At 43.1% G+C, this 115,343-nt stretch carries 109 protein-coding genes and 2 riboswitches (1 of these 111 running past the window's edge); of the genes, 81 read left to right on the plus strand and 28 right to left on the minus strand.

Annotated features, from left to right (window positions below):
- Nucleotides 1-103 precede the first annotated feature (103 nt).
- The 3 genes from QPK24_RS02420 to QPK24_RS02430 form a co-directional block, all read right to left on the minus strand.
- A complete protein-coding gene (locus QPK24_RS02420; RefSeq protein WP_285745851.1) occupies nt 104-2,446 on the minus strand; it encodes an Ig-like domain-containing protein in 2,343 nt (780 codons plus the stop codon).
- Between the two features lie 240 nt (nt 2,447-2,686).
- Complete coding sequence (locus tag QPK24_RS02425) at nt 2,687-3,043, minus strand: hypothetical protein (RefSeq protein WP_285745853.1); 357 nt, start codon at nt 3,041-3,043, stop codon at nt 2,687-2,689.
- Between the two features lie 98 nt (nt 3,044-3,141).
- Entirely contained in the window at nt 3,142-5,496 is a 2,355-nt protein-coding gene (locus QPK24_RS02430) for a UvrD-helicase domain-containing protein (RefSeq protein ID WP_285745855.1), read from the minus strand.
- 318 nt (nt 5,497-5,814) lie between these two features.
- On the opposite strand from QPK24_RS02430, the gene QPK24_RS02435 reads away from it, so the two are divergent.
- The gene (locus QPK24_RS02435; RefSeq protein ID WP_285745857.1) at nt 5,815-6,561 is read left to right on the plus strand and encodes a zinc ribbon domain-containing protein; all 747 of its coding nucleotides are present in this window, start codon (nt 5,815-5,817) and stop codon (nt 6,559-6,561) included.
- A gap of 100 nt (nt 6,562-6,661) precedes the next feature.
- Here QPK24_RS02435 and QPK24_RS02440 read toward each other — a convergent pair whose 3' ends face one another.
- Nucleotides 6,662-7,303 (minus strand): NUDIX hydrolase, encoded by a 642-nt coding sequence (locus QPK24_RS02440; RefSeq protein WP_285745859.1) that lies wholly within the window; start codon nt 7,301-7,303, stop codon nt 6,662-6,664.
- A gap of 131 nt (nt 7,304-7,434) precedes the next feature.
- On the opposite strand from QPK24_RS02440, the gene QPK24_RS02445 reads away from it, so the two are divergent.
- Nucleotides 7,435-7,740 (plus strand): hypothetical protein, encoded by a 306-nt coding sequence (locus QPK24_RS02445; protein ID WP_285745861.1) that lies wholly within the window; start codon nt 7,435-7,437, stop codon nt 7,738-7,740.
- On the opposite strand, the gene mscL is transcribed toward QPK24_RS02445, so the two are convergent.
- Nucleotides 7,737-8,240 (minus strand): large-conductance mechanosensitive channel protein MscL, encoded by a 504-nt coding sequence (gene mscL, locus QPK24_RS02450; protein WP_285749039.1) that lies wholly within the window; start codon nt 8,238-8,240, stop codon nt 7,737-7,739. The two genes, QPK24_RS02445 and mscL, sit on opposite strands and share 4 nt — an antisense overlap.
- Nucleotides 8,241-8,437: 197 nt before the next feature.
- Nucleotides 8,438-8,538, plus strand: a riboswitch (purine riboswitch).
- Between the two features lie 189 nt (nt 8,539-8,727).
- Between mscL and QPK24_RS02455 the strand changes: the two genes are divergently transcribed.
- Together QPK24_RS02455 and QPK24_RS02460 are read left to right on the plus strand one after the other, a co-directional pair.
- Nucleotides 8,728-9,315 carry a xanthine phosphoribosyltransferase gene (locus QPK24_RS02455; protein WP_285749041.1) on the plus strand — a complete coding sequence of 196 codons (588 nt, stop codon included), beginning with the start codon at nt 8,728-8,730 and terminating at the stop codon, nt 9,313-9,315.
- The gene (locus QPK24_RS02460) at nt 9,315-10,655 is read left to right on the plus strand and encodes a nucleobase:cation symporter-2 family protein (RefSeq protein WP_285745863.1); all 1,341 of its coding nucleotides are present in this window, start codon (nt 9,315-9,317) and stop codon (nt 10,653-10,655) included. Before QPK24_RS02455 ends, QPK24_RS02460 begins: the two co-directional genes overlap by 1 nt.
- Nucleotides 10,656-10,858: 203 nt before the next feature.
- Here QPK24_RS02460 and QPK24_RS02465 read toward each other — a convergent pair whose 3' ends face one another.
- Together QPK24_RS02465 and QPK24_RS02470 are read right to left on the minus strand one after the other, a co-directional pair.
- Nucleotides 10,859-11,197, minus strand: coding sequence for a DUF4870 domain-containing protein (locus QPK24_RS02465; protein ID WP_285745865.1), 339 nt, complete (start codon nt 11,195-11,197; stop codon nt 10,859-10,861).
- Between the two features lie 208 nt (nt 11,198-11,405).
- A complete protein-coding gene (locus QPK24_RS02470) occupies nt 11,406-11,690 on the minus strand; it encodes a transposase (protein WP_285745867.1) in 285 nt (94 codons plus the stop codon).
- A gap of 415 nt (nt 11,691-12,105) precedes the next feature.
- Between QPK24_RS02470 and QPK24_RS02475 the strand changes: the two genes are divergently transcribed.
- The 14 genes from QPK24_RS02475 to QPK24_RS02540 all read left to right on the plus strand — a co-directional run bounded on the left by QPK24_RS02475 (nt 12,106) and on the right by QPK24_RS02540 (nt 25,131).
- Entirely contained in the window at nt 12,106-12,294 is a 189-nt protein-coding gene (locus QPK24_RS02475) for a hypothetical protein (protein WP_047911489.1), read from the plus strand.
- 163 nt (nt 12,295-12,457) lie between these two features.
- Nucleotides 12,458-13,207, plus strand: coding sequence for a type I methionyl aminopeptidase (gene map / locus QPK24_RS02480; protein ID WP_285745873.1), 750 nt, complete (start codon nt 12,458-12,460; stop codon nt 13,205-13,207).
- 498 nt (nt 13,208-13,705) lie between these two features.
- Entirely contained in the window at nt 13,706-14,791 is a 1,086-nt protein-coding gene (coxB, locus tag QPK24_RS02485; protein WP_285745874.1) for a cytochrome c oxidase subunit II, read from the plus strand.
- A gap of 56 nt (nt 14,792-14,847) precedes the next feature.
- Nucleotides 14,848-16,698: a cytochrome c oxidase subunit I gene (gene ctaD, locus QPK24_RS02490; RefSeq protein WP_285749043.1), complete on the plus strand. Its 1,851-nt coding sequence runs from the start codon at nt 14,848-14,850 to the stop codon at nt 16,696-16,698.
- A complete protein-coding gene (locus tag QPK24_RS02495) occupies nt 16,695-17,321 on the plus strand; it encodes a cytochrome (ubi)quinol oxidase subunit III (protein ID WP_285745876.1) in 627 nt (208 codons plus the stop codon). The genes ctaD and QPK24_RS02495 overlap by 4 nt, the downstream gene beginning before the upstream one ends.
- A 3-nt stretch (nt 17,322-17,324) precedes the next feature.
- Nucleotides 17,325-17,645, plus strand: a complete 321-nt coding sequence (locus tag QPK24_RS02500) for a cytochrome C oxidase subunit IV family protein (RefSeq protein ID WP_160035144.1) — start codon at nt 17,325-17,327, stop codon at nt 17,643-17,645.
- A 93-nt stretch (nt 17,646-17,738) separates the two neighbouring features.
- Complete coding sequence (gene ctaG / locus QPK24_RS02505) at nt 17,739-18,629, plus strand: cytochrome c oxidase assembly factor CtaG (RefSeq protein WP_285745879.1); 891 nt, start codon at nt 17,739-17,741, stop codon at nt 18,627-18,629.
- Nucleotides 18,630-18,695: 66 nt separating this feature from the next.
- A complete protein-coding gene (locus QPK24_RS02510; RefSeq protein ID WP_160035148.1) occupies nt 18,696-19,160 on the plus strand; it encodes a DUF420 domain-containing protein in 465 nt (154 codons plus the stop codon).
- A gap of 337 nt (nt 19,161-19,497) precedes the next feature.
- Nucleotides 19,498-20,229, plus strand: a complete 732-nt coding sequence (locus QPK24_RS02515; protein WP_285745881.1) for an ABC-2 transporter permease — start codon at nt 19,498-19,500, stop codon at nt 20,227-20,229.
- 87 nt (nt 20,230-20,316) lie between these two features.
- On the plus strand, nt 20,317-20,724 hold the full coding sequence (locus QPK24_RS02520; RefSeq protein WP_285745883.1) for a GntR family transcriptional regulator: 408 nt from the start codon (nt 20,317-20,319) through the stop codon (nt 20,722-20,724).
- The gene (locus QPK24_RS02525; RefSeq protein WP_285745886.1) at nt 20,721-21,647 is read left to right on the plus strand and encodes an ATP-binding cassette domain-containing protein; all 927 of its coding nucleotides are present in this window, start codon (nt 20,721-20,723) and stop codon (nt 21,645-21,647) included. Before QPK24_RS02520 ends, QPK24_RS02525 begins: the two co-directional genes overlap by 4 nt.
- Nucleotides 21,644-22,546 (plus strand): ABC transporter ATP-binding protein, encoded by a 903-nt coding sequence (locus tag QPK24_RS02530; protein ID WP_285745888.1) that lies wholly within the window; start codon nt 21,644-21,646, stop codon nt 22,544-22,546. Before QPK24_RS02525 ends, QPK24_RS02530 begins: the two co-directional genes overlap by 4 nt.
- Nucleotides 22,539-23,852, plus strand: coding sequence for an ABC transporter permease (locus QPK24_RS02535; RefSeq protein ID WP_285745889.1), 1,314 nt, complete (start codon nt 22,539-22,541; stop codon nt 23,850-23,852). The genes QPK24_RS02530 and QPK24_RS02535 overlap by 8 nt, the downstream gene beginning before the upstream one ends.
- 73 nt (nt 23,853-23,925) lie before the next feature.
- Nucleotides 23,926-25,131: a TraB/GumN family protein gene (locus QPK24_RS02540; protein WP_285745891.1), complete on the plus strand. Its 1,206-nt coding sequence runs from the start codon at nt 23,926-23,928 to the stop codon at nt 25,129-25,131.
- A 136-nt stretch (nt 25,132-25,267) separates the two neighbouring features.
- Here the strand turns inward: QPK24_RS02540 and QPK24_RS02545 are convergent, their stop codons facing one another.
- Nucleotides 25,268-25,717, minus strand: a complete 450-nt coding sequence (locus tag QPK24_RS02545) for a hypothetical protein (protein WP_285745893.1) — start codon at nt 25,715-25,717, stop codon at nt 25,268-25,270.
- 292 nt (nt 25,718-26,009) lie between these two features.
- Between QPK24_RS02545 and QPK24_RS02550 the strand changes: the two genes are divergently transcribed.
- Entirely contained in the window at nt 26,010-26,534 is a 525-nt protein-coding gene (locus tag QPK24_RS02550; protein ID WP_285745895.1) for an HPP family protein, read from the plus strand.
- Here the strand turns inward: QPK24_RS02550 and QPK24_RS02555 are convergent.
- Nucleotides 26,531-27,439, minus strand: a complete 909-nt coding sequence (locus tag QPK24_RS02555; protein ID WP_285745896.1) for a LysR family transcriptional regulator — start codon at nt 27,437-27,439, stop codon at nt 26,531-26,533. The genes QPK24_RS02550 and QPK24_RS02555 overlap by 4 nt on opposite strands.
- A 235-nt stretch (nt 27,440-27,674) precedes the next feature.
- On the opposite strand from QPK24_RS02555, the gene QPK24_RS02560 reads away from it, so the two are divergent.
- From QPK24_RS02560 to QPK24_RS02575, 4 genes are all read left to right on the plus strand, one after another.
- Entirely contained in the window at nt 27,675-28,268 is a 594-nt protein-coding gene (locus tag QPK24_RS02560) for an ankyrin repeat domain-containing protein (RefSeq protein WP_285749045.1), read from the plus strand.
- Between the two features lie 59 nt (nt 28,269-28,327).
- Nucleotides 28,328-29,713 (plus strand): uracil/xanthine transporter, encoded by a 1,386-nt coding sequence (locus QPK24_RS02565; protein ID WP_285745899.1) that lies wholly within the window; start codon nt 28,328-28,330, stop codon nt 29,711-29,713.
- Nucleotides 29,714-30,056: 343 nt separating this feature from the next.
- Nucleotides 30,057-30,386 carry a four-helix bundle copper-binding protein gene (locus QPK24_RS02570; protein ID WP_213534932.1) on the plus strand — a complete coding sequence of 110 codons (330 nt, stop codon included), beginning with the start codon at nt 30,057-30,059 and terminating at the stop codon, nt 30,384-30,386.
- Between the two features lie 181 nt (nt 30,387-30,567).
- Complete coding sequence (locus tag QPK24_RS02575) at nt 30,568-30,780, plus strand: TM2 domain-containing protein (protein WP_213534925.1); 213 nt, start codon at nt 30,568-30,570, stop codon at nt 30,778-30,780.
- Nucleotides 30,781-30,832: 52 nt separating this feature from the next.
- Here QPK24_RS02575 and QPK24_RS02580 read toward each other — a convergent pair whose 3' ends face one another.
- A complete protein-coding gene (locus tag QPK24_RS02580; protein WP_285745903.1) occupies nt 30,833-31,858 on the minus strand; it encodes an LCP family protein in 1,026 nt (341 codons plus the stop codon).
- 446 nt (nt 31,859-32,304) lie between these two features.
- Here QPK24_RS02580 and QPK24_RS02585 point away from each other — a divergent pair, with 446 nt between their 5' ends.
- The 4 genes from QPK24_RS02585 to QPK24_RS02600 all read left to right on the plus strand — a co-directional run bounded on the left by QPK24_RS02585 (nt 32,305) and on the right by QPK24_RS02600 (nt 36,890).
- A complete protein-coding gene (locus tag QPK24_RS02585; protein ID WP_285745905.1) occupies nt 32,305-33,612 on the plus strand; it encodes a hemolysin family protein in 1,308 nt (435 codons plus the stop codon).
- 72 nt (nt 33,613-33,684) lie between these two features.
- Nucleotides 33,685-34,731 (plus strand): hemolysin family protein, encoded by a 1,047-nt coding sequence (locus QPK24_RS02590; protein ID WP_285745907.1) that lies wholly within the window; start codon nt 33,685-33,687, stop codon nt 34,729-34,731.
- 140 nt (nt 34,732-34,871) lie between these two features.
- Nucleotides 34,872-35,813: a ring-cleaving dioxygenase gene (locus QPK24_RS02595; RefSeq protein ID WP_285745909.1), complete on the plus strand. Its 942-nt coding sequence runs from the start codon at nt 34,872-34,874 to the stop codon at nt 35,811-35,813.
- Nucleotides 35,814-35,834: 21 nt separating this feature from the next.
- Nucleotides 35,835-36,890: an LLM class flavin-dependent oxidoreductase gene (locus QPK24_RS02600; protein ID WP_285745912.1), complete on the plus strand. Its 1,056-nt coding sequence runs from the start codon at nt 35,835-35,837 to the stop codon at nt 36,888-36,890.
- Between the two features lie 118 nt (nt 36,891-37,008).
- On the opposite strand, the gene QPK24_RS02605 is transcribed toward QPK24_RS02600, so the two are convergent.
- Nucleotides 37,009-38,982, minus strand: coding sequence for a glycoside hydrolase family 127 protein (locus tag QPK24_RS02605; protein ID WP_285749047.1), 1,974 nt, complete (start codon nt 38,980-38,982; stop codon nt 37,009-37,011).
- Between the two features lie 122 nt (nt 38,983-39,104).
- On the opposite strand from QPK24_RS02605, the gene QPK24_RS02610 reads away from it, so the two are divergent.
- The 9 genes from QPK24_RS02610 to QPK24_RS02650 all read left to right on the plus strand — a co-directional run bounded on the left by QPK24_RS02610 (nt 39,105) and on the right by QPK24_RS02650 (nt 48,762).
- Nucleotides 39,105-39,932: a helix-turn-helix domain-containing protein gene (locus QPK24_RS02610; RefSeq protein WP_213534913.1), complete on the plus strand. Its 828-nt coding sequence runs from the start codon at nt 39,105-39,107 to the stop codon at nt 39,930-39,932.
- 102 nt (nt 39,933-40,034) lie between these two features.
- Nucleotides 40,035-40,271 carry a DUF6953 family protein gene (locus QPK24_RS02615; protein WP_160035186.1) on the plus strand — a complete coding sequence of 79 codons (237 nt, stop codon included), beginning with the start codon at nt 40,035-40,037 and terminating at the stop codon, nt 40,269-40,271.
- 191 nt (nt 40,272-40,462) lie between these two features.
- Nucleotides 40,463-42,124 (plus strand): hybrid sensor histidine kinase/response regulator, encoded by a 1,662-nt coding sequence (locus QPK24_RS02620; protein WP_285745915.1) that lies wholly within the window; start codon nt 40,463-40,465, stop codon nt 42,122-42,124.
- Nucleotides 42,125-42,291: 167 nt separating this feature from the next.
- Nucleotides 42,292-42,861, plus strand: a complete 570-nt coding sequence (locus QPK24_RS02625) for a TetR/AcrR family transcriptional regulator (RefSeq protein ID WP_285745917.1) — start codon at nt 42,292-42,294, stop codon at nt 42,859-42,861.
- Nucleotides 42,862-42,957: 96 nt separating this feature from the next.
- Nucleotides 42,958-44,382, plus strand: a complete 1,425-nt coding sequence (locus QPK24_RS02630; protein ID WP_285749049.1) for a DHA2 family efflux MFS transporter permease subunit — start codon at nt 42,958-42,960, stop codon at nt 44,380-44,382.
- Nucleotides 44,383-44,548: 166 nt separating this feature from the next.
- On the plus strand, nt 44,549-44,929 hold the full coding sequence (locus QPK24_RS02635) for a BlaI/MecI/CopY family transcriptional regulator (protein ID WP_285745919.1): 381 nt from the start codon (nt 44,549-44,551) through the stop codon (nt 44,927-44,929).
- The gene (locus QPK24_RS02640) at nt 44,926-47,043 is read left to right on the plus strand and encodes a M56 family metallopeptidase (protein WP_285745921.1); all 2,118 of its coding nucleotides are present in this window, start codon (nt 44,926-44,928) and stop codon (nt 47,041-47,043) included. Before QPK24_RS02635 ends, QPK24_RS02640 begins: the two co-directional genes overlap by 4 nt.
- A gap of 145 nt (nt 47,044-47,188) precedes the next feature.
- A complete protein-coding gene (locus tag QPK24_RS02645; RefSeq protein ID WP_285745923.1) occupies nt 47,189-47,824 on the plus strand; it encodes a cupin domain-containing protein in 636 nt (211 codons plus the stop codon).
- A gap of 371 nt (nt 47,825-48,195) precedes the next feature.
- The gene (locus QPK24_RS02650; protein ID WP_285745925.1) at nt 48,196-48,762 is read left to right on the plus strand and encodes a GNAT family N-acetyltransferase; all 567 of its coding nucleotides are present in this window, start codon (nt 48,196-48,198) and stop codon (nt 48,760-48,762) included.
- Between the two features lie 66 nt (nt 48,763-48,828).
- On the opposite strand, the gene QPK24_RS02655 is transcribed toward QPK24_RS02650, so the two are convergent.
- Both QPK24_RS02655 and QPK24_RS02660 read right to left on the minus strand, forming a co-directional pair.
- The gene (locus tag QPK24_RS02655) at nt 48,829-50,088 is read right to left on the minus strand and encodes an ABC transporter permease (protein WP_285745928.1); all 1,260 of its coding nucleotides are present in this window, start codon (nt 50,086-50,088) and stop codon (nt 48,829-48,831) included.
- Between the two features lie 20 nt (nt 50,089-50,108).
- Entirely contained in the window at nt 50,109-50,543 is a 435-nt protein-coding gene (locus tag QPK24_RS02660; protein ID WP_160035202.1) for a MarR family winged helix-turn-helix transcriptional regulator, read from the minus strand.
- A gap of 299 nt (nt 50,544-50,842) precedes the next feature.
- On the opposite strand from QPK24_RS02660, the gene QPK24_RS02665 reads away from it, so the two are divergent.
- Both QPK24_RS02665 and QPK24_RS02670 read left to right on the plus strand, forming a co-directional pair.
- The gene (locus QPK24_RS02665) at nt 50,843-51,412 is read left to right on the plus strand and encodes a hypothetical protein (RefSeq protein WP_285745931.1); all 570 of its coding nucleotides are present in this window, start codon (nt 50,843-50,845) and stop codon (nt 51,410-51,412) included.
- On the plus strand, nt 51,413-51,973 hold the full coding sequence (locus QPK24_RS02670; protein WP_285745933.1) for a hypothetical protein: 561 nt from the start codon (nt 51,413-51,415) through the stop codon (nt 51,971-51,973).
- 41 nt (nt 51,974-52,014) lie between these two features.
- Here the strand turns inward: QPK24_RS02670 and QPK24_RS02675 are convergent, their stop codons facing one another.
- Nucleotides 52,015-52,452: an Rrf2 family transcriptional regulator gene (locus QPK24_RS02675; protein WP_285745935.1), complete on the minus strand. Its 438-nt coding sequence runs from the start codon at nt 52,450-52,452 to the stop codon at nt 52,015-52,017.
- Nucleotides 52,453-52,618: 166 nt separating this feature from the next.
- On the minus strand, nt 52,619-53,254 hold the full coding sequence (locus QPK24_RS02680; RefSeq protein WP_285745937.1) for an NAD(P)-dependent oxidoreductase: 636 nt from the start codon (nt 53,252-53,254) through the stop codon (nt 52,619-52,621).
- A gap of 244 nt (nt 53,255-53,498) precedes the next feature.
- Between QPK24_RS02680 and QPK24_RS02685 the strand changes: the two genes are divergently transcribed.
- From QPK24_RS02685 to QPK24_RS02710, 6 genes are all read left to right on the plus strand, one after another.
- The gene (locus tag QPK24_RS02685; RefSeq protein WP_285745939.1) at nt 53,499-54,653 is read left to right on the plus strand and encodes a metallophosphoesterase; all 1,155 of its coding nucleotides are present in this window, start codon (nt 53,499-53,501) and stop codon (nt 54,651-54,653) included.
- A gap of 345 nt (nt 54,654-54,998) precedes the next feature.
- Nucleotides 54,999-56,216, plus strand: a complete 1,218-nt coding sequence (locus tag QPK24_RS02690) for a multidrug effflux MFS transporter (RefSeq protein ID WP_285745941.1) — start codon at nt 54,999-55,001, stop codon at nt 56,214-56,216.
- A 278-nt stretch (nt 56,217-56,494) separates the two neighbouring features.
- Nucleotides 56,495-57,091 carry a copper resistance CopC family protein gene (locus QPK24_RS02695; protein ID WP_285745943.1) on the plus strand — a complete coding sequence of 199 codons (597 nt, stop codon included), beginning with the start codon at nt 56,495-56,497 and terminating at the stop codon, nt 57,089-57,091.
- A 2-nt stretch (nt 57,092-57,093) separates the two neighbouring features.
- A complete protein-coding gene (locus tag QPK24_RS02700) occupies nt 57,094-58,173 on the plus strand; it encodes a copper resistance D family protein (protein ID WP_285745945.1) in 1,080 nt (359 codons plus the stop codon).
- A gap of 105 nt (nt 58,174-58,278) precedes the next feature.
- Nucleotides 58,279-58,590, plus strand: a complete 312-nt coding sequence (locus tag QPK24_RS02705) for an ArsR/SmtB family transcription factor (RefSeq protein WP_285749051.1) — start codon at nt 58,279-58,281, stop codon at nt 58,588-58,590.
- 133 nt (nt 58,591-58,723) lie between these two features.
- Entirely contained in the window at nt 58,724-59,707 is a 984-nt protein-coding gene (locus QPK24_RS02710; RefSeq protein WP_285745947.1) for a Gfo/Idh/MocA family protein, read from the plus strand.
- Between the two features lie 76 nt (nt 59,708-59,783).
- Here the strand turns inward: QPK24_RS02710 and QPK24_RS02715 are convergent, their stop codons facing one another.
- From QPK24_RS02715 to QPK24_RS02725, 3 genes are all read right to left on the minus strand, one after another.
- Nucleotides 59,784-60,269 carry a CarD family transcriptional regulator gene (locus QPK24_RS02715; protein WP_285745949.1) on the minus strand — a complete coding sequence of 162 codons (486 nt, stop codon included), beginning with the start codon at nt 60,267-60,269 and terminating at the stop codon, nt 59,784-59,786.
- A gap of 70 nt (nt 60,270-60,339) precedes the next feature.
- Nucleotides 60,340-60,510, minus strand: coding sequence for a hypothetical protein (locus tag QPK24_RS02720; protein ID WP_285745951.1), 171 nt, complete (start codon nt 60,508-60,510; stop codon nt 60,340-60,342).
- Nucleotides 60,511-60,981: 471 nt separating this feature from the next.
- Nucleotides 60,982-62,265 carry an ammonium transporter gene (locus QPK24_RS02725; RefSeq protein WP_285745953.1) on the minus strand — a complete coding sequence of 428 codons (1,284 nt, stop codon included), beginning with the start codon at nt 62,263-62,265 and terminating at the stop codon, nt 60,982-60,984.
- A 460-nt stretch (nt 62,266-62,725) separates the two neighbouring features.
- On the opposite strand from QPK24_RS02725, the gene QPK24_RS02730 reads away from it, so the two are divergent.
- Nucleotides 62,726-63,868 (plus strand): AI-2E family transporter, encoded by a 1,143-nt coding sequence (locus QPK24_RS02730; RefSeq protein WP_285745955.1) that lies wholly within the window; start codon nt 62,726-62,728, stop codon nt 63,866-63,868.
- A gap of 70 nt (nt 63,869-63,938) precedes the next feature.
- Here QPK24_RS02730 and QPK24_RS02735 read toward each other — a convergent pair whose 3' ends face one another.
- Complete coding sequence (locus QPK24_RS02735; protein WP_285745957.1) at nt 63,939-64,313, minus strand: ArsR/SmtB family transcription factor; 375 nt, start codon at nt 64,311-64,313, stop codon at nt 63,939-63,941.
- A 191-nt stretch (nt 64,314-64,504) separates the two neighbouring features.
- Between QPK24_RS02735 and QPK24_RS02740 the strand changes: the two genes are divergently transcribed.
- The 3 genes from QPK24_RS02740 to QPK24_RS02750 all read left to right on the plus strand — a co-directional run bounded on the left by QPK24_RS02740 (nt 64,505) and on the right by QPK24_RS02750 (nt 69,664).
- Entirely contained in the window at nt 64,505-66,832 is a 2,328-nt protein-coding gene (locus QPK24_RS02740; protein ID WP_285745959.1) for a heavy metal translocating P-type ATPase, read from the plus strand.
- A gap of 364 nt (nt 66,833-67,196) precedes the next feature.
- Entirely contained in the window at nt 67,197-68,624 is a 1,428-nt protein-coding gene (locus tag QPK24_RS02745; protein WP_285745961.1) for an aldehyde dehydrogenase family protein, read from the plus strand.
- A gap of 296 nt (nt 68,625-68,920) precedes the next feature.
- The gene (locus tag QPK24_RS02750) at nt 68,921-69,664 is read left to right on the plus strand and encodes a MerR family transcriptional regulator (protein ID WP_285745963.1); all 744 of its coding nucleotides are present in this window, start codon (nt 68,921-68,923) and stop codon (nt 69,662-69,664) included.
- A 71-nt stretch (nt 69,665-69,735) separates the two neighbouring features.
- On the opposite strand, the gene QPK24_RS02755 is transcribed toward QPK24_RS02750, so the two are convergent.
- Nucleotides 69,736-70,218, minus strand: a complete 483-nt coding sequence (locus QPK24_RS02755) for a GAF domain-containing protein (RefSeq protein WP_285745965.1) — start codon at nt 70,216-70,218, stop codon at nt 69,736-69,738.
- A gap of 208 nt (nt 70,219-70,426) precedes the next feature.
- Here QPK24_RS02755 and QPK24_RS02760 point away from each other — a divergent pair, with 208 nt between their 5' ends.
- Complete coding sequence (locus QPK24_RS02760; RefSeq protein WP_285745968.1) at nt 70,427-70,711, plus strand: hypothetical protein; 285 nt, start codon at nt 70,427-70,429, stop codon at nt 70,709-70,711.
- Between the two features lie 123 nt (nt 70,712-70,834).
- Here the strand turns inward: QPK24_RS02760 and QPK24_RS02765 are convergent, their stop codons facing one another.
- A complete protein-coding gene (locus tag QPK24_RS02765; protein WP_285745970.1) occupies nt 70,835-71,845 on the minus strand; it encodes an alpha/beta hydrolase in 1,011 nt (336 codons plus the stop codon).
- A gap of 167 nt (nt 71,846-72,012) precedes the next feature.
- Between QPK24_RS02765 and QPK24_RS02770 the strand changes: the two genes are divergently transcribed.
- The 3 genes from QPK24_RS02770 (at nt 72,013) to QPK24_RS02780 (ending at nt 74,791) form a co-directional block, all read left to right on the plus strand.
- Nucleotides 72,013-72,582: a GNAT family N-acetyltransferase gene (locus tag QPK24_RS02770; protein ID WP_285745972.1), complete on the plus strand. Its 570-nt coding sequence runs from the start codon at nt 72,013-72,015 to the stop codon at nt 72,580-72,582.
- A gap of 128 nt (nt 72,583-72,710) precedes the next feature.
- A complete protein-coding gene (locus QPK24_RS02775; protein ID WP_285745974.1) occupies nt 72,711-74,216 on the plus strand; it encodes an MDR family MFS transporter in 1,506 nt (501 codons plus the stop codon).
- A 140-nt stretch (nt 74,217-74,356) separates the two neighbouring features.
- Entirely contained in the window at nt 74,357-74,791 is a 435-nt protein-coding gene (locus tag QPK24_RS02780; protein ID WP_285745976.1) for a hypothetical protein, read from the plus strand.
- A 76-nt stretch (nt 74,792-74,867) separates the two neighbouring features.
- Here QPK24_RS02780 and QPK24_RS02785 read toward each other — a convergent pair whose 3' ends face one another.
- Nucleotides 74,868-76,136, minus strand: coding sequence for a BaiN/RdsA family NAD(P)/FAD-dependent oxidoreductase (locus QPK24_RS02785; protein ID WP_285745978.1), 1,269 nt, complete (start codon nt 76,134-76,136; stop codon nt 74,868-74,870).
- 279 nt (nt 76,137-76,415) lie between these two features.
- On the opposite strand from QPK24_RS02785, the gene QPK24_RS02790 reads away from it, so the two are divergent.
- From QPK24_RS02790 to QPK24_RS02820, 7 genes are all read left to right on the plus strand, one after another.
- Nucleotides 76,416-78,104: a two-component system sensor histidine kinase NtrB gene (locus QPK24_RS02790; protein WP_285745980.1), complete on the plus strand. Its 1,689-nt coding sequence runs from the start codon at nt 76,416-76,418 to the stop codon at nt 78,102-78,104.
- 463 nt (nt 78,105-78,567) lie between these two features.
- Complete coding sequence (locus QPK24_RS02795) at nt 78,568-79,002, plus strand: BrxA/BrxB family bacilliredoxin (RefSeq protein WP_285745982.1); 435 nt, start codon at nt 78,568-78,570, stop codon at nt 79,000-79,002.
- Nucleotides 79,003-79,116: 114 nt separating this feature from the next.
- Complete coding sequence (nadE, locus tag QPK24_RS02800) at nt 79,117-79,926, plus strand: NAD(+) synthase (protein ID WP_285749053.1); 810 nt, start codon at nt 79,117-79,119, stop codon at nt 79,924-79,926.
- Between the two features lie 164 nt (nt 79,927-80,090).
- Complete coding sequence (gene acpS / locus QPK24_RS02805) at nt 80,091-80,498, plus strand: holo-ACP synthase (protein ID WP_285745984.1); 408 nt, start codon at nt 80,091-80,093, stop codon at nt 80,496-80,498.
- A 48-nt stretch (nt 80,499-80,546) separates the two neighbouring features.
- Nucleotides 80,547-81,692: an A/G-specific adenine glycosylase gene (mutY, locus tag QPK24_RS02810; protein WP_285745986.1), complete on the plus strand. Its 1,146-nt coding sequence runs from the start codon at nt 80,547-80,549 to the stop codon at nt 81,690-81,692.
- Between the two features lie 158 nt (nt 81,693-81,850).
- Nucleotides 81,851-82,252 (plus strand): CopG family transcriptional regulator, encoded by a 402-nt coding sequence (locus QPK24_RS02815; protein WP_285745988.1) that lies wholly within the window; start codon nt 81,851-81,853, stop codon nt 82,250-82,252.
- 14 nt (nt 82,253-82,266) lie between these two features.
- Nucleotides 82,267-84,012 (plus strand): ABC transporter ATP-binding protein, encoded by a 1,746-nt coding sequence (locus QPK24_RS02820; protein WP_285745990.1) that lies wholly within the window; start codon nt 82,267-82,269, stop codon nt 84,010-84,012.
- A gap of 80 nt (nt 84,013-84,092) precedes the next feature.
- Here the strand turns inward: QPK24_RS02820 and QPK24_RS02825 are convergent, their stop codons facing one another.
- On the minus strand, nt 84,093-84,704 hold the full coding sequence (locus QPK24_RS02825) for a superoxide dismutase (protein ID WP_213534829.1): 612 nt from the start codon (nt 84,702-84,704) through the stop codon (nt 84,093-84,095).
- 540 nt (nt 84,705-85,244) lie between these two features.
- Here QPK24_RS02825 and QPK24_RS02830 point away from each other — a divergent pair.
- From QPK24_RS02830 to QPK24_RS02855, 6 genes are all read left to right on the plus strand, one after another.
- Complete coding sequence (locus QPK24_RS02830; RefSeq protein ID WP_160036533.1) at nt 85,245-85,670, plus strand: GNAT family N-acetyltransferase; 426 nt, start codon at nt 85,245-85,247, stop codon at nt 85,668-85,670.
- A 187-nt stretch (nt 85,671-85,857) separates the two neighbouring features.
- A complete protein-coding gene (gene lepB / locus QPK24_RS02835; RefSeq protein ID WP_160036534.1) occupies nt 85,858-86,436 on the plus strand; it encodes a signal peptidase I in 579 nt (192 codons plus the stop codon).
- A gap of 56 nt (nt 86,437-86,492) precedes the next feature.
- Nucleotides 86,493-88,316: a tRNA epoxyqueuosine(34) reductase QueG gene (queG, locus tag QPK24_RS02840; RefSeq protein WP_285745996.1), complete on the plus strand. Its 1,824-nt coding sequence runs from the start codon at nt 86,493-86,495 to the stop codon at nt 88,314-88,316.
- A 123-nt stretch (nt 88,317-88,439) separates the two neighbouring features.
- Nucleotides 88,440-88,703 (plus strand): YneF family protein, encoded by a 264-nt coding sequence (locus QPK24_RS02845; protein ID WP_285745998.1) that lies wholly within the window; start codon nt 88,440-88,442, stop codon nt 88,701-88,703.
- Nucleotides 88,704-88,757: 54 nt separating this feature from the next.
- Nucleotides 88,758-89,351 (plus strand): GTP cyclohydrolase I FolE, encoded by a 594-nt coding sequence (folE, locus tag QPK24_RS02850; protein WP_160036537.1) that lies wholly within the window; start codon nt 88,758-88,760, stop codon nt 89,349-89,351.
- 117 nt (nt 89,352-89,468) lie between these two features.
- Nucleotides 89,469-90,260, plus strand: coding sequence for a lipoate--protein ligase family protein (locus QPK24_RS02855; protein WP_285746001.1), 792 nt, complete (start codon nt 89,469-89,471; stop codon nt 90,258-90,260).
- 121 nt (nt 90,261-90,381) lie between these two features.
- On the opposite strand, the gene QPK24_RS02860 is transcribed toward QPK24_RS02855, so the two are convergent.
- Together QPK24_RS02860 and QPK24_RS02865 are read right to left on the minus strand one after the other, a co-directional pair.
- Nucleotides 90,382-91,647, minus strand: a complete 1,266-nt coding sequence (locus tag QPK24_RS02860) for a superoxide dismutase (protein WP_285746003.1) — start codon at nt 91,645-91,647, stop codon at nt 90,382-90,384.
- A 241-nt stretch (nt 91,648-91,888) separates the two neighbouring features.
- Complete coding sequence (locus tag QPK24_RS02865) at nt 91,889-92,896, minus strand: alpha/beta hydrolase (RefSeq protein ID WP_285746005.1); 1,008 nt, start codon at nt 92,894-92,896, stop codon at nt 91,889-91,891.
- 411 nt (nt 92,897-93,307) lie between these two features.
- Here QPK24_RS02865 and QPK24_RS02870 point away from each other — a divergent pair, with 411 nt between their 5' ends.
- The 3 genes from QPK24_RS02870 to QPK24_RS02880 all read left to right on the plus strand — a co-directional run bounded on the left by QPK24_RS02870 (nt 93,308) and on the right by QPK24_RS02880 (nt 97,328).
- Nucleotides 93,308-94,057, plus strand: coding sequence for an IclR family transcriptional regulator (locus QPK24_RS02870; protein ID WP_160036541.1), 750 nt, complete (start codon nt 93,308-93,310; stop codon nt 94,055-94,057).
- Between the two features lie 117 nt (nt 94,058-94,174).
- Nucleotides 94,175-94,285, plus strand: a riboswitch (TPP riboswitch).
- Between the two features lie 311 nt (nt 94,286-94,596).
- The gene (gene thiC, locus QPK24_RS02875; RefSeq protein ID WP_285749055.1) at nt 94,597-96,363 is read left to right on the plus strand and encodes a phosphomethylpyrimidine synthase ThiC; all 1,767 of its coding nucleotides are present in this window, start codon (nt 94,597-94,599) and stop codon (nt 96,361-96,363) included.
- Nucleotides 96,364-96,473: 110 nt separating this feature from the next.
- Nucleotides 96,474-97,328, plus strand: a complete 855-nt coding sequence (locus tag QPK24_RS02880; RefSeq protein WP_285746008.1) for a manganese catalase family protein — start codon at nt 96,474-96,476, stop codon at nt 97,326-97,328.
- A 103-nt stretch (nt 97,329-97,431) separates the two neighbouring features.
- Here the strand turns inward: QPK24_RS02880 and acnA are convergent, their stop codons facing one another.
- Nucleotides 97,432-100,158 (minus strand): aconitate hydratase AcnA, encoded by a 2,727-nt coding sequence (gene acnA, locus QPK24_RS02885; protein ID WP_285746010.1) that lies wholly within the window; start codon nt 100,156-100,158, stop codon nt 97,432-97,434.
- A 227-nt stretch (nt 100,159-100,385) separates the two neighbouring features.
- On the opposite strand from acnA, the gene QPK24_RS02890 reads away from it, so the two are divergent.
- The 11 genes from QPK24_RS02890 to QPK24_RS02940 all read left to right on the plus strand — a co-directional run bounded on the left by QPK24_RS02890 (nt 100,386) and on the right by QPK24_RS02940 (nt 110,977).
- The gene (locus tag QPK24_RS02890; RefSeq protein ID WP_407082985.1) at nt 100,386-101,417 is read left to right on the plus strand and encodes an amidase domain-containing protein; all 1,032 of its coding nucleotides are present in this window, start codon (nt 100,386-100,388) and stop codon (nt 101,415-101,417) included.
- A 130-nt stretch (nt 101,418-101,547) separates the two neighbouring features.
- Entirely contained in the window at nt 101,548-102,642 is a 1,095-nt protein-coding gene (locus QPK24_RS02895) for a D-alanine--D-alanine ligase (protein ID WP_285746013.1), read from the plus strand.
- A gap of 84 nt (nt 102,643-102,726) precedes the next feature.
- Entirely contained in the window at nt 102,727-103,050 is a 324-nt protein-coding gene (locus QPK24_RS02900) for a hypothetical protein (protein ID WP_160036545.1), read from the plus strand.
- 83 nt (nt 103,051-103,133) lie between these two features.
- Nucleotides 103,134-104,135 (plus strand): UV DNA damage repair endonuclease UvsE, encoded by a 1,002-nt coding sequence (gene uvsE / locus QPK24_RS02905; RefSeq protein WP_285746016.1) that lies wholly within the window; start codon nt 103,134-103,136, stop codon nt 104,133-104,135.
- 99 nt (nt 104,136-104,234) lie between these two features.
- Entirely contained in the window at nt 104,235-105,149 is a 915-nt protein-coding gene (locus QPK24_RS02910) for an inositol monophosphatase family protein (RefSeq protein ID WP_285746017.1), read from the plus strand.
- A 15-nt stretch (nt 105,150-105,164) separates the two neighbouring features.
- Complete coding sequence (locus QPK24_RS02915) at nt 105,165-105,452, plus strand: hypothetical protein (protein ID WP_285746019.1); 288 nt, start codon at nt 105,165-105,167, stop codon at nt 105,450-105,452.
- Nucleotides 105,453-105,591: 139 nt separating this feature from the next.
- A complete protein-coding gene (locus QPK24_RS02920; protein WP_285744158.1) occupies nt 105,592-106,950 on the plus strand; it encodes an IS1182 family transposase in 1,359 nt (452 codons plus the stop codon).
- Nucleotides 106,951-107,207: 257 nt separating this feature from the next.
- The gene (locus QPK24_RS02925) at nt 107,208-108,470 is read left to right on the plus strand and encodes an SGNH/GDSL hydrolase family protein (protein WP_285746021.1); all 1,263 of its coding nucleotides are present in this window, start codon (nt 107,208-107,210) and stop codon (nt 108,468-108,470) included.
- Nucleotides 108,471-108,828: 358 nt separating this feature from the next.
- Nucleotides 108,829-109,272, plus strand: a complete 444-nt coding sequence (locus QPK24_RS02930) for a helix-turn-helix transcriptional regulator (protein ID WP_285746023.1) — start codon at nt 108,829-108,831, stop codon at nt 109,270-109,272.
- Between the two features lie 55 nt (nt 109,273-109,327).
- Nucleotides 109,328-110,500, plus strand: a complete 1,173-nt coding sequence (locus QPK24_RS02935) for a rhamnogalacturonan acetylesterase (RefSeq protein ID WP_285746025.1) — start codon at nt 109,328-109,330, stop codon at nt 110,498-110,500.
- A 93-nt stretch (nt 110,501-110,593) separates the two neighbouring features.
- On the plus strand, nt 110,594-110,977 hold the full coding sequence (locus QPK24_RS02940; RefSeq protein ID WP_285746027.1) for a sensory rhodopsin transducer: 384 nt from the start codon (nt 110,594-110,596) through the stop codon (nt 110,975-110,977).
- Between the two features lie 110 nt (nt 110,978-111,087).
- Here the strand turns inward: QPK24_RS02940 and QPK24_RS02945 are convergent, their stop codons facing one another.
- Together QPK24_RS02945 and QPK24_RS02950 are read right to left on the minus strand one after the other, a co-directional pair.
- Complete coding sequence (locus QPK24_RS02945; RefSeq protein WP_285746029.1) at nt 111,088-112,404, minus strand: glutamate-1-semialdehyde 2,1-aminomutase; 1,317 nt, start codon at nt 112,402-112,404, stop codon at nt 111,088-111,090.
- A gap of 149 nt (nt 112,405-112,553) precedes the next feature.
- Nucleotides 112,554-113,567: an LCP family protein gene (locus QPK24_RS02950; RefSeq protein ID WP_285746031.1), complete on the minus strand. Its 1,014-nt coding sequence runs from the start codon at nt 113,565-113,567 to the stop codon at nt 112,554-112,556.
- A gap of 192 nt (nt 113,568-113,759) precedes the next feature.
- Between QPK24_RS02950 and bcp the strand changes: the two genes are divergently transcribed.
- Together bcp and QPK24_RS02960 are read left to right on the plus strand one after the other, a co-directional pair.
- On the plus strand, nt 113,760-114,224 hold the full coding sequence (gene bcp, locus QPK24_RS02955) for a thioredoxin-dependent thiol peroxidase (RefSeq protein WP_285746033.1): 465 nt from the start codon (nt 113,760-113,762) through the stop codon (nt 114,222-114,224).
- Between the two features lie 254 nt (nt 114,225-114,478).
- A protein-coding gene (locus QPK24_RS02960; RefSeq protein ID WP_285746035.1) for a polysaccharide deacetylase family protein crosses the window boundary here: on the plus strand, nt 114,479-115,343 show its 5' portion. It continues 509 nt past the right edge of the window; 865 of the gene's 1,374 nt are visible here — the first part of the coding sequence; it begins with the start codon at nt 114,479-114,481; the stop codon falls past the right edge of the window.

Here is a 115,343-nt window from a genome sequence, read left to right on the forward strand (position 1 = left end):
GACATAAAAAAAGTAAGGAGCCCGGGCTTTTCAGTCCTAGGCTCCTTATTTATCTTACAGCCATAAAACAATCATAGAACAGTCATAGAACAGTCATAGAACCCTAGGGTTCCCAAATTACCGTGGTATAAGGAAGTGTGTCATAGCTGCTGGCCCAATAATACCCAGGAGCCATCATTCGGCGAGGCTGGAACCCGATCTCTCCGGAAGGAGCGCTTACCGTTTCGGAAGAGGATTGGAATATCCCATCTGCGGCAGCCTTGGCGGTGACGTATTTTCCAGCCATCTGAGTGAATCTGCCGCTAACTTCAGCACGAAGCGGTGTCCTAGTTTCAAGATCCACAACTCGTAAGGTTACGATCGCTTTGCCTCCTGTATATTCAAATGTCATTTCATCGATAATCATTGGTTTCAAAGGGGTAGAAGTCGTTGTTGCAGAAATGGGCTCGCTAGGGTAACTTTCATTTCCCGAGAGATCGACCGCTGTAATTTTGTAATAATAAGTGGTATCTGCAAGCAGTCCTTTATCTGTGTAAGATAATCCTTTAGCTGTGCCTGCATAAGTAAGAGGCCCTGTTGCAAAATCAGGTTCAGTGCTCCGGTAAATCCGGTAATCATTCACTGCGGCATTGTCGAACGCCATACCATAACGCACATCAATTCGTTCGTGATCAAAAGCTGTCGCAGAGAGGGGGCCGCTGACTATGCTTGGCGGTTCCAAGTCGGATGGTGGAGCCCACTTCATTCCTCCCGGTCCCCACTTGCTTGGGAAGTCGATGAACGAAGTGTAGTGGTGAATGGCGATGCCGCCAAATGCCGGGCTCTCTTGCATAGCCGCATACACTTTATTCAGTTCATCCTCCATAAAGGTTCTGCCTTCCTCATGGAAGCTGATCGTTTCGGGATCTCCGCCATCGGCAATATCTTTGGTTTCTACACCGATGATGACGGAGTTTGGCTTGCCTATGGATTCAGCGTAGGCAATTTCCCCAAGTGCTTGCTCGATAATGCCTGCACTTCCATCTGCCTGATCACGGTAATTCATAATCGAAATGTAATCAGCGGTATCCTGAATATGTTCAGACAGCCATTTTGTTGATCCCTTCCACGGAATTGCACTGGCATCAGCGGAACTGTCATACCACCTTGGAATGGCAGCACCTACGGGGAAAGTGATCCCCGCCGCATGTTTCCGTTCCATCAGTGCTGCGAGCATATCCAGGTACTGAATCTGGACAGACGGTTTTTCTGACTTAAAATCAGGCAGGATATACGGCTCGGTATCGAGATTAATTCCATCAAACTGAGCGGAAGCTTCAGAAGCCAGATTATAGTTCAGTACTTTTTCAAATTCCCGAACTGCTTGGGTGCGGTATCTCTCGTAAGCTCCATAGTAGGGTGGTGTTGTACCGCCCGCAATTAGTGCCTGAACTTGATACCCATTCGCATGAGCCCAAGTAACAAACTGCTGTACTTTTTCACGGTAATCTTCCAGCATCGAAGCCCCGTTATAACGGTCAACGCCTAGATAGAGTGTAGTGATGGGACGGTCACTAAAAGTGGTTGTATCCGAAGTGAATCCCGCAAAAGTATCCCAGGAATTCGGATTGAGTATCAGGTGATAAGATGCCGTTTCCCAAATCCAAATTGCTCGATCTTGAACGGGAAGAGGCTCGGTAGCTCCATACACACGATCCATTACGGTACCGGAATCTCCAGAATTCTCAGATTTAGAGGAGGAGTTCCCCTGACCGATGGCTTGTGGATTGGGCGCTAGGTAAGCAGTGAGGCTGTATCCCGTATTCCCGTTTTGATCCGTTGCCTTTGCCTCCAGGCTATACTTTTGTTTTTTGTCTAGATGAGCAACTTCCCAAGCATATTTATAGAATCCTTCTGTTTCATTGTAGGAAGCAGGTTCCCAAGGACCTCCATTAACCCGAAGTTCAACCTGAGTGATTGTGTTTTTACCTTCTGCAGAAATATGAATGGGAATAGCTCCTTTGTCACGAGGCAGGGGAGCATCTGTTTCGCCTGGACTTACAATACGTACTTCGGGTACATTCGCGGCTGGATTATCTACATGGAGATGAATAAAAGGAGACCAAATCCCGTATCTCGTTCCGATATCTTTGGATTTAAGCGCAATTTCAATAGTGCCGTCTAATGAGGATGTATCTAAAGAATAAGACCAAGTTCCGCTGTTGTCTGCATCAGGGTCATCCATGTGCACATCATTTACCAATTGACCATTGACTACAATTTCGACGTCGAATACATCGGTGTACGTACCATGAAGTTCCAGGGCTCCTGGAGAAACGTTCTGCTCATCCTGATGAGAATCAAAGGTCACACGGGCAGCGGCTTTTACGGGAAGAGAGGGGAGGAGCAACGTAACGAGGAAGAACACCAAACAAAGTAATCCACATTTTCGCGAAAATGAAGTCATGTTCATCTCACATCCTTGTCAGTATGATGTAATTCTTATTGACGACATCTACTGGATAAATCACGAATACGACGAAGATGCGAATTCAAGTGTCAGCTTAAAGCGGTTACTTTTAATTATTATAAGAAAATAGGGATTAGAACCGAATGGGAGATTCATGATAGGTAATTTTTGCGAAAACATGAAAAAGCCCGATTCATAATGATGAACCGGACCTCACTATTCTCCTAATCTATTTCCCTACTTATTAAGGGGGGAATCTTCATAACCCGTATCCTTGTAATCCGTATGATCAAGCTTATTCAGCACCTTTTGCTGACGAATGATTTCCTTCGTTTGCTCCGTTCCCGTGTCATAAATAAGCTGATACAGTTCTTGAATGCGATCCGTAAACTGCTCATTTGCATCATCATGATCTGCTGATTTGTAGGGAACCGGTGTGCGCTGAAATGCATATTCGTCCTCTTTGTTAATCAATGACATCAGATCCTGCATTTGACCAAGTTCATCTTGAGACAGCTTTACCTCATAGTCCCCAGTTTCAAGCGGTTCTTGGTGAATAAGCTGCTGTGTGATGGAAACGTAATAAGTGTCCATTGGCTTTTTCCCCTTTCCATTTCATATATCCAGATAAAAGACAATTTACCTGTTTTATACACTAGTAGGACAGGGGATGAATCAGCCGCATAGATAGATTACTTCAGATGTCTCGGTAAAGCAGGTACTTCCCGCATCGTTTTTTTCATTTTTGACTTACAGAGCGGGCAAGGCGGCGCTTCCTCCTTCGGTTTGCCGGCGTGCTGACGAATCCAGGCAGGACAAGTATCTGATGTGCATGACCATACCGGAACGGTCTCCATCCGCTGCGAGCTTCCTTTCATAGGAGAGGAAGAAGAGCTGTGTATCTTGCTTTTCGAGTGGAAGCGGTCTTTGTCCGTATTTAAACGTTCTTTGGCACTCTGTTTCTTGTGGCCTGTATCTTTGACGCCGAAGGCTTCCAGCAGAAATCTAGAGACAGGAGCCGGCTTACCATGCTGACTAGCAGGTGAGGTAATGAACAATCGCTGCTTCGCACGCGTAACAGCAACATAAGCAAGTCTGCGTTCTTCCTCTAGCAAAGCTTCATCCACTTCTTTGGCAGCTGCGCCCGTCAGTGCCGCTTTTCGGTCCTCAGGCACTTCTTTGGTTAGAGCAGAACTATGCGGAAGAATTCCTTCACTTGCACCAATCCAGTAAACGCAGGGGAATTCGAGACCTTTGGCTCTGTGAATCGTCATCAGCTGTACGGCATCTTCATTGGCTGCTTGCAGAGCTTCCATCTCTTTATGTCTTCGGGATAGTTCATCTGCAAAGGTGACAAAACTCTCCACGGTCTCAAACCGTTTTACAGAGGCCTCAAGCTCATCCAGTGTTTCCATAATTGTTTCTTTATAGTGCGTGTAGATGCTTGGATCGCCGCTCTCAAGATACGAATCGTAGAACTGTCTGCGCATTTCCTGAATCGCCGCAAGCGGAGTCATCGTCTGCAGCTGCTTAATCAGTTTAATTCGTTCCTTGACCTGTTCTTGCTGAAAAGGTTTCAGACGATCCCATCTCGAAAAATGAATGAGCGGATATTTTTTAGGCTGCAGCTTCTCTTGTCCTGCCAAGTATTCGAGACCTGCTTCACGCGAGATATATAAAGGGCCGAGTGTACTTGGAATCGCATCAAAATTACGCGGGTGAAGAGATAACCTTAGGTGATCCATCAGCGGCTTCACTAAAGTCTGATCGTAGAAGACAGGGGTAGCCCCGTATTGTACAAAAGGAATCTCTTTTAGGACTAGCTGTTCAAAAATAGCACGGCTGCTGCTTGCTGTCCGGTGCAGGATCGCAATATCCTGGTACGAAAGGTGTCCTTCTTCTATTATCTCCTGAATATGACTGACGACCATCGCTGCCTCTTCTTCCACTCCAGAAGGAGTGGCAAACAATGGCTGATACCCAGGCTTACCAGCGGAAACCAGTTTTTTATACCGACGTTTCTTGTTATAACGTACAATCTCTGTGCCAAGTCCAAGAATGCGAGCGTCGGAACGGTAATTAATATCCAGTGTAACGATCGATGCCCGAGGATAGACTTTATCAAAATCAAGAATCGCTTCTTGTCTTGCTCCATTAAAGGTATAGATCGTCTGGTCGTCATCACCGACTACCATGAGGTTCCGGTGGGAAGCTGCGAGTTTACGTACAATTTCGTACTGAAGACTGTTGGTATCTTGGAATTCATCCACCATAATATATTGGAATCGTTTCTGAAGCGGGCGCAGAATGGCAGGATCATTCAACAGTTCCGCAGCTCGCAGCAAAATATCATCAAAGTCCATCTTGTGACGTTCTTTCTTCCATGCTTCATACCCAGTAAGAATCTGTTTTACCTCTCTTTCTTCCTGTGACGTCTCTGGAAGATCTTCGGTACGTTTACCTTCCATCTTCCAGGTAGAGAGAGAAGAGAGCAGGCTTTCCGGCTGAAATGCATCGCTTAATCCATGCTTGCGCTGAATCATTTTTATTACGGTATGCTGTGCTCTCATGTCACCAAAAATATCTTCCGTTACCCCGTAGTGACGAAGTAACATTAAAGCGAAGGAGTGGAATGTTCTTGCTTGTACAGCTCTTGCAGCAGCAGAACGAATACCCGGAAGTGTCGAAATACGAGATTTCATCTCTGCAGCGGCTTTACTAGTAAAAGTGACGAGCAGGATACTGCCGGCAGCTACGTTTCGAACTTTAATAAGGTAGCCGGCCCTGGCCGCAAGAACCGTCGTTTTCCCGCAACCAGCTCCTGCCAAAGTTAAAATAGGACCGTCACCATGCCTTACGGCTTTAATCTGTGGACCGTTCAGCAGAATACCGGCTTCCTCGAGCGATCGGAAGTATTCGGCATCTGGTTCCGTATCGTGAACAAGCTCCAGGCTTGTTTGTTCGGGCGCTTCCTTCGCCTTAGGCATTCGGGCACTCGAAGGGACCCCTAAAGGGCGAGGATAAAATATAGGATTTGTGCTATACATAAATGGTGTACACCTCATCTAAAATCAAAGTAAAACATTGCCCTTTTCACAAGAGGGTTGTAAATTTGGTATGATAGAGTCATAAAAACATCTGATGAATGATAAACTTTAAGGTAGATTACATATAAGATGGTTACTTGTCTGCATGTAACAGACTGTTCTATTATACCGAAACTATCAATTCAAGCGAAGTATACGGTATAATTTGACGATAAAGTTTAGCATAGGGTGTTATTGCTGTAATAAGGTACTGAAAGGTATAAGCTGCAATGCTTGCAACATGCAACTTGTTACATGGAATGAGGAGGAATGAATCGCATGAACTTTTTACAACGAATTAAAGACGGGGCAGGGCGTGCGACTGAGAAGGCACAGCATGCTGTAGAGATTAACAAAATCAATTCGCAAATTGCGAACATTAAGCACGACATGTCCGTGAACTATACAGAAATGGGCCGTATCTTCTATGAGGGATATCGTGCACAAGATATGTCTTTAGCGGAAGAAAGAATGATGGAACTTTCGGCAGAATGCGACACGCTTCAGGATGAGATTGATGAACTGCGTGAGAAGATTGCACTGCTGAAAAACGAGCGGGTTTGCGTCTGTGGTCATGTATCGGATCTGGATGCTAATTTCTGTCCCAAATGCGGCCGTCCTTTAATAGGAAACGAGAAATCGGCTCCGGCAGCACATGCACAAGCTAAACCGGAAGCGGCAGCTACCGTTGCTGAAGAAGAGGTAGAAGAGGAAGAACTTTTCCCCGATCTGCTTTTGGCTGAGGAAGAGATTCCTAGTGAGAATTATGATCTAGGAGACTTCCTGCCGGAAGAGAAAGAAGAGTTTGACGCAGAGTGGGAACGCAGACGCTTGGAAGAGATGCAGCGCGAAAGCGAGAGGCAGCAGGAGCTGGATGAGCGTATAAGGTATTGGAAAGAGAACAATCAGCACCAAGAAAAAGTGGAAACGGAACTTCCGCGAGAGACCGTAAAGTGTCAGATTTGTGCAGCGGAGCTGCCAAAAGGCTCTAAATGGTGTCCGCATTGCGGAGCAGAACAGATTTAATCTCAAAGATTCAGAATAAGTACAGGTAACGTCTAAAAAACCTTTCTCTATCCTAATAAGGATAGAGAAGGGTTTTATCTGTTTTGTCCAGTTGGCTAAGTTACCTTTTCCATTCCTTTAGTTTCTCAAATATGGTGAGATAGTAACTGGGCTGCCTTGTCACAAACTGTTCTGCTCTGATGGTTTCCATGAAGAGTGCTTCTGGATCACCTTCATTCTGACTATGAATTCCAGTGGCTTGCACTTCCGGTACTTTATTCTCGAACAGCTCTATCAGATCGGATAGCAGAGCTTCATAAAGCCCTTGTACTTCACTTTGCTGCAGCTGATATTGATATAGCGGCTGAGCATGAAGATAACCAAATACAGAGCTGATTTCGCGGTCATTGAAGGGAACCCCGTTTACTTCACCATATAACTCCTCCTTCACCTCAACCAAAGGTATAAGCTGAGAGTAGGGAACAGCTAGTCCCAGTTCTTCCTCAAGTTCTCTTGCGGCATCTTGCACCGTTTCACCTGCAGAGAGATGCCCTGCTGCGGTAATATCATAGCAGGAAGGAAAAGTATCCTTACTGCTCACCCTTTTTTGAAAAAGCAGTTTACGCCCTTCTTCTGTATCTCGTATGATCCAGCAGTGAAACGATTTATGCCAGTATCCTTTTGCGTGAACTTCAGAACGGGGGGCAGTGCCGATCCACTTTCCATCTTCATTGTAAATATCAAATTGCTCTTCTTTTATCATAAGTTTTGTACCTCCCGTGTAAGAATAACGCTTTACTACAGATTTACTGCGTTTTCTGTTAGCATGATTACATACAGTTTGGGGCAATGTAGTTATTATATAGGTTTAAACGAATAAGGGGGAGATAAAGAATGGAATGCATCGTTCGTTTTCAGGTTATCTACAAAAATGAAGAGCCTAAGAATTTAAGAGGTCTTATTATGGTCGGAGATAAACAGGAAGCATCTACAGATCAATTAATCCCAATGTTTAAAAAAATAGGATTTGATGTCATGGTTGAAAATAAAGATGATCTTACTTTTAAACCGGTTCGTTCGGATGAACCGTATACTCGAATTCGTGTCACAGAACTCGATACCGGGGAAGAAGTCTACCGGGAAGATGCAAATCTAAGACAGATCCTCGAAAATCTCATGCCTAGATCCCCAGGGCTTTAAGTTTTTGCCTTTTCTGTCCCATGAACGGGTTCAAGAAGGGATGTACAGTGTGAACAACGTGTCGCTTCAAGCGGTATATCCGATATACAATAAGGGCATGCCCGTGTCGTTTTCTTCGGCTCGGGTTGTTCTTCTTTACGTTTAAAGCGGTTGATCGTCTTGACGAACATAAAAATACAGAATGCTACAATCATAAAATCGAGAACCACATTAATGAACTGACCGTACCGGAGAACAGGAATTTCGGCTTTCTCTGCCATGGCAAGCGTTGTGTATTTACTTCCTTCGAGGGTGAAAATCCCTTTTTCCAGCGGCAAAAACAGCTGTTCAAAGCTGCGATTTCCTAAAATCAGTCCGATCGGCGGCATAAGTATATCATTAACGAAAGACGTTATGATTTTTCCGAATGCTCCGCCAATAATGACACCTACTGCCAAGTCAATGACATTTCCTCGTACGGCAAATTCTTTAAATTCGCTGATGATTCCTTTCAAGCAAATGCACTCCTAACATCGTATTATCGCTACCTTCACCTATTTAATCATTGGATAGACACTCTTGGAAAGCGTTAGGTAAAAAAAATACGGAAAATAACACTTTCTTTTGCACTATCAATTCGGTATACTTCTACCATCGACCTAACATAAGCTGTCCGCACCTGGATTCAGGCAGATAAAGAGACAGTTTGCATTATTTACCAAATAAACTTACGTTATCTCGTATATGTGCTGGAATAGGCCAGCATGTCTCTACCCGATCACCGCAAATGATTGGACTACGGGAGAATTAATATAAGGTTACGATAGATAGAAGAGACGATATCGCTAATGTACCGTCAGTTCTGATGATCATTAGGGATGGATTTTTGCTTGTATCAGATACCTATGTTCTTCTCCCTTGCTTTTCTGCCGGTTGGGACGGCGGAAGAGAAGGGACTTTTTTGCATTTAGAGATAACAAATACGATAGCACCAAGGAGGAACAGATGATGAAGCTGTTAAAAGAGAAAGTATTAAATGAAGGAATTGTATTGTCGGATCAAGTATTAAAGGTGGATTCTTTCCTGAACCATCAGATGGATCCGATCTTGATGAAAGAAGTAGGACGTGAGTTTACGCGTAGATTTGAAGGCGAAGAAATCACTCGTGTACTGACGATTGAATCCTCTGGTATAGCACCGGGCATTATGACAGCACTGGAACTTGAAGTACCGCTTATTTTTGCACGCAAACAAAAATCACTGACTCTTCGTGAAGATATTCTCGTTGAGAAGGTATACTCTTTTACAAAACAGGAATCCAATGAAATCACCGTTGCCAAAAAATTTATGAAGCCAGGGGATCGCGTACTTATTATTGACGATTTCTTAGCGAACGGTGAAGCCGCTTTTGGACTTGCTCGCATTGTGGAACAGGCAGGAGCAGAAGTTGTCGGCATTGGTATCGTGATTGAGAAAGCATTCCAGCCGGGAGGAAAACTATTGAAAGAGAAAGGGTACCGTGTAGAGTCACTTGTTCGTCTTGCAGCACTTAAGGATGGAAAGGTTACTTTTGCCGAAGAAGAGGTTAACGTCTAATGTCTCGTGAGCGAATATTCGATCGTCATCGTCATCCAGCGAAGACATTTTCACTTGGCCTTCAGCACGTTTTGGCTATGTATGCAGGGGCTGTTATTGTTCCGCTGATCGTGGGCACTGCGCTTGAATTTACCTCGTCCGAGCTGACGTACCTCATTGCAATTGACCTGCTGGCCTGTGGGCTTGCTACGTTACTGCAGGTCTGGGGAGGTAAATATTTTGGTATCGGACTACCGGTTATGCTCGGCTGTGCATTTCAGGCTGTAGCTCCCATGATTCTGATTGGAAAGAACTTTGGCGTGTCCTATATTTATGGAGCGATTATCGCATCGGGATTATTCGTTATGATATTTGGTGGATTCTTCAGTAAGCTGATTCGGTTCTTTCCGCCGGTTGTAACCGGATCGGTAGTGACAATTATCGGTCTTACCTTGATTCCAACCGCTTTGAACGATCTTGGTGGAGGTCAAAATGAGCCCGATTTCGGAAGCATCTTGAATTTATGTATCGGTTTTGGAGTTCTTATTTTCATCATTCTCATGAATCGTTTCACAAAAGGCTTCTTGCAATCTATTTCGATTCTGCTCGGTCTTGTGGTAGGTACGATCGTGGCTAGTTTCTTCGGCAAGGTAGACTTGACGCCAATGCTAGAAGCAAGCTGGTTTCGTGCACCAGAGCCGTTTCACTTCGGCACACCCAAATTTAATATCTCTGCCGTTCTGACGATGATCCTTGTTGCGATTGTCAGTATCGCAGAATCCACAGGGGTGTTTATGGCTCTCGGTAAGATTCTGGACAAAGACTTGAATTCGAAAGATCTAGCCCGCGGATATCGCGCAGAAGGTCTTGCGATTGTTATTGGTGGTATTTTTAATTCATTCCCTTATACAACGTATTCTCAGAACGTAGGACTTCTGCAAATGAGCCGCGTAAAAACACGTGACGTCATCGCAGTGGCTGGCGGACTGCTAATTATCATTGGTTTTGTACCGAAGATTGCAGCTACCGCACAGATGATTCCTCATTCGGTACTCGGCGGCGCTACGGTAGCCTTATTCGGTATGGTGGTATCCTCCGGTATTCGTATGCTAGCTGAACAGGTGGACTTTAATCGGTATGAGAACCTGCTGATTATCGCTTGTTCTGTGGGAATGGGACTTGGTGTTACGGTCGTTCCTGATTTATTCGCACAGCTGCCAGAAGAGGCAGGGATTCTACTAAACAACGGAATTGTAGTGGGCAGTTTTACGGCAATTTTCATGAATCTTATCTTCAATGGGCTGGGTCCGGCGAAAGGAACCCCTGGAACGAAGTCTACTACTAATGAAGAAGTAGCCTAATGAATATGTTTACAGCAAAAGCCGGTTACATGATCTCTTGAGATCTTGTAACCGGCTCTTTAAATATATTAACCATTGATTCTGATGAAAAACTAAGGTGTTTAATGAGTTGAGTTAAATGACAATTTTCTGAGATGATTGAAATAATTGAAATAATTGAAATAATTGAAATAATTGAGATGATGGAGATGATTCATCCTCTATTACAGTTTCCGCATTTGTTTATCAGCTAGATCGCCAACAATAGGCAGCTTTAGCCACTTTCCTTGCAGAGTTATCACTAACATTACAATCCATATAACAAAGCCGAGCAGGGATAACAGAGCAGCGAGCAGCGGACCAAATAAGGGAACAAGCCCGCTTAGAATGTGTCCTACTACTATAAAGCCAAATGCAAATAAAGATTGCAGAGCATGAAACATAACAAACCGACTTCGTTTCTCCAGTGCAAGCATCACAATTGCTCCTATAAAGGTGAACAGGTAGCATATTGCAGCAGCAATATTCTCATCAAGACCTGTCGATGATTTGAATGGAGACATTATTCTTCCTCCCTTTTGTACAAGGTGCTATAAGTTAGCATATGACGGGGTAGGAGAGATTTGAACAGAATGCTCGAAAATTAATTGTTCAACTGAAACAAAAAAAGAGTGAAAATAAATAGGGGTAACCCGTAAACCGTGAGGCGGCTTAAGCGGGATATCCCTAATTTCTATAAAAGTAAGCTGACCCTCACCTAACAAAAATAAATTAGGAAGGATTCCCGCCTTGTTGCTGACGTCTTGGGCTCGTAATTTTCCCTTGTTTATCCGTGTCATTTTTTTTCGGAACCAGTCTAGGATCGGTGGTACCGTCATGATGATTATCAAATGCAAACTCGGTTAGTTCCCATTCTGTAGCACCTAAAACAGGATCCGAAGGGAATTGTTGACCTCTGTGGAGATGTTCAGTAAGTCCTCGTTCATTCGTATAAACTCCGTCAACCTCAACTGTTTCCTTGGATATCGGGAGCATCTCCTTGTCTTTTCCGCTCATTAATGGAATGCCTCCTTGAAAGAAATAGTAAATCATTATTTCATTATTTTCGTGAAGCACGAGGCTTCTGGCTTTAAGGTAACCTGAATTAGACATAATTATTCCAAGCCCAGGGATAATAACTATAAAGAGAAGCCTTCTAAGGCTAAAATTCGAACTTTGGTAGATAAAATGTAAATTAATTACTTTTTATAAAGTTGTAAAGCTGTACGACTGCTTTGAATATGATACAATGGAAGTGTGATTCAATAAGAGTCATATCGGGTAATCATAGTGTCAGGTACCTGTTTTCTCAGGAGTCCCGGCCTAAAGCTGAATATTGCCGCGCACACTTCTTCATGGTATCAATTTAGATCTTTCTTTTTGCATTCTCTAAACGGAGCATTCACTTTCAACGTTTTGGGAGGGAGTTATCATGGCAACAAAAGGTCATAATGAGGTCAAAGAAAGTTTACGGGAAATGACTCGTATATTCAGGCCGAAGGATCCTAAAAAATTCGTGAAGGAGTATGTGAAAAAATACCGGATAACAGGAGGGTATGAAGAGGAACTGACGCTTGTAGTTGAGCGTGAATTAACTAGACTGAATTCCTCAGTCTCCTGATTCGTTTTTTTGTAAGGCATTCCCGTTGTATTTGCTGATTATATTGCTTTGCTGTTTATAGAACCGCCACCCTGATGAAATTGAAACAGAGAGGCGGTTTTTTTTGCGTCTCCCTCAGCATATATATGGTAAAGGTTCCATAAATATAGAGGAGGACGGCCATATGTCGGTAAAGCTTAAAACAAAAGAAGAGATCGGTTACATGCGTGAGGCCGGACGAATCTTAAAAGCATGCCATCGTGAAATTGAGAGAAAACTCGCCCCAGATACGACAACCCAAGAGATTGATGAATTTGTAGAAACCTTTCTCGCTCGAAATGGAGCGATTCCCGAGCAAAAGGGCTATAAAGGGTACCCTTATGCAACCTGTGCATCCGTTAATGATATCGTGTGTCATGGATTCCCAAGTAAAAAGCCGCTTAAATCAGGTGATGTTGTCACCATTGATATGGTTGTTAACAAAGATGGATGGCTCGCAGACTCTGCCTGGACCTATGCCATCGGAAAAATTGATTCAAAAACCCAGCGTTTTCTTCGCCGAACCGAGAAGGCAATGTTACTGGGTATTGAAGAAGCCGTACCAGGTAAAACGATAGGGGACATAGGCTACGCTATTGAGAAAAATGTAAAGCTATGGCGTTACGGCATTGTTAAACCGCTTGTAGGACATGGAATTGGCAGATTAATGCATGAGCAGCCAGATGTGTTTCCTTACGGAAAAAAGGGAACAGGAATGAAACTGGTTGAAGGTATGGTGATTACCGTTGAACCCGTTTTGACCATGGGAAGAACCGGCGCTGTTTATTGGGAAGAAGATGGCTGGACAGTCCGATCAGCAGATGGAAGTATCGGTGCTCAGTATGAGCACACGGTAGCGATTACGAAGGATGGTCCGTTGCTGCTAACAAGCTAGACAATTAAGCTGCAGGGAAGTGATTAGGAATCCCGCTCTATCACAAAGCGGGTTTTCTTTTTTTGTGGTAAATGATGGATAAAAATAGAATAAAGCTCTGAGATAAATGCATATCACAGCATAGAATAGGGATTAGACTCTATAAAATGTTACTAGGTTTCATATCTAATTATTTGCACTAATATACATAAATTAACCCTATGGAAAAACAACTCGAATTCTCCCGTTTTATCCGTATATTGGAAGAAAAGGGTGGAGAAACTCCTGCTTATATTAGACTGAAATCGTTAACAAATCGGGCAGTGGCGCGGTTTTTTCGACTTAGTGAACAATTTGTGAACATGTGTCTAAAGATTGACAAAAAGTTGACATCAACTTATATTTAATAAGTGATTGTATTAATTGACAGGATTACAACAAAGGTACTAGAACAGGTAGAATAATCGCTTTCTGGAACCAGATGGTAATCAGCGAAAACGGGAAAAGTGGGGTAGATAGGTGATGAAAAGGTGGCAGTACGGAAAACGGATCCTCCTTTTGCTGACAGCATTCTCTTTATTATTGTTGTCCGCTTGTGGTCGAGAGGATTTATCTGTAATGAACCCGCAAGGTCCTGTAGCACAAGGTCAGCTTGATTTGATGAAACTTGCTATAACGATCATGGTCGTCGTATTGCTTGTGGTATTTGCCATCTCAGCTTACGTATTGGTCAAGTTCAGACGCAAAAAAGGACAGACTGAAGTACCGGAACAAGTGGAAGGCAATTTCAAGCTTGAGGTGATCTGGACTGTGATTCCGCTCATTCTTGTTATTGTACTCGCTGTTCCTACGGTTTCACAGCTCTCCGCACTTGGTAAAGATTACACCAAAGACAAAAATGCCCTTCAGGTTAGAGTAACGGCTCACCAGTACTGGTGGGAATTTAGTTATCCTGATTTGGGTGTAACGACCGCACAAGATCTCATCATTCCAACGAACAAGACGATTTCTTTTGTCCTTGACAGTCAAGACGTAATTCATTCCTTCTGGGTCCCATCCCTTTCCGGTAAGATTGATACCAACTTTGCAGGGGATGACGATACAAAAGGAACAACAAACAAGTTCCATTTTTCCGCACCGAATGAAGGCGTTTACCGGGGGAAGTGCGCAGAATTATGCGGACCATCCCATGCTTTCATGGAGTTCAAAGTTAAATCAGTAAGCCCGGAAGAATTCGAGAACTGGGTTGCTTCTATGAAAGCACCGGCCGTTCTTCCTGAAGATGAGCAGCTTGCAGAGAAATTCAGATCTGCCTGCCTGACGTGTCATGCTGTGGGAGATCAAGGGACTCCAGTCGGTCCGAATCTCACAGGAATCGGCAGCAGAGAAGCAGTAGCTAGTATGCTTCTGAACGAACGTGAAGGGCAAGCGGGAGCATCTGTTGAAGATAACATGAAACAGTGGCTTCATGATCCGCAAGAAGTGAAACCAGGCAACAAAATGCCGAATCCTAGTGATCTTGGACTCACGGCAGAAGAAATTGATGCCATTGCTGAATACTTGGCGAGTTATAAGCTTGAATACGAAACGAACAGTGCGGATTGAGAAGGAGGTACACAACGTTGGCTCACGCTCATACGGTTAAACGGTATACCGGACTGATGGATTGGATTACGACGGTTGACCATAAGAAAATCGCAATACTTTATTTGATGGCAGGAGCTCTGTTTTTTGGTATCGGCGGTATTGAAGCGATCTTGATTCGTATCCAGCTGATGGAACCATACAATCAAATCGTTAGTACACAGATATTTAATGAACTGATTACGATGCACGGTACAACGATGATTTTCCTAGGTGTTATGCCGATTATCTTTGCTTTTATGAACGCGATCCTCCCTCTTCAAATCGGGGCGCGGGACGTAGCATTTCCATTCCTTAATGCACTGGGTTTCTGGACGTTTCTCTTCGGAGGAATCCTGCTGAACCTCAGCTGGCTTATGGGCGGAGCTCCGGATGCGGGATGGACTTCATATGTGCCGCTGGCAAGTACCGCATACAGTGATACACACGGGGTTGATTTTTACACCATTGGACTGCAGATTGCAGGTCTCGGTACACTCATCGGGGGGATTAACTTCCTTGCCACGATTATTACGATGCGTGCTCCAGGGATGTCCTTTATGCGCATGCCGATGTTTGCTTGGACAACATTTATTACATCCGCTATGATTCTATTCGCTTTTCCAGCGATTACGGTTGGGCTTGTCCTGTTAACTTTTGACCGGATTCTGGGTGCAAACTTCTTCAGTATAGAAGGCGGGGGTAACCCTGTATTATGGCAACATATCTTCTGGATCTTCGGGCATCCCGAAGTATATATCTTGATCTTGCCGGCCTTCGGTATTATTTCAGAAGTTATTCCTACATTTTCAAGAAAAAGATTGTTTGGTTACAGCTCGATGGTCTTTGCAACAATCCTGATTGCATTTTTGGGATTCATGGTATGGGCGCATCACATGTTTACGACCGGTCTCGGTACGATTGCGAATGCACTCTTCTCTATTTCTACCATGCTGATTGCCGTACCAACGGGTATCAAAATATTTAACTGGCTCTTTACGATGTGGGGAGGACAGATTCGCTTCACAACAGCGAACTTATATGCGATCGGTTTCTTGCCTACCTTTGTAATGGGCGGCGTGACAGGTGTTATGCTCGCATCTGCACCTGCGGACTTCCAGTTCCATGATACATACTTCGTTGTCGCACACTTTCACTATGTTATTGTGGGTGGTCTCGTACTGGGCATATTTGCTGGACTCACGTATTGGTGGCCAAAAATGTTTGGACGTCTCCTTAATGAGACGCTTGGCAAAATTACATTCTGGTTCTTTATTATTGGGTTCCATCTCACCTTCTTCGTTCAGCATTTCCTCGGTCTTTTGGGAATGCAGCGCCGGGTTGCAACCTATGCGCCGGATCAAGGTTTGGATGAACTGAACTATATTAGTACCATCGGTGCACTCCTGATGGGTGTCGGCGTTATTTTGTTCTTAATTAATGTGGTTATTACTTTTAGAAAACCAGCCGATGCACCGAACGATCCTTGGGAAGATGGCCGTACACTGGAATGGTCCATTCCATCACCGCCGCCTGAACACAACTTTACACAGATTCCACTAGTGCGTGGTCTTGATGCTTGGTGGAAAGAAAAAATGGCAGGCAACACGAAAATGACACCTGCAGAGCCGCTGGGTCCGATCCATATGCCATCTGCTACACCGCTTCCATTCCTGATGTCTGTAGGGATTTTCATCGCAGGTCTGGGTTTCATGTTCTCAAACGACGAGTTTGGCAACGGATTTATGAACTTCTTGTTCAATAATTATATCGTGGTTATCATTGGTCTTCTCATTACATTTGGATCTATGGCCGCACGTTCCTTGTTCGATGATCATGGATGGCATATTGATCCCGAGGAACTGGAAGATAAGGGGGCTAAGATATGACATCGCCACATACAGAAGCTGTAAATGGTCAGCTGCCTCACGAACCTGAAAAAGCGACACTGGAAGGACGCAACAAGGTCCTTGGTTTCTGGCTTTTCCTTGGAGGAGAGGCGGTACTGTTCGGTACTTTGTTTGCTACATTCCTTGCGCTTCGCGATCAGACCGTAGAGGGTCCTACAGCTAATGATCTATTCCATCTGCCCCTTGTGGGAGCTGCTACTTTTATTCTGTTAGTGAGTAGTTTAACGAGTGTTTTCGCGATTCAAGCTATGCACAAACATAATGTTAAAAAGCTGATTTCCTGGCTGATCGTTACGGTTATCCTTGGTCTAGGCTTTCTTAGTTTAGAGATCTATGAATTCTATGAATATGTTGTTCACAAGAACTTTGGTATGACAACAAGTGCTTTTAGTTCCGCCTTCTATACGCTTGTTGGATTCCACGGTGCTCACGTCGCATTTGGTATTGCTTGGATAGGCATACTAATAGGGCAACTGTACAAAAAAGGGTTGACGGTCGTCACCGCGCCAAAGATCTATGTGTCTGCAATCTATTGGCACTTTATCGATGTGGTCTGGGTATTCATCTTTACGGTCGTTTATCTGCTGGGAAAGGTGGTTTAATCCATGGCAAGTCACGAACAGGCTGGCAATAACAGTGTCAAGCATCGTCATCGCCCGGAAGGGCCAGAAAAGCATGTGGTTGCCTTTATTTTCTCCATAGGTTTAACGTTGATCGCTTTTGGAGCAGTGGCTGCAGGCGGAGTGAATACTGCCTTTACGGTTATTCTCTTGCTCACCATGGCGGTTCTGCAAGTAATTATCCAGATGGCTTACTGGATGCACATGAAGGACAAAGGACATCTTATTCCTCTTATCTTTATGGCATTTGGATTTTTCGTGGCCTTTACGGCCATTATTACCGCTTTATTTTGGGTATGGTGGTAAAGACAGTAGAAGGCGGCGAATCTTTTTCGCTGCCTTTTCTTCTTTTCATAAAGCCATTTATTTACTGTCATGAAGCAAGGCAGGAGGGGAATTATGCTTGGATTAGAATACTTTAGTTTCGCGGACGTATGGAGTCCACTATTTTTGGCTTTGATGCTTATACTGACAGCACTTTATTTTGTAATGGTTGGCCCGCTTGCTTATAGTGCAGGAATCGTGGAAAAGACAACCCCAGGACAGAAGATTATGTTTGTATGCGGGATGTTTATTCTCTATATGGCACAAGGGGGCCCGATCAGCCTGCTGGGACATACCATGTTCACCTTTCACATGATTAGTATGGCGCTGTCCTATATCGCTGCACCGCCGCTGCTGATGAGAGGGATTCCATCCTGGGCATGGCGTAAAGTTCTTGACTATCCATTAATAAAATCCTTTTCTTTCTTAGGAAAACCTATTGTAGCAGCACTCGTATTTAACGGACTATTTTCGATTTATCATATACCACTTGTACATGACTATGTCATGCTGAACTTCACGGTGCATCGACTTTATTACATCATTCTATTCATTGCGTCACTTCTGATGTGGGGATCCTTAGTGCATCCTGTTCCGGAGCGGGATAGGGAATCGAGCCTTGCTAAGATCGGATTTATTTTTCTAAACATGGTACTTCTTACACCGGCCTGCGGGCTTATTATCTTCGCTCCAGAACCGCTGTTTGCAACGTATAGTGATCCAAATGTTTGGGCGACTGCGATGGGGTACTGTTACTCGGGTGATCCTCAGATTCTTTTGCAATCTGTCGGCGGACCCTCTTACTTTAATTTGTTACCCAATGCACAGCAGGATCAGCAGGTAGGCGGAGTGATCATGAAGATGATCCAAGAATTGATTTTTGGTGTTATGCTCGCATATGTCTTTTTTCAGTGGTACAAGAAAGAGCGGAGTGAAGAAGAAGAGATCATACCAAACGTATCATAACCAGGTAGACGAGATACAGGCGATTGCGTAAGATTCACCAGCATGAAGAACACGGGGGGAAAGAACATGGATTTATATTTTTGGCTGCCTACACTCAGTACGGCTTTTATCGTAATCAGTGCAGTACTGGTGGGGATCGGATGGGTACTTATTATCCAAGGGAAACGAGCAGCACATAAGAAAATGATGCTTGCCGGTGCCTGGGCAGCAATTCTGTTCTTCATAATCTACAGTTCGCGGACCATCATTGTAGGGAATACAGCTTGGGGCGGTCCAGATGATTTGAAATTATTCTATCAAGTGTTTCTTATTTTCCATATTGTCATGGCTACCGTGGGAGCTATATTTGGCATTACAACCCTCCTATGGGGCTACAAAGAAAAGTATGCGAAACACAGGCGGCTCGGCAGAGTGACTTCTATGATCTGGTTTTTCACTGCTACAACAGGGGTTCTTGTGTATACACTGCTCTATATCCTTTATCCAGGAGGACATACGAAGCCTGTCTGGGAAGTGATTATAGGTGCTTAAAGATATAGGCATGAATGAATCAGGATGTGAACGATCAAACAAAAAATAATGAATTATGAAAAAAGGAGACAAGCGTCTCCTTTTTTTTGTGCTCCTTAACTGTGCTCCTTAACTGTGCTCCTTAACTGTGCTCCTTAACTGTGCTCCTTAACTGTGTCCTCTGAAAGCTTTCCTAATTGCTCTTCTTACCACTGTTCTTACTATGTGTTCATAGTCGTCGTGGTTATTTTTTTGTCTTATGGAAGAAAAAGGTTGACGAGGACAAGCAATAGTTTATATACTGTGTATAAAGATATATACAGTAATCACACCTAGTTTCGGTAGAGGGGTTGGTAACATGAATTCAACAATGTGGAAGCAAGCTTGGTGGTTGACGAAGACGGGACTTAAGCGAGATCGGCTGAACTGGATCTGGACCATACTTTTCACCCTGTATACAGCGGCTATTACGGGAAGCTTTCTTACCGGTACAGGACTCAGAGAAATGGAAGCACAAGTACACACGATTGTAGCAGATAATATCTTCCTGCTGTTTGTTCCGTTTTTAGGTTTCTTTTTCACAAGGAGATCCTTACATTATATACAGAATGATTCGTATACCCAGATGTTATCGTATATGCGTAGATTACCTATCCCCGCATCGATTATTATATGGAGCCGGATCTTACAGATGATGGTTGCCTTTGCCGTGAACAGCGTCATCTTTTTCACTTTAATTTATTTTCTAGTACTGCGGGCAGAGCACTTTAGGTTTGATCAGGTTCTCGCTTTTTCACTGATATGGATCGGGTACGGAATTATCGCAAATGCCTTTTATATATACTGGGAGTTCGTGGTGAATGGAAAAGCCTATTTTATATTAGGTATTGTAAGCTTTATAGCAATTTTTCTTATCGCGCTCACAGCCGCTATACTTGATTGGAACCTGATTCTGTTTTCGATAGAGCATAGTCAGCAGTGGGGATTACTCGCTCCAGGAATGTGGATCATGCTTGTATCTGGAATCCTGCTGACGATTTTCTCCTTTAAGCGTACGAAGAAAAAAATGCTAGTAAGAGATGTAAGCTAATATCTGTCTTCACTGTATTCAGGAACCTTAAGGGAAATATGAATATAGCTGAAAAAAATATTTCTATAGAGAAGGGGGAAGCACCGCGTGCACATACCTATACAAATCAATGAGAACAGCGCTGAACCCTTATATTCCCAAATAGAGAGTCAATTGCGATCGCTTATTATTACTGGCCAAATTAAGGAGGGGACATTATTGCCCTCGATTCGTGAATTTGCAGGCAATCTTAGCTGCAGTGTCATTACGGTCCGAAGAGTATATCAAGATCTAGAGAACGAAGGATTGCTCCGTACGAAGCAAGGTACAGGAACCTTCGTGGCTCAGGTAGGTATAGATAAAAAAGAGGATTACAAACAGGCCGCAGTAAAAGAGGCACTGATTCAGGCGGCAAAAGTAGGCAGATCGGTCGGCAGTACTCGTGAAGAACTGGAACACTGGTTCTCTGAAGTCATGAATGAGTTCTATAAGGAGAAGGGGGAGACAGAGCAATGACCGAACACTCAGTAATCTCCATGCAAGGGGTGTATAAATCAAGAAAAGGAAAATCGATTGGCCCCATTCATCTAGAACTTCTGGAGGGATATATTTATGCCCTTGTCGGGCCGAATGGTTCAGGAAAAACAACCCTTCTGAGTATGCTGCAAAAAGTGGTGCTTCCTGAAGCAGGACACATTTTATGGTTTGGCGAGCAATATGATAAAGAGGAACTTCCGCTTGAGATCCGCCAGAGAATAGGATTCGTCACGGAGTACTCAAGCCCAGAGGAGGATCGACTTACAGTAGAAGAAGCAGCTGAATTTCGTGCTTTCTGGTATCCACGCTTCGATGCCGCTTTATTTGAAGAACTGCTTACCAAGTTTGAGGTGCCCCGAGGCAGCAGATTAAAGAAAATGTCCAAGGGAGAACGGCGCAAGTTTGAGTTAGCTGCAGCGCTGGCTGTTCGGCCTAAACTGCTGATTTTGGATGAACCCTCATCAGGGCTCGACCCTTTCGCATGGAAGCAGATGCTTACAGAGCTTCAGCTGTTCATGCAGCGAGGAGATAGTACAATTATTATTGCGACTCATATTGTGGATGAGATCAGAAAGCTGGCAGACTACATTATCCTCATACACAAAGGACAAACGCTCGGTATGGTGGAGAAGGATCTTTTGCTGGATAGCTGGCGAGAGATTTGGTACGAAGGAGAGATCAAACCGGCTCATTTGCCTGGAGTATTGGAATGGTCAGAGGAAACGGAACGAATTCGTAGAATAGTAACAACGCGTGCAGTAGATGTACTTGAAGTGTTAGATGAAGCAGGGCTAATGCCGCTAAAAGCGAGAGTACTCGAGCTGGAGGAAATTTTAATGTACTGGATTCAGGGGCATGGACCTGCAGGATGGGAAATGAAAAAGGGGGAGCATATCAAATGAATCGACTCGAACTGAACCAAGTAATGAAGCAGTATGGTGACAAACTTGCAGTTAATGGGGTAACTCTTTCGGTGAAAGAAGGAGAAATCTACGGATTGCTTGGTGCCAATGGGGCAGGAAAAACGACAACGATGCGTATGGTGCTTGGACTTATTTATCCTGATGGGGGTCAGATCAACTACAATGGCAAATCATTCAGTCCTGAGCTTCAGCATCTGATGGGTTACTTGCCCGAAGAACGTGGAATGTACCCGAAGGTGAAAGTAAATGAACAGATTAATTACTTAGGTCGTCTACGGGGAATGTCAGCAAAAGAGGCAGACGAGAGCTTAAAATACTGGCTTGAGAAATTTGAGGTACCCGAGTATTACGACAAACGAATTGAAGAACTTTCTAAGGGGAATCAGCAGAAAATGGGTTTTATCGCTGCTGTTGTCCATCGCCCGCAAATCCTGATTTTAGATGAAGCATTTAGTGGTCTTGATCCCGTGAATGTGGAACTGCTGAAATCAACGGTAAAAGAAATGCGAGATGAAGGAACTTCCATCTTGTTCTCGACACACCGAATGGAGCACGTCGAAGAGCTGTGTCAGAATATCACCATACTTCACCGCGGTAATTCCGTAGTAGAGGGAAGCATTAGAGAGATTAAATCTAGATACCCGCGGGAACAGGTACGTCTGATCACTTCAGAAGAGGTGAGTGGACTGGAGCTGCTTCCGGGTGTTACGAAGGTGGAACGAATGGAGCGAGGCTATCTAATCACAATCCGTTCTATGGAGGCAGCCCAGCTTGTGCTGCAAAAAGCATTAGAAACCGCTACAGTGGAGCATTTTGAGATTAAAGAACCGACATTGAATCAAATCTTTATCAAGGAGGTAGGAACAGGTAATGAATAAACTTGGGACAATTATCGGATTTACCTACAAGCAGAAGGCAAAGACGAAAGCTTTTAAAGTGACGACCCTCATCCTTGTGATTCTGATGACGATTGGTATAAATCTTCCTTATCTTATTTCCTCTTTTACAGGTGAAGAAAAAGAGAACAGCAGCGCTACACGTGCAGAGGTTCCATCTATTGGTCTTGTGATAACGGATCCTGAGCAGCAAGCTGTTGGGGATGAACTAAAGCTCTATACCGACGGTCTTATTAATCCTGTATTTAAGCTTGTATCCTACGAGTCAGCCGAGGAATCGAAGCTAGGCGAGGATGTAAATGATGGAATTATTGATGGATATGTAACGCTTGAGAATATGGAAGGATCTGCTTCACCTTTGGCTACCTACTATTCTCTCGATGGGGATGTATCTTCCGAAGTGGCAACGTGGCTGCAACTTGCCATTCAAAATGCGAAAACAAAAGTGATCGCACAGAACTCGCTTACCGAACAACAGATTGCAGATATCAGCACACCGGTATCTCTGATTACGAAAGAAATGAATGTAGAAAATAGTTCAAGTACTGCTGATACAGAGGATTCCGCTTCCCAAGGTGTGAACTATGCTTTTGTCTATGTGCTCATGATTCTATTCTTCTTCTCTACCGTAATGACAGGGAATATGATTGCTTCCGAAATTACCGCAGAGAAAAGCTCACGGATTATGGAAATCCTGATCACCAGTGTGTCTCCACTGACACAAATGTTTGGTAAAATCATCGGTATTTTCTTGCTCAGTTTGACGCAGATTGGGATCTTTGGACTTACGATCTTCGCAAATCTCATGCTGCCTCATAATAAAGAAATGCTCAGTTCCATGAACATTGATTTAACTTTACTTAATCTGGATGTACTCTTTTACGGACTATTATTCTATATCTTTGGTTATTTCTTGTATGCGGTTCTGTTCGCTGCGATTGGTTCCATTGTCAGTCGTACAGAAGATTTAGGTCAGGCGCTTACACCAATGACAATGCTTTCTCTGGCTGCTTTCTATATCGGAATCTTCAGTATGGGAACACCGAACAGCTTACTTGTTCAAATCTCAAGTTACGTGCCGTTCACCGCTCCAACGGTAATGATTCTTCGGGTCGGAATGGGAGAGATCGCTGTTTGGCAGATATGGGTATCACTAGTCATTTTGATTGCAGCAATCTTAGGTTTCGGATGGTTGTCAGCGAAGATTTATCGTACGGGCGTATTGATGTACGGTAAACGTCCGAGCGTAGCGGAACTTCGTAAGGCGATGAAGGCTTTTAAAATGTAATAAAAATGAGTTGATTTTTATTTAAGGTACTACTGGATTACATTCTATTATTCATAAATAAGGAGAATCTAACATGAACCATTGGAAAAAATCGCTCTTATCGCTCATTATTTCAGCAGGTATGCTCGCCTCAGCGGCCCCTGTATTAGCTGCACCACAGCAACCGGTACTAAAGATAAACGATCAAAAAGTTGAATTTGCAACAAGTACACCTATTGTTGACCAGGGCACAACGATGGTGCCGCTGAGAACAACACTCGAGGCTCTAAATGTTAAGCTGTCCCATGTCCAGGATGGAACCATTCAAGCGGTTGTTGACGGCAAGCAGATCACGCTGAAAAGCAAGACGAAGCTGATTAACGGTGTAACCTATGTTCCAATTCGTACGGTGGGAGAAGCCGCAGGTTACGAAGTACGTTGGGATAAGAAGTCTGGTACTGTACTTTTGGTTTCCAAAACAACGGGTGAAGCTGCTCGCGGTTTCATGTGGGAAGTGGAGAACAACGGGAATACCGTGTATCTCGTTGGATCGATGCATATTGCGGATGATAGTTTCTATCCACTGCGTTCAGAGTATGAGGAAGCTTTTGCTGAGGCGGATTATTTAGGTGTAGAGATCGATATTAGCAAAGCCGTAGATGAAGAGCAGCAAAAATTGATTGCGAATATGGGAATGTACCAGGATGGAACTACGCTGAAGGACCATGTATCCAAGGAAACTTATGTGAAGCTTGAAGAAATTCTAAAGCAAAATGGAATGGAAAAGAACGCACTAGATGCATATAAGCCTTGGGTAGTCGAGACAACGATCAGTACTCTGAAAACAATGACAGCAGGGTACGAAGCGGCTGCAGGTATCGATCTATATTTCATCCAGAAAGCGATGGAGCGCAAAATACCAGTTCTGGAGCTAGAATCCTATGAGTCCCAACTTGGCATGTTTGATGATTTCTCCAAGGAGCTGCAGGAGCGGAATTTGAAGACTGCGCTAGACAATTTTGATGCCCTGAATGATAGTGTGGACCAAATGGCCGATATGTGGAAATCAGGAAATGATGAAATGTTACTTGAATTCACCAACAGCATGGCTGTCGAACCTGAGTTTTATAAAGCGATGCTGGTTGATCGAAATATCGGGATGGCGGATAAAATCGACGGTTACCTGAAAAGTGACAAGAAAGAAGAGTATTTCATCGTTGTTGGCGCAGGACACTATCTGGGTGAACATGGCGTTATAAAGCTGCTTCAGGATAAAGGGTACACAGTGGTACGCAAATAAAGGACTAATTTTAAAACAGTGGTTTGTCTGATTGAATTTATTGGATCATGCCTCCTTAGGACTGACGGTACACCTGTTTGGGTGAGCCGATGAGTTCAAGGGGGCATTTTTTTAAAAAACAAGATCATGACTTTGATCAGAGTAGATCTTTTGTTTTTGCCAACTTAACAGTGAGGAGTCCTGATAATGGTTTTCCATTTTTAGCGGCGATGCTGATCCAGTGAGTACCTGTTGACCAAGGTTTAATACCCTTTTTAGCCAACTGTTCGCCAGGAGCTAAGGTAAAAAACATCTTTTCTTTTCCTGTAAGTGTATTCTGGGTAACCCTGACAGTGACAGTATCAGATGATGTGTTATGAATCCAGATCTTTGCCCAGCCGTAATATGGTTCGATATAGAAATTATTTTTATAGGTAGTGCCTAAAAAGGACTCGTTTTTATACTCATAATCAACATCAAGAGTTTGGATGTCTTGGGATCGGGTCACTGTTTCGTTTGAGGCAAACACAGGAATTACGCTCAGAACGGTGACACTAGCTAAAGTGAATGCCATCACTATCTTGGTTACATGGTTCATTTGTTTCATAGTAATAATATTCCTCCAAGCTTGTAATGTAGTAAATATTATCCAATAAAATGTATAAGAGAGCAACTTTTTCGCTATGCGTTCTTTAACTGATCGGAATAAAACGCATAACATAAACATGATGGGGGCTGAATGCAGCCCACTTCATTAATTGAAACCGTTCCCCTAAAATTCATTTATTTAAACCAGCTCATTTTATGGGTTGGTTTTTTTATTTTGGAAAAAAACTCTTTACTTTTCTAAAGAAATTTGGTTTTGTGTATAAAGAAATTTATATAGGAAGAGGTAAGACATGAAACGAATGAACGTCGAAGGATATCTATCAAAAATGAAAGGAGCAGGTAGCAGTCCGCTGCAAATTGATGTAAAAGATTCACTGACTGGACTGATCGGAGGGTTCTTAACCATCTCGATTTTAGCCTTCCTCACAAGTATGACATCTTCCGAATGGTTAATGGCTCCATTTGGAGCAAGCTGTGTACTGGCATTTAGTGTGTGGAATGCTCCTTTATCACAGCCTCGGAATATTATCGGCGGTCACTTTGTATCGGCACTCGTTGGGTTAGTTGCCTACCATCTCATTGGTGCTAAACCTTGGGCGATTGGACTTGCTGTGGGCTTAGCAATTTCACTGATGATGTTAACGAAGACGACCCATCCGCCAGCTGGAGCAGACCCCATCATTATTATGCTGGGCGGATATGGGTGGAGTTATCTTGTTTCACCTGTACTTATTGGTTCTCTGATCATCGTGCTCATCGCACTCATCATCAACAACATGCGGAGTAATCGTGCATATCCGACTTTTTGGATCTAGTTATAAGTAGATATAGATGAAGAGGAAGTAAGTAACTCAATTAGTTTTTGAGCGGACTTGCTGAGATAATGCTGCTTTAGCCAGATCACGGCAGAACTAGAGGTGGCTTGAGGACCATTAATTTCATATGTCTGAATATCACGGTTATCATATCGGTGTAATGAGGAACGCGGGAGTATAGATGCCCCAAAACCGGAAGCTACAAGTTCTACCAATATCCCTATATCGGAACATTCCCCGACAATAGCAGGAGAGAGTCCCCGAGCATGAAATTGATCCAAGATTAAATGATAGAGTCCAAGTCCCTCCGTGCTAGGGAGGATAAGTGGATATTCCGAAATGGCCTCATAGGAAATAGCACCGTTTGCTGTGACCGATTGAGGCGGGGAATCCTCTTTTCCTGTGACAAAGTATAAAGGTTCTGCGCCTACAATCGCGTAATCATAATCTTCAAGTGAAATGGGGAGGCGCACAATCGCTACATCAAGGATCTTTTCTTTTACTAGCTTAGCAAGTGTGTTTGTCTCATTCTGCTGAATTTTGAAGGTTACTTTGGGATAAAGGGTGCGAAACGTACTCAAAATCTCAGGGAGCCGCTCATCAGATAGTGTATTAATTCCAATAGAAAGTTTACCTCGTACACCAATTCCCGATTCTTTCACTTCGGCTTTCGCTTCTTCCATCATCCGTGTGATGCTGAGTGCATGCTCATACAGTGTTTTACCTGCAGAGGTAATCTCAAGGTGTCGTCCATTTCGATGAAACAGCGTTACACCGAGTTCCGTTTCCATCATCTTTAGCTGCTGACTAAGCGGAGGCTGAGACATGTGGAGTCTCTGTGCAGCGGAAGTCACCTGCAGTTCTTCTGCAAGCGCGATAAAATAACGTAATTGCTTAATATCCATAGGTAAGCTCTCCTTGTCGATATCTATATGAATTCCATATACTTTTGCAAGGTATTAAATATTTTTAATATAGTTATGCTCATGATACCATACAAACATAGCATAGCGATGGAGGGATAATGTGAGGTTGCCTGGAGCAGGAATCATTTGTGTACTTGTACTCATGCTTTTAGGTTGTAATCATCCTTCGAATGAACCATCTAGGGAAGAAGTAAACAAGGAAGGTGGAGAAGTGATGCCAACAGAACTAATCAAGGCAGCTGAACGTGGTGAAACAGACCGAGTCTTAGCATTAGTGGAATCAGGTGTAGATATAAATACAACAGATGCCAAAGGACGGACAGCGATCCTGGCAGCGACTCATAACGATAAGCAAGATACGTTAAAAGCATTGATTGATGCAGGGGCCGATCTCAATCTCCAGGATCAACGGAATGACAATCCACTGCTCTATGCAGGTGCCGAGGGCAAGTTAGAGATCGTGAAGCTAATGGTGGAAGCTGGGGCGAATACCCGCATAACGAATCGTTTTGGCGGCACTGCCCTTATTCCTGCTGCTGACCGAGGTCATGTGGAGATTGTAGAGTATTTACTTCAGCATTCGGATGTAGATATTGATCATGTCAACAATTTAGGATGGACTGCTCTGCTTGAAGCTGTCATTCTTGGCGATGGCGGGGTAAACCATACCCAAATTGTGAAACTGCTTGTCTCTCATGGAGCGGATGTTAATCTGGCCGACAGTGATGGGGTTACGCCTTTACAGCATGCCAAGAGGCATGGTTACACCGAAATGATTTCCATTTTAGAACAGGCAGGGGCTAAATAAAGATATACAAAGATATACAAAGATTATGTAATTATGATGGTGAAAGATGGGAAATAGAAATGATGGAACAGTTGAAATCAAGATATTCATTTAGTGTGCTGCTTGCCGGTGTGCAGTGGCTTTTCTTTTTGTTTACAAACACAGTTATGGTACCACTATCCATTGGTCATGCACTTGGGCTTGCGCCGGGTGAGATTGCTGGGTCGATGCAGCGTTCCTTCATACTGACCGGAATTCTCTGTATCGTACAATTGATATGGGGGCATCGTTATGCTCTCATGGATGGGCCAGCTGGCGTATGGTGGGGACTTGTTCTCAGTATATGCGCGTCTGCACCGGCGATGGGGCTTTCTCTCGGATCGGTCGCAGCAAGTTTAACCAGCGGTTTTGTTTTATCAAGTATACTCGTAATTATCCTTACGCTGTGCGGCTTTCTTAAAGTGCTTCAGCGTATTTTTACGCCAATTGTTATGGGTGTGTATTTGCTTCTGCTCACATTTCAGCTGGCCAACACCTTTTTTAAAGGCATGATCGGATATGATCAGACAGGGAAATGGGATTTGTCGCTTGCCGGTCTGTCACTCTTCATTATTGTGGTTGTCGCCATTATTCATATTAAAGGGAAAGGTAAATTCGGACAGTTTTCTTTGCTGAGCGGAATTGTTGTAGGCTGGATTGCTTATGCGATTTTGTTCGGGGGCGGAGAGAGTGCGCGCTCTGTTGCGGAAGGAGCAAATGGAGTGTGGCACTGGTTTCCATGGGGAACACCACAGCTTGAGCCGGGGATTATCTTAGTTGGTCTGATCGCGGGCCTTGTGAATATGACGAATACCTTAACGAGCTTAATCGCAGCAAGTAAAATGTATCAGAGAGAGACAACCGAGAAACAGTACAGAAGATCCTTTTTGTTTACGAATTTCTTTTCCATTCTGGGCGGTTGTCTCGGGCTCATTCCCTTTGGTACGTTTGCTTCCTCTATTGGTTTTCTTGAAAATACGAAGGTACTGCGGCGAGCTGCTCTATTCGCAGGCTCCGTCATGTTTATCTTGGTAGGGGTATTTCCTTCTCTCAGCGGATGGTTAGCGCAGCTTCCTTTATCGGTTGGGAACGCAGTGCTCTTTGCAGCTTATTTGCAAATGTTTGGTACAGCGATTCGGACGTTCCAAGGGGCGGTTTTCAATCCGAAAACGATCTATCGTGTGGCTCTTCCGGTACTCATAGGAATCAGCATCATGAATATACCTTCTTCTGCGTTTACCGAGTTTCCACCGCTCTTAACCCCGATTCTGTCTAATGGACTTGTGATTGGTGTTGTCATGGTGATTATCCTAGAGAATTTTGTGCGCTGGGATAAATATGAGACGAAAATACCTCAAAAAGAAATGAATTCTGCAGCCGAGTCTGCTGTTAAAGAGAAGGTTGCGACAGCGACTTCTGTAAATTAATTATTCGAAATGTTCGTATGCACTATAAATTCGTTCTAAAGTATTCATTAGATATGAAGGCCAGCCTGCTCGATCCTTACCATGGGTCGGGCAGTTTTTTTGTTGATGAAAATACGGTGTAACGATTGGCTTTAGGAAAACTTTTGATAGTGCAGCTTAGGCTGAGTTGTGGTTCGTATTCAGAGAAGGCGAGATTGGAGGGAGTAAGTCTTCGATCTGATGTGAGGGAGCTGCACTGTGACTCATCAATATAATTAATAAATGTTAATATATTTCGTCCTAGGGTAATAGAGAGTAGGGATTGATTCTATTTATACATGAACATCGAGAGGAGTTGCGTACGATGATAAACCAAAATTACAAAGAGTGTATTGAAGCGTGTTTAAAATGTATGGCTGCTTGTAACCACTGTTATTCATCTTGCTTGGATGAGGAACACGTTGAAATGATGAAAGAATGCATCCGACTGGACCGGGAATGTGCTGATCTATGCGAGTTTGCAGCGCATGCCATGTCAATGAACAGTAGTTATGCGAAAGCCATTTGTCTAGCTTGTGCAGAGGCTTGCGAAGCATGCGGTAACGAATGTAAAAAACATGACCACGACCATTGTCAGCAATGTGCAGAAGCATGTTTTGCTTGTGCAAAAATTTGCCGTGAAATGGCAGCTTAATGGTTCAGGTTATAAAGAAGTAAAGAAAGATGGGCTCTGTATTGAACAGAGGTCATCTTTTTCGATTTTTTCCCTATAGTTATTGTAGCAGCAGATCATATAGTCTTTAATTTTTGTCTTTTCAAAATGGTGATTTCTAAAGAATATATGATACAATGCAATAGCTTGGGAGGTGAAAGAAATGAAGAATAAAGTGGTAGCCGGTGTACTAGCTATTTTGCTTGGATCATTAGGTATACATAAATTTTATTTAGGAAGAATTGGTTGGGGCATAGCGTACCTTCTTTTATCATGGACGGCCATTCCAGGATTTCTGGGGCTGATTGAGGGGATTATTTATCTTGTGAAATCGGATGAAGATTTTAACGCCAAATATAATAGCAAGTATGTATAATACATGATGCAACAGCCATTCCCCCGTAGGAATACCAGGTAATGGCTGTTTTTTAATAGGTTGAAATTACTTCTGTATCTTCTTTATTTTCCACATCTTCTTCATGATCTGCGGAATCTTGTCCGGAGCCGAGTACTTCTTGAACGTATGCTTTTAGTTCATCTGGATCTTTGACGGTAAGAACAGCTGCACCGCCAATCTTTGTCTCTTTAATCAAATTCATAGGAGGTATTTGCTCAGTAGCTTGGAGATTGCTTTGAACCCCAAGAGCGGCAAGCTTCCAGATATCATTAAATGTAAGGTTCGTATCAATATATGGGTTGACTTCCTTCAGAATCGAGGGAAGCCTTGCCATGGATGACGTAGTTTTCAATTTCTCAGCAATGGCTCCCAGCAGTTTACGTTGCCTTTCTGTTCTAGAAAAATCCGACATCGCATCATGTCTAAAACGGACATACATTAATGCTTTTTCTCCATCAAGATGCTGAAATCCCTGCTTTAAATCGATATCGTATTCATGGTTATCTGCCTTGCTCACATAATATAAATCTTTTTCTACTTCGATATCTACGCCGTCCACTGCATCAACGAGTTTGATGAAGCCTTGGAAGTCGGTGTACACATAATACTGAATGGGAATTCCTAAAAGGTCGCTTGCCGCTTGCATTGCTATGTCTGGACCATGGGTAATGGCCGTATTAATTCGATTGTTTCCATAGTTCGGTATTGCGGTGTATGTATCACGTAACAGAGAGAACAAGGAGATTTTCTTCGTAACTGGATCTATAGAAGCCACTAGCATCGTATCAGACCGCGGGATCTCGCCCTCAGAGAAACCTCTCGCATCCACACCCATAAGAAGCACGTTTACAGGCTCGTCGCCTTCCCAAACCGGGGGCTCTATGGCAGAGTCCTGATCTACCTTTTCAATATTGTAAAAAGGCGAGTCTTCTCCTGTTTTTTGCAAGTCTCCAAGTTCATTTGCGATAGAAATAAAATAGTAACCCCCCGCGAGTAAAGCAACCAGTGCAATCAATGTGATAACAATAATCAGGGCTTGTTTTGTTTTCTTGGTCATCAGGGATTATCCTTTCAAATCAAGTGGGATTAAGTTTCTTAGATTAAGGGTCATTTACCAAGTTTAATTATAAATAAATGCAAAGATGACGTGCTAATCTTTTAACTTACAGTTCTCTTACGAAATTGTAATATAGGTAAGTTTAGAGATTTTTAGATTATATGGTATCGTTGAAACAAGCAAACCGTTACGTTGAACTGTACGGTTTTCTCATTTTAATCCATATGGATCACGAAAAAGGAGGTAGAACTCATTGGGAAGGCGTTTTTGCATTTTTATCAAATTGCAGATGTAAACCGATTCAAAAATGGGCGATGGAATCATTTATATGCATCCACATTCCAGGCGGGTAGTCTTCTTTATGCTACCGACAGTCCAAAAAGGATAATGAACTCACTTAGAATGAAACTATTTTTGGAGGTGAATCCCTCAGCTGAGGGAAGTCATTGGACATTGTAACCATTACAAATTTATTAATACTTCTTATATTAATTGGACTCACTGCTTTTTTCGTTGCCTCCGAATTTGCTGTTGTTAAAATACGTATGTCTCAGATCGACCAACTCATTGGCGAAGGCAATAAAAAAGCAGTCTTGGCGAAGAAGGTCGTCGCGGATCTAGATTATTATCTTTCAGCCTGTCAATTAGGTATTACGGTTACGGCGCTCGGACTTGGGGCTCTAGGAAAACCGACGGTGGAACGCTTATTATATCCATTATTTGATTACTTGCATGTACCAGAATCGATCGCTTCTGCTGCTTCTTATGCGATTGCTTTTATTTTCGTAACCTTTCTGCATGTGGTAGTGGGAGAGATGGCACCGAAGACAGTAGCGATTCAATACGCTGAGAAGATAACCATGCTGCTTGCTGCACCCCTTTATTGGTTTGGTAAGGTGATGTATCCATTCATTTGGGCATTAAATGGGGCGTCACGTGTCCTTCTTCGTGCTTTTGGTGTTAAGCCTGCGGGGCATGATCAGGCCTATTCGGAAGATGAGCTGCGAATTATTATGAATCAAAGTTATGAAGGCGGCGAGATTAACCAGACGAAGCTTGCCTACATGGAAAATGTTTTTTCTTTTGACGAGCGCGTTGCCAAAGACATCATGGTTCCTAGGACGGAACTGATTACTATAGATCAGGATATGGAGTATGTAGATATCATTCCTGTTTTAGATCAATACAATTATTCCCGTTATCCTGTCATTGAGGCAGGGGACAAAGATCGGATTGTTGGGGTCGTGAATGTGAAGAAAATGCTGCCCTATATTGTTGCTAAAAAAGAAAGCAAGCTCTCTGATTTCATTCGGGAACTCCCCTATGTTGTTGAAAATACAAGGATTCAGGATGCCATGATTAAAATGCAACAGCAACAAGTGCATATGGCCGTCGTTATTGATGAATATGGAGGTACATCCGGCATCCTTACCATGGAAGATATATTAGAAGAAATTGTAGGCGAAATTCGTGATGAATTTGATGCGGATGAAGTAGCGGATATACAAAAAACAGGGGAACATGAGTATTTGATTAACGGTCGTATCCTCCTGAACGAACTGGAGAAGCAGTTTGGTTTCATCTTTGAGGGCGATGAAGAGGTGGACACCATTGGAGGTTGGATTCAATATCATAAAGGTACGACGGTTGAGACCGGTGATGTGATTGAACATGGAGAATTTGCATGGACTGTCGCAGAGATGGATAACTTTCAGATTAAACAAGTTATTCTTCAGCGTGTTCATCATAACTAGAGGGATTCTCTTTTGATGAAAGAAAGTAAGATCAATTTCTTGGAGGTGAATCCCTCAGCCTGAGGGAATGAATTGGACGGAATAATTGCGTTAAACTTAGTTTTGGTCGCTGTATTTATTGGACTCACCGCTTTCTTTGTCGGAGCGGAATTTGCAATTCTTAAAGTACGGATGTCCAGGATCGAACAACTGATTGCGGATGGGAATAAGAAGGCGATAACTGCCAAAAAAGTAGCACATGATCTTGATTATTATCTATCAGCCTGTCAGCTCGGTATTACCATTACTGCGCTTGTACTTGGTGCGCTGGGTGAACCGACGGTTGAAAAAATACTGCACCCGATATTCGATCATTTTGATGTACCAGCAGCTCTAGCAACGGTGCTATCATACACCATTGCCCTCGCTATTATTACATTTTTACATGTTGTTATCGGTGAATTAGCACCTAAGACACTAGCTATTCAGTTTGCAGAAAAGATGACATTACTACTTGCTACACCGCTTTATTGGTTCGGTAAAGTCATGTATCCGTTTATTTATGCACTGAATGGTTCAGCTCGGATCTTGCTTCGTATATTTGGGGTGAAACCTGCCGGCCACGATACCGTGTATTCGGAAGAGGAGCTCAAGCTGATTGTGAATCATAGCTATGAACGTGGAGAGATCAATCAGATAGAACTGGATTACCTGGAGAACATTTTTGCATTTGATGAGCGATTGCTTAAAGAAATTATGATCGAACGCGAGCAGATCGTTACTTTAAGTCGCGGAATGTCCCTTAATGAGATGATGGAAGTTCTAAACCAGAATGAATACACGCGGTATCCTGTTATCGAAGAGGGAAATAAACATCGATTTATCGGATTTATTAACACGAAAGAAATGCTGACAAGTATGGCTGCAGGAAGGGAATGTAGAATGGGTGAATTTATCCATGATATGCCTTGCTTCTCGCAGAACGCTTCAATTAAAGATGTTCTTATAAAAATGCAGCAAAGTCGTGTTCATATCGCGGCTGTTACAAACGAAGAAGGAATTACGACAGGGCTTGTTACGATGGAAGATATCTTAGAAGAAATTGTAGGGGATATTCGTGACGAAGCGGTGCTCATCTAATCATGGCCTGCCTAGATCTATTGTGATCGGGCGGGCTTGTCTTTTTGAAGCAAATCATATATCTTAAATTTAAGATAATATAATCATTAATGAATTGGAGCTTGCAGCTGCATTAATCAATTAATAAAGGAGAGCTCATTATGTATACGATTGCAGGTCATCATCATATTTCTATGCTCACAAAGGATGCGAAAGAAAACAATCAATTTTATACAAAGGTACTCGGTTTACGAAGAGTGAAAAAGACGGTTAATCAAGATGACCCTGGTATGTATCATCTTTTTTATGGGGATCTAACAGGAAGTGCAGGAACAGAACTATCTTTTTTTGAAATGCCTCGTGTAGGCAGTACGATTCGTGGAACGAATAGCATTAGCCAGATTGGACTGCTTGTCCCATCCTATGAGAGTTTGGTTTTTTGGAAAAATAGATTCGAAGTACTTGAGGTACAACACGGAGAAATCACCCAATATGCGGGGAAAGACGCACTGCATTTTCAGGATAACGAAGGTCTCCGAATGGTGCTGCTGAACAATGACGGATTAGAAACTCCTGAATACTGGTCAGCATGGAAAGATTCTGTGGTGCCTGTAGAGCATCGTATATTGGGGCTGGGTGCGATTGAATTAACCGTACGTTATGCAGATCGATTAGACAAAACCTTAAAGGAACTCCTCGGTTATGTAGAGGCATCTCGTTCGGAGCATGAAGTAGTGTATCAATCCGTAGCCGGACAGTCCTTTGGAGAAATTGTAGTGAAACAGCAAGAAGGACCTATAGAAAAACCGGGAAAAGGCAGCATTCATCATATTGCGATCCGTGTGAAGGACGAGGAAGAATTGCGCTATTGGGATAGGGTTATTAACGAACAGGGATTCCGCACTTCAGGGATCGTAGACCGCTTCTACTTCCAAAGTTTATATTTCCGTGAATCGAATGGGATTTTATTTGAAATGGCGACCGATGGTCCTGGATTTACAGCAGATGCAAGTGTAGAGTCGCTTGGAGAAGGACTGGATCTGCCTCCTTTCTTAGAAGAGAGACGTGCCGAGATTGAAGCGAACTTGCAGCCCATCGATTGATTACGAAGGAGAGATATAGAGATGGAACAGTACCGGATAGACACAAATAAAGGCATTGAATTTGGATTATATTCCATTGGTGAGCACTTAATTGATCCTATGACAGGGAAACGTATTCCTGCGCAGCAACGCATTCATGAACTGATTGAAGCGAGCCAATTGGCGGATGAAGCGGGACTTGATGTTTTTGCCGTAGGGGAAAGTCACCAGAACTATTTTACGACACAAGCACATACCGTCATTTTAGGAGCAATTGCACAAGCTACGAAACATATTAAAATAGCGAGTTCAGCAACCGTACTCAGTACCTCTGATCCTGTTCGTGTGTACGAAGATTTTGCAACGCTCGATTTAATATCAGGCGGACGTGCCGAGATTGTTGCAGGGCGCGGATCAAGAGTGGGAGCGTATAGTTTACTTGGGTATGATGTTCAGGACTATGAAGAATTGTTTGAAGAGAAAATGGAACTGCTTATGAAATTAAACGAGGAAGAGTTCGTTACATGGGAAGGTCAGTTCAGAGCACCGCTGAAGCATGCAGGGATCTTACCACAACCACTCCATGGTCAAATGCCGATATGGCGGGCAGTAGGCGGACCTCCAGCGAGTGCAATAAAAGCGGGACGTGCAGGAGTTCCGATGATGCTGACGACGCTTGGTGGACCTGCGATAAACTTCAAGCACTCCGTGGATGCCTACCGTATGGCTGCAGAAGAGAGTGGTTTTGATCCTGAAACCTTACCTGTAGCAACGACAAGCTTGTTCTATACTGCAAAGGATTCACAGGATGCACTTCGTGATTATTACCCTTACCTTAATGCAGGGATGAGAGCACTGAAAGGGAGTGGCTATCCGAAGCAGCAATTCACACAAGCAATAGATTACCGTGATGCACTAATGGTGGGCAGCCCAGAGCAAATCATTGAAAAAATGTTGTATCAACATGAATTATATAATCAACAACGTTTCATGGCCGAAATTGATTTTGGTGGAATGCCAATGGATAAAGTAATGAAAAACATTGAACTGATCGCAACCGTAATTATGCCGGCTGTTAAGAAATATACAGCAAAATAAGCAGGGAATAGAGATAGAACTTGCTAGATCGATCGTGGGTTTAAAAGTGAGAAGAGCCAAGTCTAAATAGACTTGGCTCTTCTTTGAATGGTACTGAGGTTCCGGTGTTATATTTTAATTAAGACTGTTCTCGAATCCAAACCTGCATCTCACCTGGTGTACGGTTGCCCCATAATGTGTATGGAACAGCCAGCAGCCGCTGGGCTTCCTGCTTCGGCGGTGCAGTAGAGTAGAGCGTATCTTTATGTTCTGTATCTTCTTCTTGGCGGATGCCGTCCATTTCAAGGAATACAACTTCATCATTCCATATGCCGGTTACTTCGCGAATCTCAGCATCTGCCGGCAGACGAACGGATGTCAGTGGAGAGACGTTATCCATCTCTTCCAGACAATAAACGAGCGGACCGCGCTGAAGGGCTACACGGCCTGCGTTTGCTCTCACGTTTGAATGAGAATACAGACGCCGTGCTTGCATATCAAAATGAATGGACAGCTGATCGCCTTGCTTCCATGTGCGTTTGAAGTAAGCATATCCATCACGGATTTCCGCCGTGATTTCTTCTCCATTCACGCTGAAGGAGGTGTCCTGAGACCAGGATGGCACACGTACAGCTAGAGTGAATATTCCATCACCTTCTACTGCTTGGATCTGTAAGCTCGCTAGTCCTTTCCAAGGTAATTCACTTGTAAGCTCAATCGTCGCTTTGCTAGAGCCAAGCACAACTTGTGTTTCATTGCCGATATATAGATGGGTATAAAGCGTATCCTCGCTTGATGTAAAGATGTATGAGCCAAGGGAAGATAACAAACGGGCAACGTTAGGAGGACAGCAAGCACAGCCATACCATTTTTGACGAACCGCCTTCACATGATGTTTGCCTGGATTTCCTTTGCTTGCTTCCGGCCATACTTCCATCGGATTTACATAGAAATAATGTTTTCCATCCTCAGCGATTCCGGCCGTTACCGTATTGTAGAGTGCGCGTTCCATCACATCTGCGTATTCCCCTTTCATCTCTGCTTGAAGCATGCGTCTAGCAAAGAAAATAAGGCCAATGGATGCACAGGTTTCGGAATAGTTCGTATCATTAGGAAGGTCATAGTCAAAAGTAAAGGCTTCCCCGTGATGGGTTGAACCAATGCTGCCATTCACATACATTTGCTTATGGACAATGTTATTCCATAATCTTTTACAAGCATTCAGCAGTTCCTGATCCCCGTTAAGAATGGCTAAATCGGCCATTGCAGTATACATGTAAACTGCCCGGACTGCATGGCCTACCGCTACTTCTTGTTCCCGAACCGGTTTGTGCGCCTGCCAGTATTCGAGGCTTGGAAAATGTTTTTGTACAACATCGCCCGTCCAGAAAGACTTCCGTCCCCTGCGCTCCCATTCTTCGCGGAAGAAACTTGGCTTTTGACCTCTCTCATCGATAAAGAAAGAGCTGAGATCGAGGTATTTTGTATCACCCGTTACTTGGTACAGTTTAATGAGAGCAAGCTCAATCTCCTGATGACCATCGTATCCTCGGATTTGACCGGGCTCTGGCCCATAGGTAAGGCAGATGAAATCAGCGAATTTCTTTGCTACATCCAAAAGTTTGGTTTTACCCGTACCTTCGTAATAGGCAACAGCCGCTTCAATTAAATGACCTGCCGTATAAAATTCATGACAGTCGTGCAGATTGGTCAGCCGTTTATCTGGAGCAGCCACCATGAAATAGGTATTAATGTAACCGTCCTCATCTTGTGCAGCGGCAATCAGGTCAATGGCTTCATCAGCGATTTTGGTAAGATCAGGGTCTGGAGAAGTGGATAGAGAGAAGCCAACGGCTTCGAGCCATTTGTATAGATCAGTGTCTTGAAAGACAAAGCCATGGAACTCACCTTCCTCAAGTCCGGCAGCAATGCGGAAGTTACGAATCGCTCTGCTTGGCTCAGCGTCAGGAATTGCATCATTGAGTGCATCCCACTGATAAGGGATAACGGTATTTTTAACAAGTTCAACATAAGGAGTCCAATAGGAATCGTTAATGGCTATATTTTTTAGCGGTAAAGGCTGAGATTGAAACGCACTGGATACTTTATTCATGATCTCACTCTCCATTTCATGATCTTTTATTACATCATAGTGCAGAATGCTGCCCTTTGTCGGTAGAAGGTAAGGTATAATAGGTGTCAAAAACTGACCTCATAATGAGAGGGAAGGAGAAAATGAATTTGTTATCTCTTTATTTGCAGCAACCGTATACTTTTGTGATGGGAGGACGCTTCTTATCGGATGAATCCTGGTCTCATATGGACCGGACGATCGAAGATTATGAACTGATTATTGGCGTATCCGGGGTGATTTTTATCGAAGTAAATGGGTTAATGTATGAAGTGAAGGAAGGGGATGTGCTGCTGCTTGAACCTGGAGAAAGACACCGTGGGTACAAGCTTTCCCAGCCTGGAGTTTCATTTTACTGGTTTCATTTTTTATTACCTGAACAAGCACCCTCTGATGTAGCAGAATCATACGGACAAATTCCAAGGTATGCAAGATGCCCAAATCCAAACCGAGTGCATATTTTAGCACGTCAGCTTCTGCATGCAGGGAGCGGCGGGTACCGAATAGGGAGAGCAGGAGACTATTTTCTGACCACTCTTCTCATTGAACTCGCAGAACAGCTTCAAGATGCAGATGAGTATTCGGCACTGAATCCGCAGCTCCCCGAACTTCTCGAATGGATTCGTCTGCATGCACAAAGTGAAGATATTTCAGTAGAGAAAATAGCAGATCAAATGGGATATAACAAAGATTATTTATCTCGTATGTTTAAGAAAAGGTTTGGAGTTGGTGTGCTGGGTTACATTCACCGATTAAAGCTCGATGCAGCCAAAGAAGCACTGACAGGTACAAACTTACATATTAAAGAAGTTGCCGCGCTCGTTGGTATAAAGGATGATAAACAGTTTGCCAAATGGTTCAAGCGCTTGGCCGGTGTGACGCCTACATCATACCGAAGGGAATTCCGTCTGACCAAGCTGAATAAGGAGTAATTGAATAAAGCTGCTATGATGAATAGAAACAAATGGACCCGTAATGTGTTAAAATGAATGAAAATCTAGAGTGCCGCATGGAATTGAAAGGGAAGATAAAGAATGTCATATACAGCTGAACAGGTAGCCGAATGGATGGTAGAGGAAATTCGTTTTAAGGGGAATTTATATCAAGAAGACGCCATTCGCTATGTACGGGAACATTTTGGAGAGGAATTCGTATTTGTTAATGAGAATGGAAATGCCTCACTAGAGAAAGAAGTGAAGAAAGCTTTCCGTAAACTTCATAAGGGACGAATCGCCTGGGATCGTGATGGATTTATGTGGGGCTGGACCTAAGAGAAATACAAACACGATCCGTGTAATGGGTCGTGTTTTTTACTTGCATCAATGAATAGAGGCGGTGGTAATTGCTTGGCAAGCTTTTCTTGAAATATAATCCTTATAAAGGTTTATCAACAAGTAATATCTATAAATATAGTGTATACTTTGGGTAGGTTTCATCGCGTCGTATGAAATAGAGGTGAACTATGATCAAGGACAAATCACGTTTCTTTCAAAATTTTGAAGAGGCTGCTAGTCATATTATTGATGTGTTGAAGTCTCTGATCCAAGCAGAGACTATTTTTATAGCTACGAATGATGGTGTAACGAATAAAATATTGAAAGCTTTTAACAGAGCAGAGATCCTCGTACAGGAAGGGGTTTCGCTTCCTTGCAAGCAATCGTATTGCAGTTTGGTTGGCAGAGAACCGGTTGTTATTTCGAGTACTCTGGAGCATCCAATAACGAAGGAATTAGATATTACAGGGCAGATAGGGAATCACTCCTTTGTTGGAGTGCCGATTAGTTATAAAAGCGGAAGATTATTTGGAACGTTATGCGTGCTTGATAGCAGCTCAGCGGTAATTAAAGATGAGGATATACAGACGCTATCTTCCATGGCGATGTTCTTGTCTTACATTATTGAACTGGAAAGAATTATCGATCTTGAAGTGAAGCGGAATGAAATGCTATATCGAGATAAGAAAGAATTTGAATTGAAAGTCCAGAAGTTACGTAATGAAGTACAAATGGCTGATCAGATGACACAACATAAATCAGAATTTCTGGCCATGATTACTCATGAACTTCGTAATTCAATAAATGGAACGATAGGCATGTCCGATCTACTAGAAACAACGGAGCTTTCGGAGCAGCAACAGGAGTATATGGATCTATTGAAGTCAAGCAACAATTCGCTGTTGTCACTTGTAAATAATATTTTAGACTATAGTAAGATTGAAGCTGGCAAAGCTGTATTGGAAGAAGATCCGTTTGATCTTGTTTCTACAGTAGAAGATGCCATTTATACAGTCGCTCCTAGGACGCTCGGCAAGCCCGTAGAAGTTATTCTTGATGTAGCTCCAGACATCCCCACATATCTCCTCGGTGATGCTGAGAAAATACGGCAGATTCTGCTTAATTTTCTGAGTAACGCAGTGAAATTTACGCATGAAGGTGAAATCCTTGTATGTCTGCGTCTTTTGAATTCTTCGGATGAGGATCAGGTGTATATTCAAATTACCATTCAGGATAGCGGTGTAGGTATAGCAGAAGAGAAAATATCTCAGTTGTTTCAGTATTATTACCAGGCTCATGAAAACGACCATATTCATCACTACGGTGGAACAGGGCTTGGTCTTGCGATCGCACAAAATTTAGTGAACATGATGGATGGATCTATTGAAGTAGAGAGTAAGGTTTCTGAGGGGACAAAAATCAGTATTATTCTTGGGTTTAAAGAATATGCCGGTTATGATAATCTACCGTTCTCCTCATCTGTTCTGAAACAGATGAAGATCCTGATTATTGATGATAACGAAACAAGCAGGCAATCCCTGGGTAGACTCTTGAAAAGCTGGGGGATTGAACAGACAGAAGTAGCATCTACAGCGGAAGCGATGATCCACATCCAGTCGGGGTTAACTTATGATTTGCTATTAATGGATATCAGTATAGAAGAATCATCGGATATTAGAGCATACCTCGGTGAGGATGTGCCCATTGGACTTCTAGCCCCCATTGGAACGACATTGAATGCCGAGCAGAAGAAGAAGTATGCATTCTTAACATTTAAACCGTTCCGAAGATTGCAATTATATAATGCGCTGATTGCCTGCCAAACAAAAAAGTTAACAGCAAACCTATAGATTAAATAGAGAAATCAATGCTCTGAGTTTTCCGTAATGGAAGGCTCGGAGTTTTTTTGTATTACTAATAAATAATAGATTGACAGTAAATAATGACCTCTATACAATAATAAAGTCTGAAAATAAGTAGACCAGTCACTATATTTTATGAGAAATGGGGGAAAAGATTGAATTCAAAGAATGACTCAAGAGATAGTATCCTTGCTACAGCAACACGTCTTTTTCACTTGCAGGGTTATCATGCAACGGGTCTAAATCAGATTCTGAAAGAAAGTGGAGCACCGAAAGGTTCCTTGTACTATCATTTTCCGAATGGAAAGGAACAGCTGGCTATTGAAGCTGTACATAGGATGGCTGAATTTGTAGAAGCGGATATCCTGAAAAGTCTGAATAAAGATGTCAGTGCGGTAACCGGAATTCAGAATCATATTTTAAAAATGGTAGATTGCTTTAACGAGATAGATACACTCGAAGGGATTCCCATCGGTATCGTTGCTGCAGAAACGTCGCTGATTAGTGAACCATTGAGACTCGCTTGTCAGGCAGCTTTTGAAAAGTGGGAAGAAACATATCGCATATGTTTAATAAAAGAGGGATTTGAACTTGAGCATGCTACGAAGCTATCCATGCTCATTAACAGTATGATCGAAGGGGCCATTACGCGTTGTCTTACCAATAAGAATGGACAGCCGCTGCAGGTGGTCGCCGAATATTTACCCATTTTGCTTAAAAAATAGAACAGAAGTCTCTCATGTTTTGCAGACATATTATATAGACTGGTCTAAATATAGATAAATAGTGATAAGAGGAGTGTTTTTTTGAGTCAGCATACGATGTCATCTTTAGAAAAACCGGCAATTAGGCCGGTTCCCATTACCATTGCACTGATGATTGGTGCTTTTATTGGGTTACTTAGTGAAACAGCACTCAACATGGCATTTACCGAAATTATGAGTGATTTTGGTATTGAAACTCATGCCGTACAGTGGTTAACAACAGGCTATTTGCTTGTGCTTGGAATTCTTGTTCCTGTCTCTGCCCTATTACTACAGTGGTTCTCTACAAGACAACTGTTTAGTGCATCATTACTATTCTCGATTCTGGGTACACTTGTCGCTGCCGTGGCACCTAATTTTGCTATACTACTCATTGCTCGTGTGATTCAGGCCATCGGAACAGGACTATTGTTACCGCTGATGACTACGGTAATCCTCGTTATTTTCCCGGCACACAAACGAGGAACCGTAATGGGAACCATGGGTCTTGTGATTACGTTTGCTCCGGCTGTAGGTCCGACATTGTCTGGTCTTGTCGTTGAAAAACTCAGCTGGCACTGGATCTTCTGGATCTGTCTGCCGCTACTTATTTTAACTTTCTTCTTTGGCTTGAAATTCATGCAAAATGTATCTACCATTACGAAACCGAAGATTGATATTCTATCTGTGTTGCTTTCGACCATTGGATTTGGCGGTATTGTATATGGATTCAGTAATGCAGGAGAAGGGGCAGGTTCATGGGGCGATTCACTCGTCATTGTTCCGTTGCTTCTAGGAGTCATCGGACTTACCTTGTTCGCAATAAGACAATTCCGTATGGAAAAACCTATGCTTAACCTGCGTGTATTTAAATTCAAGATGTTTACCTTTGGCGTTATCATTGTATTTATTTGTATGATGCTTATCTTGTCGGCTTCCATCTTGCTGCCACTGTACTTAAAAGGTGGACTATTGTTAGCTGCTTTCTCTGCCGGTCTAATGCTACTGCCAGGTGGAGTCATAAACGGACTGATGTCACCTTTTACGGGCCGACTGTTTGACAAGTTTGGACCAAGAGTACTTGTATTCCCTGGATTCATCATTACTACGCTATTCACATTCTTGTTCACAAATGTAACAACCGAAACTTCGACGATTGCTGTTATTTTGATGCATACCGGTCTCTTTGTCGGGGTGGCGATGATTATGATGCCTGGGCAAACCAATGGTCTTAATCAATTGCCGAAAGAATACTATCCAGATGGAGCCGCAGTAATGAATACATTACAGCAGATTGCAGGTGCGATCGGTACAGCAATTGCGATTAGTATTATGTCTGCGGGTCAGATGACATATATGGCTGATCATGCAGGTGATGTGAATGATCCGATCTTTATGTCAGGAGCTCTGACAGCAGGCGTACAAAATGCATTCATGTTCGCTTTTATTGCTTCTATTATTGGACTGATTGTATCTCTCTTTGTGCGAAGAGTGAAAGTGTAAATAAAGTTGAGAGAACCTGTTGGCTTATAAGCCAGCAGGTTTTTTTGTGCTTTAGTTAATGTAGAGGAGAACAAGTAAACTATTGACACTTACCGATTACAAGTGTAAACTTCAATCAAATACTATCGATTACAATTGTAATTACATAGAATGGAGACGATGATAAATGAATGATGTTCCACGGATTTCAGAAGCGGAGTGGGAAGTGATGAAGGTCTTTTGGAAGCAATCACCTGCTACTGCAAGTGATGTGATGAATGAACTGCGTAATGATAAAGAGTGGAAACCCGCTACGGTGAAATCACTGATTAATCGGCTGTTGAAGAAGAAGGCACTTGAATTTCATAAAGAAGGTAAAACGTATTTATACTCTCCGCTAGTAAGTGAAGAGGAGTGTGTAAGGGCAGAAAGCAAGTCGTTTTTACGGCGATTATATGGCGGGGCACTGAAACCGATGTTTGTGCAATTCTTGAAAGATGAGAAATTAACAGAAGAAGAAATTAAGGAACTGAAATATTTATTGGATAAAAAATCAGGTGAGAAATGAGCATCGTTCATCTGCTTACGGAAGGGGTTCCTTCCTTCTTATTATGGCTTGGTAAGACGTCACTCATGGCTTCTGTGGTGGTCATTCTCATACTAGGGATAAAAACACTGCTACGGGACCGGCTCCCTGTAAAATGGCAATATGCTTTATGGCTGGTTCTGATTATGAGACTTATACTGCCATGGGCTCCAGAAAGTTCTTTTAGCTTATACAACCTATTTCCGAAAACAACAAACTCCTCCACAGAAACCATGTTTACAGATGTGGGTGATTACGAAATCACTTCTTCATCCTTGTTGACTGAAGATGAGGAGATGAACGGGAGAAACCATAGTACTGGAGACGTTGCTCCAGTGGAGGACATGGTAGGTGAGGATACGGTAGGCGTTGAAAATGCTGGAGTTCGGCAGCAGCAAGCTCTACTTTTGTCAGAAATTCCATGGCTATATGTGAGTGTTTTCCTGGTTTGGGTGTTGGGTGTTAGTATACTAGCGTTCCAACTATGGAAGATGAATCGAAAGTTTATTAGGGCTCACATTCAGAATGGCATTAAAGAGGATGCACATACGCTGCAGTACTTAAAGGAATGTAGGGAATCCATGGGTATCAAAAGAGCAGTTAAGCTGAAAGTTACAGATGCAGTAGAAGGACCTGCCTTGATTGGGGTTTTTCGGCCTCAAATATTACTTCCGTCATCTGTTGAAGAGGAGTTTACAGAGAAAGAATTAAAGTACATTTTCCTTCATGAACTTGTGCATTACAAGCGTAAGGACATTCTAGTGAACTGGGTTATGCTATTTCTACTCGTAGTGCACTGGTTCAACCCCGTTCTCTGGTATGCCTATCGCAGAATGCGGGAAGATCAGGAGCTGTCATGTGATCACAAAGCGATTTCATATGTTAAGGGCAGCGAAGTGAAGGAGTATGGGTACACGATCATTAAGTTACTGACAAAGAGGTCAAATATACCAAACTCGCATCTGCTGGTTACTGCTCATTTCTCATCAGACAAGCTGCAGATCAAAAGGAGAATCATGATGATAACCAAGTTTCGGAGAAAATCAATCTTATGGTCTGCCCTGGGATTAGTAGTCGTTGCGACTTTCATGTTAGTAGCTCTAACGAACGCGAAAGCAGATAGTAAATATGCCGGTTTAGAGAGAGAAATCATAGAGATGACGAAGCAAAATGCTTCTCTTTTAGATAATGTAGATTCATCCATTCGAGCTGCTGCAGAAGAATCAATCCATGAGATGATGAGACATTTGGGAAAGCCGCTTCCTTTAATTAAAGTAGAGACGGTTTCAGAAACGAATCAAGTTTTCTTCGAATTCAAAGGAGACGGGACAGGTATGAATTATATATGGGTAAATGCAGATACTGGAAATCTGGAAAGAGCCATTATGAGTCTCGATCTTCCCATAGAACGTCTTGAGCCGGGGTTGGTTGAAAGAGCTGAACATACCTTGCAAGAAAAAGGATATGAAAGTGTTGCGGAGTTCGATATCCCAGTGCATCGTCATATAAAATACGACATTAAAGGTTTGGAACACTATACAGGAGGGGAGACATTAGGAATACAAACCGTTTTAAAACAGGGTAAATCCACTGAAGTTATTTTTACGAATGGTGAGGTCTATCGGATTTCATTTAAACTGCCTGTTAACAAGGTTTCAGACGCAAAGATAGAAGCGGCTAGGCAAGCATTATCTTTATTAAATGAAGATGTACTTCAGACCGATGTAACAGATGTTTTCTTTTCCTATGACAACTTTGGTGCAAATCAGAGTCTAACATTGAGATTTGGTGAAGCAGGAGATGTATTCATGCATCCGGATCGGAATGAAATTCAGGGAATCCGGGATGGTTCCATACCTGTTACAGGAACAGAAGGATACTCTAAGCCAAGACTTAGTTATGGCGATGAACAGTTTCGAAGAGAGTTCTCCTACCTTGCTGAACAATTATTTCATATAGACTTGAAGGGATACGAATTAAGCAGAGTAACAAAGTCTCCCGGTTCTTTCACGTTTGAGAAGAGTGGGGAGCGTACTGTTCATATGGGTATTAACCCCTATGGTGAGATTATTGGTGTGAGCAGAGATGAAGGCTGAGTAAATTCATTTAAAGGGATGTTCTACATTTTTCGTCATGACTTGAGAATAAGTGATTCGTATGAGCAATAGACTGAAAGAAGTGATGCCGAATGTATCGGATGAATTCTTGATTCGGAGTTAATCATTTCTGGAGGGATCAATAATGGCGGTGTCTTATATGGATTTTACATCTCCGGGTGTGCAGTATTTTTACGATTTGAGAAATAACAGATCCTTCACCAAAGACAGAGGTAACTATATCAATGCACTTGGTGTTAAGCAGCTGAATACACTCGGTGACAATTCTTTGCTCGATATTTATTTGACGCGCGGTAATATTGTGGAGCCTCATATACATCAGAATGCTTCAGAACTTGTATATTGTATTTCCGGTGCAGCCGTGATCTCCCTAATTAATCCATTCACAAAAGAGGTCATTCAAGTGCCGGTCTCTCCAGGTCAGGTCGGGAACGTGCCGCAAGGATGGTTTCACTGGGAGATGGCGACTGAAGATAACACTCACTTACTGGCGATCTTTGATGCGCCAACACCGGAATTCATTGCTGTATCGGATTTTCTACGACTTGCGCCACCGGGAGCCGTTGCACATACGTATTGCTTGGATGAAGCTGCGTATAAGGCTGCGATTGCTCCCATTAGTGATACGGTTGTCATTGGTCCTCCTGCCAATTGTACAAAGTATCACCAGCCTCAGCCTAAACCTCAGCTGTATGCCCAGAATAACGGCCCCGTGTATCCGGATTATGTTCAGAGGCAAGGGAACTACCCGCAACAATGACAGCAGAGAAATACCCAGATTCCCCATGGATATACGAATCAGGGGCCAAGCTACGGTGGACCTAGCCCTTATCGACAACCTTAAAGTAATAAGAATAGTAGCAGACCGTGTCCCTCGGACGCGGTTTTTTTACATAGTTACAAGTTAGGAATAGGCTCCTTTTTTGTGAGTTTTACCTCCAAAGAGCTCAAGTTATGTTATCGAGCAAATTACTCATGTAAATAGAGGAAAAGTCGTGGGCTCTCAAATCACAAATCACAGTAATAAATGATTAGAACCATACTCTCTCTTTAGAAGCGAACAGGATTCAGATACAATTATTCCAGAACTAGAAGCACGGGATCATACATAGAGAAGGGAAGGAAGAGGACATGGAAGAGAACTTTATACCCAAAGTGTTACAAGGGAAGAAAGTATATCTTAAACCCTTAAATGCAAGTGATGCAAAAACATATTATAAGCAGCTTTTTAATGTAGAAACAAGAAGACTGACCGGCACGAAGGCCATTTTTAATTATGAGCAGATCGTAGAATATATAGATAGAAAGCGAGGGGATGATTCAACCGTAATTTTGCTGATTGCCTTGCAGGAGACAGATGAACTCATTGGAGAAATTGTACTGCAAGACCTGGACTATACGAACCGGAGTGCAAATCTCAGAGTTGCGATTGACCAACCAGCCCGCCAAGGGCACGGTTATGGCACTGAAGCACTGTGTCTTATGCTGGATTATGGGTTTGGTATATTACAGCTGCACCGGATCGAGCTGAATGTATATGACTTCAATGAACGGGCTGCGCATGTCTATGAGAAAGTGGGTTTTAAGGTAGAAGGGCGCCAGCGTGATGCTTTGTTCTACAATCATAAATATCATGACGCGATTCTCATGAGTATGCTCGAAGGTGAGTACCGTGAGAAATATCAGAATGTAAAATGAAAAAACGGCACGAGTTGATAAGCCCTTAGGCTGATCAATCGTGCCATTTTTTATATGTGACTATATTTATGCTGAAATCGCAGCCTGTGCAGGACGACTTGAATCCTGCTGTTGATGCTGCTGTTTCTTATTTTCTTGATTTCTTTTCCATAGGAATGCAATGACGATGATGGCGGAAAAGAGAAGGAAGAAAGTAGGAACGATTAGTAACGCCTTTCCTAGCCCAGCTTCCATATTACCGCCGTAATAGAGTAATGAACGCATGCCATCAATCATGTAACGAATAGGCATCATGTTGCCAACGATCCGGTGGAAATCGGGAAGGTTTGTAACTGGAATCGCTCCGCCGCTAGCAAAGATTCCTAAAATATTGACCGGGAACGCAGCCAGCATAGCCCATTTTCCGAATAACATGCCAATCATTTTGAACATAGCGAACATGGTCATCGTGCATAGCAAAGTAAATAAGAATATTGAAATGATGCCTGATGAGTGGTAGCTTCCATAGAGTCCAAACACTGCTACTGGAATTACGGCTGCAACAGCGATCATTAATATAGCACTAAGCAGAATCTCCGTTGCAAACACCTTTGAATAGGTGAGAGGAACGCCATGGCTCTTCAGACTATCGCTAATACCACCTAAATATCCATGAATCATCTGTGTCCCCATAAGCCCGGTAATAGATGCGATTAAGACGATCATAAACGGGGTCATTCCTTTGTTGGTATCGGAAGGAAGCCCGAGCACGCTTGTCACCTTGGATTCGATAGGGTGGTCAAGCTGAGATGCGGTCATAGGAGATAAAAGTGCTTGCTGTTTTGTCATTTCTGCTTTTATTCCGCCGCTAACCATATCAGAGATTGATGAGGCTAGGGACTGTAATACCGTTGTTGAGAAGCTGGAAGCCATCTGTGAAGCTCCATCATTTAATAAAATTTCAATAGGTACGGCAGTATGATCAGCTTCTCCTGATAAGAACGATTGCTGTAAGGCAGAAGTCTGTTCACTGAAATTAGCGGGAATAACCAAAGCTCCGTTTGCTTTGTTTTCTTTAATCGCCTGTATAGCGGTTTCCTTTGAACTTTCAATCTGCCATACAAATGAGTGTCCATCTTGCTGTTTCACAAGGTTTGAGATAATTGCTTTACCTTCCGGCGAGTCTGCAAAATCGGAGTCCTCACTCACCAAAATGAGCGGAAAATCGTGCATCCGCTGATCAGCACCGCTAAATACCGGCAAGTAAATCAGGATCATACTCAGCATTAACACGGCTACAGACCAGACCGGAAACCACGCAAATTTAATTTTTAATAAGTTTTTCAATTGAAGCTAGCTCCTTTAATTTACTTTAGTTTACGATTCAGTAAACGAATACTCAGGTATACCATTTCTTTATCCTCTTCATCTAATTGCTCGAATTGTTCCTTGACTGACAGATCCATCTCCGGAATAAAAAGAACGTCATTGCCTTTATCCGTCAGTGTAATTCGGTGACTTCGCCGATCCTCTGGATTATCTATGCGATTGACATAACCTCTTTGTTCAAGGGAGTCTACCAAATAAGTGATCGAAGCCGCCTTAATTTCTAGATACTGGGCTAAATGTACAGATAGACAAGGTCCTTCTCGTTGAACTTTTGTTAAAATGGCAAATTGATTCAAAGTTAAATCGTATTTTCGCAAATGATCTACGAAAGCCTTGATCCGGTAGTTCGTCAATTTTTGTTCCAATTGATTATAAGTGTCCATTAGCATGTCTAGAGAAATTTGATGATCCAAAAGTATTGCTCCTATTCGTAAAAATAGTATTAGTGAAGAAGTATTATACTTAGAATGCCCTAAATAGTAAACCGCATAATCGACAATTTAGTTAAAAAAATCGAAATTAATCAAATTAAATATCTTTTTTGTGAACATTATCATTGCTATTAGAGGTGAAATAGTGAGGGGATAAACCCAAATAATGGTTAGGTAAAACTAATAGTATGAGGTAATATAAAGGAAAATATCCTAATACTTATATCGATCATTAATATTTATCGTTCAGGATATAGACGAAAGTGAATGGTGGTGAGCTTTTGGGAAAAACAGTTTCGATGTGGATCATCACAGGGTCCATATTTCTGATCATCTTGTTTGCCGTACTCATTGGCAGAGAATACGATAAACAGGAACAACAACAAATTAACGGTAAGGCTTTTACGTACTCCTATGGCAGCACTGCATTTTTATTACATGCGTCAACCTATTATACGGACAATGTCTTGAACAGAGCTGGGGCACTAAATCGGGATAGCGCAAGAGAGTTATTTTTAGGGTACACTCGTTTAATCAGAGCGGCAGAAGAGATTAGACAACTCCGTAGTAATCATTCTGAAGGAGAAGATTTGAGTACAGAAGCTCTAGAGAACAAGCTTAAGGAGCTCGGAGCAGAACTTTTGTCACATTCCTCGAAAATACTTGAAGGGACAGGCGACCGCAGGGAAATAAAGAAAACGCGTATGGTTATTCACGAACTGGAGGAGCAAATTCCTGACCTGCCGAGTGACACAAATTATCAAGATTTTCCTGAAGAGCAGAAACAGGAACTTATTCATCTTCTGAATCGTATTTCGTCACAACTGGAGAAAGGGCAGGGTGATACTTAAGTGAGGAGCTTCTTAACAAAATACATAAAAGGAATAGCCATTGTAACGTTAACCTGTGCTTTGGTAGCAGGCGGTTGGTACGTATTTTTACTGGTGGATGGGAAGTCTCTCATCTCGGATGGGATCGAGGAAAAACAAGTGTATGACCAGTTTCGTACAGAGCTTGAACGTACGTATGAGCTGCTAAGGGAATTTAACGAGAGTGAGCAAATAAGGGCTGATGTCCCTTTATTGCTGCAAGCGAACGATCACTTTAAACAAGCGGAAGTTCATTTGAATCAATTCTATTCTTATTTTTCATATCGACTCACGGACCCTCAAGTCCTGCATGAGATACAGTACAAAGGAGAACTGCATGTATTCAATATACCTCTCGATTTTATAATAGGAAGAGGCAGAGAGAGTGATATTCTGTACCTTATGGAGTATTCAAGTTTATTACTAGATACATTCCCCTTAGAGTATACGAAGAAGGACCGAACGGATTTCTTTATCCAATTTAATGACGTGAATGATCAAGTCAATAAACACGATTTTAAAAACGAATATATTTGGTCGTGAAAATAGATCTAAAGGAATCTCTGAAAAGACGGAATAACCGTTCAATCCAGAGATTCCTTTTCTTTTTGGGAGAGGTCATAGATTACATCCGCGATGGAGACACTCGCAAGCTGATCTTCCATTGCTTTTTGAGCAGAAATAAAGACAGGGGTGATCGCATTCTGAATATTACGGCCTACTACACAGGCAGGATTGGGAGAATCATGTACAGAAAATAGGGCATCTTCTTCCACCGCATTTACTGCCCGGTACACGTCGAGTAGAGTGATATCTGCTGCCTCTTTTTTGAGCTTCGCCCCTGCAACGCCCGGTTTTACATCAACAAGCCCTGCTTTACTCAGCATACCTGTAATTCGGCGAATGACCACGGGATTGGTACCCACGCTGCCCGCGAGAAAGTCTGAGGTGTTGACGATATCCTTGTTAATCTCAAGCAGTGACAAAATATGAATGCCAACAGCAAATCGGCTAGTAACCATCTTTACGTTAACTCCTTTATTCTTCTGCTCATAGCAGAGTAATTCTTCTACTAAATAGGTATACACATCCTTTATAGTGTAATCTATTGTACCCTGAGTGAACAGTTGTTAACAAAAAGACCCTCCGGGCAGCCCAGAGGATCTGAAATATGAAAAAACAAGGAGATTATATTTGTTCGCCAACGACAGTGAAACGTTCACCGATATGTGCTGGGTTTTCAATTTCATCCACAATCGCAATTGCATAGTCCGCGTAACTGATGTAGCTGTCGCCTTTAGCGTTCACAATTAGATTATCTTTTCCTTTTTGATAGGAACCACTGCGTGTCCCTTCTGCATCAAATGTCGCCGCTGGGCTTACGAAAGTCCATTTTAGGTCTGTAGAAGCTTTCAGATCCTCCAGGTTTTTACCTTGATTGCTTGCGGTTGGTTTGTAGAGGTCAGGAAATTCTGGTGTGTCGATTAGTTTTGTTGTTTTCGCTTCATCCACGTACAAGCTTCCTGCACCGCCGACAACAATCAGCCGAGTGCCTTCCACACCGCTCAGTGCCTTAATGAGTGTTTTGCCTGCTTCAACATGTTTATGCTCTTCACCTGGCGCTGCACCAAAGGCATTCACAACAACATCATATTTATTTAGATCTTCTGTCGTTAGTTCGAAGATATCTTTCTCCACGGCAGGAAATCCGCTAATCTTAGATGCATTTCTTACAATCCCTGTGACTTCATGGCCTCGTTTTCTTGCTTCGTCCATAATGAGTTTTCCTGCTTTTCCGCTAGCACCAATAATGGCAATTTTCATTTTAATTCCTCCCATGTTTTTATGTAAAAACGTTTTTCAACCTGTAACCATTATAGTTACAACTAAAGTGATCTGTCAACCGGCTCAGGATATAGGGGGAAGATATCCCTGCAAGGAAAGATATACTTCCTGCTTACCGGATGTAATATCTAGGAGAGAATGACTGAGGTTGGAATTCAGTTCAGTTGTATAATAAAATGAAGTGTAATCAATTTTGCATGATAAAGGAGCGGGACAGGACCCAATGAAGTTTCCCTTTCGAATGATAGTGAACACGTTACTTGTACTCCTTATATTTATTGGACTTCAGCTGTATATTGGCTGGAATATGTACTTGTTTCTCTCTTTTTATGTTTCTGATATTTCTATTTTCGTATTAGGGATCACTCTGACGGTAGTATCGCTTGGATATGCGATCGGACGGATCAAGTGGCTTGGTCCTATAGGGCGCTTCATAAAAGTGATCGGTTCGTACTATTTTGCACTGCTCGAGTTCTTCATCCTTGTACTTCCGGTGATGGATCTGATCGGATGGATATGTCATCTTGCGGGTGCGGATTCAAAGGCATATATTCCGATACTTGGCTGGGCAACGGCAGCTCTTCTAGTCATTTTCCTGCTGCGCGGGTCTTATAATGCGTGGAGTCCTATCGTAAGAAAATATGAAGTAGCAGTAGCAAAAAAGCCAGAACCAGGTGCGAAGAGAAAGTACACCATCGCAGTAGCTTCCGATATCCATCTTGGGAACATTGTGGGCAATCGATATCTAAGAAGGCTGACCGGACTCCTTAATGGATTAAACCCTGATCTGACCTTACTGGTAGGGGATGTGCTTGATGATTCGATTGAACCTTTTTTGCGAAATAAGATGTCATATGAGATGAAGAAATTATCTGCTAGATACGGTGTTTTTGCAGTGCTCGGTAACCATGAATATTACGGAGGGCATATTGATCGTTATGTGAAAGAAATGAGTGAGATTGGAATTCCTGTCCTTCGGGATGAGGTGGTCAGCGTAGCAGGCGGAGCTATCTACATAGCGGGACGTAAAGATCTGACTGCAGAACGGATGGATCCAGAAGGACGTTTATCTGTATCAGATCTGCTTATGCCGCTGGACCATACAAAGCCGATTGTTTTGCTGGATCATCAGCCATATGCGTTTGATAAAGCTCAGGAAGCGGGTGCTGATCTGCTGCTATGCGGACATACGCACAGAGGACAGTTTGCACCCAATCATTTCATTACAAAACGACTTTTCGAACTGGACTGGGGCTATATGCTGAAGGAGAAAATGCATGTGATTGTGTCCTCTGGTTTTGGTTCATGGGGACCGCCGATCCGCCTCGCAAGCAGATCAGAAGTCATTCATATTGAACTAACATTTACCGAAGAATAAGTAAGTAATTTGATAAAGACATTCCTCTTTTTTATGTGGGATGTCTTTTTTAGTAGCCTCTAAGATTTACAGTATGCTGAATATGTTATCTCATGGAGTGAATAATTAAGGGGGCATAATTAACTATGATCTAAATGATTTATCAAGTGAAAGGTTAATCAGAAGAATAACTTAGAGAATGAAGTTGTTACGTTCATGGCGATATCCTTTTCTAGAAGTAGTAATGGTTGTAAACTGGCAGAATTATTGTAAAATGAACAAGGGATTTATGATAAACATTACATAAAGAGCAATCCATGTACACACAAATTCTACTATTTTCATCTCACAAAGGAGAGAACATTCATGCCCCAAGCTCAGGCGATCCAGGAAGCACCAGATCGTGCGAAGCGGCTTTGGCTGGCGTTTATACTCGGAACGCTGTCAGCTTTCGGCCCATTCTCACTGGATATGTATCTGCCTGCACTAACCATTCTGGCAGATGATTTAAACACCACCGCATCCTATGCCCAGCTTAGTCTTACCGCTTGTATGCTGGGACTTGCGCTTGGTCAGTTAGTAGCAGGACCTATTAGTGATGCGAGAGGACGACGCGGACCGCTGATGATCGGTCTTGGCGTATTTACCCTGTCCTCGATCTTATGTTTTATTGCTCCATCGATAGAAATGTTTGTTGTTATGCGGTTTATTCAAGGAGCAGCGGGAGCAGCAGGAATTGTGATCTCAAGAGCCGTAGTTCGTGATTTGTATTCAGGCACAGAGCTCACCAAATTCTTTTCCTTACTGATGCTCATCAACGGAGCGGCGCCGATCCTTGCACCTATCGCAGGGGGGCAGCTGCTCACGGTAACCTCTTGGCGAGGGGTGTTCGTTGTCCTCACCGTCATTGGGGTATTATCCTTAATTGGAGTTATCCTTGGTCTTCCTGAATCTTTAGCAAAAAATGAACGTACTCAAGGCGGTCTGCAACAGACGTTTCGTGCCTTTGGTACGATCATGAAAGATCGGGTATTCATGGGCTATGCTCTTTGCCAAGGATTTGTAGGAGCTGCTATGTTTGCCTATATATCAGGCTCACCTTTTGTGCTTCAAAAAATCTATGAAGTCAGCCCTCAAACCTACAGTTTAATCTTTGCTATGAATGGAGCGGGTATCATTATTGCAAGTCAGATTGCGGGAAGACTTGCAGGGCGTGTGGGAGAAACAAGACTGCTGATTACAGGTTTGTCCCTTGCTGGGATCGGCGGAATCAGCCTGCTTCTCGCCATTTTAGCAGATGCTCCGCTGGTTGGTATTTTGATTCCACTTTTCCTGGTGGTTTCTTGTGTTGGTATTGTAAATACCGCAACATTTGGACTTGCGATGCAGAATCAAAAGAATTCGGCGGGCAGCGCATCGGCTTTGCTTGGTGTTCTTATGTTCCTATTTGGGGGACTCGTAGCCCCTCTCGTTGGAATTGGCGGCGAAGATACGGCCGTACCGATGGGGATTGTAATTGCATCTGCTGAACTTCTTGCCATTGCCCTGTATATACTCATGGTCAGACCGCGTTCGCGGAAATAGGACCATTCAATTTTATTAAAGAAGAGGGGATTCTTGATCCTTTCTTCTTTTTGGTTTAGCCTTTTGTAGTGGACTATTTTAGAACGTGCAGTGATATGATCAACAATACCGAGCATATTTCGCTTGTGAAAGTTGCTTTTTGTTCATAATTCAACCCGTTTCGCCTGCTTTTTAGGAAAAGTATGACCCGTCTGGGCTATTCTTTTGCTCCGAAAGGATGGGTTATGCTGAGTCGTATGGGAGTGTTACATAAACTACTGGAAGAGAAAGGATCGATAATGAAAATGATGAAAAAAGGAATTCTTACGCTGGTTCTGTTTTTAGTGCTGCTGCCAGGCGCTGCTTTTGCACATACGGGTCTAGAAAGTGCGGTCCCTGGAAATGGAGATACGGTGACTTCTGCGCTGGATGAATTAGTTCTTACGTTTGAAACACCAATTGAGCCGCTTAGTGAGATTAAAGTAGTAAATGAAGAAGGCAGCGTCATGGACCTGGCGAATATCGAGGTCAAAGAAAACACGCTGACAGCGAAGTTAAATGAACCATTGCCGAATGGAGTTTACAAGGTAGACTGGACGATTGTCGGGGAAGATGGTCATACGATTAATAACGAATACGCATTTACCGTAGATGCACCAGTGGAGCCGGAACAGCCGGACAATACTGCTGTAGAGGATGAAAATACAAACACGGATACACCTGTAACCAGCGAAGATACAGTAGATGAACAAGTGAATACGGCGGCACCTGCAGCAGACGATGTACAAGAAACAGAAGCTGGCAATACAGGAAATGCAGGAATTTGGATTGCGCTCATCGTCGTTGTTGTTATTGCGGGTGTCTATGTAGCCGTAAGACGTAAAGGGAAAAAATAAAAATGGGTTTTCTTAGCGAAGGTCTGCTATACATCTGTTATGCGTTTCTTATGGGAAGTTTGATTGTTCATCTTGTTCCGGGTAATGCAAGACCTGGGCTCCGTATCCCGCGTCAGGCGGTGATCTGGAGTATCGTGGGGACGATGGTTTTATCTTTTGCACCCCTGCTCCAGATTATTATTCGTTTTGGTTCAGGTATTGGATATGGAAAAGCACTGTCCACCGTCCTATTCTCTTTTAAAGAGGGGAAAGCATATCTCTTGGTATTTGGACTCTGTTTATTATTACTCCTTACCTTTATGCTGATAAAAGATGCCCTTCACAACAAAAAGATACTCTATCCATCCTTGCTGATTGTTCTGTGTATCATTGCAACATTCGGCTATTCCAGCCACTTAGGTGCGATTGAAGGATTTAAGGGAGCTGTCATTCAAACCGTTCATATGCTTTCTATGGCTGTATGGGCAGGAGTTCTTTTTGCTATTGCGTGGTTTACAGCAGAAGCGCGGAACTGGGATCGTTTTCTGAAATGGTTCACCCCAGTATCAATCGCTTGTGTCGTACTTATCTTGGGATCGGGACTGCTTACGATGAGCTACACGGTACCTGAATATGTAAACTCCTGGATTCTGCCGTATGGGCAGGCATTGTTAATGAAACATTTACTGTTTGTTCCGATTATTATTTGCGGATTGTGTAATGGATTTTTAATTCGGAGTAAAATGAAACAGAATCAAGGTTTTGCTGTCATTCCTTGGCTCAAAGCAGAAACCATTCTTATTCTATTTGTACTCTTGTTCACAGCCTTAATGTCGCAGGAAGCACCACCTCACACGGTTGCTGAAACACTGCAGTACAATGATCCGTCGGCAATCTTCCTGATGCTTCATCCTGAGGCTGGTGTACCGCTGAACTGGGGCATTACGTTCCCAGCGGCTGCTCTTGCAGGGTTTGCTCTACTAATCCTTGCTGGGATGATCATTTCATTTACAAACAAAAAAGCAAGCCCTGTAATGTTACTAATTCTTGGATTTCTGTTTGTACTCACTGCTTACGGAAGCCTAATGTTAAGTGTAGCATAGCGCATACCGGATGAAAGATAAAATAGTTATCGATACCGCCTTTATTTCAAGGATAAAGGCGGTATTTTTATTTACAAATAGATAGGAGCATATATAATGAAGCTTATGGAACCTATAATGATTCATAAAGTGTTGTCGAATGAGACAAGGCGGGATATTCTTGAATGGCTCAAAAAACCCGAAGAACATTTCGGTGATCGGTACCATGCTCCTCCTAACGGAGATTGGACAAAAGGAGTATGTGTAGGAGATATTCAAGCGAAGGCAGGGCTTGCACAATCCGTTATTTCGAATTATTTATTATCAATGCAAAAGGCCGGCCTGCTCTTGTCAGAACGTGTTGGTCAGTGGACATATTACAGACGAAATGAAGAGGTCATTCAGCAGTTTTGTGATGAACTCAAAAAAAATCTATAAGAAAGGAGGCTTTTTTTTCATTATAATTATCTAGATTCCTAGATATAAAGATACGTAAGGGACTATCAAAATCTCCTCGTCCTATTTATGATACAATGACAAAAAAAGAAAAGTGACGAAGAGGAGGGGTAACGTGGTACGCTTCGGTATTATTGGAACAAACACGATTACAGAGCGTTTTCTGGAGGCGGCAAGCACACTCACTGATTTCAAGCTTACGGCAGTTTATTCACGGACGGAGGAACGCGCTAAACAATTTGCTGAAAAACACGGTGCAGAATTTATCTATACAAATTTAGAACATATGGCTGCGAGTGAAGAGCTCGATGCTGTGTACATTGCCAGCCCAAATTCATTACATAGTGAGCAAGCGATCCTCATGATGAATCATGGGAAGCATGTTTTGTGTGAGAAACCAATTGCTTCTAATAGTAAACAGCTTCAAGATATGCTGGACGCAGCTGCAGCAAATCAGGTTGTGTTAATGGAAGCGATGAAATCAACACTTCTTCCGGGTTTTGCAAAAATCCAAGAGGAGCTGCCTAAGCTGGGCACGGTTCGTAAATATAATGTGAACTATTGTCAGTATTCCTCTCGCTATGATGCATATAAAGAAGGTAAGGTTCTTAATGCTTTTAAGCCCGAGTTCTCTAACGGCTCCTTGATGGATATTGGAGTGTACTGCATCTACCCGATGGTTGTCCTGTTTGGCCAGCCTGAGAATATCAAAGCAACCAGTGTGATGCTTAATTCGGGTGTAGATGGTGAGGGAAGTATCGTGTTGCAGTACAAGGAAATGGAAGGAGTCATTACGTACTCCAAAATAACGAACTCTTATCTGCCATCCGAAATCCAGGGGGAAGAGGGAAGTATGGTTATTGATCACATTAGTACGCCTGGAAAAGTGCAGATTCATTATCGACAGGGTGAAACAGAGACGATCTCGGAAGTATCAAATGAACCTGCTATGAAGTACGAGGCAGCGGAGTTTATCCGTCTTGTACAAAGCGGAGAGCTGGAATCACCTGTGAATTCACATCATCATTCCAGTGTAACCATGGCGATCATGGACACGGTTCGAAGACAGATTGGGCTTGTCTACCCTGCAGATCGTTAAACTAGAGAACAAAAAGAGGCCCGGTACGCAGAACGAAAGGCGGCCGGGTTATTTGCATCTTTTTATTTAGGAATAATTAGTGTACCGCATGAAGGGTATTATCGAGTAGAAGAGCTGCTTCTTCAGGCGAAATATTTCGAGCGGTGATGAGTTCGCTGATGACAAGTTTACGTGCATTGTTCAGCATGTTTTTGTCAGTCCAGCCAAGTGATTTTTTTGAACTCAGATGACTCAAATCACGGATAACTTGCAGCTCCATAGTAAGTTCACCTGTTTTCAGTTTATTCAGCAGATTTTGCTGTCTTGCCGTAGGATTGGAGGGGAGTTCAGAACTTTGTTCCAAAAGTACGGATCGTGCGCTTTCCAGCATTTCCTCATCCGCAATACTCCGAATGCCGAGCGATTCAGCATTATGGATCGGAAATGAGACTTCCATGACCGGATGCTCAATGGTCACCTGGTAATACCATTTTTTCTCTCCGAGAATTTCCTTCTCTTCCATAGCCTCAATATGACCTGCACCGTACATGGGGTAGAAAATATAATCGCCTACTTGAAACATAGATAAAACTTCCTTTCCGAAGACCTTGAAATAAAAAAAGACCCTGATTTAGTTGGGTGTTCGCCGTGAGTTATTCTTCTATTATAGCATACGTTTGAAATCGGCCTGGTTTTAGTGAGGTTGGAGTAAGGGGAGGCGGTGTTTCCAAGCTCCCTGCTCCACTTGTTTTGTCTGGACATAAGTAGATTCGAAGAAGCAGTGGTCCAGCCAAAGCCAAAAGTCGCAGAGATCTAGGAAACACCCAAATCCCCCGATGTCCAAGCCACCTTTCAAAGGGGCGAGTTCAAAGTGATGCGGTTGGAGTAAGGGGAGGACGGTGTTTCCAAGCTCCCTGCTCCACTTGTTTTGTCTGGACATAAGTAGATTCGAAGAAGCAGTGGTCCAGCCAAAGCCAAAAGTCGCAGAGATCTAGGAAACACCCAAATCCCCCGATGTCCAAGCCACCTTTCAAAGGGGCGAGTTCAAAGTGATGCGGTTGGAGTAAGGGGAGGACGGTGTTTCCAAGCTCCCTGCTCCACTTGTTTTGTCTGGACATAAGTAGATTCGAAGAAGCAATAGTCCAGCCAAAGCCAAAAGTCGCAGAGATCTAGGAAACTCCTAAATCCCCCGATGTCCAACCTTGCTTTCAAAAAGGCCGAGATCAAAGTATGCGACAACGCAAAATCGGCTGAATGGTTTGGGAAACCATCCAGCCGTTACGGAGGAAAATGAATTAGAGGGGGAGGTTTGATTTTTTGATCTCTGCGGAGAGTTGCTCTGGGTATCCATATGTTCCGTGTTCACTCAGATCAAGACCAACGAGTTCTTCCTCTTCGGATACGCGAATACCGATCGTTTTCTTCATGACCCATAGAATTGCGAAGGATACTGCGAAGGCGTAGATTGCGCATGTAACAACACCGAGTGCCTGAACGCCCAGCTGTCCGAAGCCGCCGCCATAGAATAGACCCGGGTTACCTACCGCAAGTTTTTCGACCAGTTCAGGAGTAGCAAAGAAACCAGTGGACAGTGTACCCCAGATTCCTGCAGTACCATGAGCAGACAAGGCTGCGATAGGATCATCAATTCTCATTTTCTCGAAGAAGCGGATGCTGAAAAAGACGAGGATACCGGCAATCAGGCCGATCACAATGGCAGCCCAGGAATCTACATAAGCACAAGATGCGGTGATGGCAACAAGTCCGGCAAGCGCACCGTTTAACATCATGCCTACATCCGCTTTTCCCATAAAGGCCCAAGCAACGAGGAGAGCAGCAACAGCACCGGCTGCGGCACCAAGCTGTGTATTGATGGCAACAAATCCGAAGAAACTTCCATCTTCCACGGTTAGTGTACTGCCTGCATTAAATCCGAACCAGCCTACCCATAGAATCATTACGCCGAGTGTTGTAAAGACTTGGTTATGACCTGGCATATGGTTTGGTTTACCATCTTTATTGTATTTACCGATCCGTGGTTTTAACAGAATTGTTGCTGCTAAAGCTGCACAAGCCCCTGTTAAATGAACTACTGTGGAACCAGCAAAGTCTTGGTCTCCATGTTCAGAGAGCCAGCCGCCGCCCCAAATCCAGTGTGCAATAACAGGATATACAAGTACGGAGAAGAGAACAGCGAAGATGAGATACGAGGATAATTTTGCTCTTTCGGCAAAACCGCCCCAAGCGATGGACATGGATACGGCAGCAAAAGCAAGCTGAAAGATGAACATAACGCTTGGGGCTATGATGTCATCTGCAGAAGAGCCTGTGACATTAAAAGCGAAGTAATCGCCCCAACCAATGAGTGCATTTCCTTGACCGCCAAAGATCAGCGCATAACCCACTGCCCAAAATACAATGGATACAATCCCGACGGTGAAGATCGTCTTGCCTGCAACGTGACCGGCGTTCTTCATTCGAGTTGAACCTGCTTCAAGAAGAATGAATCCGCCTTGCATGAATAATACCAAAATGGCTCCCAGCATGACCCAAACACTGTTTATTCCGATGACCTCCATCTTGAACCACTCCTTGTTTGTATAAAATGACTTGCATCACGCTGCTGACTGCAATATGAGAACGAGGACAACAACCTTCTATTCTCACAAATGGTAAAGTTTGTTTGTAAGGCTTTGACCGTATTGTAGAGCGAAAATTATACTTTGTCAATATATCTAACATAAGATTCTGTAAAATTTATTTTGTGCACACATTATTTGTATTATTATTTGCACTTTATTACATATTTAATATAAGTAATTCATTAATTATTCGAAATTGAATAGATATTAGGATGATCAAGCACATAAAACAGTATATTTACATTAAATAACTAATATATAACATATATATGACACAATTCGTTTTTATAAAACTTTTGGTTTTTGAAACGATCATCCTAGAAAAACGTATGAAAATTGGGCTTTTTTCATTAATATATATATAGGAGCTATTGGATCGTAAGAAAGGGATGCATATATGGAACAAGAGAGAGTTTGGCCAGACAGATTTAAGCGTTTTTTTCTCAATAATAAATTTGTTCTTTTTTTGTTGATCATCTTATTGATTGGTCTCAATATTATGGTCTTTACCAAAGTTTCATTCGTTTTTCGGCCTTTAGAAGTTTTGCTTAGGACCATTGTGATACCGATTTTATTAACAGGTGTAGTGTATTATTTACTGAATCCGCTGGTGGACATATTAGAACGCCGAGGTTTAAAAAGAATATATTCGATTCTGATCTTATATCTTCTAATTGCAGCTATTATTACGATTGTGATCCTTGCGGTCGTTCCCGTTGTGCGGCAACAGATTGAGGACTTAATTCTTAATTTCCCAAGATATTATGAAAATGTAGCCTTTCAGTTTGAACAGTTTATTGGAAGTCAGTATCTGACACAGATTCAATCCGCAGTTAATTTTGATTTGGATACGATGATTCAGGACTTATCTAAACAGGCGAGCACGATTTTGGATACGACTTTTTCAGGAATTGGCGGTTTCTTAGGAATCCTAACAGAGACCGTGCTCACCATCGTCACCGTGCCGTTCATTCTTTTCTATTTATTAAAAGACGGCAAAAAACTGCCTAATTATCTGTTGTCTTTCCTGCCAACAAAGATGCGGCCAGGGACAACTCGAATTCTTGCCGAATCCAATCATCAGATCAGCTCGTATATTCGCGGACAGATTATTGTGAGCTTCTGTATTGGTGTTCTGCTGTATATTGGCTATGTCATTATCGGTCTTGATTATGCGCTTATCCTTGCTGTGATTGCTGCCTTTACGAGTATTGTTCCTTATCTCGGACCGGCAATCGCGATCACACCTGCGCTTCTCGTTGCTGCCTTTACGTCACCGGTAATGCTGCTGAAAATGATCGCCGTTTGGACAATTGTTCAGCTGATCGAAGGGAAATTCATATCTCCGCAGATTATGGGAAAATCGCTTAAAGTGCATCCCATTACCATTATTTTTGTCATTCTGACAGCGGGGAATTTGTTTGGAGTGGTTGGGATCTTGCTGGCCGTACCCGGTTATGCCGTTCTTAAAGTGCTCTTCACCCATCTATTCAACTGGTTCAGGGATGGTTCGGGGCTCTACGATCAGGATATAAAATAAAAAGAAGCATTCTTGCAGACGTTAACTGCAGGAATGCTTCTTTTTATTTTCGAAGAAAGGTAAACCGATGTTACTCGTGTTTAATATGCTGAAGAGTCTGAATGAAGATTTGTTCAATATGTCCATCGTCGAGCGAATAATATACGGTTTTTCCTTCTTTGCGCCGCTTCACGATACGCATGTTGCGCAGGGAACGGAGCTGATGAGAGATGGCGGATTGTCCCATATCCAAAAGTACTGTGAGATCATGAACGCATAATTCTCTCTGTAATAATGCATCAATAATACGAAGGCGGGTCGGATCACTAAATGCCTTAAACCAGTCTGCCATTTGTACCGACGTTGTTTTATCAAGCAAGGAGTTTTTAAGGTTGTCTAGTGAAGCTTCCGAACCAGAGCATGTTGCATCACAATCTTCAATCGGTATTATTTTTTGATTTTCCATGTGTATCACCGCCTCTTATATTGTTTTATTATAGCCAAAATAAGGGGAAGTGTATAAATATATATTTATTGTTCCAAGTATCATTGACTTCGTCTTTGACAGGTGCATATAATAAATCCATAAACATATGAACAGTTGCTCATATATTACTTTTAACGATTTCCATGGGAAGTCAGAGGAGATGACAGAGCGTGAGTAATGAAACCAAACAAGTAAGATATGAACTGCTTTTGGATGGTCTTGACTGTGCGAACTGTGCAATGAAGATTGAAAATGGAGTAAGTAAACTGCAAGGAGTCACGTCTGCAACAGTTAACTTTGCAACATGTAAATTGATTCTTACTGCAGAAGATGAGACGAAAGAAGATGTCATCACGGAAGCAAAACGTAAAATTAAACAACTTGATTCGCATATTAAAGTTTCCGTCATAGGAGCGAGAACCCCTCAAAAAGAGGGCAGAAAAAATGGGCATGTCCATCAGCATCATGCCCATGATCACCACGGACATGATCACCACGGACATGATCACCACGGACATGATCACCACGGACATGATCACCACGGACATGATCACAGCCACGGCGAAGCGGACGGGCATGAAGGACATAGTCATGATCATAGTTCAGCCCAAATGCGTAAAGTTGCTGTACGGCTTGGTGCAGGAACGATCCTTGCTGTTCTCGCAGCACTGCTGCCGATCGGTGGCTGGGCTGAAGTCTCCTTGTTTGTGCTTGCTTATCTGCTGATTGGCGGTGATGTGTTATGGCAAGCTGTTCGCAATATTGCAAGAGGCCAGGTATTTGATGAATTTTTCCTGATGTCCATCGCAACGTTGGGCGCGTTTGCCATTCGGGAATACCCGGAAGCTGTTGCAGTCATGTTGTTTTATCAGATTGGAGAGATGTTTCAGAGTCTTGCTGTGAACCGTTCACGTAAGTCCATTCAGTCATTAATGAACATACGGCCGGACTATGCAAACGTGGAGACAGACCAAGGCACTCATAAAATCTCACCTGAACAAGTTGAAATAGGGAATATTATTGTTGTGAAGCCCGGAGAGCGGGTACCGCTTGATGGAGTCGTAATATCAGGGACCTCTATGCTTGATACCTCTGCACTGACAGGAGAGTCTCTTCCTAGAGAAGCAGAGCCGGGCAGTGAGATGCTGAGTGGATTTGTTAATCTAAATGGTGTCTTGAAAATAAAAGTATCCAAAACTTACGGTGAGTCCACCGTATCCAAAATTCTGGATCTTGTCCAAAATGCATCAAACAAAAAAGCACCTACGGAAACATTTATTAATAAATTTGCAAGGGTATATACTCCGATTGTCGTCATTGTAGCCCTGCTGTTAGCCATCATCCCACCGCTTGTGATGAGTGGTGCTGAATTCTCAGATTGGCTGTACCGGGCGCTGATCTTTCTTGTTATCTCCTGTCCTTGTGCCCTTGTTGTTTCCATTCCGCTTGGATTTTTTGGAGGCATTGGAGCGGCATCCAAAGCAGGGGTGCTTGTAAAAGGCGGAAATTACCTCGAAGCTTTGAGTCAAGTGAAAACAGTCGTATTTGATAAAACGGGAACTCTTACGGAAGGCGTTTTTGAAGTATCCGGGATTTATCCTTCTCGTAAGTTCCTTGCTTCTGCTGGTTCAGAAGAGGAAGCCAAACAACAGTTATTAGAATATACAGCTTATACAGAACTGCATTCTCATCATCCAATTGCGGCATCTATTCGAAAAGCATATCAAGAAGCGCTTCAAGAAGAGCGGGTTACAGATTATGAGGAATTATCAGGTTATGGAATTAGGGCAAGGGTGGATGGTCATATCATCTTTGCAGGGAATACGAAACTCATGAAACAGCAAGAAGTTGCTTACGAGGAGGCAGCAGCATACGGTACAGTTATTCATGTGGCAGTTGATGGGGCATATGCAGGGCACCTTGTTATCTCGGACCGAATCAAAGCAGATGCTGCCCGGGCGCTGGATGATCTTCGTTCCCTCTCGATTCATAAGACAGTGATGCTTACTGGGGACGTTCGATCTGTTGCCGAATCTGTTGCAAAGGAACTTGGAGTAGATGAGGTGCACGCAGAACTGCTTCCGCAGCATAAAGTGGAACAGATGGAGCGGATTACTGCTTCGAAAGATGCGAAAGAGAAAGTGATGTTTGTGGGTGACGGCATTAATGATACCCCTGTTCTTGCCCAAGCTGATGTGGGTGTTGCGATGGGAGGTCTCGGGTCGGATGCGGCGATTGAAGCTGCTGATATTGTCATCATGACGGATGAACCTTCTAAGATTGCAACGGCGATTCGCATTGCGAAACGGACCCGCACTATTGTATGGCAAAATATTATCTTTGCACTGGGTGTTAAAGCGGTGTTCCTTATTCTTGGTGCATTCGGCATAGCAACCATGTGGGAAGCTGTCTTCTCTGATGTGGGTGTGACTGTTCTTGCTGTACTAAACGCTATGCGGATCTTGGGATACAAAGAACCTGCTTCAGCAGTTAAATAGCAACCTATTTACACTATCAAAACGAAGCCTCTTCCTTTTTACTGGAGGAGGCTTTTTTTAGGGTTTGTTTTACGTTTCTCCATTCACTAAATTCCAGTTCCTCCTTAGATTCCCTAAGACAATTCTTCTTCTAAACCTATGTACATAGGCGAAAAATGTTAGCAATTATTGTTTTAATTACTGTCAGCGGGATATTACTTTATAAGGAATCAATTTCATATAATCTTTAGTTGCTTTAATCGAGAGGATATAGATCAAAGTGATTCTATTTTGAGTTATGAAATTGATTCAAGAGGATAACAATTAGATCAGTTCTTATTTTCATAGATCATTTTTAACTACTAATTCGAATGGAGGTCCTAAAATGTTACTACAGCATTTATATATTAACGGACAATGGAGAGAAGCAAAATCCTATACGACACTGCTTTCTCCTTACAGTGAAGAAACCATCGCACAAGTTGCTATTGCATCAGAACAAGATGTAGAAGATGCTGTTGAAGGAGCAGCGGAAGCTTTTAAAGTGATGCGCAAGATGCCTGCACACGAGCGTTCTTGCATTCTTGCAAAAGTTGCAGAGCTTTTAGAAGAGCGGAAAGACGAAGCTGCAGAGCAGATCGCTAAAGAGGCTGCAAAACCTCTCAAGGCAGCAAAGGCTGAGGTGGATCGGACGATCGAAACGTACCGTTTTGCAGCAGAGGAAGCCAAACGAATTCAGGGCGAGACGATTCCTATGGATGCGGCAGCTGGCGGAGAGGGAAGAATTGCTTACACGGTAAAAGAACCTGTCGGTGTGGTCGGAGCGATCACGCCATTTAATTTTCCGATGAATCTGGTTGCACATAAGCTTGGACCTGCCATCGCAGCTGGGAATACAATCGTGTTAAAACCTGCGGGACAGACGCCTTTGTCTGCCTATCTTATCGCGGAGTTATTTGAAAAAGCAGGTTTGCCCAAAGGTGCTCTTCAGGTGATAAGCGGGAATGGGAAAATGATCGGGGATAAGCTGGTTACTGACTCGCGTGTGAAGCATATTACATTCACAGGGAGTCCGAAAGTCGGAACGGGAATTCGAGAGAAAGCAGGCTTAAAAGGGGTGACACTTGAACTTGGCTCGAATGCTGCGGTCATTATCGATAAAGAACCAGGAGATTTAGAAGCCATTGCAGAGCGGGTGACAGCCGGTGCTTATTCTTACCAAGGCCAGGTATGTATCTCCGTGCAGCGAGTTTATGTTCATGAAGAGATTGCCGAATCCTTCACCAAGCTTCTAACTGAGAAAGTCTCTAAGCTGCGTACAGGTGATCCTTCGGACCCGAATACGGATGTATCGGCGCTCATTACAGAGGAGGATACACAGCGAGTAAGGGACTGGATTCAGGAAGCGAAGGCAGAGGGAGCGAAAGTAGTGATTGGCGGAGAGATGGAAGGCCGAGTGCTTAAACCAACCATCTTAACCCATGTGCCACTTTCTGCAAAAGTCTCCTGTCAGGAGGTATTTGGACCGGTCGTTGTAGTTCATAGCGTGAACTCGGTCACGGAAGCGATCCAGCTGGTAAACGATTCCATGTATGGACTTCAAGCGGGTATCTTCACACAAAACATCAATGATGCGATGAAAGCAGCAGATACACTTGAGGTGGGCGGCGTGATGATTAATGATATTCCTACTTTTCGCGTAGACCATATGCCTTACGGGGGTGTGAAACAAAGTGGATTTGGCAGAGAAGGCATCAAATATGCGCTGGATGCAATGACGGAACTTAAGCTTGTGGTCATTAACCGTAATTGAATCAATTTCATAACTCATTAAAACGATAAGTTTGTAACTATATATAGACAAATAGAACCATTTTGATCTATATATACTCCTGACTAAAGCAACGAAAGGTATTATGAAATTGATTCATTAGAACATTGTTTCATGTTCTTTTTTCTTATAACTAGGTTCATTCTGAACAGAATGGGTAACTAACCATATATAGTAAAATGAGAAGCTTAGACGTTCAAATGTACTTAATCCTATAGAACATGACCCACAGTAAGCAATCATTCAAATTAAAAAACAGCAGGAAGGGGGTGTGAGCGTTGCAGTATACATTAGATGATCTTTCCTCTTTTACAGGAGTGGATCAAGAGACATTAACTTCCTACGAGGAAGAAGGTTTACTTGAATCACACGGTGACGTAGATCATGCACCGAAGTATGGATATGATAGCTTGCTTGCACTTCAGCAGATTATGTTATACCGGGAACGATCTTTATCAGTCAATCAAATTAAAGAACGAATGCAATCGGAACCGAAGGAACTGCTGGGCAGACTGCACGATCATCGGCTGCATTTACTCAGAGAATCTTCTCGAATTCATACGTTAATCCAGTCCGTAGATGAAACGATTGAGTCGCTAGAACTCCATAAAGAGATCGAACCAGATCATCTATTTAGAGGTTTCAGCGAGGAGGAACGAAGCGAAAAGAAGGGACCAAGCCTCTCCCCAAGCGAAATCGAGATGGAGTTAAGTAACTCTACTACTCGGGTGCAGGAAGAATATTTATCATCCCAGGAGACGCTGGATATGATTAATGAACAGCTTCAACAAGCGATGGAGAGGGGACTCACTCCTGCAAGTGAGGAAGTACAAAGAACGGTACGAATGCACTTAGATTGGGTTAAACAATTTTATACGCCGACAGCAACGATATATAAAGGCCTGGCAGATCTTTACGTGGATAAGATACAGTATAGGGAGATATATAATCGTTACCATCCGGGGATGGCAGAGTATATGCGTGACAGTATGCTCGTGCTGGCGGATCGGGAACTGAAGTGAGTGTAATCCTATAAAAAACAGGCACCTTGAGAGAATTCTCGAGGTGTCTGTTTTTTAATGCTTTATTTATATTATAGCTGTGCTGATAAAATTTCCACGAATTGTTCCAAAAATTCCTGATCTACTTGGTCAAAACGGGATAAATGGGGGCTGTCTATATCCAGTACACCGAACAGTTCTCCATTTTTCACAATAGGAACGACAATTTCACTTTTGGTTGCTTCATCACAAGCAATATGTCCGGGGAATTCATTCACGTTCTCCACACGTATCGTGCGGCGCTGCTCAGCGGATGTTCCGCATACGCCTCTTCCTATACCAATTCGAATACAAGCGGGAAGACCTTGGAAAGGTCCCAAGACGAGTTCCTTACCATCATAAATATAAAATCCAACCCAGTTGATATCGGTTAAAAATACATTGAGCAAAGCAGAAGCGTTTGCCATATTGGCTATTGCATTCGGTTCATCATAGATTAAGCCTTTTAATTGACTGAGCACGGTATGGTATTGTTCCTCACGTGTTCCTTCGTAGGCAGTAGTTTGAAATGACATGTGTAGTCCCCTTCCAGATAGTCGCTAGTATTATGTTTCACCTGTGGATATGAACAAAAAATCATTAATATATCTAATTAATTGTATGTGATTGATCTCACGTAAGCAAGGGTAATGATGAAGTAAACGAAGGAAGTTTTCTAACGAGTACAATGGAATATCATTTTATGATGACAAGCTATTTTAATCAAAAGAGAGGAGTTATGATATGCTAGCAGATACACAAAATTTATTTATCCGAATTCACATGCTTCACATGGCTCAAAGTGAAGATTTAACGGTAACTGGCGTACTCACTAAGCTTGAAACACAAGGTTACAGAGTAGGTGAGCGTGAAGTGAAACAAGAGCTGGAGAGACTTACCCAAGAAAATTTTCTGACTTCTCACGATGATAAATTTAGTATCACAGGAGCAGGAATTGCAGAATTTAAAGAAGTTCGTACCCTGCTTGGATCGGTTGCGGCAGAGGTTGTAGAAACAGAAACTGTCTAATTCGTTCCCATCCATCACTTGATACGAAAAAGAAAAAGCACGTGCACCTCTATTAGTCATAGGGGATCACGCGCTTTTTCTTTTTTTGCCTAATGAATTAAATAGGACGATACAAAGGACTTACTATGCTTCGAGTGGAGTAAGAGAATCTACTCCCTTGGCTGATTCGGAAGAAAAAGCGGGATGAACTTCATGGGTTGCATCTTTACATACGAAATTTTCTTCTCTGTATAAAATCTCATTAACAAAATCCATAACTTCCGTACGGTATAAGGACGGATTGGTCATATAAGCATTCGCATGCTCTGCTTTTTCCACTAATAATAAACGTTTGAATCCAATTTTACGGGAGAATAAATCCTCGCTCATATAGGTAGGAACAAATCGATCCTCTATGCCGTGAACAAACATGACAGGGAGCTCGCTTTCTTCTACTGCGCGCAGCGGCGATACCTGTTCTATTCGAAAACCGGCTCTTTTTAGTACACGTCGATGCATGATCGTATAAAACCAGGGGAAAACTTGAAGTTTGACTCGTCTAATCTGGTATTTCATAAGTTCAGTCAAATCAGAGTAAGGACAATCGGCAATCACAAATTTCACGCAAGGGTCTGCAATGGATAGATACTCGAGGACCGTACCGCCGCCTAAAGATTGCCCGTGCAGACCGATAAGGCAGTCCTGACCAACGCGTTCGCGTAAAAGATCCACCCAAGCTGCGACATCATACTTCTCTTTGTATCCAAACGTTGTATAGATGCCTTCACTTTTTCCATGTCTCCGCTGATCAACGAGCAGTAGATTAAACCCGAGCTCGGAGAACATCGTAATGTACTGCGTTGATATAGAGTGAGATGCGGTGTAACCGTGTACTATAATAATCCAGCGATGGGAAGAAGGGTTGGGTTCAACGATGACGCCATGGAGCTTAAGACCATCTTGGCTTTTAATCCATACATCTTCTTTAGCCAGTTCATTATAGGCTGATCGGTGATAGACACCTGCCTTTTCAAGCATGGAGAACAAATAATCTTCACTCCGTACCTTCATACGCATCATTTTTCTAAAAGTATACGTAAGAAGTCCTTCCACTAAGAGTAAGAAGGAAAGCAAAATGAAAGCAATTTGATACATCGTGGGTCGTTCCTCCTTCCATGGATACTGACCGTAGTATACCCCTTGATTTATGTCTGATATCCCCGTACCTATGATTATCCACTTGTCTTCTTTTTCTTCCTGTGATTAGATGACTAGAGCAACAAGCTGTTTTACTGCAGAAAGGATAAATAGGAGGAATTAACATGTATAGATGCTCAGGTCACCTCCCTGAATTACATACAGAACGATTGTGGCTGAGAAAGCTGCGGAAGCAGGATAGCGCAGCGATTTTCCAGGTATGGTCTGATCCAGCCGTCACAAAATATATGAATATTGAGTCCATGCACAGCAAAGAGGATGCGGAGGAAATGATTGAACTCCTCGATGGGTGCTCGCAAAATGAAGAGGGTTTTCGATTCGCAATTATTGAAAAAAGCAGTGGTAAAATTATTGGCAGCTGTGGATTTAACAATTGGCAGCTTGAAGGTGCGTTTCGCGGTGAGATTGGATATGAACTGGCTTCTTCGCACTGGCGGCAAGGACTCATGACAGAAGCGGTAACCAAATTGCTGGATTTCGGTTTTACTACCATGGAATTAAACCGTATAGAGGCTTTAGTTGATCCGCGAAACGATGCTTCTGCCAAGCTGCTATCATCCCTGTCATTTACTTGTGAAGGGATTCTTCGGCAGCTGCAATATACATCTACAGGTTATAAGGATATGCAGATGCACTCCCTTTTGTTTGAAGAATGGAAGTATTTGAGAAAATAAACTTGAAAAACACTTCAAATCATTTCCTGTGAATAAAATAAGCTGCTTTCTTCCCTGGGGAGTAAGGGAATGGTAATATGGAATAGGTTTGCGTGAAAGCAAACAAAGGAAAGAAGGTATTAATTTTTATGACGAATACTAATCAAATAAATGGCCGCGGCCTCATCTTAATTGGTGTGCTGCTGGCCACATTTTTGTCTGCAATTGAAGGGACTGTGATCGGCCCTGCAGGACCAACGATCGTGAGCGATCTTGGGGATGTATCGCTGCTGAGCTGGATCTTTACGTCCTACCTGCTGACGATGGCGGTCAGCACTCCGATCTTTGGTAAAATTAGCGATCTTTACGGCAGAAAACCCGTGTTCCTCATCGGTGTAGCCTTGTTTTTATTAGGCAGTATCTTGTGCTGTTTTGCTGTAAATATGGAAAGTATGATTGCTTTTCGAGCCATTCAGGGGATTGGAGCGGGGGCAGTAGTTCCTGTGACGTTCACGATTATCGGCGACATTTACAGTATTGAAGAACGCGGCAAGGTGCAGGGACTGATCAGTTCGGTATGGGGGATTTCTTCGTTAGTCGGTCCCCTGATCGGCGGTTATTTTGTTGATTATCTGGGTTGGCAGTGGATATTTGGATTTAATATTCCCTTTGGACTTCTAGCAATGTGGTTTGTTGCGAAGTACTTTAAAGAAGAAGTAGTAAAAAGAAATACGAAAATCGACTTTGCGGGTGCATTTACCTTTATTATTGGGATTACTTCGTTATTGATTGTACTCACACTTGGCGGTCAGTCTTATGCATGGACTTCACCATTTATTATTCTTCTACTCCTTGGTGCAATCAGTTTTCTGATCTTATTTGTTTATATCGAAAGTAAAGCAGAGGAACCGCTTGTTCCACTGAGTCTATTCCGTATTCGGGATATTACCTTATCTAATATTTCTGGCATGCTCATCAGCGCTCTGCTTATTGGTCTTTCGAGTTACCTTCCCCTGTGGGTACAAGGAGTACGCGGAGGAAACGCTACTTCTTCCGGTTTAATGCTCGCGCCCATGTCAATAGGATGGTTAATCGGAGGAATTATTGCAGGCAGACTTCTTGTAAAGCTCGGCTCACGTAAAACTACACTAATTGGGCTTACGGCTATTGTCATCGGTTCGGTTGGTTTACTATTTGTAGCGGCCAGCACACCAGAATGGGTGATGTATGTATATACTTTCATCTATGGTATTGGTTTTGGATTTTCTTTTACCGTGTTTACGATTATTGCCCAGTCTTCTGTAGGTCATCGTCAAAGAGGGGCTTCTACAGCGCTGAATACTTTTACACGGACACTGGGACAAACCATCGGAGCTGCTGCGTTTGGTACTTGGTTAAATGTGCGAATTGCCGCTCTTTCTGATGAATACCATTTGACCGAACAAGGCATCACACAAGCAGATATTAATCAAATCCTTGCTCCGCATGGCACGGCTACGATGCCAGATCATCTCAAGATGATGCTGCAAAATGTACTTGAACTCAGTTTACATTCACTTTTTGTTATTATGATGATTATCTCCATTGTTGCTTTTCTTGTGACTGCGGGTCTGCGGAACGCAGCGCCTGAACCTGTGACTGACGAAGATCAGTAAGGAATCATTTATCTATATTTTAACTCCATAATCGATGTGAGATTATTTTTCTCTTCCTCTATCATAAATAGACGCTATCAGCGGCATACTAAGAAACAGCGTGACAGGCATTCTTGAATTCTAGATATGATGAAGAGAGGATGAGCGATGTGGAGGAACCTGCAATCCTGACTCAATTTCCTGATCAGACAAAAGCTCGCGGAGCATTTGAAACGTTAGTAGAGTTAGGTTATAAACCAGAAATGCTCGGATCAGGTCTTATGGATGTAAAGATAGAGCAACAGGACATTACGACAGCTCTTGAAATTATCGAAGTTTTTGAAGGAAAGATACAGGATGAGAACGGGAATCGAGAGAGGATTACTCCTAGTTTCGATGGTAAAGATGATACCGAATTCGCATACCTGTCCATTCCGGCCCACACGGTTAATGAAGATTTAGATGAAGCTTACTTATCTGGACAGAGCGACAATCCTTTCGGGGATAACTTCCTGGAAGAAGAGCGTAATTATAGTACGGACCATGATGATTTTGGGGCAGCATACGGGGGCTTTTCAGGTAGTGTAAAAGCGTAACAATACAAAAAAAGCGATCATTCCAAAGTGATCGCTTTTTTGTATGTGCATAGCTCTAATAGAATTTGATACCTGCTTATGCTCCAGCAGTTTGTTGTGCAGCATGTTTCCCTGCGGTGTATCCGGTGGAGAAGGCAGCCGTGATATTATATCCTCCGGTGTAGCCGTGAATATCAAGGATTTCTCCGCAAAAATAAAGACCTTGCATGAGCTTAGATTCCATTGTTTTCGGGTATATCTCTTTTAAGTTTACTCCGCCTCCTGTCACGAATGCTTCAGCAAGAGAACGAGTTCCTGTTACAACAATAGGAAAACCTTTTATTAGATTCGCCAGGGTTTCCATCGCGCCTTTAGGAAGGTGATGATATGTCGTATCTTCTTCAATCTCGGCTTTGGTCAGGATGACAGGGATAAGCCGCTCAGGAACAATTCCTTTCAGCGAGTTTTTGATCGCTTTTTTCGGCTCCTGTTCAAGTTTATATTTCAGTTCCTGTGTCATTTCTCCCAGAGATTTTGAGGGATATAGATCAAGCTTCATCGTTACCTGATGTGAACCTGTTTTCTTCTGTACTTTCCGAATGAACTGACTGCACCTTAGAGCTATAGGTCCAGATAAACCGAAATGAGTAAAAATCATATCTCCTTCATGACGAATGACGACTTTATCTTTCGCATCGTGAACCGAGAGGGCAACGTCCGATAAAGACAGACCCTGCAGTTCTTTCGACTGAATGAAACGCTCGCCTGAAACAATAGGCACCTCGGTAGGGTATAATTCGGTTATGGTATGACCTGCCGCTTCAGCCCATGGGTATCCATCCCCTGTAGAACCGGTTTGAGGTACTGATTTTCCTCCTGTCGCGACAATAACTGCATCTGAACGAATCATCTTACCTGATGCAAGCTTCACCCCGGCAACCTTCTGATCCTCATACACAATTTCGGACACGGGTGAGTCCGTATAAATCTTTACCCCGAGAGCTGTTGCTTTTCCAATGAGTGCATCCACTACTGTCTTGGCCCGGTCGGATACCGGGAACATTCTTCCATTGTCTTCTTCTTTCAAAGCAATGCCAAGATCCTCAAAGAACCGCATAATTCCTCTGTTATCCATATGTTGAAAAGCGCTGTACAAAAACTTGCCGTTTCCTGGTATATGGCGGATCAGCTCGTCTGGTTCTTTGGCATTGGTTACATTACAACGGCCGCCTCCCGAAATTCCAAGTTTCCGTCCAAGTTTATTACCTTTATCTATAAGAAGAACGGAAGCTCCATGTTCCGCTGCGGCAACAGAAGCCATAAGACCGGATGGACCTCCGCCAATCACAATTACATTTACATTCATTGTATGAATTAACCTCTTTCTATACCTTATTGCGAACTTCAAAACCCTGGGCAGGTCTCAGGGCGGGTCTCTTATCTATCGTATCAGAACCATGAGATGAAGTCGAAACGATGTCGTAATTTGTTTTTATATCGAAATAAAGAGAAAAGAACTGGATGAATAATGGTATTTTTGCGTATCTACACACAGAAAATATTGTAAAATAATGCTTGCTATGTTTTAATCAGGTTACATAAGGATGTGCCTCGGTAACGTTGCGCGAAGGAGGAATAACAGCCCATGTTTGCGGTCAAAGGTATTTTGTTGCAAGTCCTGCTTGCTGGTATCACTCCGCTTTTATTTTTCCTTTTTTTAGGGCGATTCGGGACCGAATTTCAAGAGATGAAAAAAGCATCGTCATCTGTGCAGATCCAGCGTAGTTTATTGCTCTCTTGTTTCATTACGCTTTGCTTATGCTTTCTTTTTTCGTCTGTCTTATTAGAAAAGATCTATCTGAATTTAAGTCTGGTTCCCGTCACTTTATCTATCTTGTACGGATCCTACCCAATTGGGATTTTAGTCTCGGTGATCTCGATGGCAGCCTTCTTTTTTATCTCCGATTATTGGACAGAACCCGCTATCTTTTTAGGATCAGGCGCTTTACTTTATCCTATTATGTTATTGTTCGTAAAATATTTTAAAAAAGCAAGTCTATCCAGTAAAAAGAAAATTTTTTCAGTGATTTGGTTTTCTTACACGATTCCTTGTTATGGAATTGTTTTGTGGAAATATAATTTTGAACGGACAGAACAGATTGAATATGCGCTCTATTCATCGCTATACATCTTTTCCTCACTGTTTGTTCTTCTCGCTGCAATTCATTTAATAGAAAAAATTCTAGTGTATCACAGCTTTGCTGCTGAACTTGAAATTCGCTGGAAAGAATATCGTCATCAATTAGATATGAATGAACATTTATTAAATACCGTACCTGTGTCGGTCGTTGCCTTTGACATGGAAGGGAATATTGTTAATGCCAATACACGGATGCTTACTCAGATGAAGACGAAGGAATTTATGCCAAATTCCCCTGAAGAAATGATTGGCAAACGAATTGAAGCCATCATTGGTATTGAACATGGACTGCGTGTAACTGAGCGAATTCGAAATGCAAGCCAAACTGGTGAGATCACCTCTGAGTACTTGAGAGTAGGAACTAACACCTATTTCACTACCATATCTCCTGTTAAAAATCCGATTAGCGGAAGAATGATCGGATCATCCATGGTTCTTCAGGATATAACGGAACTTGAGACGCTTCGTAATGAGCTTGCCCATGTAGAAAGGCTGGGTGTTGTCGGTCAAATGGCAGCCAGTATTACACATGAGGTGCGTAATCCGATGGCTGTAGTCAGAGGATTTCTGCAGCTGCTTAGGGAGAAAAGTCCCCAGTCTCTTGATCATTATTACCATATTGTGATGGATGAATTAGATCGAGCTAACAGTATTATTAATGACTTTCTTTCTCTGGCTCAGAATCATGCTTCTGAAAAAGAAGAAGTCCATCTCCATCATATCATTAAGGAGCTGGCCCCTTTACTGCTCGCAGATGCCAACATGAGAGGTCAATCCATAGAAGTGAGATTAGATGACAATATTCCAAGCAGGTTTGTGGATCCAAAGGAAATTAAACAGCTGATACTGAACTTGGCACGAAACGGAATGGAAGCGATGGGGAATAAAGGAACGCTGATTATTAGTACGGCTTTGGAGGAGGGAGATGTAAGACTCAGTGTAAGTGACAGCGGCCAAGGCATTCCTCTTGAAACGCAAAATAAACTTTTCGAGCCATTTTTCACAACGAAATCAGAAGGAACAGGTCTTGGTTTATCATTATGCCAAGGCATTGCCGAAAGACATAATGCAATCATCAGAATTGAATCAGAAGAAGGGGTAGGCACTACTTTTCATGTGATTTTTAAAAAGTAATAAGATGGCGGCCTGTTTAATAAAGGGCAGATTCGTGTATCAATACATAAGAACTTAGGGGCATAAGTTAAGAGGGGATAGAAAACCTGATTCAGAGTCATAATAAGTTTGCCATCATGCTTTAGGGTGTGTGGCTTAAGCATCATAGATAACTTTGTGACGAAGAGAGGAGGGATTCCCTGTGTCAAAAAATGATTCTAAACAACAACAGCTTCAAAAGGAATCCAACAAAAAGAGCCATTCAAAAGGTCAAGTAACGGACAAGAAGCTGCAAGGTGACAATTTCCCTGCAACCTAGGTTGCAAAAATATTCAAATCCTTGTGTATCTATGAAGGGGATCCAAGGTTTGATGAGCTCTCATCCTCCCTTGCGTTCACAACTTATGAATGTATAATAAGGTTAGCATCGATTTTTAAAAGTGATTAATCTAATATACAGATATTCATAAGGAGTGAATAGAACATGTCTATGTCTTTTGATCAATACATGAGAGATATGGTTCAACCAATGAGGGATGAACTTACAAACCTTGGTATAAAGGAACTTCGCACTGCAGAAGAAGTAGAAGCGAATTTGCCAGAAGCAAAAGGAACCACACTGGTCGTTGTCAATTCTGTATGCGGATGCGCAGCAGGTCAAGCACGTCCTGGAGTTGGTAAAGCTCTGGAAAATGAGGTGAAACCGGATCATTTATTCACCGTATTTGCAGGTCAAGATAAGGAAGCGACTGCAAAAGCGCGTGAGTACTTTGCTCCGTATCCACCATCATCTCCTTCTATAGCCCTGCTTAAGGATGGGGAACTTGTACACTTCATCGAACGTCATCAGGTAGAAAATCGTTCTGCAGAAGAGATTGCAGAAGATCTGACAGACGCTTTTAATCGTTACTGCAAATAGTCAGTTACATAACGCCCCTAGGTTTTCGGTTCATACCCGAACGCTCTTGGGGCGTTTTGTCTTTTTCTTTTCTTATTGCCTATAAGATATCATGGAGAAACCGAGGTGTGGATGATGAGTTTACAAGAGCAAATCATTGCTGAATTAAAAGTAAAGAAAAGCATTAACCCGGAAGAAGAAGTTCGTAAGCGTGTGGATTTTCTGAAGGACTATGTAAAACAATCCCATACGAAGGGACTTCTCATTGCGATTAGCGGTGGACTTGATAGTGCAGTGGCAGCCGGACTATGTAAACTAGCAACCGATGAACTCACGAAGGAAACAGGGGAAGAATACAAAACGCTTGGCGTATTCCAACCATACGGCGAACAGGCGGATATTGAACATAGTTATGCTACAGCGAAAGCATTTGACCTTCATTATACATTGGAGACAAATATTGAAGAAGCAGTGAATGAAATCGCACTTGAAGTGGAGCATGGTTTCAAAAAGATGGGGATGTCTCGTCATATGTCACCGCAGGGCAAAGGAAATGTAAAAGCGAGAACACGAATGGTTATGCAATATGCATTATCTTTCGAAATGAATCTGCTCGTTGTGGGTACAGACCATGCGTCAGAAGCGATTACTGGATTCTATACAAAATGGGGAGATGGTGCAGTTGATATCACTCCGCTATCTAGTCTGAATAAACGTCAAATTCGCCAGGTTGCTGCTCATATTGGTGTACCTGATGAGATTATTAATAAGGCGCCTACAGCAGGACTATGGGAAGGCCAAACCGATGAGGATGAACTGGGAATTTCCTATGAAGATAACAGCGATTATTTGGAAGGAAAAGAAATTCCTGCGGAAGCAAGAGAGAAGCTCGAAGCAGCTTATCAGCGTACCGGCCACAAACGGAATGCGATTCCAGGCATTTAATACATTACGAATAATAAACGATAGGAAAGTCTTACGTCTATGTTGCCCCCGTTATTTCTGGCTTATGCCGAAAACGGGGGTTTTTGTCATCTCTAGAACATAGATTCTAGTGAGTCAGACTGTTACAATAGATGGGACTTCATATAGAAGGGTGGTGATCTCAGATGATTTATGGAATCGGCAATGATGTACTGGAAACAGAGCGAATTCGGCGTATTTTAGAAAGTGATCGGAGAATATCGTTTATTAACAGGCTTCTGACAAAAAAAGAGCAGGATCTTCTTTTTACACGAAATAAAAATGAGCTGGCTTATGTGTCGGGACGATTTGCTGCTAAAGAAGCGATAACAAAAGCATTTGGCTGCGGAATCGGGCAAACGATTGGTTTTCAAGATCTCGAAATTTTGCCTGATGAGAAAGGGAAGCCTGTTGTTTCATTAACTGCAGATGCTTGGCAGCGTCTGGATCTCACCGGGGAACAGGAGTATCTTATTCATCTGAGTATTTCACATCAACCCGCTGTAGCCGCAGCTTTTGCGATTGTGGAACGAATAGACAAAACGGCACATTAATACAGATTTCGATAGATGTACAAACAAGGATGGGAGAACAAACAGGAAATGGATCAACGTACAGCAAAACAATACTTCAGCACTGAGCTGCTGAATTGGTATATGCAGAATAAACGGGATTTGCCTTGGCGTCGCCATCGCAACCCTTATTATATTTGGGTATCTGAAATTATGCTTCAGCAAACCAGGGTAGAAACCGTTAAACCTTATTTTGAACGGTTCATCACTCGATTTCCGGCTCTGACGGACCTGGCCGAGGCACCGGAGGAAGATGTGCTGAAGCTTTGGGAAGGGCTTGGTTATTATTCTCGCGCACGCAATCTTCAAGCGGCAGCAAAGCAAGTCCTTGAGCTTCATGGGGGAGAGGTGCCCAGTGAAAAAGATGCCGTATTTAACCTCAAGGGAGTAGGTCCGTATACAGCAGGTGCCATTCTCAGTATTGCTTTTAATCAGCCTGAGCCTGCTGTGGATGGAAATGTGATGCGGGTATTATCGCGATACTTCCTGATTGAAGACGATATTATGAAAGGCAGTACGCGGGTCAAAATGGAGACTCTGGCGGCGGAGCTTATTCCGCAAGGGCGAGCAGGTGACTTTAATCAAGCGCTGATGGAACTCGGTGCCCTTGTATGCACACCGAAATCACCGCATTGTCTGACTTGTCCTGTGATGGAGATGTGCAAAGGACGGATTGAAGGCAGAGAAGATACGCTGCCTGTGAAGAAGAAAGCAAAACCTCCTCGCCCAGAGCAGCGCATTGCAGCCTTAGTTACAGGGACTTCAACAAACGAAGGTAAGATTCTTGTTCGTCAGCGTCCGCAAACCGGGCTGCTTGCTAGAATGTGGGAGCTGCCGCATGTACTTGCTTCTGTGCCAGGCGGACTTGCTTCACAAGTGCCGGATGAGCCGGCTATGGACATGATGAAAGGTCATCTGCTAGAAGAAGGTTACGCCGTAAATCCAAAAGAGTTCTGGAAGATTGCGGAGCATACATTTAGTCATATTCATTGGAATCTTCAGGTGTATCACTGTGAACAAGCGGAACATATAGTAAGCCCTGCGATGGTAGCAGAGAGAAACGAATCCTATAAGACCGAAGGGGATGTCTATAAGTGGATTGGACCTGAAGATATGGAAACCATGGCTTTTCCGAATGTATTCCTGAAATTAATTAAAGAACATTTTGTCTTATAAATATAAATATTTCTTACACTAAGTCTGCTTTGTCGAAGCAGGCTTTTTCTTTTGTTGACGAAAAATAAAGCAATTGCATGAAATGGAATTTAATGTTATAAGATAAGGTGAGTATACTCCACACAGAGTATAAATCTAGGAAAAGAGGAATTTTCGCAATGAATGATCAAGATAAAATCGAGAAAGTGACTGTAAATGTAGGGATCGTAGACTTAGGCCAAATGGATCTTTTGGTAGATCAAGCCTTTTATTCAAACCGGACTGATTTTATTAGAACAGCCATTCGGAATCAACTGGAGACACATCGAAAGGACATACAGGATTATGTCACACGTAAAATAACAGCAGTCGGTGTGGTGATTTATGAGCGGCATGATCTTGAAATGTTACGGGATTCAAGCACAAAGATCGAGATTCGTCTTATAGGCCAACTCGTATTTACTAAGGATGTCGATGCAGAACTCATACGTGATACAGTGAAGCACATCCAGCATTTTGGCGTATTAAAGGCAAGCAAAGAAGTGAAAGAAGTGATTAAGGAAATTCAAAATTCCAGATAAAAGGGGCTGTCCAGGTGGCTGTTTTTAAAGGTCTAATCCGTAAGTATTGGTACTTTTATGTTGTGCTTGGTCTGGTAACGGTTATTGATATCACGATGAATTTATCCATCGCATGGCTTTTTGGCAACTTAACAGAAACAGCTGTATCCCGTAATACAGCTAAATTTCTCCCGCTGCTGTACGTTGGAATTGCTCTGATTCTCATTATGGGTATTAATCAATACGTGAATGGATATTTAAAATCTCGTGTATCTGCCAATGTACAGGATGAGCTCCGTACCCTGACTTTTCGTAAAATGCTAGGGCTTTCACAATCCTACTACGACAAGCATCATTCAGGAGACCTTTTGTCCCGAATTACCACAGACAACAAGACGATCGGCGGAGCACTTGGTCATACCTTGATTGAATTGATCAAAAATCCGCTGATGGCTCTTTGTGCTTTTATCTATCTTGTCATTATTGAATGGCGGCTCGCTTTAATCTCCTTGCTGATTGGACCGGCCATTTTATTATGCGGTGTCCTGCTTGGGCGCAGTATCCGTGAGAGATCAACAGTATCACAGCAAAAGTGGGGGAACATGACCTCCTTTGTGCAGGATGTGGCAGGCGCGAGCATGATTTTCAAGGTGTTTCGACTGGAATCCATTTTTAATCAAAAATTCAGCACCCAGTCTAGAGCAGTAAGAGAACAGGAGATAAAGCTCGGCACCACCACGAGTATTTTGCAATCTTTATCAAATATGATCGGTTTCTCGGCTTTTGTTCTTGCTATTACATATGGAGCCTATCTTGTAGCTAACGATGTAATTACGATCGGAAGTCTCATGGCTTTTGTTCAGCTGATGAACTATGTCATTATGCCATTCACGACTTTTGCTTCTACTTGGGGAGAACTGCAGATTTCACTAGGAGCCGCGGACCGAATACAGGAAGTGCTTAAAGAGCAGCCAGAAGAATTGGAGCAACAGGACTCGTTATTAAGGAGTAACCAGGAAAAGAAAGATGTCCATGTTTCCCTTGAACAAATCGATTTCGCCTATTCAGATCGTAAAGTGCTGGATCATCTCAGTATAGAGATTGAACATGGGAAATTCACTGCCATAGTAGGAGCAAGCGGCAGCGGAAAAAGCACGTTATTCCGATTGTTACTCGGATTTTATAATCCCGATCAAGGAGACATTCGTGTGAATGGAGTGAGCTATTCGGATATGTCTTTACATGAAATACGAGCTCTTTACGCACTTGTACCGCAAGAGCCGCAGCTTTTTACTGGTACCCTTCGTGAGAATATCTTATATGGTAATCCGGAAGCTTCGGAGGAAGATATGAAGGAAGCAGTGGTACATGCGAATGCACATTTGTTTATAGAGCAGTTTCCTGAGGGATTGGATACGCAAGTGGGGGAGAAGGGCAGCCAGTTGTCTGGCGGACAACGTCAGCGGATTGCTATAGCCAGAGCGATTCTTAAGAAGGCACCTGTTCTTCTACTAGATGAAGCTACTGCCTCACTTGATAATGAATCGGAACAATTGGTACAGGATGCACTAAGGCAGCTGATGAACAAAAGGACAACGGTAGCCATAGCTCACCGTTTGTCTACTATTCAGCATGCCGACAAAATCGTTGTTATGCATGAGGGGAAAATCGTAGAGACGGGTACTCATGAGGAATTGATGCAGTTATGCGGTCATTATTATGAGTTATACCGAACGAGACAAAATAACGAACTTATCGAAGAAGCAGGATCCATTGCTTAATATAACCAGAAAAATACAACCTAAAAAACAGGCACCTTGTTATATAACAAGGTGCCTGTTTCGAATCATTATGAAGTGAATTATTTCGCAGCTTCGTAACGTTTATTTACTTCATCCCAGTTGATTACGTTCCAGAAGGAAGCGATGTAATCAGGACGTTTGTTTTGATATTTCAGGTAGTAAGCATGTTCCCAAACATCAAGACCAAGAACTGGTGTCAGTCCTTCCATGATCGGGCTGTCTTGGTTAGGTGTGCTTGTAATTGCAAGTTTACCGTCTTTACCTACAACGAGCCAAGCCCAGCCGCTGCCGAAACGAGTTGTTGCTGCTTTAGCGAAATCTTCTTTGAATTTATCAAAGCCGCCAAGCTCGCTGTCAATCGCTGCTGCAATTGCACCTGTAGGAGCGCCGCCGCCGTTAGGTCCGATAATTTCCCAGAACAGGCTGTGGTTATGGTGTCCGCCGCCGTTGTTGCGAACAGCTGTACGGATGCTTTCAGGTACGCTGTCAAGGTTAGCGATCAGATCTTCAAGGGATTTACCTTGAAGCTCAGGAGCGTTTTCCAAAGCTGCGTTCAAGTTAGTTACATAAGTATTGTGATGACGATCGTGGTGGATTTCCATTGTTTGAGCATCGATATGTGGTTCTAGTGCGTCGTTTGCGTAAGGAAGTGCTGGTAATTGGAATGCCATAATGAAATTCCTCCTAATAAAATAGTTTTAAATGAAAGGTACAGTCTCTATGTAAGAATTACCCCTCGTCATTTCTATTAAACCGTATTCAGCGTATTTAATCAACATTTTTGTTGAATAAGTTGTTGTATAAGGGTTTATAATTCACATCAAGTTTACATTGGAAAAATATATCATGCTAAGTAACTTGACATGTATAACAGATGTTGGACGAAATGGAAGCCTGAAAATGTAAACGCTACAAATGAAGCGCTTTCAGAAAAAAATTGCGTGTTTTCTGTAATAAAATGTGGTTTAATGGACCAAGAAGTAAATACTTTTCGTTTTTTGTCGTAATTATATTTCCTGAACATTTCTAGTTGGCCTATATGGGCGTGACAGATGTTCCAGCCGGCTCTATGTCGGTTTTTCTGCCTGTATTTAAATGCACATTCTGATTGTATCTAAATACATACAGAAAAGTGATCATCGGGTTTTGGTTAAAAAGGGATGCCTTTTTTGTAAAACCTCACTAAAGTTAACGAAAAGGGAGATTAACAGATGAACATTCGTTCCTTTCAGTTGAGTGACGCAAATCGCGTGACGGAGCTGCTGCAAGTTGCTTTGTCGGAAGATTGCTACGAGAACACGATTGGGCCTTTTGCAAGACAACTATCCTGGGACTCGGACCTAATCATGGTTGCTGAGGAAGACGGAGAACTTGTAGGTGCACTAATTGGGACTATCGATCAGAATCAAGGTTACATTTATCGTATTGCCATTCATCCAGATGCTAGACGCCGTGGAGTGGGCAAAGCTTTGGTTAAAGCTGTGGAGAAACGTTTTCAGCAGCGCAAAGTAACCCGCGTATGGGTTGCAGGTGATGAACATAACAAGGCCGCGATGCCTTTGTACGAGGCAATGGGATACGGTGCCAACCAGATTATGAAAGCTTTTCAGAATCTGAGTATTCTGGTCCACAACTAACTAGAGAATCAGGCATAAAAAAATAGACACAAATAAATAGACACGAATAAATAGAACTAATATTCATCATATCAGGCATATCTTGGCTTCCGTTGCAAATGGAACCGAGATATGCTTTTCTATTCATATGGCATTTATACAATATAGATAAAAATGCCACTTACAGATGATCGAGGTGACTTAAGGGATGAATCGTCATGTACCGCAAAAAAAAGATCGTCCGGTGAAACCATCCTCTTCCAGCTTTTCAAGAGAGCTAAAGGAATGGTTTAAAACAATTTCCATCGCTTTAGTCATTATGCTGCTTCTGAACTTATTTGTGTTTAACATTTCCATCGTTAAGGGTGAATCCATGCAGCCTACTCTTACCGAACAAAATCGACTATTCATAAACAAAATCATATATGAGTTTGAACAGCCGCAGCGACAAGATGTAGTTGTGCTTCATGATCCAAGCAGCGGACCTGACCGTAAAGAGTTTCTAGTGAAAAGAGTCATTGGGATTCCCGGTGATCTCGTTGAGATCAGGGATCATGTATTATATGTGAATGGGGAAGCCCAGCAAGAGTCTTACACGGATACTATCGTTGAAGATCCTGATTTTGGACCGATCAAACTTCAGGAAGATCACTATTTTGTAATGGGTGATAATCGTCATGCCGGAATGAGTAAGGATAGTCGTTTATTCGGAAGTGTGATAGCAGATGAGATTGTAGGAAAGGCTGAATTTATTTTTTGGCCTAAGGAGAGTATGAAAAGACTCTGAACGATACAACGTATGACAGAAACATACATTATATAACTTAATTTAGAGGTGAGAGTATGATTAGCGGACAGTCAGTACCGAGCCCAGATGGGCGTTACGAATGGTTGAAGCAAGAAATTATTGCCGCAGCGCCGTCACTCGGTATTGATGATATCGGGTTTGCGGCCGCTGATCCTTTTGTTTCCTTACGTTCAATTCTAGAAGAGCACCGGGCAAAAGGCTATGAATCAGGGTTTGAAGAGCGAGATATAGAGAAACGAGTGAACCCTGCTTTAGATGATGCGAAACCAGCCTCCTTGATTGCGATCGCGATTGCGTATCCATCAAAGATGAAAGATCCACCGAAGTCAGAACCGGGAAAGTATAGAGGAATTTTGGCACGATCATCTTGGGGACAAGATTATCATCTTGTTCTTCGAGCAGCGATGGATAAACTTTCGGATTTTATTAAGGAAAGAGTTCCAGAAGCTCGCATTGAAAGTATGGTTGATACAGGAGTTTTGGTAGATCGTGCGGTTTCACAGCGTGCGGGTATTGGATTTAGCGGCAAAAACTGTGCCATCATTTCTCCTACACTTGGATCCTGGATTTTTCTTGGAGAGCTTGTGACGAACATTCCTTTCACACCGGATGAACCGGTTACGGAAGGCTGCGGAGAATGTACGAAATGTATTGATGCCTGCCCTACCGGTGCTCTCGTTGGACCGGGACAGCTTAATGCTCAGAAATGTATATCTTTCTTGACACAAACCAAAGGATTTTTGGATGAAGAATATATGAAAAAAATCGGGAATCGGCTCTATGGATGTGATACTTGCCAGATTGTATGTCCTAAGAACAAAGGAAAGAACTGGAACCATCATCCTGAATTTGAGCCAGACCCGGAGGTTGTAAAGCCGTTGTTGTTACCGATTCTTGATTTAAGCAATAAAGAATTTAAAGAACGTTTTGGTCATACTTCTGCCGCTTGGCGAGGTAAGAAACCGATTCAGCGAAATGCAGTGATTGGACTCGGGAATTTTAAAGATAAGTCAGCTGTACCAAAATTAAGCGAAGTGCTCCTGCGCGATCCGCGGCCTGAGCTGAGAGGAACCGCCGCATGGGCGCTCGGCCAAATAGGAGGGGACGAAGCAATGAACACACTAACAAAGGCATCTTTAAGAGAAGAACATGAAACCGTCCTAACCATGATTCAAAAAGCGGGAGAACGTTTAGGTGCGAAACTTCCTGCAATAACAAATAGTGAAGCTGTACTAAGCAGCAGCGCTAGCGAACAATATGACAAAGCTGCTTCAGAGGCAGATCATATAGAAAGTAAGACGCCGGGGGAGGCTGAATCTTGGAAGCCAACAACGGTTACAAACCATTCGGGTACGCCTATTTATTATCATGAGATGATGACAGACCTCGGAGAGTTAACATTATGTGCAACGCCGCAGGGCCTTGCACGACTGGATTTTGGTAATTATATAGTGCGGGAAGCTCATTTGCAGCAATGGGCGAGAACATGGATTGGAGAGTATCATTTTGTTTGTGATCCCTCTCCTTTTAAGGAAGCAGTGTCACAGCTGGACGAGTATCTAAAGGGGAAACGTAAATCGTTTGAACTAAAACTCGATCAGCACGGAACTCCTTTTGAAGTACAAGTGTGGAAAGCACTGGCTGATATTCCTGTTGGTCAAAGTGTATCAAGTTTGGATGTAGCAGAGACGATCGGCAGACCAAAAGCAGTACGTTCTGTTGTGGCAGCTATCGGAAAAAATCCGCTGTCGATCATTATTCCACACCACCGGGTAACGGGTAATGAAGGCGGCGTTATCATATATCCAGGCGGATTATCTGTAAAAGAGAAGCTTATGGAGATAGAGAATCAGAATTAGATATAAAAGTGGTAAGATAAACACCAATTTCCGTTTGCTAGCAGCCATCCTACATGCTATGATATCGTTTGTAAACCGTTTTTAAACGATAGGAAATCTAGTTAAAAATAGGGGTGTAGAAGTATGTGGGATATTATCATACCCATTATTACACTAATTGTGGGCTTGATCGGCGGATTCTTTATTGGGGCTTTCTATCTGCGCAAACAGATGGAGAAAATGCAAAATGATCCTGAGGCTTTACAAAAAATGGCTAAGCAAATGGGTTACAATTTGAATAGCAAGCAGATGCAGCGTGCTCAACAGATGATGAGATCCCAGCAAGGCGGTAATGGTGCTGGTAGAATGCAACCGCCTATGCGAAAAAATCAGGGCAGAAAAAGATAGCAGCTGCAATTTGCCTGCCAAATGCCAAATGCGACGGCGGGGAGGTTATACGAAATGGCTGGACTTAAAGATTACGTGAATTCTTCTGTTGCGGATAATCGCGAGCAGATTGAATACCATGTTGAACAAATATTAAAGCTGATTGGTGAAGATACAAACCGTGAAGGTTTGCTTGAGACACCGGCGCGCGTTACTCGTATGTACGAAGAAATTTTTGCAGGTTACGAGGTAGATCCCAAGGATGTACTGGGTGTAACTTTTGATGAGAACCATGAAGAGCTGGTTATCGTCAAAGATATCGTGTTTTACAGCCAATGCGAACACCATATGGCTCCCTTTTTCGGGAAAATTCATATCGGATACGTTCCAAGTGGACAAATTGTCGGTCTTAGCAAACTTGCGAGATTGGTAGAAGCAGTAACTCGCCGTCTTCAGGTGCAAGAACGTATCACATCGCAAATTGCTGATATTTTGGATGAAGCTTTGAAACCAAATGGTGTGATGGTTGTCGTGGAAGGTGAGCATTTATGTATGTGCGCTCGCGGCATCAAGAAACCAGGCAGCATGACGGTTACATCTGCGACGCGCGGTACATTCCGTGAGAATGCAGCTTCTCGTGCTGAGTTTCTTTCTTTGCTTAAAGGATAATACCGTTTGACGGGCCTTGGCATATGAAGTACGGATCGAAAGCCTTGACCTTTTAGGTCAAGGCTTTTTTGTATGTGTACAGATGAGATACATATGGAAGGAAAGGAGCAGAATACCATGTTCGAAGAACTACAGATTTATGAATCTCCGCTCATGAGAAGTTCGGAAGATGTGCTTGCTGCTTTTGCATGGGAAGAAGTACTGTGTAAGCAGGTTGGACAAGGCCATCCCCCGGTTGCTCATCTATGGAGGCATGAGAATGCGCTGGTAATTGGACTGAGAGACCGCAGGCTTAAAGGGGCTTCGGGTGTACTGCAGAGCTATGAATCTCGCGGAATCCGTACTTGTGTACGACCTTCGGGTGGGGCTGCTGTAAAACTTACACCTGGGGTGATTAATGTATCTTTGATTATGCCTAACACAGATCGAGTCATCAATATCCATGAAGATTTTAAGAAGATGGTGAGTTACATACAAGAGGCATTACTGCCTTGGGAAGCTGTAGCAAAAGCTGGGGAAATTGAGGGGGCCTTTTGCCCGGGGGATTATGATGTTAGCATAGCTGGTCGTAAATTTTGCGGGATAGCCCAGCGCCGTTTAGCGAAAGCCTATCTCATTACCGCTTTTATTATTGTTGAGGATCATGGGGATGACCTGGCAGCAGAAGTACGTGAATTCTATGACGCTGCGGCGAAAGGTGAAGAAGAAGATTATCCACAGGTTAAATCAGGAACGATGGGAGGCCTACGTGAACTGGCAGGTGTGCCTTCAGCTGAAGCTTACATGAACTCGCTTATTCAAGTTTTTCGTAAGCAGGCTGTACATGTATCTGAAACCGAGTCTAAGGTAAGCGGAGAAGAAGTAGAAAAGATGGTTACCTTACTCAGAGAAAGATATGACCGGGACTAGATTAGGAACAGAGAGATGTAGAAAAAAGCAGCCTGTGCATAACTGCACAGGCTGTAGTCTGTATAGAGGCGTATTAATTGAAAGTGAGCTGTAACTAACATCTATTACACTTTGGTGATTATTAATAAGGTGCCCAGCGTAGTTTACGCGCTTCCATGAATCGTTCGGATACCTCTGGCCAGTAAACGACATTCCACCAGTCGGTGATGTACCTTTTTCTTTCATTCTGATGTTTAAGGTAATAAGCATGTTCCCACACATCGAGAGGAAGCAATGGGACGATATCATATTGAGACAGATTCTGGTGTTTCTCCGCTTGAAGAATCTCCAGACGATGTGACCTAGGGCTCCAGACAAGGACAGCCCATCCGCCGCCTTCTACTTTATTCGCTGCTTCTGTAAAGTGTTTCTTGAACGCTTCATAACTTCCAAAGTCTTTGCGGATTTGTTCGCCGAGAGAGCCGGTGGGTTTGCCGCCCCCTTTCGGATTCATAATATTCCAGAAGATGGTATGCAGATAGTGCCCGGCTCCGTTAAATGCAAGCTCCCTTTCCCAATGCTTTACAAGTTCGAAATCTCCATCTTTTCTGGCTTCTTGTAATTTCTTCTCTGCTTTGTTCAGGTCATCCACATAGGTTTTATGATGCTTATCATGATGGATACGCATCGTTTTCTCGTCAATATAAGGTTCAAGTGCATTATAAGCATAAGGCAGAGGAGGGAGTTTGTGCCCGCCGATCGGTACAGGTGTTTCTGGAGGGCCTGAAGCTTCTTGAGCGTTTGCTTCAAGTGACACACCAGCATACGTATCTGCTTGTGAAGAAACGGTGGATGCAGCTGTGAAATCTTCTTCGCCAAGCCGGTCATATCTTGCTACTTCAGGATAAGGGAAGGGTTCTTCATCCCAGTCGTCTCGCTGCTGTGCGTTCGTATACGCAGGTTTGTTAATTAGAGTAGATACTGCATTTGGACGATCCAAAGGTTTTAACTGATTTATGTTTTTTTCACACTGATTTCGAATATACTCAAGTATTACTTTCGCGGAAGGATGCTTTGCTACCGACTCACTGCCGCTTAGTAAATGACCAAGCTGGCGATGGAATTCTTTGGACTGGGAGAAACAGGTTTGAAGCAGAACATCCATCTGTCCCAGCATATATTCATTAGCGGGCTCAGAAACTTCCTTCGTTTTCTTCTTCCAGTCGTCTGCTGTGTAGCTTGTTCTCTCAAAAACAGATTTCCATTCATCAAGCAGTTTTACATAAGGCGATTCTAGATTCGGTACAATAGACAGAATAATATCAATGTATTCCTTTTCTGCATCTTTCCAAGAACCGATCTCTTCAAGAACACGCAGCGGTAAATAGGGACCATACGCAAGCTCCATATACGGGTTACCTCCTAAAATAATGGATACCTTCTTTTTTAAAAATCGCAGCATCTAGTCGAGGACGTTATCTCTTCTATTCCTATTCTTCGAGGGGCTTGGTTTATGATGACTTGTCAAAGAATATGAAACAGGCAAGGGGGAATGGTTGGTTAATAGATCCAAGCACAGGCTGCGAGCTTTTGTTGGATGCACAAAAAAGGCACCTTGGTTTAAGGTGCCCTCTCAATGAAATATTTTGTTATTGCTGTGCTAGTTGTATATTACCGAGGAACATCGATACTCTTCGTAAGTATTCCTTTGGATGTTCTCTAAAAATAAGCTCATGGTGGGCATCATCTACAATCCATACATCAGAATTGGGATTCGTTTGATTACTAGCGAAAAGTTCAGCCATAGGATAAGGGGCTTTGTCATCCTCTGTACCATGAATAAATAAGATCGGAATGTCATAATCGGTTGTTTTTACTGCCTGATACGGTATGGAATTCAGACTTGTACCGTTAAGAATGGGAAATAACATCGTGAGAATTTGTAAAGTCGGCTGTCTCGGCAAGTCGATCTGATTCTGGATATTATGATATAAAGTATCCGGCTCGAGCAAGAAGGTGCTGTCGAGGATCATCGCATCAATATCATCCGAGACGAGAGCGGCCTGTAAGGCCGTACCTGCTCCCATCGAAAAGCCCCAGACTACGACTTCCTGAGCACCCTTTTGCTTCGCTAATTGTACTGCACCAAGCAGCTGTTTGGACTCTGCTTTTCCTCCCGTAGCAACACCGCGGCTGTTCTGTGAGGCAAATCCGTAGTCAAACATAATGACATTGAAATTTTGCTGGTGAGCGTAATGGGCCAGGTCATACATAGGAATCCAAGATTCCTCCCGATTAGCACCATATCCATGACTCAAAATGATGGTTTTCGAACTTGCTTTCGAGCTGTCTTCCTCTGCGGGAATATACCAGCCATTCACATTCCGGCTACCGTCGACAGCAGGAAACGTAACTTCTTCATAGCCCATCCCTTTGGCAAGCATAGGATTTGAGTATACGGGTGCTACTGTTGGATTCGATAGTACCCAGGCAATATAGGCATGAAGAGCAATAAAACAGAATACGAAAAAGAATAGGATGGATAGAATAAGAGCTACAATAATATGTTTAAAACGAATCAACCTTGGTGAGATTGCTGGAGGAATCGTTGATACGTCTCGCTGAAGATGACTATTGCTCTTGGATGTAGGAAACATTCAAAGATCCCCTCCTTCTGGTTAGTATTTTATACCATTTGATCTCTCACGACTAAAGGACTAGTTATTGTAGGATTGTACATAAATTTCCGACAAAGTATGACATGTTCTTCATTAGTCACTTCTTGATTCTCTTACTATTATTTTTAATCCTATGTTCTACAAGTAGCAAAGTCAATCCATTAAGGTGATTTGTTACACAGATGTAATATTCGACAATCTAGTAGTAAAAGATGCTTGTCAAGTGAAGCAAGCCCTAATCTCATAAGATGAGAAGAGGGCCTTAATAAGAAGATGATATCCCCTAAATGAGATTCATTCTCAATAAATATCTTTACTTTAAGGACGAGTTCTCATATAATTTATGTAACCAGGTTTCACGTGATGAAACATGAAAGGAGCATGGATCCCATGGAAGATCAGGATCGCAAATCAACAGTTCGAGCGGTCGAACGGGCACTGGACATTCTGCTCACTTTTACAGGTCAAACGGACCTTGGGCTAACCGAAATATCCAGCAAGATTGGATTACATAAAAGTACGGTGCATCGACTGTTGTCGACCCTGGAGGAGAGAGGGTTTGTTATCCGTAATCCCGCTACTGAGAAATATCGGCTGGGGATTCGGATATGGGAACTCGCCGCGCATATGTCGCAAAGTGATGATCCCGCTGTGTTGCTGCTTCCTGCAATGGAACAGCTTCGAGATAATTTAGGAGAGACCGTTAGTTTGTATTTAAGGGATGGCATTGAACGTATTCGTGTTCAGGCTGTGCAAAGCAACCAGGCCATTCGCCGGGTCGCTCCTGTAGGAGTCAGACTTCCTTTATCTGTAGGCGCTTCGAGCAAAGTACTGGTTGCTTTTGCACCGCTTGAAGAGCAGGAACAATTAATCAGGCAGTTTGATCCTCAGATTCCTTTTGACAAAGAAACCTATTTAGCGCAGCTTCAAGAGATCAAAGCGTTAGGTTTTGCTACAAGTTATGAAGAAAGAGAGCCGGGAGCGGCCGCCGTTTCTGCTCCGATTTTTGACCGTAAAGGGAATGTGGCAGCGGCTTTATCCGTCTCGGGACCTGTCAGCAGATTATCTCAGGAGACGCTGCATGAATATGGACCAGTGCTTGTGAAAGCGGCAGCTCAGATGGGGCTTATGCTGAGATAGCAACAGCTATCAAGCTAGAATATGTAAATATTAGGTTGTGTTTCTCGTTTTTATGAGATACCCTAATAGAGACCGTTCGTTAGAAGAACGGAAGTGTTTTGACACAATAACGTAATAACAACTTACTAGGGGAGCCCGTAAGGCCGGGCTGAGATGGTGTCGCAAGATGCCGGACTCTTTGCACCTGATCTGGATCATACCAGCGTAGGGAAGTAATTGGCGATAACACTAGGAGCTTATTCGATTCCATCTAAACAGGCAGCTTATCTGATTTCAGGAGCCGTGTCATGACGCGACTTTCGAAATTCGCCTGTATAGATAGGGAGAGAGTAGGAACAAACTATTGTATAGAAGCCGATTCCCTAAGGGAGTCGGCTTTTTTTATTGTCGTACACTTCTTGCAGCAAAGGTTCATGTGATTCTTTTACAGGGGCGGTAAGCCACTTTGGAGGAGGATGAAGAAGATGAAGTTGCAGCAACAAGCGAGTACCAAGAATAGTAAAGAAGAGGGCATTACAGAAGGAATAGGGAGTGAATCGATGTACATTCCTTTTCCTGCAAGCCGTAAAGTGTACAAGACAGGATCCCGGCCTGATCTTGTTGTTCCGGAACGCGAGATAGAGCTTAGTCCCACCCAAACTCCGCAAGGGGTAGAGATCAACGAACCTTTTCGTGTCTATGATACAAGCGGGCCGATGGGTGATGCCGATTATGAAGCAGATATTACAAAAGGACTTCCTGCGCTTCGGCACGATTGGATATGGGAGCGCGGGGATGTGGAGTATTATGAAGGGCGGACCGTGAAACCGGAGGATAATGGTCTGCGGTCAGAACGAAGTGTTCAGCAAGCAGCTGAAGTTTTTCCAGGAGAAGCAAGCAGGCCGCTGCGAGCAAAATCGGGTCAGAATGTGACGCAGCTGCATTATGCCCGCAGGGGGATCATCACGCCGGAGATGGAGTTTGCTGCTATTCGTGAAGGGCTGGAACCAGAGTTTGTGCGCGAAGAAATTGCTAGTGGACGAGCGATTCTGCCGGCTAATATCAACCATCCGGAAGCTGAGCCGATGATGATCGGAAGAAACTTTCTTGTAAAAATCAATGCAAACATTGGTAACTCGGCTGTTTCTTCTTCTATAAAAGAAGAGGTAGAGAAAATGACATGGGCGGTACGCTGGGGAGCCGATACGGTAATGGATCTATCGACAGGCCGTAACATTCATACCACCCGGGAATGGATTATTCGTAATGCGCCTGTTCCCATTGGAACGGTGCCTTTATATCAGGCGCTCGAAAAAGTGAACGGTGAAGCAGATCAGCTGAGCTGGGAAGTGTACCGGGATACCTTGATTGAGCAGGCAGAACAAGGTGTTGATTATTTTACAATCCACGCTGGGGTGCTGCTTAGGTATATTCCTATGACTGCCAAGCGCATGACAGGGATTGTGTCGCGAGGCGGTTCGATTATGGCAGCTTGGTGCTTAGCCCATCATAAGGAGAACTTTTTATATACTCATTTTGAAGAAATATGCGAGATTATGAAGACCTACGATGTTGCCTTCTCGCTGGGTGATGGGCTGCGGCCGGGAAGCATCTATGATGCGAATGATGAGGCACAGATGGCAGAACTTGCTACGCTGGGGGAACTCACGCAAATCGCCTGGAAGCACGATATTCAGGTGATGATCGAGGGACCGGGTCATGTACCGATGCACAAGATTAAAGAAAACGTAGATCTGCAGATGGAAATTTGTAAGGAAGCTCCATTTTACACGCTGGGTCCTTTAACAACCGATATTGCACCGGGTTATGATCATATCACTTCTGCTATTGGCGCGGCGATGATTGCTTGGTTTGGTACTTCGATGCTTTGTTATGTTACGCCGAAAGAGCATCTCGGTCTGCCGGATAAGAATGATGTTCGGGAGGGAGTTATTGCCTATAAAATTGCTGCACATGCAGCAGATTTGGCGAAGGGGCATAAAGGAGCACAGCGTCGTGACGATGCCTTATCCAAAGCACGATTCGAATTCCGCTGGAGGGACCAGTTCCACCTTTCGCTCGATCCAGAGCGGGCGTTGTCTTACCATGATGAGACCCTGCCTGCCGAGGGAGCGAAGACGGCTCATTTTTGTTCAATGTGTGGACCGAAGTTCTGTAGTATGCGAATTACCCAGGATATCCGAAATCTTGCTGCTGAAAAGGGGGTAAGCGAGACTGAGGCTGTTCATGTTGGAATGCAGGAAAAAGCAGCAGAGTACCGAAATAAGCATTCCTCTATTTCGTCTTTAGATATAGATTTTTCTTAATAGAAAGTCCTCCTTTTTCATGGAGTAGTACTCTTTCTTTTGTATAAATCATGAAACGGAAGAACAAAATAGGGTATCCGAATGATCAAAAATGAAGGAGGCCCTAACCTATGTATTTTTACAAAGAAGATTTAATTAATATTATTGTACCAGACAAGCCCGATCCAGCGGCAGCTAAAGTGATTCAGGAAACGCTTGGCGGACAATTTGGTGAAATGCGTACGATGATGCAGTATTTCTTTCAGAGCAGTAATTTTCGGGGTAAAGCAACCCAGTATCGTGATTTGATTCGTGGTGTATTTCTTGAAGAAATCGCCCATGTAGAACTTGTTCAACAAACCATTAACCAACTGCTGAGCGGAAGTGGAGAAGACGTTCCTGGGAATGCCGGGGTAGATGGGGCACCGATTGATGAAGCTGTTCGTCATGCAAACCCGCACCATTATATTATGGGTGGACAAGGTTCACTACCTGTAGATGCAGGCGGGAATCCTTGGCTTGGAAGTTATGTATATAACCATGGGAATCTAACTGCTGATTTACTTAACAACGTGGTGCTAGAATCTACTGGTGTTTTGCAAAAGACAAGGATCTATGAGATGAGTTCGAATAAAACATTCCGCGAAACCCTTGGATTTTTGATTGTAAGAGATAATGCGCATCAGAATGCTTTTGCTAAAGCGCTGGAGACTCTCGGGGTAGACTGGGGCAAAATATTCCCGATTCCTAACTACGATATTAATAAGTACCCAGAGTGCAGAAAATATGTAGACCTGGGATACCATAATGCGCAGTTTAATTTCCGATTGGATTCAACCCGGATTGGGGAAATTTTCACAGGGGAATCACCAAGCCGTAATGGAGAAGAACTTCAAGTTACTGATCCGCCGGAAGGTTTCCCGGTACCTGAATTGCCAGAACAGCCTAATATGCATAGTCCGGGACTGTACGATTTGAACCACTAGAAAAAGGTATTTACTGAGTATAGCAATTAAAAAAACAAAAGCCGCAATCTCTTGCCAATAGGCAGGAAATTGCGGCTTCTTTTATAAGCTCAAAGTTGATAGCTTAAACGGTTTGCTCGTCATTTTGCATCAGCTGACGAAGTACAGTTTGCAGAATACCGCCATTGTGGTAATAATCTACATCCACCATACTGTCAAGACGTGCAATCACTGGGAAATCAAACTCGGTTCCGTCTTCGCGAGTAGCCGTTACCGTCAGCTCTTGGCCTGGAGTAACATCATTACTGAGACCAACGATATCAAACGTTTCACGACCGTTCAGACCTAGGCTGGACCATCCATAACCTTCTTTGAATTGAAGTGGGAGAACGCCCATACCTACGAGGTTACTGCGGTGAATCCGTTCAAAGCTTTCTGCGATAACCGCTTTTACGCCGAGCAGAAGGGTACCTTTTGCTGCCCAGTCACGGGAGCTTCCTGTACCGTATTCTTTACCTGCAAGCACGACTAAGTTTCTGCCTTTTTCTTGATACTTCATGGAAGCATCGTAGATCGACATTACTTCATCGGTAGGAAGGTAGGTGGTTACTCCGCCTTCTGTGCCTGGTGCAACTTGGTTACGAATCCGAATGTTTGCGAAAGTACCGCGCATCATCACTTCGTGGTTACCACGGCGGGAACCGTACGAGTTGAAGTCTTTACGCTCAACACCGTGTTCTTTCAGATACAATCCAGCAGGACTTGATGGAGAGATATTCCCTGCAGGAGAGATATGGTCCGTTGTTACGGAATCACCCAAGAGTGCTAGAACACGTGCATCACGGATATTTTGAATGTCATTCAGCTCGTCACCGAGACCTTCAAAGAACGGAGGATTCTGAATGTAAGTGGAGTTTTCATCCCACTCATACAGTTCGCCTTCCGGAATTTCAATGGCATTCCAGCGTTCGTTCGCTGTAAATACATTAGCATATTTATTGCGGAACATGTCTCTGTTCAAGGAGATGTTAATCGCTTCTTGAATTTCCGCAGAAGTAGGCCAGATATCTTTCAGATATACAGGCTGATTATTTGTATCATAACCAATTGGATCATTTTGAAGATCAATGTTTACCGTTCCAGCAAGTGCATATGCAACCACTAGAGGCGGAGAAGCCAGGTAGTTTGCTTTTACTTGAGCGTGAACACGGCCTTCAAAGTTCCGGTTACCGGAAAGGACAGCTGCAACCGTAAGGTCGTTATCTGTAATTGCCTGGCTGACTTCCTCAGGAAGTGGACCAGAGTTACCGATACATGTTGCACAGCCATAACCAGCAACGTTAAATCCAAGCTTCTCAAGCGGCTCAAGAAGTCCGGCTTTTGTCAGATACTCTGTTACTACGAGAGAACCTGGAGTCAGAGAAGTTTTTACATAACCTGGTTTAGTAAGTCCGCGCTCCACTGCTTTTTTAGCAAGAAGACCTGCACCGACCATTACGCTCGGGTTAGAAGTATTCGTACAGCTTGTAATTGCCGCAATAACGACTGCTCCAGCAGAGAGTTCACTCTTAGTACCGTCCGGGTGAGTAACCGATACTTTCTCAGCAATCTTCTCATCACTGAGTCCATAGCCGCCTTTGTCTACAGGGGTACGTACAATGCCTTCCCAGTTTTCTTTCATTTTTGTCAGTTCAATACGGTCTTGTGGACGTTTAGGTCCTGCAAGGGACGGTACAACAGACGCTAGATCCAGTTCAATGGTATCTGAGAAAACAGGGTCTTCTGTATGATTCGTGCGGAACATGCCTTGAGCTTTGTAATATGCTTCAACCAGCTCGACTTGTTCTTCTGAGCGGCCCGTATTACGAAGGTAGTTGAGTGTTTCGGTATCAACAGGGAAATATCCTACCGTTGCGCCATACTCAGGAGCCATGTTTGCTACCGTTGCACGGTCAGCAAGGCTGATGTTAGAGAGTCCAGGACCATAGAACTCAACGAATTTACCGACAACGCCTTTTTTACGAAGCATTTCTGTAACAGTCAGTGCAAGGTCTGTTGCTGTTGCCCCTTCAGCAAGGCTGCCGGTAAGTTTGAATCCAATAACTTCAGGAGTTACAAAATACAGCGGTTGTCCGAGCATTCCAGCTTCCGCTTCAATACCGCCAACGCCCCAGCCAACAACGCCGAGACCATTAATCATCGTGGTATGGGAGTCTGTACCAACGAGGGAATCCGGGAATACTACTGTTTCGCCGTCAATCTCTTTGGTAGCAGCTACAGAAGCAAGATATTCAAGGTTGACTTGGTGAACAATCCCTGTGGAAGGGGGAACCGCACGGAAGTTATCAAATGCCGTTTGCGCCCAGCGCAAGAAGCGATAACGTTCTTCGTTACGTTCAAATTCTACTTTTATATTGTAATCCAGCGCATCGTTTGTTCCGTAAGCATCAACCATAACGGAGTGGTCGATAACGAGATCAACAGGGACAAGCGGATTGATTTTTTTAGGGTCGCCGCCTGCTTTTTTTACTGTATCGCGCATTGCAGCAAGGTCTACGACAACCGGTACACCGGTGAAATCTTGCAATACAATACGTGCGGGAATGAATGGAATTTCTTTATTGTTATCTTTGCCTTCAGCCCAGCCTGTAAGCTGGCTTACGTGTTCTTCTGTAATTGCGCGTCCATCAAACTGGCGAACGGCAGCTTCTAGTAACACTTTAATAGAGAAGGGAAGTTTAGAGATATCGCCACGACCTTGATCTTGCAAAGACTTGAGGCTGTAGTAACGGTACGTTTTGCCCCCGACTTCAAGCGAACTTGCAGCAGAGAAATGATTCTTTTGAGACATGCATGTACCTCCTAATTAATAATATTCGGATGAGTTCATTTTCATAGGTCCATCATTGTTTGTTTCACTGTGTGAAACGCTATTTCATAAACGAACTTTTGAGTTTAGTATACCGTTTTCAAACTTGTTCGTAAAGGGTTTTTTCAGGGTAGATGTGCTTAGGCCCCGTACATACCCTGGGATACTTTGTCATATAGATGAAAGAAAGGAAGCTTGGAACGTTGGAAATGGCTAGGGCATGGGAAAGGGGAGAAAAAGGCGTGGAACGTGAATGGAATCATGCGTTATACACCTATGTTAATGATTACAATGCTTGCGAAATCAGCTGTAAACCACATCATGAGCAGTTAATTGCCGATGTGGCGATACTCGAGAAGAGGGCAGAGCGGCTCCTTTTGTTAGAGCAGTGGTATCATGAACGTGAATCTCATCCTGTCCGAAGCGAGACGCGGGCCAAACTGCTTCGGGTACTATCTAATGAGCCAAATCAAGGAGTAGCAGATGTGCAGCTCTATCGTCGGCTTTATTATATGAAGTCAGGTATTACCCATCGGGAGGATCGGATTGAAAAAGAGCGGCTCACCTTTAACAAACACCAAGGCCGCTGGGGCATTTCGAGTATTGTTCATGATGTCCCTGAACGTAAACCCATAACTCTGGGCGATTCGATAAGCGCTGAGAATAGTTCAGCCTTAAACAAACCGCTTTTAAATAGAGAATTATTATATCCCGGCATTCCTGCAAGACCTTCCCGTTATCGCAGAGAGGATGCTGTAGCCTATGCAGACAGGTGGTGGGATTCCGGTAATCCTGAGTTCGAGGAATTTGATGTGAACTGCACCAATTATATCTCTCAATGTCTCTTTGCAGGGGGAGCGCCGATCAACTATACTGGTAGGAGAGAGTCAGGCTGGTGGTATAGAGGTTACGTAGGCGGAAGAGAATTATGGAGCTTTAGCTGGGCCGTATCTCATAGTTTGCAGAGTTACTTAACCCATGCTCGTACGGGTCTTACTGCAACCCTTGTTGACAGTCCGAGAGAGCTTCAGCTTGGGGATGTTATTTTTTATGATTGGGATGGTGACGGAAGATACCAGCACAGTACCATCGTGACGGGGTTTGATGCGGGAGGAATGCCGCTAGTGAATGCAAACACCGTCAGCAGTCGGCATCGCTACTGGGACTATAAGGATTCTTATGCTTGGACAACTGCGACCAGATACTGTTTTTTTCATATCTCTGATACGCTAGGAACATAATACGGAACGATCATCATCCTTGATGAATATACTGCTGGCATAGATACGGTGGGCCTTGGCGGATACGAAATCTTCTAAGTGAACGAATTTCTCCAAGACCTATCCGTTTAATAGAAACCGGAGGTTAGGCATGGTACAGAATAAAATGACCGTAGGTATTGTATACGGTGGTAAATCAGGGGAACACGAGGTATCCCTGCAGACTGCATTTGCGGTGACAAGTGCTTTTGATTATGACAAATACGAGCTCGTTCCTTTTTATATCTCGAAGCAGGGGACTTGGGCAAAAGGAAATAGGCTTACAGCTCCGCCTGCAAGCGTAGATGCACTGCAGCTTAAGGGCAATCCCGAGGATACTCGCGATGCACTGAACACGTTATTCAGCCGTCTATACGGCGGCGAGAGTGAAATCGATGTTATGTTCCCGCTCTTGCATGGCACGTATGGTGAAGATGGTACAATTCAAGGACTTTTCGAAATGGCTGATATGCCGTACGTAGGTGCGGGTGTACTGCCATCTGCTGCCGGTATGGATAAAGTAACGATGAAGAAATTATTCGCACAGGCGGGTATTGAGCAGTGTGAGTATGCTTACTTTAATCATATTCAGTGGAAACGTTCGAGCGATGAACTCATTGTGAATATGGAAGGCCAGCTTGGATACCCCATGTTCGTTAAACCGGCGAACCTTGGCTCAAGTGTAGGTATTTCCAAGGCACGCAACCGGGAAGAACTGATTGAAGCAGTTGAATATGCTCTTCGCTATGATATCAAAGTCATCGTAGAAGAGTTTGTCGATGCAAGAGAAGTGGAAGTCAGCGTACTTGGTAATGAAGAAGCAATTGCTTCCGTTCCGGGCGAGATCGTATCTTCAAGCGATTATTACGATTATGCAGCGAAGTATACGGATGGACAATCCGAAATGCTGATCCCGGCTCCTCTTGATGAAGAGAAAGCAGATCAAGTTCGCGAAGCAGCACTGAGTGCATTCCGTGCAATTGAAGGAAACGGGATTACTCGTGCAGACTTCTTCGTCCGCCGTTCGGATGGAAAGATTCTTATTAATGAAGTGAATACAATGCCTGGGTTTACCCCGTTCAGTATGTATCCTCTGTTGTGGCGTGAGACAGGTATATCCTATAAGGCGCTTCTTGATCGTATGATTGAGCTTGCCCTAGAACGTTATGAACTGAAACAAGCATTGCAGTACGAAAATAATAAATAAGAAGTAAGCGGGAAGGGGAGCAATGACTCCCCCTTTTTGCTATAACGAAAAGAAAATAAGAGAATGAAAGAGGAGGACAAGTCCATGGGATTTCAGACCGAGTTTAATTCAGTATGTAAGTTTAAGAGTGAACAAGAGTTGTACGAGCTTCTAGAATACGGAAGAGGAAAAATGGTGAAACAGGGCTTGCGCGTCTTTCCTACAGGGCAAAAAGTAATTGCCTATACCCCAGATAATGTGGCGATCGCAATTGTGAAAATTGTAGGCTGTATTGCAGAAATTAACTTTCAGAATCAAGAAGTGACCGAGGTAGAGATGATTCTTGAGCGTAAGCTTACAGAAGAAGAGTCACGAATTCAGACAAAGCTTGCTTATGAGATGTTCTTTGGAGAACAAACGAAGAATTGAAGCAGAGGTAACAGGGTTTTAACAAGTCTCTTACGGGTATAATCTGTACTATTAAGGTTACCGTGAGAGGAAGGTCTCGTCATATGATCGTACGATTTGGTTATGTAGCTATGTCTGTCCTTGTAAACAATGCTTCCCCGTCCAAGACGATGACAATGGCTAGTTTTAATAAAATAGGAGATCGAGAGGCAGCCATCCGCAAACTTGAGCGTATCGCTGCCGAAAATTTACATAACACTTTAAGATTACTTCGGCACAACCTCGCTCATCAGATTTGGGTGTACCGTTTTTCCTCAAAACTAATCCCGCTGGCGACACATGCAGATTTGCAGGACTGGAATCCGTTTGAAGCACTAACCCCGTCCTTTCGGGAGGTAGGCGATTTTGTGAAAAAGAACAAGATGAGAGTATCTTTTCATCCGGATCATTTTACGGTGCTTAGTACACCTCGTGAGGACGTCTTGGCAAGTTCGATTCGCGATCTGCAGCATCACAACTCTATGCTGGGTGCGATGGGACTAAATGCTACGGCAAAGAACAATATACATATCGGCGGAGCCTATGGGAATAAACAGCACTCGGCTGAACGTTTTATCGAGAATTTTAGCACCTTGACGTCTGATATCAAGGAAAGAATGACACTGGAGAATGATGATAAGACCTTTAATGCGGTGGAGACTCTTGAGGTTTGTAAGAAAATAGGTCTTCCTATGGTTTTAGATATTCACCACCAGTGGGTAAATAATGATGGAGAGAAACCTTGGGAGCTGTGGTCAGAGATTCAGGCGACTTGGAGGACTCCCTTCGCTCAGGCGGATGCCTTGCCAGAGGCTCCTTTAGCTCCTAAAGTTCATGTTTCGAGTCCTAAGAGTGAAAAAGACGTCCGTAGTCATGCAGACGGAGTGGAGCTCGAACCACTGCTTACTTTTTTAAGAGAGATTGCGAAGGATACGCCGTTTCTTGATGTGATGATTGAAGCAAAACGTAAGGACGAGGCGTTATTTGGACTTATGGATGCGTTTAAGACTTTGACGGGGGAAGGTATCGAAATTCTAGATGGAGCGACCATTCGTGTAACGCCATGACTCTAATTCGTACAATTTTGTGAATCAGGACTTTTGTGGGTAACCGATATGCTCCTGAAACGTTAGTATAGTAAGCAAGAGTAAGTAAAATTTTCTATCATGGCGTTCTTTTTTAGAAATGAGGAAAGTAGTGTGATTGTTTTGAATGAAAATCAGAAGACTCCTTATGTAGTTTCAAGTAAGAGTTATACGGCTGTCGCTATTAATGCTGCTGCGAAAACAGGGGAATGGATTAAGAGCAAAGTCGGTTCTAGTCTGAAGATGTCGACAAAATATTCCGAGCAGGATCTTGTTACGGAAGTGGATAAAGGCGCAGAGCAAATGATCCGCCGATTGATTCTGACTCATTTTCCAGACCATGCTATTCTGGGGGAAGAAGGCGTAGAGCCAGGCCCGGATGCTTCTAATCTTGCTTTGCAAGCGGTCAAAGATGAGGAGTTTCTATGGATTGTAGATCCGGTAGACGGAACAACGAACTTTGTTCATGGATTTCCATTCTTCTCGGTATCCATTGCGCTCGCACATCACGGAGAAATCATAGTAGGTGTCATCTATGATCCCATCCGAGACGAGTTGTTTGTTGCCGAAAAAGGAAAAGGGGCTTATGTGCATGGTAACCGTATGCAGGTGTCCCAGGAAGAACATCTTTCCGATGGACTTATCGCCGTCGGTTTTCCGCCGGACCCAAGCTTTGCCTTGCCTGCGAATATGGCTGCAGTGCAGGCTCTCGCTCCCAAAGTCCGTAATTTACGAGCAGGCGGATCTGCCGCACTGCATCTTGCTTATGTTGCGGCGGGCAGATTGAGCGGATATACAGAGATTGGACTGAATCCATGGGATATCGCAGCAGGTGCTTTACTCGTTCAGGAGTCAGGTGGTATGGTAACAAGCACGGCGGGGCATCCTTATGATCTATCGGTGCGCCATGTTACAGCAAGTAATGGAAAGCTGCATCACGAACTGATTACTGTCCTGAAAGAAGCGAAAGCCACAGGTATCGCAGAAGACAAGTGAAGGAGGAATGCAGATATGCCAGATTCACATGAGCTTGAGAAAAAGCTGAGCGATATGCTTACAGACGGTGATCCGGATTATGGAGATCGTGAGAAAAGAGAGCGGGAACAGGTCTCCCCTAAATATGAGATCCGAATTCAGACCGAGCTGGATCCGATCGTAGAAGAAACGTTAAAATATCGCAGTATGGCTAAAGAAGTAGACGATCGTTATGACGCCTATATGGAAAAAGCCAAGCATTCTTCCGATAACAAACCTAACGAACCCTTAGTTGAAAAAACAGATTCAGAAAAAGAAAAATAAAAAAAGAAAAATGATAAAGGGCATTCAGAATGAATACATTCTGAATGTCTCAGACTGTAGACAAACTAGCTTAAACTAGTTTGCCTGCAGTCTTTTTTATTTTACAATAGAAGCAACTATTTTATTTGAGGTGACAATCTTGCTAACGAAACAATCCTCCACTCAACGTGACCAACTTGAAATGGTTGCTCTAGATCAACTCGTTCCAGAAGATCATTTGGTTCGCAAAATCGAATCGGCGATCGACTTTTCTTTCATCTACGACTTGGTTCAGGATCATTATTCGGAAATTGGACGACCTAGCATCGATCCGGTCATCTTAATTAAATTACCTCTTATTCAATATACCTTTGGTATTCGTTCCATGCGAAAAACGATCGAAGAAGTTCAAACCAACATGGCGTATCGTTGGTTTCTGGGCTATGGATTTTATGATAAAGTTCCGCATTTCTCTACCTTTGGAAAGAACTACGAACGTCGTTTTAAAGATACAGATCTATTCGAACAGATTTTCTACCGTATTTTGCGGACTGCAGCTGAGAAACATTTACTCAGCGCGGAGCATGTTTTCATCGATTCTACACACGTAAAAGCGAGTGCGAATAAACGGAAATTCGAAAAGAAGGTTGTACGCAAAGAAACAAGAGCATATCAACGCAAACTGGAAGAGGAAATTAACCAAGATCGGGACGACCATGATAAAAAGCCGTTTCCTCCGGACTCTTTTAAAAAAGAAGAAGAAAAGGAAATTAAACAAAGCACTACAGATCCCGATAGCGGCTACTATGTCAAAGATGAACGGACCAAACAATTTGCTTATTCGTTTCACGCAGCAGTAGACCGAAACGGATTTGTACTCGGTAACATCGTCACTCCCGGAAATGAACATGACAGCCACTTGCTTGCACCCCTCGTAGAAATGGTAAAAGAAAAGATTGGGAAACCTGTAGCAGTGGCAGCCGATGCTGCCTACAAAACACCTTGGATTAGCAAATATTTGTTGGAGCAAGGGGTTACTCCGGCGCTGCCTTATACACGTCCGCGTTCTCAAAAAGAAGGTTTTCGAAAAGATGACTACGTGTATGATGAATATTTTGACGCCTATTTATGTCCTGCTAACGTGGTATTACCTTACTCGACCACCAATAAAGAGGGGTACCGAGAATACAAATCTCCAAAAGAAATTTGTAAATCGTGTCATTATTTATCCATGTGTACAGGGAGCAAGAACCACCAAAAAGTAGTGACGCGACATGTATGGCAAAACCACTTAGAAGAAGTAGAGCATCTAAGACACCACCAGCATGTAAAACAAATCTATGCAAAACGAAAAGAAACGGTGGAACGGGTATTTGCAGATGCAAAAGAAAAGCATGGCATGCGATGGACAACCCTGCGAGGGCTAAAAAAATTGTCCATGCAGGCGATGCTTACGTTTGCTGCCATGAATTTGAAGAAAATCGCCAGATGGTCGTGGAACAGACCAATTCCAGCGTAAATCAGGCGGGTTTCCACCTGATTTATTCATGAAAAGAAGTAGAAATGACAAAAGGCACTCAGAATGAATACATTCCGAATGCCTTTTGTCTACAATCTGGGGCATTCAGAATGAATACATTCTGAATGTCTTTTTCTATAATCTAGGAAGTTCTCTCTTAAGGTGAAGGTGAAGAGAGGACTTCTTTTTTATTTGTACCCGTAATCCTGCATAGGTGGTAAAATAAGGAATTAAGAAAAGGGGGCGACATATCACCTATGTTGAAGTGGACTAACGTTCGAAATAAGGTGCGGACATGTTCTATATCGCTTATTGCGATTGGACTACTATTAGGGTCAGGAACCTGGTCTGCACAGGCACAGGAAATAACGAAGGAATATCGCATGGTCACGCTGGGAGATTCCATTACGGTCGGTTTTGAGCCGGGAATGGAGGATTTGAACACAAGTCCTTATGGTTATGTTGAACGACTGGAAGAGCAAGCGCTGCTGCATGGACGTACGAAAGTTACCAATTACGGCATTGCGGGACTAAAAACAACAGGCCTGCTTCAGTTTACAGATGCGATTGCTAAGGGAGAGAAAAAGTCTTCCGAAGCCATTCAGCCGAAACTTTCTGATCCGCGAGTAGAAGATTTCACAGATCAGATAAAGCAGATCCAAACCGAGGTTTCGGAGGCGGATGTCATCGCTATTACGATCGGCGGAAATGATGTATCAGAGTTACTGGTTACAGGGACAAGTCTCACAGATGCTCAGCTGAGTGAGCGAGTAAAGGAACTGCTGAGTCGTTATTCGGAGCAGGTAACCTCATCTGTCAATAATCTGCATGCCTTAAATGAAGATGCTCTCTTTGTGATTGCAGATCAGTATCAGCCTCTCCCCAAAGTGGGAAATGAAGCTCTATACAACAAACTGATGAGTGCAGCCGCTTTATTTACAGATACGGTGGATGCGGTGGCATCCCAGCTGAACGAGCAGGGAGTCCATATAAAAGTTGCTCACGTGGCGAAGGAGTTTGCCGGAGGAGAGGGAACGATGACCCATATGATCAGGCATCGTGACTTTCATCCCAATCAAAATGGATATGAAGCTATCGCTGAGGTATTTGCTAACGTGATCTGGGGAGATTATGTAAAGCTTCAGATACCTGATCGGGAGGAGCCGATGAATATTTTCGTAAGCGGTAAAAAGCTTGCTACTCCTTATAAACCTGTTCTTAAAAACAATCAGAACTATATTGCAATTCAGGATATTGTAGAAGCCGTAAATGCAGAATCCAAATGGGATAATCAGACGAAGTCTACGAAAATCACATATGGTACGAAGACGGTAGAGATTAAAATGGGATCAAAGAACGTACTAGTGGATAATCAATCAATTTCAGTTGCGACACCAGCCTTCTTACAAAAAGTCGGTAAAGAGTCCAAAACCTACGTGCCTCTTGCCCTTGTTGCAGAAAGTCTCGGTTTTGATGTTCAGTATCAGTCCAAATTAAAAACGGTCTTTATCAATCCTTAAATTTTAGCTTGGTAATATGGAAGGAAGGTTATCTCTGAGTGGTTATCCCTGAGGATAACCTTTTTTCACTTTCCTCAAATCCAAACTGTACAATATACAGGAATTGGGTTTATAATCAAAATAAAGAAATTCAAAGAACAACACAGATTTAAATGTGGTAATGTGTTATTTTTCCAAATGCGAATGATATGGAGGAGGTAATTTAGGATCTTTTCATGAGTTTAGAATCTTTTTATGTTTCTAATTTAAAACGCTTACAATTTTATTCTAGGTAGATATTCAGATTGACTTCATCAGAAAACAGCAGAGAAAGTTTGTACACTAATGTACTGTTCCTTAAAAGGAGGCGCGTTTGTACATGAACGATTTACTGCAAATAGAACATATGAGTCAAGGATCAGCCTATTCATTACTAGATTCGTCTTTACCTCTCTCAAAAGAGAAAAATATGGAAGCAGTCAGCAGACAGTCGATGATTGTCTATCAGCTTTTGGAACTTGTTCATCGTCATTATGCCGATTCGGACATTTCATTAAATACCATTGCTAAACATAAGCTGTATATGAATCCAGACTATTTAGGAAAAGTTTTTAAGAGAATTACAGGAATCGGCTTCTCTCAATATCTCAATCAATATCGGATACAGCAGGCATGCAGTTACATGCGGCATAAAGATCAAGATGCCAAAATATTTGAACTTGCAGAGTCCTTTGGTTTTGGAAGGAATCCGCAGTATTTCAGTCAAGTATTTAAGAAGTGGACGGGGGTTACTCCCTCGGATTATCGAAGCAGAGCAAGATGATAACTGGTAGACAAGGAAGATAATGATAGGAAGATGAAGGAGATGAAGTCACTTCATGATTCATTATAAATTTGATTTTGGACCTGGAACGGCAGCAGAAGGCTATACTGGGGTTCTTCCAGATACGCTGTATCATGCGGAACTTGGTTATGGATTTGAATCCATAGACCGAGTATATGGGAGAGATCGTTCACAGGAGCAATCGGATCCTGCTTCATCTAAGAAGGATTTTACGATAAAAAAACAACTTCAAGGCCGTTTTTGCATTCCGCTTCACGCGGCTTTTATCCTTGATGTTCCGCCGGGTACATATCGTGTCCATACGCTAATGGGTGACAGCAATACCGAAACGATTACTGAGATAAGGGCTGGTGAAGGCAGACTTATGCTGCCGCCTGTTCATACACAGCCTGGTCAATGGATTGAAGAAAATTTCAGTGTTGTTGTTCGTGAAGGTGAACCGTTACGACTTTCTTTTTCCGGTCCTGCTCCGAGGATTAATGCACTTGAAGTAATGGAAGCGAATGAGACGCTGACCGTTTATATTGCGGGTGATTCTACAGTATGTGATCAGCCTGCATCAGGCTATCCCTATGCGGGATGGGGTCAGATGCTGCCATCCTTTTTCAAACATGATGTGGCGGTTGATAATCATGCGCATTCAGGACGCAGTACGAAAAGTTTTATCGACGAAGGCCGGCTGGATGCGATACTCACGAATATTAAAGCCGGAGACTTTCTCTTTATTCAATTTGGTCATAATGATGAAAAGTCAGATGTACTAAGAGCGACGAAGCCATTTACAACCTATCAGGAATATCTGAGTAAATATATTCAGGCAGCTCGGGAGCGTGAGGCTCATCCGGTTCTCATTACTCCTGTACAGCGCAGATACTTTAACGAAGATGGAACCCTCATGGATACACACGGAGATTATATTGTGGCTATGAAAGAACTCGCAGAAAAGGAGAATATTCCTTTAATTGATCTCGCTGCTCGCAGCAAGATCGCATTTGAACAAGCTGGGGTGGAAGGCAGTAAACTTGATTTCATGTGGGCTTGGCCTGGGGAATATATTCATTTCCCTGCTGGAGTGGAAGATAATACCCATTTCTCGCAGTACGGGGCCAAAAGAATGGCTGGAATGGTAGCCGCCTCTATTGCTGATCTGGCCATTCAGCCGCTGACGATGTTTTTGCGTTCACCGGATGCTTTGAGAGACAGGTAGTACCGAAATAAGTAAGCCTAATAGATGTTTCACTAAAATGGATAGCGAATCTATTTCATAGCTGCATGCAACAAGTAGAAGGGAGATACAGAGATGAACTCAATCAAGCCGGAAGCTGCAAAAGGTAATACCGTATGGGTTATTCCAGATGGATACATTCCTCCGCAAAGCAGCGGTGCGCTTGAAAGTCATGAAAGTATTTGTGTCTTAAATACAGGAAGAGAGGATGCAAATCTTACGATTACTGTATTTTTTGAGGATCGCGATCCGCTCGAGTGTAATGTGACCAAGGTGTCCGCTAGGCGAACTTCTCACATTAGGACAGCCAGCCTTCAGGCAGATGGAGAGTTCATACCGCTTGGTGTTCCTTATGCACTTATTGTGGAAAGCGATATCCCCATAATTGTTCAGTACAGCAGGCTTGATACATCTCAGCCTGAACTGGCACTCATGAGTGTCATGGCTTATCCCGTATAGCGGATACGAATAAATCAAGAATTCTGTTTTTCTCTAAGATAGATACTTTATGATACAAATAAGAACCGTCCTCCAAATTAGCTGAAGGACGGTTCTTTAACGTGGTTGCTTTATTTTTCTTTAGCCATAGCCTCAAATGACGAATCAGCAGCTTCAATCGTAGCTTCGATATCTGCATCCGTATGTTCCGTTGTCAGGAACCAAGCTTCGTATTTGGACGGTGCGAGGTGTACTCCACGGTTCAGCATATGTTGGAAGAAGGAAGCGAATGCTTCTCCATCCGTATCCTGAGCTTCCTCATAATCCGTTACTGGATGATCGCAGAAATGAGTGGAGAATGAACCGCGAACCCGGTTAATTGTCAGTGGAATTCCGTGACGATCTGCAGCTGCCTGGATTCCCTCCGTTAATTTAATAGTGAGACGTTCCATCTCTTCATATACTCCTGGCTGGGAAAGCACCTCAAGGCATGCAATACCTGCTGAGATAGAAGCTGGGTTCCCTGCCATAGTGCCTGCTTGATAAGCAGGTCCAAGCGGAGCCACTTGTTCCATCACTTCTTTTGAACCGCCGTATGCGCCGATCGGAAGACCGCCGCCAATGATTTTACCAAGAGCCGTAAGGTCTGGCTTAATAAGATCATGGTTATCAAGCCCTGCATAAGTTTGCGTCGAACCATAGTGGAAGCGGAATGCGGTGATGACCTCATCATAGATAACGAGTGCTCCGTGATCATGTGCCAGCTTGCAGAGGCCTTCGAGGAAGCCTGGTTTTGGCATAACCATTCCGAAATTCCCGACGATTGGTTCTACCATGACAGCAGCCACATCATGACCCCACTTTTGCAGTGCTTCTTCAAGTCCGCTCAGATCGTTGTAAGGAACTGTGATCACTTCTTGGGCAATACTCGCAGGAATCCCTGCGCTGTCTGGTATGCCAAGAGTAGAAGGGCCAGAGCCTGCCGCCACAAGGACGAGGTCCGAATGGCCGTGGTAGTTCCCCGCAAATTTTATGATCTTATTACGTTTCGTATAAGCCCGTGCTACCCGGATTGTGGTCATGACCGCTTCGGTACCTGAGTTCACAAAACGAACTTTATCCATGGAAGGGATTGCTTCTTTTAGCATTTTGGCTAATTTGATTTCGAGCACGGTAGGAGTACCGAGAAGCGTACCATTGGAAGCTGCCTCGGTAATTGCTTTGGTGATGTGCGGGTGAGCATGACCCGTTATGATGGGGCCGTATGCCGCAAGGTAATCAATATATTTGTTATCATCTTCATCGTAAAAATAAGCACCTTGTCCGCGTTTCATAAAGACAGGGGCTCCGCCGCCTACTGCTTTGAATGAGCGAGAAGGGCTGTTTACACCGCCGACAATATGTTCAAGTGCTTCTGCATAATACTGCTCCGATTTGGAACGATTCATTTGTATTCATCCTTTCTTTGAAGCAAGTCACCACAAGAGTATGGTATGTACAATGGAAAAGGGCAGCCATCTGCTGCCCTTACCAAGTTCATATCTATTATAACATCTCCCTTTTGTGAAACCATAGCTCTTAGGAAGAGTCTTTCGTATTATTCTTCTCCGCTGGCTGACTTATCAACCGTGGATTTGCTATCTGGTTCAGTTACCTGAGGCTCGAGGACTTCTTGGACGTATGATTTAAGCTCTTCCTGATCTCTCACGGTAAGGACAGCAGCGCCGCCAATTCGCTCTTCAACAAGAAGTTTCATAGGAGGAACTTGTTCGCTCCCTTGCATGCTGCTCTGATAGCCCACAGAGGCCAGCTTCCACATGTCGTTAAGGGTTAGGTTGGTATCAATGTAAGGATTCACTTCATTAAGAATGGAAGGCAGTTTAGCTATAGAAGTTGTTGTTTGCATCTTATCGGCAATGGCTTTCAGGAGTTCACGCTGACGTTCTGTACGAGAGAAATCGGACAAGGCGTCATGCCGGAATCGTACATACATCAGTGCCTTTTCACCATCAAGATGCTGCATTCCTTGCTTGAGATCAATATCATACTCATGCTTATCTGCTTTACTTGTATATTTCATATCTTTTTCGACTTCAAAATCAACGCCCCCAACAGCGTCAACGAGCTCAATAAAACCTTGGAAATCGGTATATATATAGTACTGAATTGGTATCCCCAGCAGATCACCTGCTGCCTGCATTGCTACATTGGGGCCATGGGTAATTGCCGTATTAATTCGATCTCTTCCGTATCCAGGGATGTCTGTATATGTATCACGCAGGAGAGAGAATAGAGATATTTTTTTGCTGACTGGGTTAAGGGAGGCGACAAGCATGGTATCTGAACGAGGGATCTCCCCTTCTGTTAGACCTCTGGCATCTACACCCATAAGCAGGATGTTAACAGGTTCTTTACCTTCCCATTTTGGGGGATCGGGGGTGATTTCCTGATCTACCTTCTCTACGTTGTAAAAAGGAGAATTCTCTCCTTCTTTGTTCAAATCTTGTAGTTCGTTAACAACAGAAGTAAAATAATAAACTGCGAGTACGGCGGCAGTAACAACGATTACTGCGAGAACCATCCATACGGTTCGTTTCGTCTTCCTATTCATGTAACGCTCTTCCTTTCCATCTTATGGAATGAAGCCAGTTAGGGCTCTGGCCGTTTGACTGCCTTCGTAAAAGTAGTGTGGTATAATTTTGGATAAATTAACACATATTTCATTTGACAACTTTCATTATAATTTTTTTTATGGATACAATCAATTGATAGAAATACGATAACTTTAAAGGAGACTGACATCATGAGTATAAAGATCGGTTCAGAAGCACCAGATTTTGAGCTAAAGGGCACGGGAGATCAACTTTTGAAGCTGTCTGATTTTCGGGGAAAGCGAGTCATATTATATTTCTATCCGAAAGACATGACAGCGGGCTGTACAGATGAAGCGTGCCAATTTCGAGATGAACACACCTCATTTGAAGCGTTGAATACAGTCATTATAGGAGTAAGTGGAGATTCCATAAAACAACATGAAAAGTTCATTGCGAAGTACAATCTGCCGTTCATTTTATTATCGGACGAGGACCATAAGGTTGCTGAATTGTATGGTGTGTGGCAGCTCAAAAAAATGTACGGCAAAGAATACATGGGCATTGTGCGTTCGACATTTGTTATTGATGAACAAGGCATACTTACGAAAGAATGGCGGAAAGTGAAAGTGAAAGGTCATATAGAAGAAGCACTGGAGTATGTTAAACAAATGTAGTCTGTGAGATATAGTACGTGTGTTAACATCAAGACCGGCTCATTAGGAGTCGGTTTTTTTATTTGCTTACTCATTCATCAACCCTGACAGGAGAAAGTGAAACGCTTGAATTATAAATATATTCACCTATAAATCTCTTTTTTTAAAAGCACTCAAAAGTAGTCTTTTTTATAAGAAACCCTCATAGACTGAATATATAAATCTTAAAAACTATGAATCATTCATTCGTATAAAGATCATGGGGGCGAAGCGATATGAGAAGAATAGGTAAACAAAACAGATGGAAAAAATTCAGTTATACAGTAATCGCAGGCTTTATTATTCTTTTAGCGGTGGCTCTTCAAGATAAAGGTTTTTTATCAAACGTCGTGAATTCTCAAGCTGTGTATATAGATAATGAAGTGGGCTCTGCGAGAATAGAAACAGTATCAAAAGTAGTACATACGGGATTAACTAAATCTACGGTTCACTCGAGTCTAGAGCAGGCCGTCCATACGCAACCAGTAAATTCAGCTTCTTTGACTGCCCAAAAACAAGAAGCTGATCTCGTTCAGTCCAGTTCGAAAAAAGCAACAGTTCCAGCAGCGAACACGGCAGTAAACAAAGTGTATTTAACATTCGATGACGGACCGGGAAAGTATACGGAAGCTGTTCTAGATATTCTTGAACAATATGGAGTTCCCGCAACATTCTTTGTATTAGGAAAGCAAGTCGAAGTGTATCCTGAATTAATTAATCGCATGCATGAAAAAGGATATGTCATTGGGAATCATACTTATGACCATAAATATGATAAACTGTACGGCTCTTTCCCTGATTTTTGGAAACAGATTAAGCAAACAGAGGAAGCAGTTAGGCGGATCACAGGAGAGCGACCTCAGCTTGTTCGGGCTCCCGGGGGAACCTACGGCCATTTTGATACCACTTATTTTGAACTCATGAAACAAGCAGGTTATGTCGTTACCGACTGGAATGTGGATAGTGGAGATTCACTAAAAAAAGATGTGCCTGCTAAGGAAATTATTAAGAATGCAACAAAGTCAGCAGTGAGTGGTAATCGAGTCGTATTACTGCATGATGGAGGGAGCCATGCGGAGACGGTAAAAGCGTTACCTGCCA

The sequence above is a fragment of the Paenibacillus polygoni genome (assembly GCF_030263935.1).
GTDB classification, from domain to species: domain Bacteria; phylum Bacillota; class Bacilli; order Paenibacillales; family Paenibacillaceae; genus Paenibacillus; species Paenibacillus polygoni.

Bases quoted from the DNA above. Each gene is read 5' to 3' on its own strand.
- QPK24_RS02420 (WP_285745851.1), bottom strand. From the start codon at position 2,446: ATGACTTCATTTTCGCGAAAATGTGGATTACTTTGTTTGGTGTTCTTC.
- QPK24_RS02425 (WP_285745853.1), bottom strand. From the start codon at position 3,043: ATGGACACTTATTACGTTTCCATCACACAGCAGCTTATTCACCAAGAA.
- QPK24_RS02430 (WP_285745855.1), bottom strand. From the start codon at position 5,496: ATGTATAGCACAAATCCTATATTTTATCCTCGCCCTTTAGGGGTCCCT.
- QPK24_RS02435 (WP_285745857.1), top strand. From the start codon at position 5,815: ATGAACTTTTTACAACGAATTAAAGACGGGGCAGGGCGTGCGACTGAG.
- QPK24_RS02440 (WP_285745859.1), bottom strand. From the start codon at position 7,303: ATGATAAAAGAAGAGCAATTTGATATTTACAATGAAGATGGAAAGTGG.
- QPK24_RS02445 (WP_285745861.1), top strand. From the start codon at position 7,435: ATGGAATGCATCGTTCGTTTTCAGGTTATCTACAAAAATGAAGAGCCT.
- QPK24_RS02455 (WP_285749041.1), top strand. From the start codon at position 8,728: ATGAAGCTGTTAAAAGAGAAAGTATTAAATGAAGGAATTGTATTGTCG.
- QPK24_RS02460 (WP_285745863.1), top strand. From the start codon at position 9,315: ATGTCTCGTGAGCGAATATTCGATCGTCATCGTCATCCAGCGAAGACA.
- QPK24_RS02465 (WP_285745865.1), bottom strand. From the start codon at position 11,197: ATGTCTCCATTCAAATCATCGACAGGTCTTGATGAGAATATTGCTGCT.
- QPK24_RS02470 (WP_285745867.1), bottom strand. From the start codon at position 11,690: ATGAGCGGAAAAGACAAGGAGATGCTCCCGATATCCAAGGAAACAGTT.
- QPK24_RS02475 (WP_047911489.1), top strand. From the start codon at position 12,106: ATGGCAACAAAAGGTCATAATGAGGTCAAAGAAAGTTTACGGGAAATG.
- map (WP_285745873.1), top strand. From the start codon at position 12,458: ATGTCGGTAAAGCTTAAAACAAAAGAAGAGATCGGTTACATGCGTGAG.
- ctaD (WP_285749043.1), top strand. From the start codon at position 14,848: ATGGATTGGATTACGACGGTTGACCATAAGAAAATCGCAATACTTTAT.
- QPK24_RS02495 (WP_285745876.1), top strand. From the start codon at position 16,695: ATGACATCGCCACATACAGAAGCTGTAAATGGTCAGCTGCCTCACGAA.
- QPK24_RS02500 (WP_160035144.1), top strand. From the start codon at position 17,325: ATGGCAAGTCACGAACAGGCTGGCAATAACAGTGTCAAGCATCGTCAT.
- ctaG (WP_285745879.1), top strand. From the start codon at position 17,739: ATGCTTGGATTAGAATACTTTAGTTTCGCGGACGTATGGAGTCCACTA.
- QPK24_RS02510 (WP_160035148.1), top strand. From the start codon at position 18,696: ATGGATTTATATTTTTGGCTGCCTACACTCAGTACGGCTTTTATCGTA.
- QPK24_RS02515 (WP_285745881.1), top strand. From the start codon at position 19,498: ATGAATTCAACAATGTGGAAGCAAGCTTGGTGGTTGACGAAGACGGGA.
- QPK24_RS02525 (WP_285745886.1), top strand. From the start codon at position 20,721: ATGACCGAACACTCAGTAATCTCCATGCAAGGGGTGTATAAATCAAGA.
- QPK24_RS02530 (WP_285745888.1), top strand. From the start codon at position 21,644: ATGAATCGACTCGAACTGAACCAAGTAATGAAGCAGTATGGTGACAAA.
- QPK24_RS02535 (WP_285745889.1), top strand. From the start codon at position 22,539: ATGAATAAACTTGGGACAATTATCGGATTTACCTACAAGCAGAAGGCA.
- QPK24_RS02540 (WP_285745891.1), top strand. From the start codon at position 23,926: ATGAACCATTGGAAAAAATCGCTCTTATCGCTCATTATTTCAGCAGGT.
- QPK24_RS02545 (WP_285745893.1), bottom strand. From the start codon at position 25,717: ATGAAACAAATGAACCATGTAACCAAGATAGTGATGGCATTCACTTTA.
- QPK24_RS02550 (WP_285745895.1), top strand. From the start codon at position 26,010: ATGAAACGAATGAACGTCGAAGGATATCTATCAAAAATGAAAGGAGCA.
- QPK24_RS02555 (WP_285745896.1), bottom strand. From the start codon at position 27,439: ATGGATATTAAGCAATTACGTTATTTTATCGCGCTTGCAGAAGAACTG.
- QPK24_RS02560 (WP_285749045.1), top strand. From the start codon at position 27,675: ATGCCAACAGAACTAATCAAGGCAGCTGAACGTGGTGAAACAGACCGA.
- QPK24_RS02565 (WP_285745899.1), top strand. From the start codon at position 28,328: ATGATGGAACAGTTGAAATCAAGATATTCATTTAGTGTGCTGCTTGCC.
- QPK24_RS02570 (WP_213534932.1), top strand. From the start codon at position 30,057: ATGATAAACCAAAATTACAAAGAGTGTATTGAAGCGTGTTTAAAATGT.
- QPK24_RS02575 (WP_213534925.1), top strand. From the start codon at position 30,568: ATGAAGAATAAAGTGGTAGCCGGTGTACTAGCTATTTTGCTTGGATCA.
- QPK24_RS02580 (WP_285745903.1), bottom strand. From the start codon at position 31,858: ATGACCAAGAAAACAAAACAAGCCCTGATTATTGTTATCACATTGATT.
- QPK24_RS02595 (WP_285745909.1), top strand. From the start codon at position 34,872: ATGTATACGATTGCAGGTCATCATCATATTTCTATGCTCACAAAGGAT.
- QPK24_RS02600 (WP_285745912.1), top strand. From the start codon at position 35,835: ATGGAACAGTACCGGATAGACACAAATAAAGGCATTGAATTTGGATTA.
- QPK24_RS02605 (WP_285749047.1), bottom strand. From the start codon at position 38,982: ATGAATAAAGTATCCAGTGCGTTTCAATCTCAGCCTTTACCGCTAAAA.
- QPK24_RS02610 (WP_213534913.1), top strand. From the start codon at position 39,105: ATGAATTTGTTATCTCTTTATTTGCAGCAACCGTATACTTTTGTGATG.
- QPK24_RS02615 (WP_160035186.1), top strand. From the start codon at position 40,035: ATGTCATATACAGCTGAACAGGTAGCCGAATGGATGGTAGAGGAAATT.
- QPK24_RS02620 (WP_285745915.1), top strand. From the start codon at position 40,463: ATGATCAAGGACAAATCACGTTTCTTTCAAAATTTTGAAGAGGCTGCT.
- QPK24_RS02630 (WP_285749049.1), top strand. From the start codon at position 42,958: ATGTCATCTTTAGAAAAACCGGCAATTAGGCCGGTTCCCATTACCATT.
- QPK24_RS02635 (WP_285745919.1), top strand. From the start codon at position 44,549: ATGAATGATGTTCCACGGATTTCAGAAGCGGAGTGGGAAGTGATGAAG.
- QPK24_RS02640 (WP_285745921.1), top strand. From the start codon at position 44,926: ATGAGCATCGTTCATCTGCTTACGGAAGGGGTTCCTTCCTTCTTATTA.
- QPK24_RS02645 (WP_285745923.1), top strand. From the start codon at position 47,189: ATGGCGGTGTCTTATATGGATTTTACATCTCCGGGTGTGCAGTATTTT.
- QPK24_RS02650 (WP_285745925.1), top strand. From the start codon at position 48,196: ATGGAAGAGAACTTTATACCCAAAGTGTTACAAGGGAAGAAAGTATAT.
- QPK24_RS02675 (WP_285745935.1), bottom strand. From the start codon at position 52,452: ATGGTTACTAGCCGATTTGCTGTTGGCATTCATATTTTGTCACTGCTT.
- QPK24_RS02680 (WP_285745937.1), bottom strand. From the start codon at position 53,254: ATGAAAATTGCCATTATTGGTGCTAGCGGAAAAGCAGGAAAACTCATT.
- QPK24_RS02685 (WP_285745939.1), top strand. From the start codon at position 53,499: ATGAAGTTTCCCTTTCGAATGATAGTGAACACGTTACTTGTACTCCTT.
- QPK24_RS02690 (WP_285745941.1), top strand. From the start codon at position 54,999: ATGCCCCAAGCTCAGGCGATCCAGGAAGCACCAGATCGTGCGAAGCGG.
- QPK24_RS02695 (WP_285745943.1), top strand. From the start codon at position 56,495: ATGAAAATGATGAAAAAAGGAATTCTTACGCTGGTTCTGTTTTTAGTG.
- QPK24_RS02700 (WP_285745945.1), top strand. From the start codon at position 57,094: ATGGGTTTTCTTAGCGAAGGTCTGCTATACATCTGTTATGCGTTTCTT.
- QPK24_RS02705 (WP_285749051.1), top strand. From the start codon at position 58,279: ATGGAACCTATAATGATTCATAAAGTGTTGTCGAATGAGACAAGGCGG.
- QPK24_RS02715 (WP_285745949.1), bottom strand. From the start codon at position 60,269: ATGTTTCAAGTAGGCGATTATATTTTCTACCCCATGTACGGTGCAGGT.
- QPK24_RS02725 (WP_285745953.1), bottom strand. From the start codon at position 62,265: ATGGAGGTCATCGGAATAAACAGTGTTTGGGTCATGCTGGGAGCCATT.
- QPK24_RS02730 (WP_285745955.1), top strand. From the start codon at position 62,726: ATGGAACAAGAGAGAGTTTGGCCAGACAGATTTAAGCGTTTTTTTCTC.
- QPK24_RS02735 (WP_285745957.1), bottom strand. From the start codon at position 64,313: ATGGAAAATCAAAAAATAATACCGATTGAAGATTGTGATGCAACATGC.
- QPK24_RS02745 (WP_285745961.1), top strand. From the start codon at position 67,197: ATGTTACTACAGCATTTATATATTAACGGACAATGGAGAGAAGCAAAA.
- QPK24_RS02755 (WP_285745965.1), bottom strand. From the start codon at position 70,218: ATGTCATTTCAAACTACTGCCTACGAAGGAACACGTGAGGAACAATAC.
- QPK24_RS02760 (WP_285745968.1), top strand. From the start codon at position 70,427: ATGCTAGCAGATACACAAAATTTATTTATCCGAATTCACATGCTTCAC.
- QPK24_RS02765 (WP_285745970.1), bottom strand. From the start codon at position 71,845: ATGTATCAAATTGCTTTCATTTTGCTTTCCTTCTTACTCTTAGTGGAA.
- QPK24_RS02770 (WP_285745972.1), top strand. From the start codon at position 72,013: ATGTATAGATGCTCAGGTCACCTCCCTGAATTACATACAGAACGATTG.
- QPK24_RS02775 (WP_285745974.1), top strand. From the start codon at position 72,711: ATGACGAATACTAATCAAATAAATGGCCGCGGCCTCATCTTAATTGGT.
- QPK24_RS02780 (WP_285745976.1), top strand. From the start codon at position 74,357: ATGAGCGATGTGGAGGAACCTGCAATCCTGACTCAATTTCCTGATCAG.
- QPK24_RS02785 (WP_285745978.1), bottom strand. From the start codon at position 76,136: ATGAATGTAAATGTAATTGTGATTGGCGGAGGTCCATCCGGTCTTATG.
- QPK24_RS02790 (WP_285745980.1), top strand. From the start codon at position 76,416: ATGTTTGCGGTCAAAGGTATTTTGTTGCAAGTCCTGCTTGCTGGTATC.
- QPK24_RS02795 (WP_285745982.1), top strand. From the start codon at position 78,568: ATGTCTATGTCTTTTGATCAATACATGAGAGATATGGTTCAACCAATG.
- nadE (WP_285749053.1), top strand. From the start codon at position 79,117: ATGAGTTTACAAGAGCAAATCATTGCTGAATTAAAAGTAAAGAAAAGC.
- acpS (WP_285745984.1), top strand. From the start codon at position 80,091: ATGATTTATGGAATCGGCAATGATGTACTGGAAACAGAGCGAATTCGG.
- mutY (WP_285745986.1), top strand. From the start codon at position 80,547: ATGGATCAACGTACAGCAAAACAATACTTCAGCACTGAGCTGCTGAAT.
- QPK24_RS02815 (WP_285745988.1), top strand. From the start codon at position 81,851: ATGAATGATCAAGATAAAATCGAGAAAGTGACTGTAAATGTAGGGATC.
- QPK24_RS02825 (WP_213534829.1), bottom strand. From the start codon at position 84,704: ATGGCATTCCAATTACCAGCACTTCCTTACGCAAACGACGCACTAGAA.
- QPK24_RS02830 (WP_160036533.1), top strand. From the start codon at position 85,245: ATGAACATTCGTTCCTTTCAGTTGAGTGACGCAAATCGCGTGACGGAG.
- lepB (WP_160036534.1), top strand. From the start codon at position 85,858: ATGAATCGTCATGTACCGCAAAAAAAAGATCGTCCGGTGAAACCATCC.
- queG (WP_285745996.1), top strand. From the start codon at position 86,493: ATGATTAGCGGACAGTCAGTACCGAGCCCAGATGGGCGTTACGAATGG.
- QPK24_RS02845 (WP_285745998.1), top strand. From the start codon at position 88,440: ATGTGGGATATTATCATACCCATTATTACACTAATTGTGGGCTTGATC.
- folE (WP_160036537.1), top strand. From the start codon at position 88,758: ATGGCTGGACTTAAAGATTACGTGAATTCTTCTGTTGCGGATAATCGC.
- QPK24_RS02855 (WP_285746001.1), top strand. From the start codon at position 89,469: ATGTTCGAAGAACTACAGATTTATGAATCTCCGCTCATGAGAAGTTCG.
- QPK24_RS02860 (WP_285746003.1), bottom strand. From the start codon at position 91,647: ATGGAGCTTGCGTATGGTCCCTATTTACCGCTGCGTGTTCTTGAAGAG.
- QPK24_RS02865 (WP_285746005.1), bottom strand. From the start codon at position 92,896: ATGTTTCCTACATCCAAGAGCAATAGTCATCTTCAGCGAGACGTATCA.
- QPK24_RS02870 (WP_160036541.1), top strand. From the start codon at position 93,308: ATGGAAGATCAGGATCGCAAATCAACAGTTCGAGCGGTCGAACGGGCA.
- thiC (WP_285749055.1), top strand. From the start codon at position 94,597: ATGTACATTCCTTTTCCTGCAAGCCGTAAAGTGTACAAGACAGGATCC.
- QPK24_RS02880 (WP_285746008.1), top strand. From the start codon at position 96,474: ATGTATTTTTACAAAGAAGATTTAATTAATATTATTGTACCAGACAAG.
- acnA (WP_285746010.1), bottom strand. From the start codon at position 100,158: ATGTCTCAAAAGAATCATTTCTCTGCTGCAAGTTCGCTTGAAGTCGGG.
- QPK24_RS02890 (WP_407082985.1), top strand. From the start codon at position 100,386: ATGGCTAGGGCATGGGAAAGGGGAGAAAAAGGCGTGGAACGTGAATGG.
- QPK24_RS02895 (WP_285746013.1), top strand. From the start codon at position 101,548: ATGGTACAGAATAAAATGACCGTAGGTATTGTATACGGTGGTAAATCA.
- QPK24_RS02900 (WP_160036545.1), top strand. From the start codon at position 102,727: ATGGGATTTCAGACCGAGTTTAATTCAGTATGTAAGTTTAAGAGTGAA.
- uvsE (WP_285746016.1), top strand. From the start codon at position 103,134: ATGATCGTACGATTTGGTTATGTAGCTATGTCTGTCCTTGTAAACAAT.
- QPK24_RS02910 (WP_285746017.1), top strand. From the start codon at position 104,235: ATGGCGTTCTTTTTTAGAAATGAGGAAAGTAGTGTGATTGTTTTGAAT.
- QPK24_RS02915 (WP_285746019.1), top strand. From the start codon at position 105,165: ATGCCAGATTCACATGAGCTTGAGAAAAAGCTGAGCGATATGCTTACA.
- QPK24_RS02925 (WP_285746021.1), top strand. From the start codon at position 107,208: ATGTTGAAGTGGACTAACGTTCGAAATAAGGTGCGGACATGTTCTATA.
- QPK24_RS02930 (WP_285746023.1), top strand. From the start codon at position 108,829: ATGAACGATTTACTGCAAATAGAACATATGAGTCAAGGATCAGCCTAT.
- QPK24_RS02935 (WP_285746025.1), top strand. From the start codon at position 109,328: ATGATTCATTATAAATTTGATTTTGGACCTGGAACGGCAGCAGAAGGC.
- QPK24_RS02940 (WP_285746027.1), top strand. From the start codon at position 110,594: ATGAACTCAATCAAGCCGGAAGCTGCAAAAGGTAATACCGTATGGGTT.
- QPK24_RS02945 (WP_285746029.1), bottom strand. From the start codon at position 112,404: ATGAATCGTTCCAAATCGGAGCAGTATTATGCAGAAGCACTTGAACAT.
- QPK24_RS02950 (WP_285746031.1), bottom strand. From the start codon at position 113,567: ATGAATAGGAAGACGAAACGAACCGTATGGATGGTTCTCGCAGTAATC.
- bcp (WP_285746033.1), top strand. From the start codon at position 113,760: ATGAGTATAAAGATCGGTTCAGAAGCACCAGATTTTGAGCTAAAGGGC.